At 65.7% G+C, this 112,943-nt stretch carries 112 protein-coding genes and 1 tRNA gene (1 of these 113 running past the window's edge); 71 read left to right on the top strand and 42 right to left on the bottom strand.

Annotated elements, in window-relative coordinates:
* Together ACP7C5_RS16960 and ACP7C5_RS16955 are read left to right on the top strand one after the other, a co-directional pair.
* Positions 1–85 carry the 3' portion of an RlmE family RNA methyltransferase gene (locus ACP7C5_RS16960; RefSeq protein WP_133191036.1) on the top strand. It extends 587 nt beyond the left edge of the window, so only the last 85 of its 672 coding nucleotides appear in the window; its start codon lies beyond the left edge, outside the window; its stop codon occupies positions 83–85.
* 370 nt (positions 86–455) lie between these two features.
* Positions 456–1,592: a hypothetical protein gene (locus ACP7C5_RS16955; protein ID WP_426265130.1), complete on the top strand. Its 1,137-nt coding sequence runs from the start codon at positions 456–458 to the stop codon at positions 1,590–1,592.
* Between the two features lie 105 nt (positions 1,593–1,697).
* On the opposite strand, the gene rpoZ is transcribed toward ACP7C5_RS16955, so the two are convergent.
* Positions 1,698–2,042, bottom strand: coding sequence for a DNA-directed RNA polymerase subunit omega (gene rpoZ, locus ACP7C5_RS16950; protein ID WP_133191040.1), 345 nt, complete (start codon positions 2,040–2,042; stop codon positions 1,698–1,700).
* Positions 2,043–2,101: 59 nt separating this feature from the next.
* Entirely contained in the window at positions 2,102–2,635 is a 534-nt protein-coding gene (locus ACP7C5_RS16945) for a hypothetical protein (RefSeq protein WP_426265129.1), read from the bottom strand.
* 94 nt (positions 2,636–2,729) lie between these two features.
* On the opposite strand from ACP7C5_RS16945, the gene ACP7C5_RS16940 reads away from it, so the two are divergent.
* Together ACP7C5_RS16940 and ACP7C5_RS16935 are read left to right on the top strand one after the other, a co-directional pair.
* A complete protein-coding gene (locus ACP7C5_RS16940) occupies positions 2,730–3,902 on the top strand; it encodes a phospholipase D-like domain-containing protein (RefSeq protein WP_426265128.1) in 1,173 nt (390 codons plus the stop codon).
* Complete coding sequence (locus ACP7C5_RS16935; RefSeq protein WP_133191046.1) at positions 3,899–5,200, top strand: MFS transporter; 1,302 nt, start codon at positions 3,899–3,901, stop codon at positions 5,198–5,200. The genes ACP7C5_RS16940 and ACP7C5_RS16935 overlap by 4 nt, the downstream gene beginning before the upstream one ends.
* Positions 5,201–5,236: 36 nt before the next feature.
* Here ACP7C5_RS16935 and ACP7C5_RS16930 read toward each other — a convergent pair whose 3' ends face one another.
* Complete coding sequence (locus ACP7C5_RS16930; protein ID WP_426265127.1) at positions 5,237–7,513, bottom strand: CDC48 family AAA ATPase; 2,277 nt, start codon at positions 7,511–7,513, stop codon at positions 5,237–5,239.
* Between the two features lie 333 nt (positions 7,514–7,846).
* Between ACP7C5_RS16930 and ACP7C5_RS16925 the strand changes: the two genes are divergently transcribed.
* On the top strand, positions 7,847–8,737 hold the full coding sequence (locus tag ACP7C5_RS16925; RefSeq protein ID WP_426265126.1) for a LysR substrate-binding domain-containing protein: 891 nt from the start codon (positions 7,847–7,849) through the stop codon (positions 8,735–8,737).
* Between the two features lie 161 nt (positions 8,738–8,898).
* Here ACP7C5_RS16925 and ACP7C5_RS16920 read toward each other — a convergent pair whose 3' ends face one another.
* The gene (locus tag ACP7C5_RS16920) at positions 8,899–9,360 is read right to left on the bottom strand and encodes a peptidylprolyl isomerase (RefSeq protein WP_140851450.1); all 462 of its coding nucleotides are present in this window, start codon (positions 9,358–9,360) and stop codon (positions 8,899–8,901) included.
* 148 nt (positions 9,361–9,508) lie between these two features.
* Here ACP7C5_RS16920 and mgtE point away from each other — a divergent pair, with 148 nt between their 5' ends.
* The 3 genes from mgtE to ACP7C5_RS16905 all read left to right on the top strand — a co-directional run bounded on the left by mgtE (position 9,509) and on the right by ACP7C5_RS16905 (position 11,693).
* Positions 9,509–10,912, top strand: coding sequence for a magnesium transporter (gene mgtE / locus ACP7C5_RS16915; RefSeq protein ID WP_426265125.1), 1,404 nt, complete (start codon positions 9,509–9,511; stop codon positions 10,910–10,912).
* 123 nt (positions 10,913–11,035) lie between these two features.
* Entirely contained in the window at positions 11,036–11,236 is a 201-nt protein-coding gene (locus ACP7C5_RS16910; protein WP_426265124.1) for a hypothetical protein, read from the top strand.
* Positions 11,237–11,282: 46 nt separating this feature from the next.
* On the top strand, positions 11,283–11,693 hold the full coding sequence (locus ACP7C5_RS16905) for a DUF1489 family protein (protein WP_426265123.1): 411 nt from the start codon (positions 11,283–11,285) through the stop codon (positions 11,691–11,693).
* A gap of 6 nt (positions 11,694–11,699) precedes the next feature.
* Here ACP7C5_RS16905 and ACP7C5_RS16900 read toward each other — a convergent pair whose 3' ends face one another.
* The 6 genes from ACP7C5_RS16900 to ACP7C5_RS16875 form a co-directional block, all read right to left on the bottom strand.
* Positions 11,700–12,431 carry a head GIN domain-containing protein gene (locus tag ACP7C5_RS16900; protein ID WP_426265122.1) on the bottom strand — a complete coding sequence of 244 codons (732 nt, stop codon included), beginning with the start codon at positions 12,429–12,431 and terminating at the stop codon, positions 11,700–11,702.
* A gap of 62 nt (positions 12,432–12,493) precedes the next feature.
* On the bottom strand, positions 12,494–13,219 hold the full coding sequence (locus tag ACP7C5_RS16895) for a head GIN domain-containing protein (RefSeq protein WP_426265121.1): 726 nt from the start codon (positions 13,217–13,219) through the stop codon (positions 12,494–12,496).
* A 111-nt stretch (positions 13,220–13,330) separates the two neighbouring features.
* Entirely contained in the window at positions 13,331–13,864 is a 534-nt protein-coding gene (locus ACP7C5_RS16890; RefSeq protein ID WP_133191064.1) for a CarD family transcriptional regulator, read from the bottom strand.
* 253 nt (positions 13,865–14,117) lie between these two features.
* Positions 14,118–14,456 carry a ferredoxin FdxA gene (gene fdxA, locus ACP7C5_RS16885; protein WP_010184201.1) on the bottom strand — a complete coding sequence of 113 codons (339 nt, stop codon included), beginning with the start codon at positions 14,454–14,456 and terminating at the stop codon, positions 14,118–14,120.
* Between the two features lie 33 nt (positions 14,457–14,489).
* A complete protein-coding gene (locus ACP7C5_RS16880) occupies positions 14,490–14,813 on the bottom strand; it encodes an RNA-binding S4 domain-containing protein (protein WP_416194475.1) in 324 nt (107 codons plus the stop codon).
* Between the two features lie 3 nt (positions 14,814–14,816).
* The gene (locus tag ACP7C5_RS16875) at positions 14,817–17,357 is read right to left on the bottom strand and encodes a helicase-related protein (protein ID WP_426265120.1); all 2,541 of its coding nucleotides are present in this window, start codon (positions 17,355–17,357) and stop codon (positions 14,817–14,819) included.
* Between the two features lie 262 nt (positions 17,358–17,619).
* Here ACP7C5_RS16875 and ACP7C5_RS16870 point away from each other — a divergent pair, with 262 nt between their 5' ends.
* Positions 17,620–19,086 carry a peptidoglycan DD-metalloendopeptidase family protein gene (locus ACP7C5_RS16870; RefSeq protein ID WP_426265119.1) on the top strand — a complete coding sequence of 489 codons (1,467 nt, stop codon included), beginning with the start codon at positions 17,620–17,622 and terminating at the stop codon, positions 19,084–19,086.
* Between the two features lie 107 nt (positions 19,087–19,193).
* Here the strand turns inward: ACP7C5_RS16870 and ACP7C5_RS16865 are convergent, their stop codons facing one another.
* Together ACP7C5_RS16865 and ACP7C5_RS16860 are read right to left on the bottom strand one after the other, a co-directional pair.
* Positions 19,194–20,840: an ATP-binding protein gene (locus ACP7C5_RS16865; protein ID WP_133191070.1), complete on the bottom strand. Its 1,647-nt coding sequence runs from the start codon at positions 20,838–20,840 to the stop codon at positions 19,194–19,196.
* 106 nt (positions 20,841–20,946) lie between these two features.
* Positions 20,947–21,384 carry an MAPEG family protein gene (locus tag ACP7C5_RS16860; protein WP_165954539.1) on the bottom strand — a complete coding sequence of 146 codons (438 nt, stop codon included), beginning with the start codon at positions 21,382–21,384 and terminating at the stop codon, positions 20,947–20,949.
* A 210-nt stretch (positions 21,385–21,594) separates the two neighbouring features.
* Between ACP7C5_RS16860 and rpmF the strand changes: the two genes are divergently transcribed.
* The 5 genes from rpmF to ACP7C5_RS16835 all read left to right on the top strand — a co-directional run bounded on the left by rpmF (position 21,595) and on the right by ACP7C5_RS16835 (position 24,647).
* Positions 21,595–21,774: a 50S ribosomal protein L32 gene (rpmF, locus tag ACP7C5_RS16855; RefSeq protein WP_010184208.1), complete on the top strand. Its 180-nt coding sequence runs from the start codon at positions 21,595–21,597 to the stop codon at positions 21,772–21,774.
* Positions 21,775–21,815: 41 nt separating this feature from the next.
* Entirely contained in the window at positions 21,816–22,847 is a 1,032-nt protein-coding gene (gene plsX, locus ACP7C5_RS16850) for a phosphate acyltransferase PlsX (RefSeq protein ID WP_133191072.1), read from the top strand.
* An 8-nt stretch (positions 22,848–22,855) separates the two neighbouring features.
* Positions 22,856–23,833: a beta-ketoacyl-ACP synthase III gene (locus tag ACP7C5_RS16845; RefSeq protein ID WP_133191074.1), complete on the top strand. Its 978-nt coding sequence runs from the start codon at positions 22,856–22,858 to the stop codon at positions 23,831–23,833.
* An 89-nt stretch (positions 23,834–23,922) separates the two neighbouring features.
* Positions 23,923–24,222, top strand: coding sequence for an integration host factor subunit alpha (locus tag ACP7C5_RS16840; protein ID WP_133191076.1), 300 nt, complete (start codon positions 23,923–23,925; stop codon positions 24,220–24,222).
* Positions 24,223–24,230: 8 nt separating this feature from the next.
* Complete coding sequence (locus ACP7C5_RS16835) at positions 24,231–24,647, top strand: MerR family transcriptional regulator (RefSeq protein WP_426265118.1); 417 nt, start codon at positions 24,231–24,233, stop codon at positions 24,645–24,647.
* Here the strand turns inward: ACP7C5_RS16835 and ACP7C5_RS16830 are convergent.
* On the bottom strand, positions 24,644–25,276 hold the full coding sequence (locus tag ACP7C5_RS16830) for a TetR/AcrR family transcriptional regulator (RefSeq protein WP_133191080.1): 633 nt from the start codon (positions 25,274–25,276) through the stop codon (positions 24,644–24,646). The genes ACP7C5_RS16835 and ACP7C5_RS16830 overlap by 4 nt on opposite strands.
* A 116-nt stretch (positions 25,277–25,392) precedes the next feature.
* On the opposite strand from ACP7C5_RS16830, the gene ACP7C5_RS16825 reads away from it, so the two are divergent.
* Both ACP7C5_RS16825 and ACP7C5_RS16820 read left to right on the top strand, forming a co-directional pair.
* Positions 25,393–27,744: a TonB-dependent receptor gene (locus ACP7C5_RS16825; protein ID WP_426265217.1), complete on the top strand. Its 2,352-nt coding sequence runs from the start codon at positions 25,393–25,395 to the stop codon at positions 27,742–27,744.
* Between the two features lie 70 nt (positions 27,745–27,814).
* Positions 27,815–29,107 carry a spinster family MFS transporter gene (locus tag ACP7C5_RS16820; protein WP_426265117.1) on the top strand — a complete coding sequence of 431 codons (1,293 nt, stop codon included), beginning with the start codon at positions 27,815–27,817 and terminating at the stop codon, positions 29,105–29,107.
* Here ACP7C5_RS16820 and ACP7C5_RS16815 read toward each other — a convergent pair.
* The 7 genes from ACP7C5_RS16815 to hisN all read right to left on the bottom strand — a co-directional run bounded on the left by ACP7C5_RS16815 (position 29,104) and on the right by hisN (position 37,155).
* On the bottom strand, positions 29,104–30,675 hold the full coding sequence (locus tag ACP7C5_RS16815; RefSeq protein ID WP_133191086.1) for a peptide chain release factor 3: 1,572 nt from the start codon (positions 30,673–30,675) through the stop codon (positions 29,104–29,106). The genes ACP7C5_RS16820 and ACP7C5_RS16815 overlap by 4 nt on opposite strands.
* Before the next feature lie 18 nt (positions 30,676–30,693).
* A complete protein-coding gene (locus ACP7C5_RS16810) occupies positions 30,694–31,578 on the bottom strand; it encodes an aldose 1-epimerase family protein (RefSeq protein WP_426265116.1) in 885 nt (294 codons plus the stop codon).
* A gap of 149 nt (positions 31,579–31,727) precedes the next feature.
* Positions 31,728–34,091 carry a phenylalanine--tRNA ligase subunit beta gene (pheT, locus tag ACP7C5_RS16805; RefSeq protein ID WP_426265115.1) on the bottom strand — a complete coding sequence of 788 codons (2,364 nt, stop codon included), beginning with the start codon at positions 34,089–34,091 and terminating at the stop codon, positions 31,728–31,730.
* Positions 34,088–35,164: a phenylalanine--tRNA ligase subunit alpha gene (gene pheS / locus ACP7C5_RS16800; protein ID WP_426265114.1), complete on the bottom strand. Its 1,077-nt coding sequence runs from the start codon at positions 35,162–35,164 to the stop codon at positions 34,088–34,090. The genes pheT and pheS overlap by 4 nt, the downstream gene beginning before the upstream one ends.
* A 196-nt stretch (positions 35,165–35,360) precedes the next feature.
* Positions 35,361–35,726, bottom strand: a complete 366-nt coding sequence (gene rplT, locus ACP7C5_RS16795; RefSeq protein WP_133191094.1) for a 50S ribosomal protein L20 — start codon at positions 35,724–35,726, stop codon at positions 35,361–35,363.
* A gap of 17 nt (positions 35,727–35,743) precedes the next feature.
* Complete coding sequence (gene rpmI / locus ACP7C5_RS16790; RefSeq protein ID WP_010184218.1) at positions 35,744–35,947, bottom strand: 50S ribosomal protein L35; 204 nt, start codon at positions 35,945–35,947, stop codon at positions 35,744–35,746.
* Between the two features lie 425 nt (positions 35,948–36,372).
* Complete coding sequence (gene hisN / locus ACP7C5_RS16785) at positions 36,373–37,155, bottom strand: histidinol-phosphatase (RefSeq protein ID WP_426265113.1); 783 nt, start codon at positions 37,153–37,155, stop codon at positions 36,373–36,375.
* Positions 37,156–37,318: 163 nt separating this feature from the next.
* On the opposite strand from hisN, the gene ACP7C5_RS16780 reads away from it, so the two are divergent.
* From ACP7C5_RS16780 to ung, 5 genes are all read left to right on the top strand, one after another.
* Positions 37,319–38,323 (top strand): GGDEF domain-containing protein, encoded by a 1,005-nt coding sequence (locus ACP7C5_RS16780; protein ID WP_426265112.1) that lies wholly within the window; start codon positions 37,319–37,321, stop codon positions 38,321–38,323.
* Positions 38,324–38,706: 383 nt separating this feature from the next.
* The gene (locus tag ACP7C5_RS16775) at positions 38,707–40,176 is read left to right on the top strand and encodes a S41 family peptidase (RefSeq protein ID WP_426265111.1); all 1,470 of its coding nucleotides are present in this window, start codon (positions 38,707–38,709) and stop codon (positions 40,174–40,176) included.
* 198 nt (positions 40,177–40,374) lie between these two features.
* Positions 40,375–40,503, top strand: a complete 129-nt coding sequence (locus ACP7C5_RS16770; RefSeq protein ID WP_268249508.1) for a hypothetical protein — start codon at positions 40,375–40,377, stop codon at positions 40,501–40,503.
* Between the two features lie 2 nt (positions 40,504–40,505).
* The gene (locus ACP7C5_RS16765) at positions 40,506–40,808 is read left to right on the top strand and encodes an alkylphosphonate utilization protein (RefSeq protein WP_229839393.1); all 303 of its coding nucleotides are present in this window, start codon (positions 40,506–40,508) and stop codon (positions 40,806–40,808) included.
* A 10-nt stretch (positions 40,809–40,818) separates the two neighbouring features.
* Positions 40,819–41,511, top strand: coding sequence for a uracil-DNA glycosylase (ung, locus tag ACP7C5_RS16760; protein WP_426265110.1), 693 nt, complete (start codon positions 40,819–40,821; stop codon positions 41,509–41,511).
* On the opposite strand, the gene ACP7C5_RS16755 is transcribed toward ung, so the two are convergent.
* Genes ACP7C5_RS16755 through ACP7C5_RS16740 form a run of 4 tightly spaced genes read right to left on the bottom strand, consistent with a single transcriptional unit; the run spans position 41,508 to position 46,072 of the window.
* The gene (locus tag ACP7C5_RS16755; protein WP_426265109.1) at positions 41,508–42,524 is read right to left on the bottom strand and encodes a DNA polymerase III subunit delta; all 1,017 of its coding nucleotides are present in this window, start codon (positions 42,522–42,524) and stop codon (positions 41,508–41,510) included. The two genes, ung and ACP7C5_RS16755, sit on opposite strands and share 4 nt — an antisense overlap.
* A 21-nt stretch (positions 42,525–42,545) precedes the next feature.
* On the bottom strand, positions 42,546–43,049 hold the full coding sequence (gene lptE / locus ACP7C5_RS16750) for an LPS assembly lipoprotein LptE (protein WP_322161446.1): 504 nt from the start codon (positions 43,047–43,049) through the stop codon (positions 42,546–42,548).
* On the bottom strand, positions 43,046–45,598 hold the full coding sequence (leuS, locus tag ACP7C5_RS16745) for a leucine--tRNA ligase (RefSeq protein ID WP_426265108.1): 2,553 nt from the start codon (positions 45,596–45,598) through the stop codon (positions 43,046–43,048). Before leuS ends, lptE begins: the two co-directional genes overlap by 4 nt.
* A gap of 12 nt (positions 45,599–45,610) precedes the next feature.
* Positions 45,611–46,072 (bottom strand): DUF3576 domain-containing protein, encoded by a 462-nt coding sequence (locus tag ACP7C5_RS16740; protein ID WP_133191112.1) that lies wholly within the window; start codon positions 46,070–46,072, stop codon positions 45,611–45,613.
* Between the two features lie 252 nt (positions 46,073–46,324).
* Here ACP7C5_RS16740 and ACP7C5_RS16735 point away from each other — a divergent pair, with 252 nt between their 5' ends.
* Complete coding sequence (locus ACP7C5_RS16735; protein WP_240698954.1) at positions 46,325–47,053, top strand: hypothetical protein; 729 nt, start codon at positions 46,325–46,327, stop codon at positions 47,051–47,053.
* Positions 47,054–47,059: 6 nt separating this feature from the next.
* Here the strand turns inward: ACP7C5_RS16735 and ACP7C5_RS16730 are convergent, their stop codons facing one another.
* The gene (locus ACP7C5_RS16730; RefSeq protein WP_426265107.1) at positions 47,060–47,506 is read right to left on the bottom strand and encodes a thiamine phosphate synthase; all 447 of its coding nucleotides are present in this window, start codon (positions 47,504–47,506) and stop codon (positions 47,060–47,062) included.
* Between the two features lie 76 nt (positions 47,507–47,582).
* On the opposite strand from ACP7C5_RS16730, the gene ACP7C5_RS16725 reads away from it, so the two are divergent.
* Positions 47,583–48,263: a YggS family pyridoxal phosphate-dependent enzyme gene (locus tag ACP7C5_RS16725; RefSeq protein WP_426265106.1), complete on the top strand. Its 681-nt coding sequence runs from the start codon at positions 47,583–47,585 to the stop codon at positions 48,261–48,263.
* Complete coding sequence (locus ACP7C5_RS16720) at positions 48,260–48,922, top strand: HAD family hydrolase (RefSeq protein ID WP_133191118.1); 663 nt, start codon at positions 48,260–48,262, stop codon at positions 48,920–48,922. Before ACP7C5_RS16725 ends, ACP7C5_RS16720 begins: the two co-directional genes overlap by 4 nt.
* On the opposite strand, the gene ribA is transcribed toward ACP7C5_RS16720, so the two are convergent.
* From ribA to ACP7C5_RS16700, 4 genes are all read right to left on the bottom strand, one after another.
* Positions 48,919–49,995: a GTP cyclohydrolase II gene (gene ribA / locus ACP7C5_RS16715; RefSeq protein ID WP_426265105.1), complete on the bottom strand. Its 1,077-nt coding sequence runs from the start codon at positions 49,993–49,995 to the stop codon at positions 48,919–48,921. The genes ACP7C5_RS16720 and ribA overlap by 4 nt on opposite strands.
* On the bottom strand, positions 49,992–50,786 hold the full coding sequence (locus ACP7C5_RS16710; RefSeq protein ID WP_133191122.1) for an exodeoxyribonuclease III: 795 nt from the start codon (positions 50,784–50,786) through the stop codon (positions 49,992–49,994). The genes ribA and ACP7C5_RS16710 overlap by 4 nt, the downstream gene beginning before the upstream one ends.
* A 237-nt stretch (positions 50,787–51,023) precedes the next feature.
* Entirely contained in the window at positions 51,024–51,635 is a 612-nt protein-coding gene (locus tag ACP7C5_RS16705; protein WP_133191124.1) for a LolA family protein, read from the bottom strand.
* Positions 51,636–51,714: 79 nt separating this feature from the next.
* Positions 51,715–54,027 carry an FtsK/SpoIIIE family DNA translocase gene (locus tag ACP7C5_RS16700; protein WP_189676565.1) on the bottom strand — a complete coding sequence of 771 codons (2,313 nt, stop codon included), beginning with the start codon at positions 54,025–54,027 and terminating at the stop codon, positions 51,715–51,717.
* A gap of 114 nt (positions 54,028–54,141) precedes the next feature.
* Between ACP7C5_RS16700 and ACP7C5_RS16695 the strand changes: the two genes are divergently transcribed.
* A complete protein-coding gene (locus ACP7C5_RS16695) occupies positions 54,142–55,359 on the top strand; it encodes a UbiH/UbiF/VisC/COQ6 family ubiquinone biosynthesis hydroxylase (RefSeq protein WP_426265104.1) in 1,218 nt (405 codons plus the stop codon).
* A gap of 334 nt (positions 55,360–55,693) precedes the next feature.
* Here ACP7C5_RS16695 and ACP7C5_RS16690 read toward each other — a convergent pair whose 3' ends face one another.
* From ACP7C5_RS16690 to ACP7C5_RS16680, 3 genes are read right to left on the bottom strand one after another with little or no spacing between them, the layout of a single operon-like run.
* Positions 55,694–55,894: a hypothetical protein gene (locus ACP7C5_RS16690; protein WP_426265103.1), complete on the bottom strand. Its 201-nt coding sequence runs from the start codon at positions 55,892–55,894 to the stop codon at positions 55,694–55,696.
* On the bottom strand, positions 55,891–56,517 hold the full coding sequence (locus ACP7C5_RS16685) for an LON peptidase substrate-binding domain-containing protein (RefSeq protein WP_133191132.1): 627 nt from the start codon (positions 56,515–56,517) through the stop codon (positions 55,891–55,893). Before ACP7C5_RS16685 ends, ACP7C5_RS16690 begins: the two co-directional genes overlap by 4 nt.
* Positions 56,514–57,410, bottom strand: coding sequence for a tetratricopeptide repeat protein (locus ACP7C5_RS16680; RefSeq protein WP_426265216.1), 897 nt, complete (start codon positions 57,408–57,410; stop codon positions 56,514–56,516). Before ACP7C5_RS16680 ends, ACP7C5_RS16685 begins: the two co-directional genes overlap by 4 nt.
* A gap of 193 nt (positions 57,411–57,603) precedes the next feature.
* On the opposite strand from ACP7C5_RS16680, the gene ACP7C5_RS16675 reads away from it, so the two are divergent.
* The 10 genes from ACP7C5_RS16675 to ACP7C5_RS16630 all read left to right on the top strand — a co-directional run bounded on the left by ACP7C5_RS16675 (position 57,604) and on the right by ACP7C5_RS16630 (position 71,582).
* Positions 57,604–57,678 (top strand) — tRNA-Gly (locus ACP7C5_RS16675).
* Positions 57,679–58,290: 612 nt separating this feature from the next.
* Complete coding sequence (locus ACP7C5_RS16670) at positions 58,291–58,824, top strand: chromate transporter (RefSeq protein ID WP_426265102.1); 534 nt, start codon at positions 58,291–58,293, stop codon at positions 58,822–58,824.
* Positions 58,821–59,363 (top strand): chromate transporter, encoded by a 543-nt coding sequence (locus tag ACP7C5_RS16665; protein ID WP_426265101.1) that lies wholly within the window; start codon positions 58,821–58,823, stop codon positions 59,361–59,363. Before ACP7C5_RS16670 ends, ACP7C5_RS16665 begins: the two co-directional genes overlap by 4 nt.
* Positions 59,364–59,366: 3 nt before the next feature.
* A complete protein-coding gene (locus ACP7C5_RS16660; protein ID WP_426265100.1) occupies positions 59,367–60,107 on the top strand; it encodes a sulfite exporter TauE/SafE family protein in 741 nt (246 codons plus the stop codon).
* Between the two features lie 369 nt (positions 60,108–60,476).
* Positions 60,477–61,325 carry a zincin-like metallopeptidase domain-containing protein gene (locus ACP7C5_RS16655; protein WP_426265099.1) on the top strand — a complete coding sequence of 283 codons (849 nt, stop codon included), beginning with the start codon at positions 60,477–60,479 and terminating at the stop codon, positions 61,323–61,325.
* A gap of 89 nt (positions 61,326–61,414) precedes the next feature.
* Positions 61,415–62,533: a DUF932 domain-containing protein gene (locus ACP7C5_RS16650; RefSeq protein WP_426265215.1), complete on the top strand. Its 1,119-nt coding sequence runs from the start codon at positions 61,415–61,417 to the stop codon at positions 62,531–62,533.
* 148 nt (positions 62,534–62,681) lie between these two features.
* A complete protein-coding gene (locus tag ACP7C5_RS16645) occupies positions 62,682–64,823 on the top strand; it encodes a ParB/RepB/Spo0J family partition protein (RefSeq protein WP_426265214.1) in 2,142 nt (713 codons plus the stop codon).
* Between the two features lie 105 nt (positions 64,824–64,928).
* On the top strand, positions 64,929–69,263 hold the full coding sequence (locus ACP7C5_RS16640) for a strawberry notch-like NTP hydrolase domain-containing protein (RefSeq protein WP_426265098.1): 4,335 nt from the start codon (positions 64,929–64,931) through the stop codon (positions 69,261–69,263).
* An 11-nt stretch (positions 69,264–69,274) separates the two neighbouring features.
* Positions 69,275–70,327: a DUF7146 domain-containing protein gene (locus tag ACP7C5_RS16635; protein ID WP_426265097.1), complete on the top strand. Its 1,053-nt coding sequence runs from the start codon at positions 69,275–69,277 to the stop codon at positions 70,325–70,327.
* A 313-nt stretch (positions 70,328–70,640) separates the two neighbouring features.
* A complete protein-coding gene (locus ACP7C5_RS16630; protein ID WP_426265096.1) occupies positions 70,641–71,582 on the top strand; it encodes a DUF2493 domain-containing protein in 942 nt (313 codons plus the stop codon).
* Between the two features lie 52 nt (positions 71,583–71,634).
* Here the strand turns inward: ACP7C5_RS16630 and ACP7C5_RS16625 are convergent, their stop codons facing one another.
* The 3 genes from ACP7C5_RS16625 to ACP7C5_RS16615 all read right to left on the bottom strand — a co-directional run bounded on the left by ACP7C5_RS16625 (position 71,635) and on the right by ACP7C5_RS16615 (position 73,640).
* Positions 71,635–72,588 (bottom strand): nucleotidyl transferase AbiEii/AbiGii toxin family protein, encoded by a 954-nt coding sequence (locus ACP7C5_RS16625; protein ID WP_426265095.1) that lies wholly within the window; start codon positions 72,586–72,588, stop codon positions 71,635–71,637.
* On the bottom strand, positions 72,536–73,345 hold the full coding sequence (locus ACP7C5_RS16620) for a type IV toxin-antitoxin system AbiEi family antitoxin domain-containing protein (protein ID WP_426265213.1): 810 nt from the start codon (positions 73,343–73,345) through the stop codon (positions 72,536–72,538). The genes ACP7C5_RS16625 and ACP7C5_RS16620 overlap by 53 nt, the downstream gene beginning before the upstream one ends.
* A 73-nt stretch (positions 73,346–73,418) precedes the next feature.
* Positions 73,419–73,640: a hypothetical protein gene (locus ACP7C5_RS16615; RefSeq protein WP_426265094.1), complete on the bottom strand. Its 222-nt coding sequence runs from the start codon at positions 73,638–73,640 to the stop codon at positions 73,419–73,421.
* A gap of 211 nt (positions 73,641–73,851) precedes the next feature.
* Here ACP7C5_RS16615 and ACP7C5_RS16610 point away from each other — a divergent pair, with 211 nt between their 5' ends.
* On the top strand, positions 73,852–74,022 hold the full coding sequence (locus ACP7C5_RS16610) for a hypothetical protein (RefSeq protein ID WP_426265093.1): 171 nt from the start codon (positions 73,852–73,854) through the stop codon (positions 74,020–74,022).
* 387 nt (positions 74,023–74,409) lie between these two features.
* On the opposite strand, the gene ACP7C5_RS16605 is transcribed toward ACP7C5_RS16610, so the two are convergent.
* From ACP7C5_RS16605 to ACP7C5_RS16595, 3 genes are all read right to left on the bottom strand, one after another.
* Positions 74,410–74,991, bottom strand: coding sequence for a chemotaxis protein CheB (locus tag ACP7C5_RS16605; protein WP_426265092.1), 582 nt, complete (start codon positions 74,989–74,991; stop codon positions 74,410–74,412).
* A gap of 105 nt (positions 74,992–75,096) precedes the next feature.
* On the bottom strand, positions 75,097–75,501 hold the full coding sequence (locus tag ACP7C5_RS16600) for a response regulator (protein WP_426265091.1): 405 nt from the start codon (positions 75,499–75,501) through the stop codon (positions 75,097–75,099).
* Positions 75,498–79,076 carry a CheR family methyltransferase gene (locus ACP7C5_RS16595; protein WP_426265090.1) on the bottom strand — a complete coding sequence of 1,193 codons (3,579 nt, stop codon included), beginning with the start codon at positions 79,074–79,076 and terminating at the stop codon, positions 75,498–75,500. Before ACP7C5_RS16595 ends, ACP7C5_RS16600 begins: the two co-directional genes overlap by 4 nt.
* Positions 79,077–79,339: 263 nt before the next feature.
* On the opposite strand from ACP7C5_RS16595, the gene ACP7C5_RS16590 reads away from it, so the two are divergent.
* The 13 genes from ACP7C5_RS16590 to ACP7C5_RS16530 all read left to right on the top strand — a co-directional run bounded on the left by ACP7C5_RS16590 (position 79,340) and on the right by ACP7C5_RS16530 (position 89,844).
* Entirely contained in the window at positions 79,340–79,921 is a 582-nt protein-coding gene (locus tag ACP7C5_RS16590; RefSeq protein WP_426265089.1) for a hypothetical protein, read from the top strand.
* A 279-nt stretch (positions 79,922–80,200) separates the two neighbouring features.
* Complete coding sequence (locus tag ACP7C5_RS16585; RefSeq protein WP_426265212.1) at positions 80,201–80,521, top strand: DUF736 domain-containing protein; 321 nt, start codon at positions 80,201–80,203, stop codon at positions 80,519–80,521.
* Between the two features lie 377 nt (positions 80,522–80,898).
* A complete protein-coding gene (locus tag ACP7C5_RS16580; protein WP_426265088.1) occupies positions 80,899–81,183 on the top strand; it encodes a helix-turn-helix transcriptional regulator in 285 nt (94 codons plus the stop codon).
* Positions 81,184–81,185: 2 nt separating this feature from the next.
* Positions 81,186–82,061 carry a replication initiator protein A gene (locus ACP7C5_RS16575; RefSeq protein ID WP_426265087.1) on the top strand — a complete coding sequence of 292 codons (876 nt, stop codon included), beginning with the start codon at positions 81,186–81,188 and terminating at the stop codon, positions 82,059–82,061.
* A gap of 205 nt (positions 82,062–82,266) precedes the next feature.
* Positions 82,267–82,905 carry a ParA family partition ATPase gene (gene parA, locus ACP7C5_RS16570; RefSeq protein WP_426265086.1) on the top strand — a complete coding sequence of 213 codons (639 nt, stop codon included), beginning with the start codon at positions 82,267–82,269 and terminating at the stop codon, positions 82,903–82,905.
* Positions 82,902–83,156 carry a hypothetical protein gene (locus ACP7C5_RS16565; RefSeq protein ID WP_426265085.1) on the top strand — a complete coding sequence of 85 codons (255 nt, stop codon included), beginning with the start codon at positions 82,902–82,904 and terminating at the stop codon, positions 83,154–83,156. The genes parA and ACP7C5_RS16565 overlap by 4 nt, the downstream gene beginning before the upstream one ends.
* Complete coding sequence (locus ACP7C5_RS16560) at positions 83,156–83,677, top strand: DUF2840 domain-containing protein (RefSeq protein WP_426265084.1); 522 nt, start codon at positions 83,156–83,158, stop codon at positions 83,675–83,677. Before ACP7C5_RS16565 ends, ACP7C5_RS16560 begins: the two co-directional genes overlap by 1 nt.
* The gene (locus ACP7C5_RS16555; RefSeq protein ID WP_426265083.1) at positions 83,674–84,219 is read left to right on the top strand and encodes a S26 family signal peptidase; all 546 of its coding nucleotides are present in this window, start codon (positions 83,674–83,676) and stop codon (positions 84,217–84,219) included. The genes ACP7C5_RS16560 and ACP7C5_RS16555 overlap by 4 nt, the downstream gene beginning before the upstream one ends.
* 33 nt (positions 84,220–84,252) lie before the next feature.
* Positions 84,253–84,588 carry a DUF736 domain-containing protein gene (locus ACP7C5_RS16550; protein WP_426265082.1) on the top strand — a complete coding sequence of 112 codons (336 nt, stop codon included), beginning with the start codon at positions 84,253–84,255 and terminating at the stop codon, positions 84,586–84,588.
* The gene (locus ACP7C5_RS16545) at positions 84,552–85,307 is read left to right on the top strand and encodes a lytic transglycosylase domain-containing protein (protein ID WP_426265081.1); all 756 of its coding nucleotides are present in this window, start codon (positions 84,552–84,554) and stop codon (positions 85,305–85,307) included. Before ACP7C5_RS16550 ends, ACP7C5_RS16545 begins: the two co-directional genes overlap by 37 nt.
* Positions 85,308–85,560: 253 nt before the next feature.
* On the top strand, positions 85,561–87,315 hold the full coding sequence (locus ACP7C5_RS16540; protein WP_426265080.1) for a relaxase/mobilization nuclease domain-containing protein: 1,755 nt from the start codon (positions 85,561–85,563) through the stop codon (positions 87,313–87,315).
* Positions 87,316–87,349: 34 nt separating this feature from the next.
* A complete protein-coding gene (locus ACP7C5_RS16535) occupies positions 87,350–89,407 on the top strand; it encodes a conjugal transfer protein TraG (RefSeq protein WP_426265079.1) in 2,058 nt (685 codons plus the stop codon).
* Positions 89,404–89,844 (top strand): CopG family transcriptional regulator, encoded by a 441-nt coding sequence (locus tag ACP7C5_RS16530; protein WP_426265078.1) that lies wholly within the window; start codon positions 89,404–89,406, stop codon positions 89,842–89,844. Before ACP7C5_RS16535 ends, ACP7C5_RS16530 begins: the two co-directional genes overlap by 4 nt.
* A 142-nt stretch (positions 89,845–89,986) precedes the next feature.
* On the opposite strand, the gene ACP7C5_RS16525 is transcribed toward ACP7C5_RS16530, so the two are convergent.
* A complete protein-coding gene (locus tag ACP7C5_RS16525; RefSeq protein ID WP_426265077.1) occupies positions 89,987–90,271 on the bottom strand; it encodes a hypothetical protein in 285 nt (94 codons plus the stop codon).
* Positions 90,272–90,344: 73 nt separating this feature from the next.
* Here ACP7C5_RS16525 and ACP7C5_RS16520 point away from each other — a divergent pair, with 73 nt between their 5' ends.
* On the top strand, positions 90,345–90,467 hold the full coding sequence (locus ACP7C5_RS16520) for a hypothetical protein (protein ID WP_426265076.1): 123 nt from the start codon (positions 90,345–90,347) through the stop codon (positions 90,465–90,467).
* A gap of 32 nt (positions 90,468–90,499) precedes the next feature.
* On the opposite strand, the gene ACP7C5_RS16515 is transcribed toward ACP7C5_RS16520, so the two are convergent.
* Entirely contained in the window at positions 90,500–91,447 is a 948-nt protein-coding gene (locus tag ACP7C5_RS16515) for a cation diffusion facilitator family transporter (protein WP_426265075.1), read from the bottom strand.
* A gap of 42 nt (positions 91,448–91,489) precedes the next feature.
* Entirely contained in the window at positions 91,490–91,768 is a 279-nt protein-coding gene (locus tag ACP7C5_RS16510) for a metal/formaldehyde-sensitive transcriptional repressor (protein WP_426265074.1), read from the bottom strand.
* 463 nt (positions 91,769–92,231) lie between these two features.
* On the opposite strand from ACP7C5_RS16510, the gene ACP7C5_RS16505 reads away from it, so the two are divergent.
* From ACP7C5_RS16505 to ACP7C5_RS16420, 18 genes are all read left to right on the top strand, one after another.
* On the top strand, positions 92,232–93,605 hold the full coding sequence (locus ACP7C5_RS16505; RefSeq protein WP_426265073.1) for a carbohydrate porin: 1,374 nt from the start codon (positions 92,232–92,234) through the stop codon (positions 93,603–93,605).
* Positions 93,606–93,613: 8 nt separating this feature from the next.
* Positions 93,614–93,826, top strand: coding sequence for a hypothetical protein (locus ACP7C5_RS16500; protein ID WP_426265072.1), 213 nt, complete (start codon positions 93,614–93,616; stop codon positions 93,824–93,826).
* A gap of 37 nt (positions 93,827–93,863) precedes the next feature.
* Positions 93,864–95,609, top strand: a complete 1,746-nt coding sequence (locus tag ACP7C5_RS16495) for an ABC transporter permease (RefSeq protein WP_426265071.1) — start codon at positions 93,864–93,866, stop codon at positions 95,607–95,609.
* Between the two features lie 27 nt (positions 95,610–95,636).
* Entirely contained in the window at positions 95,637–96,941 is a 1,305-nt protein-coding gene (locus ACP7C5_RS16490) for an AAA-associated domain-containing protein (protein ID WP_426265070.1), read from the top strand.
* A 182-nt stretch (positions 96,942–97,123) separates the two neighbouring features.
* A complete protein-coding gene (corA, locus tag ACP7C5_RS16485; protein WP_426265069.1) occupies positions 97,124–98,092 on the top strand; it encodes a magnesium/cobalt transporter CorA in 969 nt (322 codons plus the stop codon).
* Between the two features lie 37 nt (positions 98,093–98,129).
* Positions 98,130–99,371 (top strand): esterase-like activity of phytase family protein, encoded by a 1,242-nt coding sequence (locus ACP7C5_RS16480; protein WP_426265068.1) that lies wholly within the window; start codon positions 98,130–98,132, stop codon positions 99,369–99,371.
* 91 nt (positions 99,372–99,462) lie between these two features.
* Positions 99,463–99,651: a hypothetical protein gene (locus ACP7C5_RS16475; protein ID WP_426265067.1), complete on the top strand. Its 189-nt coding sequence runs from the start codon at positions 99,463–99,465 to the stop codon at positions 99,649–99,651.
* Between the two features lie 394 nt (positions 99,652–100,045).
* The gene (gene trbB / locus ACP7C5_RS16470; RefSeq protein ID WP_426265066.1) at positions 100,046–101,029 is read left to right on the top strand and encodes a P-type conjugative transfer ATPase TrbB; all 984 of its coding nucleotides are present in this window, start codon (positions 100,046–100,048) and stop codon (positions 101,027–101,029) included.
* Positions 101,026–101,358, top strand: a complete 333-nt coding sequence (locus tag ACP7C5_RS16465; RefSeq protein WP_426265065.1) for a TrbC/VirB2 family protein — start codon at positions 101,026–101,028, stop codon at positions 101,356–101,358. The genes trbB and ACP7C5_RS16465 overlap by 4 nt, the downstream gene beginning before the upstream one ends.
* A complete protein-coding gene (locus ACP7C5_RS16460) occupies positions 101,358–101,627 on the top strand; it encodes a VirB3 family type IV secretion system protein (protein WP_426265064.1) in 270 nt (89 codons plus the stop codon). Before ACP7C5_RS16465 ends, ACP7C5_RS16460 begins: the two co-directional genes overlap by 1 nt.
* A gap of 10 nt (positions 101,628–101,637) precedes the next feature.
* Entirely contained in the window at positions 101,638–104,073 is a 2,436-nt protein-coding gene (gene trbE, locus ACP7C5_RS16455; protein ID WP_426265063.1) for a conjugal transfer protein TrbE, read from the top strand.
* Complete coding sequence (gene trbJ / locus ACP7C5_RS16450) at positions 104,070–104,819, top strand: P-type conjugative transfer protein TrbJ (RefSeq protein ID WP_426265062.1); 750 nt, start codon at positions 104,070–104,072, stop codon at positions 104,817–104,819. Before trbE ends, trbJ begins: the two co-directional genes overlap by 4 nt.
* A gap of 9 nt (positions 104,820–104,828) precedes the next feature.
* On the top strand, positions 104,829–105,197 hold the full coding sequence (gene trbK-alt / locus ACP7C5_RS16445; RefSeq protein ID WP_426265061.1) for a putative entry exclusion protein TrbK-alt: 369 nt from the start codon (positions 104,829–104,831) through the stop codon (positions 105,195–105,197).
* A gap of 1 nt (position 105,198) precedes the next feature.
* Entirely contained in the window at positions 105,199–106,470 is a 1,272-nt protein-coding gene (gene trbL / locus ACP7C5_RS16440; RefSeq protein ID WP_426265060.1) for a P-type conjugative transfer protein TrbL, read from the top strand.
* Between the two features lie 4 nt (positions 106,471–106,474).
* On the top strand, positions 106,475–107,158 hold the full coding sequence (gene trbF, locus ACP7C5_RS16435) for a conjugal transfer protein TrbF (RefSeq protein WP_426265059.1): 684 nt from the start codon (positions 106,475–106,477) through the stop codon (positions 107,156–107,158).
* Positions 107,155–108,168, top strand: coding sequence for a P-type conjugative transfer protein TrbG (gene trbG, locus ACP7C5_RS16430; protein ID WP_426265058.1), 1,014 nt, complete (start codon positions 107,155–107,157; stop codon positions 108,166–108,168). Before trbF ends, trbG begins: the two co-directional genes overlap by 4 nt.
* Entirely contained in the window at positions 108,165–109,418 is a 1,254-nt protein-coding gene (locus ACP7C5_RS16425; RefSeq protein ID WP_426265057.1) for a TrbI/VirB10 family protein, read from the top strand. The genes trbG and ACP7C5_RS16425 overlap by 4 nt, the downstream gene beginning before the upstream one ends.
* Positions 109,418–109,642: a DUF2274 domain-containing protein gene (locus ACP7C5_RS16420; protein WP_426265056.1), complete on the top strand. Its 225-nt coding sequence runs from the start codon at positions 109,418–109,420 to the stop codon at positions 109,640–109,642. The genes ACP7C5_RS16425 and ACP7C5_RS16420 overlap by 1 nt, the downstream gene beginning before the upstream one ends.
* 134 nt (positions 109,643–109,776) lie before the next feature.
* Here ACP7C5_RS16420 and ACP7C5_RS16415 read toward each other — a convergent pair whose 3' ends face one another.
* Positions 109,777–110,091 carry a hypothetical protein gene (locus ACP7C5_RS16415; RefSeq protein WP_426265055.1) on the bottom strand — a complete coding sequence of 105 codons (315 nt, stop codon included), beginning with the start codon at positions 110,089–110,091 and terminating at the stop codon, positions 109,777–109,779.
* Between the two features lie 144 nt (positions 110,092–110,235).
* Between ACP7C5_RS16415 and ACP7C5_RS16410 the strand changes: the two genes are divergently transcribed.
* From ACP7C5_RS16410 to ACP7C5_RS16400, 3 genes are all read left to right on the top strand, one after another.
* Entirely contained in the window at positions 110,236–111,330 is a 1,095-nt protein-coding gene (locus tag ACP7C5_RS16410) for a hypothetical protein (protein ID WP_426265054.1), read from the top strand.
* A gap of 158 nt (positions 111,331–111,488) precedes the next feature.
* Positions 111,489–112,400 carry a hypothetical protein gene (locus tag ACP7C5_RS16405; RefSeq protein WP_426265053.1) on the top strand — a complete coding sequence of 304 codons (912 nt, stop codon included), beginning with the start codon at positions 111,489–111,491 and terminating at the stop codon, positions 112,398–112,400.
* Between the two features lie 11 nt (positions 112,401–112,411).
* Positions 112,412–112,882: a MauE/DoxX family redox-associated membrane protein gene (locus tag ACP7C5_RS16400; protein WP_426265052.1), complete on the top strand. Its 471-nt coding sequence runs from the start codon at positions 112,412–112,414 to the stop codon at positions 112,880–112,882.
* Positions 112,883–112,943 lie beyond the last annotated feature (61 nt).

The raw sequence follows: 112,943 nt of genomic DNA, 5'->3' as shown, positions 1-112,943 counted from the left end.
GCACGCCAAGCCACCAGCGAGCCGCAAGGCGTCGAGCGAATGGTACGTCGTCGCTCAAGGCTTCAAGGGTCGCGCAGCGGATTAGCGGTTGCTAATCCGCGGTCTAGAACGGATGCTCACGCCACATCCGCTTCGGCCCGAGGTGCACAATGCCGGCATCCCCGAAAGCCGCCCTGGCGGTACTGCTTCTCTGCCTTGCGCTGCCATCGTGTGTCTCGACCAGCCGCTTCACCCCAGATGCCGGCGCGCCGATCGCATTAGACCTCGCCAGTCAGCCCGATGAGACCGTCGTCGCAACGTATCGCATGGCAGCCGCGACTAAGGCGCTGCATTTCGCGCAGGCATTGGGCGGATATCGGCCGGAGGATTGGCATCCGCAATCGGCCGGTTTCCGCTGGATCCAGGACGGCACCGGCGAGCGGATCGAGCGCTTTGACGGTGGCCCTTTCCGCGTCGTGCGCTTCACCCTTCCCGCGCGGTACCGCGCTTTGAACGGTGGCCCTTTCCGCGTCGTGCGCTTCACCCTTCCCGCGCGGTACCGCGCTTTGCCAAAGAGTTATGCGCCCTTCTCGCCGTTCAGCGACGGCGGTGTCCTGATCCATTCGGGCCAGTTTCATGCCTGCCTGCGCATCCCGTGCGCCGGCACTGACGCTTTGCCGATCACCATTGCCGCACCCGGAAAGACGATCGGCGTCGAAGGGCGGCGCGTTGCCGATCAGACCCGCTTCGTCAGCCGCGACGACGGCACCAACATTTTTGTCGGAAACCTGATGCCGGAAGAGGCGGACGGCTTTGTCGCGATCATCGATCCCGGCCTGCCCACCGCCGCGCGCGACCATTTGCGACAGTCGCTGCCCCGCGCGATGAACGCGTTTGCGCGCATCTACGGCGCACTGTCCTTCCGTCCGGAGCTCTATGTTTCCATGGACGCCCGCCCCCGCAAAGACGGCCATGCCTCGACCCAGGGCGGAACACTACCGGGTCAGATCTTCATGCATTTCGACGGCGCCAACGCGCGCGAACGGGTAACGGCCCAGGCACCTTTCTGGCTCGACTGGTTTTTCGCGCATGAAGCGGCGCACCTCTTCCAACAGGACAGGGTCGGCAAGCTCGCGGGTGATGAAACTGCGGCGTGGATCCACGAAGGTGGCGCCGATGCGATGGCCGCGCTCGTTCTGACGCAGCGCGGGAAGGAGGAGCGCGGATATGTCGCAAGCCGGGTGCGCAGTGCCGAGACCGCTTGCGCGACAGGGCTGGTGAGCGCTCCGCTCGATCGCGCCACCGCGAACGGCAATTTCGATCTGCAGTATCAGTGCGGAATGCTGATCTGGCTGGCGCTGGACGAGTCGCTGCGGGCTGAAAAAAGCGACGGGTTGCACGCCGTCAACAAGACGCTGTTCGCGCGCGTCAAGGCAGGCGCGCCATGGGACGAAAATGCCTTTACCGCAGCGGCGCGAGGCAGCGGCGCGCCGCAACCGCTGCTGCAGCGCGTCGCACGACTGGTGCATGGCGGGTATCGCGATCCGCATGAGGACGTCGCCGCGCTGAGAAAGGCGGCGCTGGCGACGGTCTTGCGGGAACAGGCGAACTAGGGGGCCGCACAGCGCGTGGCAACGCCACGTCGCCGGTCGGCTCCGAGGCCCTGCGCTCGGGGATTCGGCGATCCGCAGCTAACGCTTTCGCGTCAGCCGTGGGCCTCAGCCTTCGTAATCAGCGCCGAGGTTCTGGTTGCGCGGCGGGGCAGCAGCCGTCAGGCGCAGCGCCTCGGCCGAGGCCGCGAGTGAACCGACCGCATCGGCGACGTCGTCTTCGTCGACCTGGACGCGCTGCAGGCTCTGGATCACCGATTCCTTGAGCGTCGGCGGATGCACCATTTCCTCGGCGATCTCGCGCAGCGCGACGACCGGGTTCTTGTCGCGATCGCGATCGATCGTGATCTCGGCACCGCCCGAAATCTGCCGCGCGCGCTGGGCGGCGAACAGGACGAGATCGAAGCGGTTGGGAATCTTGTCGACGCAATCTTCGACAGTGACGCGCGCCATGAACGGCTTCCTTACTTGTACGACGAGGGTCGGAAAGGCGTTGCCCTAAGAGGAAAGCCCTACGGAGTCAAGAAAACGCGGGGGGCCGGGCCCGGCGGCACTGGCGACCAGCACCGCGCGAGTGCCGCAAGGCTGTGATCGACCCAGGCGGCCAGCGGCGTATCGCGATTGCTGCCGATATCGATCCAGGCCGGACGTCCGTGCGCATATCCCGCCTCCGCGCGCAGCCGATATTCGGTCCCGTCGAGGACCATCGCGCCCGGTGGGTCGATCCCCAGCACATAAGGATGCGGCGTAGCGACGGCGCGCATCGCCATCAGCGCCGGACGGACCGCCGGACACGTACGGCTTTCCGCCCAGACGATCGTCGCGGGATGCGACGGCTCGCGTCGCGTGAGCCGCAGGGCATAGCCGATCGGAGCATCCGGGCGCGGCTCGGTCGAGAACGCCGCATCGACGCTCTCGCTGACGTGCGACGCGACGGGCTCGCGCGAGAAATGCGCGAAGGCGCGCTCCCCGAACGAATCGGCCTCTGGTGGCGGCCCGGGCGGGGTCACAGCGACAGCGGCCTGGAGAGCAAAAGCGAGCAGCATCGGCGACCTTCGTGTTAGGCGATCTGCCTAGTCGGGAGCGTGAGATGCGGTCAACGACTTGCGCAAACCCGGCATTCGCATCACCACGGCGCACATGTCCGAGCCCGCCCCGCAACCCAGTTTCACCGTCGCCGGCAATCGCCTGACGATGCTCGACACCGGCCCGCGCCGGCTCGACACGTTGATCGCGCTGATCGACGCCGCGAAGGCGACGCTGCGCATCATCTATTACATCTATGTCGACGACGATGCCGGTGCGCAGGTGCGGGCCGCGATGATCCGCGCCGCCGAGCGAGGGGTGAAGGTCGCGCTGGTCGTCGACGGGCTCGGCAGCGAAGTCGCCGAGAGCCACCATTTCTTCGAGCCGCTGCGCGACGCGAACGTCGAAGTGTGCCGCTTCGTGCCGCGCTGGGGCCGGCGCTATCTGCTGCGCAACCACCAGAAGCTCGCGCTTGCCGATGGCGAAAGCAGCGAGGCGCGCGCGATCATCGGCGGGTTCAATGTCGAAGACGCCTATTTCGGCACCCCCGCCGAGCAAGCGTGGCGCGATCTCGGATTGCTCATCGAAGGGCCGGCGGCGCAGCGGATCACCGGCTATTTCGACGCGCTGTCCAACTGGTCGAAGCAGCCCAAGCCACCGCTGCGCGCGCTGCGCCGCGCGTTGAAGGCGTGGAGCGAGCCCGAAGGCCAAGTGCGCTGGCTGTTTGGCGGGCCGACGCGGCGGCTGTCGCCGTGGGCGCGGGCGGTAAAGCGCGATCTCGAGCGCGCCGCCAAGGTCGATTTGATCTCGGCCTATTTCGCGCCCAATCCGGGGATGCTGCGCCGGCTCGACCGCGCTGGCTTGCGCGGGAGGGTGCGGATCGTGCTGGCATCGAAGAACGATCATGGCGCGGCGATCTGGGCGTCGCGCTTCACCTATGCGGGCCTCTTGCGCAAACGCGTGCAGATCTACGAATATCAGCCGACCAAGCTCCACACCAAGCTCTTCCTGATCGACGACGTCGTCTATATCGGCTCGGCCAATTACGACATTCGCAGCCTGTTCCTCAATCTCGAGATGATGCTGCGGATCGACGATCCGGCGTTCGCGGCGCATGTCCGCGGCTATGTCGATGGCGAGGTCGGCGAATCGGAGCGGATCACCGCGCAAGCCTATCGCGAAAACACCGACTGGTGGACGCGCACGCGCCAGTTTGCGGCGTTCTTCGTGATGACGGTGCTCGACTATAACATCACCAAGCAGCTCAATTTCGGACGCGAGAAGTGAAGTCGGCCGCGCGGATCGATCGCGACTTCGCGCTGCTGTTTACGGTGATGCTGACGATCGCTGCGGGCAATACCGCGATGCAGTCGGTGCTCCCGGCGCTTGGCCGATCGTTGAAAGTCCCCGACAGCGCGGTCGCCGCGGCCTTTTCGGTCTCGGCGCTGCTCTGGGTGATCGCCGCGCCGTTCTGGGCGAAGCGCTCCGACGTCCACGGCCGGCGCGCGATGATCCTGCTCGGCATGGGCGGCTTCTCGGTGTCGCTGGTGACGTGCGGGGTGTTCCTCGCCGCGGGGATCAACGGCTGGATCAGCGGAACCGCGGCGTTCCTGTGCTTCATCGCCGGTCGGCTGATCTACGGCACGTTCGGATCGGCGGCGCCGCCGGCGGTGCAAGCGCTCGTCGCGGGCAACACGACGCGCGCCGAGCGCACCAAGGCGCTGACGCTGCTCGGCTCGGCGTTCGGGCTCGGCACGATCCTCGGGCCCACGCTCGCGCCGTTCCTCGTGCTCGGATCGCTCGGCGGGGTCGAGATCGGGCTCGCCGGCCCCGCCTTCCTGTTCGCGCTGTTCGGGCTCGGCGTGTCGTTTGCGGTGCACCGCATGCTCGCCGACGATCGCCCGACGCAGAGCGACGACCCGGGTGCTTTCCACGGCGCCGCCAACGCCTATCCCTCGATCGGCGGGCAAAGTTCGGGCGCGAGCATTACCGCCGCGACCGAACCGCACAGCGAACCGGTCGGCTATGCCGATCCGCGGATCCGCGGCTGGATGATCGCCGGCCTCGTTTCGGGCCACGGCCAGGCGATGACCGGGCAAGCGATCGGCTTTCTCGTGATCGACCGCCTGCACCTCGCCCCAGCGCAAGCGCTGCAACCGACCGGGATCGTGCTGATGATCGGCGCAGGCGCGGCGTTGCTCGTGCAATGGGGGATCATCCCCAACCTCAATCTGCGCCCGCGACGGATGATGCTGGCTGGGCTGGTAATCGCGGCGCTGGGGTGTGCGCTGACCGGGGTCGCGACGTCGCTCTATACGATCGCCTGCGCCTATGCGCTGGCGAGCGTCGGCTTCGGCTTTACCCGCCCGGCGTTCACCGCGGGCGCGTCGCTTGCGGTCGATCATGCCGCGCAAGGTGCGGTCGCGGGGAAGGTCACTTCGGTCAACGGCGCGGCGTTCGTGCTCGGCCCGTCGATCGGGGTCGGCCTGTACGAACTCCAGCACTCGCTGCCGTATCTCGTCGCGGGCGCAGCGATGATGGCGTTGTTCGGCTATGCCTGGGCGAAGTTGCGCGAGGCGCGCTAACCTTCCCCCCTCCCTCGAAGGGAGGGGGGAAGCAGGTCAGCCTTCCTTCGCGCGCGGCGGAAACGCGAAGCCGATCGGCTGGAGCGAGGTCGCGTCCTGCTTCAACCGCGCTTTCATCGTCTCATACTCACGCTCGAGCTCAGGCGTGACCGAGGCGCGCGAATCGCCGAGCGCGGTTTCGAAATGCGCCATCGTCACTTCGCGAACCTCGAGCGATTCGCGCAGCGCGGTAAGCCCCGCACGCCGCACCAGATCCTCGAGATCGGCACCGGTGAAGCGATCGGTCCGGCCCGCGAGCACGTCGAGATCGACATCCTCGGCGATCGGCATCTTGGCGGTCTGGATCGCGAGGATCCGCGCGCGCCCATCGCGGCTCGGCACGCCGACATAGATCAGCTCGTCGAACCGGCCCGGGCGCAACAGCGCCGGGTCGATCAGATTGGGCCGGTTGGTCGCGCCGATCACGACGACCGACTGCAGCTCCTCGAGCCCGTCCATCTCGGCGAGGATCGTGTTGACGACGCGCTCGGTGACTTGCGGCTCGCCCATCCCGCTACCGCGCGTGGGAACGAGCGAATCGAGCTCGTCGATGAAGATCACGCATGGCGCGACCTGGCGGGCGCGCGCGAACAGCTTGGCGATCTGCTGCTCGCTCTCGCCATACCATTTGCTGAGCAGATCGCTCGACTTGGTCGCGATGAAGTTGGCCTGCGCCTCGCGCGCGACCGCTTTCGCCAGCAAGGTCTTGCCAGTACCCGGCGGGCCATAGAGCAGGAAGCCCTTCGCCGGACGGATGCCGAGCCGGCGGAACGCATCGGGGTCCTTCAACGGGAGCTCGACGCCCTCCTTCAACCGCATCTGCGCATCGTCGAGCCCGCCGACATCGTCCCAGCGGACGCGCGGCGCCTCGACCATCACTTCGCGCATCGCGCTCGGCTGGACGCGCTTCAACGCATCGACGAAATCTTCGCGAGTCACGGCCAGCGTATCGAGGATCTCGGGCGGGATGGTCCCTTCCGAGAGGTTGAGCCGCGGCATCAGCTTGCGCACCGCCTCGATCGCCGCCTCGCGTGCGAGCGCGGCGAGATCGGCCCCGACGAACCCGTAGGTCGTGCGCGACAGCTCATCCAGATCGACCCGGTCGCCGAGCGGCATGCCGCGCGTGTGGATCCCGAGAATCTCGCGGCGCCCACGCTCGTCGGGAACGCCGACGACGATCTCGCGATCGAACCGGCCCGGCCGACGCAGCGCCTCGTCGATCGCCTCGGGGCGATTGGTCGCGGCAATCACCACAACATTGGCGCGCGCTTCCAACCCGTCCATCAGCGTCAGCAGCTGCGCGACGAGCCGCTTCTCGGCCTCGCCCGACACTTGCCCGCGCTTGGGCGCGATCGAATCGATCTCGTCGATGAAGACGATCGAGGGCGCGGCCTTGGCGGCTTCCTCGAACACCTGGCGCAGCTTGCTCTCCGATTCGCCGTACGCCGAGCCCATGATCTCGGGCCCGTTGATCAGGAAGAACTCGGCCGCCGATTCGTTGGCGACGGCGCGCGCGAGCCGCGTCTTGCCGGTGCCGGGCGGCCCATGCAGCAACACGCCCTTGGGCGGATCGACGCCCAGACGCTGGAACAGCTCGGGGTAACGCAGCGGCAGCTCGACCATCTCGCGCAGCTGGTCGATCGTCGGGCCCATCCCGCCGATATCGTCATAGGTGACGTCGGCGCGGCGCGCTTCCTTGGGCTCCTCATATTCGGGGCGCAGCTCGATCTCGGTCGTCTCGTCGACATGCACCACGCCCTTAGGCACGGTCGCAATCACCGCGAGGCGGATCTCCTGCAGCGCATAGGCCGGCGCGCGCAGCATGTTCTGGACGCCCGGCGGCATGTTGTCGACGCGCTGTTGCCCGGCGGTCGCGACGACGTCGCCCTGCGTCAGCGGGCGGCCGAAGAAGGTGCGTTTCAGCGCGTTCGACGAGCCCTGCAGCCGCAAATTCTGCTGCGCCGGCGCGAAGATCACGCGCGTCGCGGCCTTCGATTCGACCGCGCGGATCTCGACGAAATCGCCCGAGCCGACGCCCGCATTGGCGCGCTGCAGACCATCGATGCGGATGATGTCGAGCCCTTCGTCCTCGGCATACGGCGCGACCGCGCGCGCCGGAGTCGACGATTTGCCGACGATCTCGATGACATCGCCCTCGCCCAGCCCGAGCGCGGCAAGCATCGCGCGCGGCACATGCGCGAGCCCGCGCCCGCTATCCTCGGGCCGCGCATTGGCGACCTGCAATTTCCGAATCGGCGTCTCGACGTCCGCCATGCTATCTGTTCCTCGCGTAAACCCGGTGAGCGCGCGAGATAGGCATGCGGTTCCGCGAATACGAGAGCGGCACTGCGGCGTGCGCTGGACAAAAAAAAGGGCCGACCCCCGGAGGGATCGGCCTTGAAAGTTTTAGGAGAGGATGCCTGAAAGGCACCGTCTAAATGCAGCACGACCGATTATGTTGCAAGTGCGAAAGAACTGATTGCGATTGTCGTTTCTGCAATCGTTGCAATCTTCCCCGCCACGGGGAATGGTGGGGTTAGAGCGAACGGTATCTTGGTGCGTCGCACAAGATAGCGATGTCATAGGTCACGGAGGAACGAGCCGACGATGCGCAGACTGCCGCCCCTTACCGCGATCGAAGCGTTCGTGCAGGTCGCCCGCACCGGTTCGATCAAGGCGGCGTCGCAGGAGCTTGCCTTGTCGCCGCCCGCGCTCAGTCGGCGGATCCAGGCGCTCGAGCGCTTTATCGGCCGCCCGCTGTTCGAGCGCCGCCACCAGGCGGTCGTGCTCAACGCCGATGGCGACCGGCTGCTGCAACAGATCGCGCCCGCGCTCGACCAATTGTCGGACGCGGTCGAAGTGATGACGAGCAATACCGACGTGTTGCGGCTGCGACTCGGGCTGCTCCCGCTTTGGGCGTCGCAGAAGCTGTTCCCGCGGCTCGGCGAGCTGCGCACGCAGCATCCCGAACTCCACCTCGACATCGACACCGCGGCGCATCTGCTGTCGCGGCTCGGCGAAGGGCTCGATGCGGTGATCGCACTCGCACGCGACATCGACCCGGCGCTCTATGCCAAGCGACTCGATCGCAACCAGGTCTATGTCATCGGCGCGCGGGCGCTGATCGAGGGGCCGAACCCGATCACCAGCCCCGACCAACTCGCCGGGCTGACCGCGTTGGTCCACCGCGACATGCCCGATACGTTCAGCGCGTGGCGCGCGGCAGCCGGGCTGACCGACCTCGAGCCGCTCGCGATCGACCATTTCGATTCGGGCGCACTGATGCTCGAGGCGGCGGCGCAGGGGCTCGGCATCGCCTTCATGCACGCCAGCCATTTCGAGGAAGCACGCGACGATCGGATCGTGCGGCTGTTCGATATCCCGGTCGAAAGCCCGTACAGCTATTGGTTCGCGTGCCGCCCGCGCGCGCTGACGCAGAAGCCGGTGCGGCTGTTCCACGACTGGCTGATCGCGACGATCGCCGATCCGGGGGTTTGAAACCTTCGCCCTCTCCCGCTTCGCGGGAGAGGCTACGAAGACTTGGGTCGCGTTCTTTACGCGGCCCTAGTCGTAGTCGGTGAGGGTCTGCTGCTTTTCGAAGAAGGCCCTCACCCAACCCTCTCCCGCAAAGGCGGGAGAGGGCTTTGCTGGTGCGTTCGTTACTCGGCGTGCGCCTTCAGGATCTTGCCCGGGCTACGCGGCGGCTCGCCCTTCGGCAGCGCGTCGACATGCTCCATGCCCGACGTGACCTGACCCCAGACGGTGTACTGGTTGTCGAGGAAGCGCGCATCGTCGAAGCAGATGAAGAACTGGCTGTTCGCCGAGTTCGGGTCCTGCGCACGCGCCATCGACGCGGTGCCGCGGACATGCGGCTCCTTCGAGAATTCGGCGGGCAGGTTCGGGTGGTTCTTCGAGCCGTGCATGCCGGTGCCCGTGGGATCGCCGCCCTGCGCCATGAAGCCCGGGATCACGCGGTGAAACACGACGCCATCATAGAAGCCGGCATTGGCGAGCTCGGCGATCCGCGCAACGTGCTGCGGCGCGAGATCGCCGCGCAGCTTGATCACGACGTCGCCGCCGCTATCGAGGGTCAACGTGAGGGTTTCGGGAAGATCGGCCATCGGAGGACTCCTGGAAATGGGGGATGCGCCGCCCTAGCGAGGCTGCGCACGGCTGGCAAATCGCCCGCCGCCGCACAGCCCAACGAAGCGGCGTTGGCTTTGTTGCCGCACGCCGCTAGACCGCCAGGACTACAGGCCAAGGAGGTCCATGGTGAGCGAGACCGACCTGACCGAGCCCGAGCTCGATACCGCCCAACTCGACGAAGACGACCGATTGAAGCCCGCCTTTGTCAGCGCGGTGCGCGATGCAGTCGAGTCGGGCGACGCCGCGGCGGCGCGCGCGCTGGTCGAGCCGCTCCACCCCGCCGATATTGCCGATCTGTTCGAGCTGACACCGCACGAGGACCGTGCCGCGCTCGCGACCGCGATCACCGACTTGCTCGACGGCGACGTCTTCGCCGAGATGAACGATTATGTCCGCGAGGATCTGATCGACGCGCTGTCGGCGACGCAGGTGGCCGACATCGCCTCCGAGCTCGATACCGACGACGCCGTCGCGATCATCGAGGACATGGAGCCCGCCGACCAGCGCGAAGTGCTCCGCGCGCTCGACCCCGACGATCGCGCCGCGATCGAAGAGGCGCTGAGTTACGACGAGGAGACCGCCGGTCGCTTGATGCAGCGCGAGCTGATCGCGGTGCCCGAACACTGGTCGGTCGGCGATGTGCTCGACTATCTGCGCCAGCATGACGAGCTGACCACCGACTTCTGGGAAATCTTCGTCGTCGACCCCGCGCACAAGCCCGTCGGCACGGTTGCGCTGTCGTGGATCCTGCGCACGCCGCGCGGCATCGCGATCGGCGACGTGATGCAGCGCGAACAGACGCTGATCACGGTCGACATGGACCAGGAAGAAGTCGCCTTGCGCTTCCAGAAATATGCGCTCATCTCGGCCGCGGTGGTCGATCCGGTCGGGCGGCTGGTCGGCATGATCACCGTCGACGACATCGTCCACATCATTTCCGAAGAAGCCGGCGAGGATATCCTCCGCCTGTCGGGCGCGGGCGACGGCGACATCAACGAGCCGATCCATCTCACGGTGCGGACGCGAATCACCTGGCTCGTCGTCAATCTCGGCACCGCGATGCTCGCCGCTTCGGTCGTCGGGCTGTTCCAGGGCGAGATCGGGCGTTTCGCGCTGCTCGCGGTGCTGATGCCGATCGTTTCCGGCATGGGCGGCAATGCCGGCACGCAGACGCTCGCGGTAATGGTCCGCGCGCTCGCCACCAACCAGCTGACGAGTTCGAACACCGGCCGGATGATCTATCGCGAATTCCGCATCGCCGCCGCCAATGGCGCGATGCTCGGCACGCTGATCGGGATCGGGACGTTCTTGATCTTCGGCAACATGCATTTGGCGATCGTCATTGCGATGGCGATGGTGATCAACAATCTGATCGCGGGCCTGTCGGGGGTGCTGATCCCGGTGACGCTCGACCGGCTCGATATCGATCCCGCCGTCTCGTCGGCGGTGTTCGTGACGATGATGACCGATGTGATGGGCTTCTTCTCGTTCCTCGGCCTTGCGACGCTGTTCGGGCTCGGCAGCTAGGCGCATGTGGAATCACCTGCCGGTGTCGATCGGGGTTCAGCTGCTCTGCTGGGCATTGGGCCGCTGGCTCGCGGTACCGACCCGCGGCGCGCTCTGGCTCGGCTGCTTCGCGGGGTCGGCGGTGTGCATCATGCGCGCACGCAGCGCGAATATCAGTGGATCGAGCAATTCGGCGCCGGGCGACGCGCCAACATGCCGGGCTATGCCGGGCTCGAAGTGTGGGACTGGAACGCCCACTCGCTCAGCGAAACCGCGGTGGCGATCGCCGGGTCGGTGCTCGTCGCGCTCGTCGTGAGCCATTACGCCGCCGATCGCGAGAATTGAGCCTTTCGGGGTTGGCGCAGAGCGCGCGCTGCCCCATCTGCGACGTGTGCCGCTTCATCTCACCAAGGTCGCGTTCGGCGCGACCAGTCTCGATCATCTCGACGAACGCCTGCGCCAGCGCGGTGCCGAGGGGCCCGTGTTCCTGACGACGCGCTATCTGCCCAAACGGCATGAGGAGATCGTCGGAACGCCCGGCGGCTCGCTCTACTGGATCATCAAGCATACGCTCGTCGCGCGCTCGCCGATCCTCGGCTTCGGCGAGGCCGAGGGCGGGCGCGTCGCGATCCATATCGACCCCGCGCTGGTGCTGACCGAGGGCCGGCCGAAGCGCGCACACCAGGGCTGGCGCTATCTCGAGGCAGGCGACGCGCCCGCCGATCTCGGCGCGGGGATGGTCGCGGGCGATGTCATGCCGACCGCGTTGCTCGCCAAATTGTCGGCGCTGGGATTGGTCTAGCGCCGCTTACGGCGCGCTGCCGCCGCACGTCACCGGCGCACCGGCGGGCGCCTTGACCTTGCATTTCGGGCTGCCCGAAACCGTTACCGCACCGAGCCCGGTCGTCACGACATCGGCGACATAGCGCGCATTGGCTTGCGTCGCGCCCGATCCGTCGAGCCGCAACAGCGCTTCGTTGGCGAGCAACGCGCTCGCATCGATCGACCCCGCCCCGGTGCTGAGCACGCGCAATCGCGCGGTCCGCCCGCCAAGCGTCATCGCACCCGCGCCGACGAGCGTCACCGAGACTTGATCGGCGGCGAGCTCGGGCGCGGTGATCGATCCGCTGCCGGAAATCTGCAGGTCGACGCGGGTCCCGCGCACTGGCCCGGCAATGACGAGCTTGCCCCCGCCGATCACCGCCGCAGCGTGGAGATCGGTCGTCCGCACATAGATCGTCGGCGGGTCGGCGGCGCCCGCCTTGGACGGACCGTCCGAATCGCGCGCCGTCCCGCGGATCGTCAGCACCCGAGCATCGACATGCACGTCGAGCCCGTCGGTCGCGCCAGTCACGCGCGCGGCAGGCGTGCCGCGCGTCGCGAGCCGCACATCGAACGGCCCCTCGACGCGGATTCGATCGAAATCCCCGATGAAATAGCTGCGTTCGGCGGCGCGCGCCGGCGCAACCGAGACGAGCATGGCAAGGGTCAGGAAGCGCAGCATCGCCGCGACCATCCGCGCAAGTGCCGCGCCGCGCAAGCGCGATCAGCCGACCCCGATCGGCCGACCCCGATCAGCCGCCCCCGATCAGCCGCCCCCGATCAGCCTCCGCAGCGCACCTCGCCCGAGCCGACCTTGGTGGTCGTGCAATGCGCCGCCTGCCCGAGATCGACATTGCCCGAACCGACCATCGAAACCCGCGCCTCGCCGCTGACATCGGCGGTCACGTCGCCCGATCCGGCGATCGACACCGTCGCGCCGCGCGCCTTGAGTCCGCGCGCGGAAACATTGCCCGAGCCGGCGACATCGATCGCCAACCGCTCGACCGCACCCTTGGCGGTGATATTGCCCGATCCCGCGACCGCCAGCTTGGCCTGCGGCACGGCAAGCGCGCCGATCGAGAGATCGCCCGAGCCCGCGGCATCGGCGTCGAAGCGCGCGCCCGCGACGCGGTCGATCGCCATATTGCCCGACCCGGCAATCTGCGCCGCGACGATACGCGGCATCGTCACGAAGATCTTCACGCGGTCTTGCTTCGAGCCCCAGCTGAAGCCACCGAGGTTTTTCTTGCGCCCGACGCGGAGCGTGTCGCCCTCGCGCACGATCTCGAGCTTGTCGAGCGCGCTGCGGGGCCCCTGCGCGCGCACCGAAAAGCCCGACCCGACGCGCACGTCGACATCGTCCGACCCACGCAGCGCGACGCCGGTGAAATCGGCGATCGCGAAGCTGCGCGTCGCACGCGGGCCCGAGTCACCCGGGGGCGATGCGTCGCTGTTGAACGAGCACGCTGCGAGCGGGACGGCGATGAGAAACGGAAGGACGCGCATGACGGAACTCCTGTGTGTTGCAACAACAATACACTGACGAACCGGCCGCGCAACAAAAAAGGGGCAGCCGTCGCCGGCCGCCCCCTGATGGCACGTCGATGGTGCGAAGGATCAAGCCGGAGCCTTGTCCTTGTTGTGGATCGCGGCGGCCTTGCGCAGGATCTCGAGGATCTTTTCCTGTGCGGTCGGCTCGTCGACCTGCTCCATCGCGGCGAGTTCGCGCGCGAGGCGGCTGGTCGCGCCTTCGAAGATCTGGCGCTCGGAATAGCTCTGCTCGGGCTGATCGTCGGCCCGGAACAGATCGCGCACCACTTCGGCGATCGACACGAGGTCGCCCGAATTGATCTTGGCTTCATATTCCTGCGCGCGACGCGACCACATGGTGCGCTTGACGCGCGGCTTGCCGGTCAGCGTATCGAGCGCCTCGCGCAGCGTCTTGTCGCTCGAGAGCTTGCGCATCCCGACGCTTTCCGCCTTGTTGGTGGGCACGCGTAGCGTCATGCGCTCTTTTTCGAACCGCAGAACATAGAGTTCGAGCTGCATCCCGGCGATTTCCTGCCGTTGGAGCTCGATCACACGGCCGACACCGTGCTTGGGATAAACGACATAATCGCCGACGTCGAAGGACAGCGCCTTGGCAGCCATTCCGTAAGACCTTTCTGTGGACCGGGTATCCGGTGCAACGCATCCGCGGCAGAAAAGCTGCAGAGCACGTGCGGATGTGGGTGTTGTTGTACGTCTCCGTGCCGAAAGCGCGCGCGATGGCGCTTGCGTCCCTGTCCTTTTAACAGAGTCGTAATAAAATTACCAGCTAAACGTCGCACTCGCGACGTCATTGCGCATTGCTTTTGCGTGCAATCGCGGATCGAGGCCGAGTTCTGCCCCGATCCGCGACACTTCAGTCGCCCGCGCCCGGCTCGGGCGAGAAGAACTCCATCTTGCCCGGCTTGCCCTTCCACGCATCGGCATCGGCCGGCGTCTGGTTGGCGTTGCGCGTGACGTTGGGCCACTGGCCCGAGAAGGTCGTGTTGAGCTCGAGCCACTGCTCGAGACCCGATTCGGTGTCCGGGAGAATGGCCTCGGCGGGGCATTCGGGCTCGCACACGCCGCAATCGATGCACTCGCTGGGATTGATCACCAGCATGTTCTCGCCTTCGTAGAAGCAGTCGACCGGGCACACCTCGACGCAGTCCATGTACTTGCACTTGATGCAGGCATCGGTGACGACGTAGGTCATTAAAACACTCCCGGAGTACGAACGCTTGTGCTGCTATGCCCGAGCGTCACCGCCGTCAACGCTTGCGCGCGTCGGACGCGTATTTTCGAGCAACTCGTCGTAGCACGCGCGGCCCTCCTCGGGCGGACCACGGCGCTGCGGCAGCACGAGGAGGCGGAGCGCGCGAACCCGGCCGGCGGGGGTCGCAAAGGCGATGACGCTGCCGATCCGCACCAGCGTCGCGGGCTTGTCGACCGCGCGACCATCGACGCGGACATGACCGCTCGCCGCCATGGTCTGCGCGATCGCGCGGGTTTTGACGATCCGCGCGAACCATAGAAAGCGGTCGAGCCGCATCGTGTGCGTCGATTCGCCCAAGCGTTACTCCGCCTGTCCGCCGAGCGCGGCGAACGCGCCCGCCATCGCCCCTGCCATCGCCCCTGCCATCGCGGTGTCGCGCGGCGGCGGCGCGGGGCGCACCGGCGGGCGGCCGCGCCAGCTCCAGCGCAGCGTATCGTCGGCGCTCGGCGCAGGGCGAAAGCCGAAGCCCCCCATCAATTGCTCGAGCGTCGCGCGCGTCAGCCCCATCGAGAGCGCAAGCGCCGGATCGAGCACGAACGGTTTGCGCCCCTGGCTACCGCGCTCGTCATGCGCCGCCCGCGCGATGCGTTCGATCAAGTCGATCCGCACCGCCTGCGCGCCGACCGGGCGATAGCCATGCGCCAGCGTCGCGCCGGGCGCGGCACGGTCGAGCACCGTCGCCCCTTCGCGCGGCCCTGCGCCCACCGGCTGCGTATTGCGTGCGGCGAGCAGGACGCGCCGCCAGCGCGCCGCGCCCGGCTTGAGCAACCGCGGATCGAACAGGTCGAGCGCGCCGATCGTGAACCCCGCCCCGCGAAACGCTTTGCGCGCCACCGGGTCGAGCCCGTCGACCGCCACCGCGATGTCGGCGCGCGCGACGATCCCGCCATGCGCAACGAGTGCCGCCGCAACGGCGCGCGACGCCGGGCTGGCCGCCGGATCGCGCTGGACGCCGTCGAGCACGACCAGCCCCGGCACGCTCCGCTTGAGCTGCCCGCCCAGCCACAGCTTCAGCCGCGCCTCGATCTTCCCACGCGCCTCGACGCTCAGGCAATCGAGCGCGCGGTCGAGCAACACGCGCGGGCGCAACAGCGTCGGCCCCGGCGCGAGCGTCGCGACCGCAAGCTCGCCCCACAGCAAAGTCGGCACCGCGCCAACCTCGGCCGACAGCGCCAGCGCGTGATCCTCCGCCTCGGCGAGCGCCACACCGCGCCGCGCGCGTTCGTCGCCGAGCCGGCGTTCGGCAGCGGCGAGCAGCAGCCGTTTGTCCGTCGCACGCGCATCGGGCGCGACGACGAAGCGAAAGCCATCGAGCCGGCCGATCGCATGATCCTCGACCATCACCTCGCCCTGCGCGCCGATCGTGACGGGCAGCGCGCGCGGATCGGCGCCGATCTGGCGCATCAGCAGCGTCGTGCGCTTGTCGACGAAGCGCTGCGTGAGACTCACATGGAGCGCATCCGAGAGCCGCTCCTCGACCGCGCCCGCGCGTGCCGACCAATGCGCCGGATCGGCGAGCCAGTCGGCGCGGTTGGCGATGTACGACCAACTCCGCGCCGCCGCGATCCGACCCGCCAGCGTCTCGACATCGCCCGCGACATTGTCGAGCCGCGCGATTTCGGCTGCGAACCAGTCGTGCGGGATATGCCCGTGCCCCTCGCTCAGATAGCCGAACAGCCTTGCCACGAAGCGCGTATGCGGATCGACCCCGAGCTTGCGAAAATCGGGAACGCCACACGCCGCCCACAACCGCGCGACCATCGCCGGCGAGCGACACCGCCCGCGCACGCCGGGCTCCTCCGCCATCCGCTTCAACACCGCGAGATCGGTCGACTGCGGCGCCGCCCACAGCACGCGGTGCGCAGGCCGCTGCTCGAGGCTTTCGATCAGCGCATCGACACTCGCATAATCGGGCTCGCCCTGCCGCCAATAGAGCTGCTCGAGCGGCGGGAAGCGATGCTCCTCGATCGCGAACACTTCCTCGGGCGTGAACGCCCCCGGCCCTTCCTCGACCAGCGCGCCGAAGGTGCCATCGCGCTGGTGCCGCCCGGCGCGCCCGGCGATCTGCGCCATCTCGGCGACGCGCAGCCGGCGCTGGCGATGGCCGTCGAACTTGTTGAGGCTGGCAAAGGCGACGTGCGCCACGTCCATGTTGAGCCCCATGCCGATCGCGTCGGTCGCGACGAGATAATCGACCTCACCCGCCTGGAACATCGCGACCTGCGCGTTGCGCGTGCGCGGGCTGAGCGCGCCCATCACCACCGCCGCTCCGCCGCGCAAGCGCCGCAGCATCTCGGCGACGGCATACACTTCCTCGGCGCTGAACGCGACGATCGCCGAGCGCTTGGGCAGGCGGCTGATCTTCTTCGCGCCGGCATAGCTCAGCGTCGAGAAGCGCGGGCGATTGATGATCTCGATGCCCGGCACCAGCGCCTTGAGCATCGGCCGCAGCGACTCCGAGCCGAGCAGCATTGTCTCCTCACGCCCGCGTGCGCGTAAGATGCGGTCGGTAAAGACGTGGCCACGCTCGGGATCGGCCCCCAATTGCGCCTCGTCGAGTGCGACGAACGCCAGATCCTTGTCGAGCGGCATCGATTCAGCGGTGCACAGGAACCAGCGCGCGTCCTTCGGGACGATCTTCTCCTCGCCGGTGATCAGCGCGACGCGGTTCTCGCCCTTGAGCTTGACGACGCGGTCATAGACCTCGCGCGCCAGCAGCCGCAGCGGGAAGCCGATCATCCCGCTCGAATGCCCACACATCCGCTCGACCGCGAGATGGGTCTTGCCGGTATTGGTCGGTCCGAGCACCGCCGTGACGGCATGTTCTGCGGTACGCTGCATGACGCGTGCAACATCGCGTGCCGGGCACCTAAGTGCAACCACTAGGCAAAAATACGATCTGCAGCGGCCGCGTTAACCACGCTAAAGCCCTGCCCAACACAGCGTTTCTCCATCTCGTCGCAGCGCGGCAACGCATCGGCGTTCTGCGCGCTTTCCAAGGGCGGGGTTAATTTGACTTTAGGGTTTTGGCACCACAGTCATTTGGCTCCATGCTGCGGGGCGGAACGAGCAGCGTGTATCGATTTTTCGGGGGCGCGAATCCTTGTTCTTGCGTAACGATCATGGGCTCGACCAGGCTGGCGGCACCGCCGCCATTTCCTTTGGTCGCGCGCTCGTGCCCAATGCCGAGCTCACCCGCGTCGAAAAGCTGCGCGCCGCCGCATTGCACATCGATTGGGTTCCCGATCTCGGATCGCGGATCGGCTCGCTCGACTGGTGGCGCGGTGCGGCGACCTGCGCCGCTCTGTGCGCCACCGCGATCGTGATCGCCCCGCCGATCACTCGCCCGATCCTGGGCGCGATCCCCGCTCCGCTGACCGGCGCCGACCGTGACGAAGCCCGCGCGCAAGCGATCCTGCCGCTCGCGCTCGGCGCGAACAGCGGGCGGCACATGGCGTCGAACGACCTGGTCGTCCCGCTTGCCGAAGCCCCCGAACGCCCGGTCGAGGACCGCACCGCGACCGTCGGCCAGGGTGACAGTTTCGGCGACATGCTCCAGCGCGCCGGCGTATCCGAACGCGATGCGCAAAACGCCGTCGCGCTGATCGCGAGCTCGGTCCCGCTCGGCGATCTGAAACCCGGCACGCAAGTCCCGATGACGCTCGGCCGCCGCCCCAATCGCAGCGTCGCACGCCCGCTCGAGGCGCTCGCCTTGCGCGCCCGCTTCGACGAGCAGCTGACGCTCAAGCGCGTCGGCGACCAGCTCGTGCTGACCAAGCAATCGATCGCGATCGACACGACCCCGCTGCGCATCCAGGGCCCGGTCGGCAGCAGCCTGTACCGCTCGGCGCGCGCCGCCGGCGTTCCCGTCAAGCTGGTCGAGACGTACATCAAGGCGATCGCGAGCAAGTTCGCGATCGGCCGCGTCGGGCGCGACGATTCGTACGACCTGGTGATCGAGCGCAAGCGTGCCGCGACGGGCGAAACGCAGCTCGGCAATCTGCTGTTCGCCGGGCTCGATCACGGCGCCGCCAAGACGCAGCTCGTGCAATGGACCGACGGCACCTGGTACGAAGCGAGCGGCCAGTCCGAGCGGCAGGGCATGTTCACGATGCCGGTATCGATGGCGCGGATCACCTCGAGCTTTGGCATGCGCTTCCACCCGCTGCTCGGCTTCACGCGGATGCACAAGGGCATCGACATCGGCACCGCGTGGGGCACGCCGATCCATGCCCCTGCCGACGGCACGATCACCTTTGCCGGGCGCAGCGGCGGGTATGGCAATTTCATCAAGCTGTCGCATGGCGGCGGGATCGAGACGCATTACGGCCATCTCAGCCGCTTCGCGACGCGCCCCGGGCAGCATGTGTCGCGCGGCGAGGTGATCGGCTATTCGGGCAATAGCGGCATGTCGACCGGCCCGCATCTCCACTGGGAAGTGCTGCGCGGCGGCGTCGCGGTCAATCCGCGCGGCTTCTCCTTCTCGAGCGTCGCGACGCTGTCGGGCGAGCAATTGCGCGCGTTCAAGGCGAAGGTCGCAAGCCTGCTCGCGGTCAAACCGGGCGCGTAAGCCGCGTCACCCGGATTCGATCCGGGGTCCGTACGAGCCGCCAGCCGGGCCCTGTAACACCGATCGCACGCCTGGATGCCGGATCACGTCCGGCATGACGCAGCCGCTTACCGCCCCTGCGCGCGCCAGCGCTTCAAGGTCCGCGCGATGATCTCGCCTTCGCCGCCGGTCTGGCGCCACAATTGCGAGAAGAGCGGATCGTCCGACGCCGGGCGCTTGTCGTCGGCAAGCGAATCGAACGAGACGCGGATCGGGATCGCGACGCCCTCGCCGCAGATGATGCACTCGCGGTTGCGCAAGGCCGGGATCGAATCGAGGAAGCCGCGCGCGCCCTCGGGCATCGCCGCGCGGACGAACGCCTGGTCGCGATCGTTGTTGAGCCGCATCGCGATGATCGTACCGCATTGCGAGAGCACACCCTCGGCCAGATCCGACGGCCGCTGCGTGATCAGTCCGAGCGAGACGCCGTATTTGCGCCCCTCCTTGGCGATTCGCGAGAGGATCCGCCCGACGCTCGATCCGTCGCCATTGCCGGCGGGGATGTAGCGATGCGCTTCCTCGCAGACGAGCAGGATCGGCCGCTGCGGCTCGCCGCGCGACCAGATCGCGAAATCGAACACCATCCGGCTGAGCACCGCGACCACCACCGAGGTGATCTCGCTCGGCACGCCCGACACGTCGATGATCGAAATCGGCTTGCCGTCGCCCGGCAAGCGGAACACGCGTTCGATGAACCCCGCCATCGTATCGGCGACGAGCATGCCGGAGAACATGAAGCCGTAGCGCGGATCGGCCTTGATCTCGTCGATCTTGGTGCGCAGCCGCAGATACGGCGCGGTATCGCCCGCGCGGTCCATCTTGCCCATTTCGAGGCCGATCAGATTGGTCAGGTCGCTCAACAGATACGGCACCGGGGCATCGACCGTCAGCTTGCCGATCTCCTGGCCCAGCCGCCCCTTGGCGCGCGCCATCAGCAGGCATTTGGCGAGGATGTCGGCGTCGATCTGCTTCTCCGACCCCGACGAGGTGACGAACACCTCGCAATGTTCCTCGAAGTTCATCAGCCAATACGGCATTTGCAGATTCGACACGTCGTAGATCGCGCCATTGCCCTTGAACGCCGCGGCATATTCGCCGTGCGGATCGATCATCACGATATGCCCCTGCGGGCTGAGCTCGCAGATGCGGTGGAGGATCAGCGCGGCGCTGGTCGACTTGCCCGTGCCGGTGCTGCCGAGCAGCGCGAAATGCTTGCCGAGCATCGCATCGACATAGAGCGCGGCGCGGATGTCCTTGGTCGGATAGACCGTGCCGATCTCGATATTCGCGCGGTCGTCGGCCGAATAGATCTGTCGCAGGTCGGTGGTCGAGACCGGGTATACCGCGCAGCCCGGAGTCGGATAGCGCGTCACGCCGCGGCGGAACTTGTAGAGCTTGCCGGTGAGCTTCTCCTCGTCGCCCTCGCCGAGGAAGTCGACCGTCGCGGCGATCCGGTCGTCATGCCCGTCGATCAGCTTGAGCGAGCGGATATTGGCGATCAGCCACGTCCCGCCGACGCGCATCTTGATCTGGCTGCCGACCGACCCGGCGGTGGCAATCACCGGATCGGCACTGCCCACCGTCGCGTCGAGCGCCAGCGCATCGAGCATCACCAGGCTGCTCGACCCGGCGATTTCGAACACCATGCCGATACAAGGCGCTGTCGCGGTTACGGCGTTGGGCGCGAAGGCATGTGCGCTCGGCATTTCGGTCATCGTGGTCGGATCCCCCCGGGTGAGGGCACCGCAATGCACGAACATCGGTAAACATCCGGTGAGGATGCTGCTGCGTACATCCCGTACCGCGACGCTAGGCCGCGGCTTACCCCGCTGGCACCGCGCTGACCGCCGGCACGCCATGCATCGCAGGCGCCACGAACGGCAGCGTCACGGCGTACCCGCCGAGCCCGAGCAGCAAGGCGAAGGTCACCAGCGTGCCCAGCTCGCGCCCGAGCCGCATCCCGTCCATGCCGAGCGCATGCGCCACGCGGGCGAGCACGAACAGCACGCTTGCCACCCACAGCCACAGGCTCGTGCCGTTGGTGAATTCGATCAGCGCGATCAGGATGAGGATGAACGGCGCCGATTCGATGAAATTGGCGTGCGCGCGCATCCGGCGAATCAGCGCCTCGTTTCCGCCATCGCCGATGCTGACCTTGGTCTGGCGGCGAATCGCCCCGGTGCGCATCGCCAGCCACAGGTTGAGAATCGCCGCGGCGCCGGCGCTTACCAGTGCGATCGGCAAAAGAATTGGTCCCATCGATACCCCCAAAAGTCACTAAACCATCTCGGCGGAGACCCTGGCACCCCATGCACAAGCTTGCAACGCCGTGGGGAATCGCTATAGGCCGCGATCTTCGCGATCTGTCTGGCATCGGTGCCGCTCGCGCGGCCAGCCTCAGGCGTTGGTTGCGTAAGAGCCCGGACCGGGCGTATCGCACCTGTCAGACACGTATAAGGTTTCGCCAAAATGGCCGTCCCCAAAAGAAAAACCACGCCGTCCAAGCGCGGCATGCGTCGCAGCCACGATTCGCTGACGGTTGCGTCGTTCCAGGAATGCCCGAACTGCGGCGAACTGAAGCGCCCGCACAATCTGTGCCCGTCGTGCGGACACTATAACGGCCGCGAGATTCTCTCGGTCGAAGGCTGATTCGACGCATCGCCCGTCTAGTTGAACAGGGAGCGACCAGCGTGACGAACAGCTCCCGGATCGCAATCGATGCGATGGGCGGCGATGAAGGCCTGGCGGTGATGCTCGCCGGCGTTGCGCGTGCGCGCCGCCGGTTCGAGGACATGCGCTTCATTCTCGTCGGTGACGAAAGCGCGATCGCGGCTGGGCTGAAGGATCACCCCAACCTCAGCGCGCATTCCGAGATCGTCCATGCATCCGACGTGATCGGCTCGGCTGAGAAGCCGAGCCAGGCGCTGCGCCGTGCCAAGACCACGTCGATGGGAATCGCGATCGACATGGTCAAGCAGGGCCGTGCCGCCGCGTGCGTGTCGAGCGGCAATACCGGCGCGCTGATGGCGATGTCGAAGCTGTCGCTGCGGATGATCCCCGGGATCGACCGCCCCGCGCTCGCTGGGCTGATGCCCTCGCTCGGTGCCAACGACACCGTCGTGCTCGATCTCGGCGCCAATACCGAGTGCGATTCGCGCAATCTCATCCAGTTCGCGGTGATGGGCGCGGCGTACGCCCGCACCACGCTCGACCTCGCACGCCCACGCGTCGCGCTGCTCAACATCGGCAGCGAGGACCAGAAGGGGACCGAGACGATTCGCGACGCCGCGACCGCCTTGCGCGCCGCGACGCACCTCCCGCTCGATTTCACCGGCTTTATCGAGGGCGACAAGCTCTCGCGCGGCGATGTCGACGTGATCGTGTGCGACGGTTTCTCGGGCAATATCGCGCTCAAGACCGCCGAGGGGACCGCGCGCTTCGTCGCCGATCTGCTCAAGCGCGCGTTCCGTTCGTCGACACGCTCGAAGATCGGTTTCCTGATCTCGCGCCCGGCGACCGAATTGCTGCGCCATCATCTCGACCCGAACAACCATAATGGTGCCGTGTTTCTCGGGCTCAATGGGTTGGTGGTAAAGAGCCATGGCGGCGCCAACGAGATCGGCGTGTGCACCGCGATCGCGGCGGCGGCGAAAATGGTACGCGACGATCTGACCCGGCGCATCGCCGAGGATCTAGGCGATTTCGAGAAAAAGGCAGCGTAATGCCCCCTATGTCAGTGCGTAGCGTCATCATCGGGACCGGATCGGCGCTGCCAGCGCGCCGCGTCTCCAATGCCGAACTGGCCGAAACCGTCGACACTTCGGACGAATGGATCGTCGAGCGCACCGGCATCCGCTTCCGCCACATCGCCGGGCCTGACGAGACGACGGCAACGCTCGCCGCCGACGCGTGCCGTGCAGCGCTCGGCGCGGCCGGGATCTCGGCACACGAGATCGACCTGATCGTGCTCGCGACGGCGACCCCCGACCAGACCTTCCCGTCGAGCGCCACCAAGGTGCAGGCGATGCTCGGGATCGACGATTGCGTCGCCTTCGACGTGGCGGCGGTCTGCTCGGGCTTCCTTTACGCGCTCCAGGTCGCCGACAGCATGCTGCGCAGCGGCGCTGCCAAGCGCGCGCTGGTGATCGGCGCGGAAACCTTCAGCCGGATCCTCGACTGGGAAGACCGCGCGACGTGCGTACTGTTCGGCGATGGCGCCGGCGCGGTGGTGCTCGAGGCGCAGGAAAATGGCGACACCGGGAACGAAGGGCGCGGCATCCTCGCGATGCGGCTGCACGCCGATGGCCGCCACAACGAGATGCTCTATGTCGATGGCGGTCCCTCCACGACCGGAACGGTCGGCAAGGTCCGGATGAAGGGCCGCGAGGTGTTCCGCCACGCCGTCGTCAACCTCGCCTCGGTGATGACCGAGACGCTCGAGCGCGCCGGGCTGACCGCCGCCGACGTCGATTGGGTCGTGCCGCATCAGGCCAATGCGCGCATCCTCGACGCTACGGCACGCAAGCTTCATCTCGCGCCGGAGAAGGTCATCGTGACGGTCGATCAGCATGCCAACACTTCGGCAGCGTCCGTACCGCTCGCGCTCGACACCGCAGTCAAGGACGGACGAATTGCGCAAGGTGACGTGATCGTCCTCGAGGCGATGGGCGGCGGTTTTACCTGGGGGGCAGCGGTCGTTCGGTTCTGATAATTGTTAAACATCGGGGGCAAAGACCTTTTCCCACCTGCTTTGTTATGATAGCGTAAGGGTCTTGGTGTTTTTGTGGGAACGTTTCGATGGAAGCTGCGGGAACCTTGACGCGCGCCGATCTGGCCGAAGCACTGCATCACAATGTCGGCCTCTCGCGTACCGATTCATCGAAGATGGTCGAGCAGATCCTGCATCACATGTGCAGCGCGCTCGCTCAGGGCGACAATGTCAAGATTTCGGGCTTTGGCACCTTCGTGCTGCGCGACAAGGGTGAACGCATCGGCCGCAACCCCAAGACGGGCATTGAAGTGCCGATCGCGCCGCGCCGCGTGCTGACCTTCCGCGCCAGCCAGATGATGCGCGACCGCATCGTCGAAGCCGACTGATCCATCGCATGACGGTGCCGCCCGTGCGGGCCGGGGAACAGGCGACTGGAGAGAAGGCGTCCGGCGACAAGGCGTCCGGCGACAAGGCCGCAGGTGCCTATCGCACGATCGGCGAGCTCGCCCGCGATACCGGGCTGCCGCAGCATATCCTGCGCTACTGGGAAACGCGCTTTCCGCAATTGCGCCCGCTCCAGCGCGCGGGCAACCGCCGCTATTATCGCCCCGAGGATGTCGCGCTCGTCGAGCGGATCGCGACGATGCTCAACCGCGACGGCTACACCATCCGCGGCGTGCAACAAGCGCTCGCAGGTGGCCGCAAGACCGCCGAAGCCGTACCCGACAGCCCCGCGAGCGCAACGGGCGATGCGGTCCGCGCGGTCCGCGATTCGCTTGCGGCAGCGCTCGTCGCGGATAGCGCGCGCTAGGGCGCGAGCCCGCGCGCGAGCATCTCGGCAACCGTATCGGCGATCGTGTCGAGCGTCAGATCCTCCTCCCACACGCCGTAGCGCAGGCCGAGGAACACGTTCATCCCCATGATCGCCCAGGCATGGACCTCGGACACGTCGCTACGGATCTCGCCGCGCTCCGCGCCCGCCTTGAGCCGTGCCGCGATCCGCTCGGCGGTCGTCGCATAATGCAGCTTGAACGACGCCGGATCGACGAACTCGGCCTCGTCGATGATCCGGTAGATCTCCTTGTGCCCGCGCACGAAGGCGACGAACTCGCGTAAGCCAGCGCGCTCGGCCGCAATCTGGTCGGGCGCGGCGCGAATCGCGGGCGCGACTCGGTCGCGCACTTGATCCGACATGTCGCGCACCAGCGCACGGAACACCGCGTCCTTCGAATCGAAATAGGTGTAGAAACTCCCGAGCGCGACGCCCGCGCGGCGCGTGATCCCGCTGACCGATGCGTCGTGAAACCCGCGCTCGCCGAATTCGACCGCCGCGGCGTCGAGGATCGCGCGCAGCGTCTTGCGCCCGCGTTCGGTGCGCGGCGCCTTGCCTTCACTTGCGGCTGATGGGCTGGTCGCCGGAGCGACGGGTGCGTCCGCCATGGTGCCTGTCATTTCTCAAGTTGAAACCCGGTTCAGGTTTCAGTATAGCCTTCGTAACGCGCGCACAACCCGGACGATATCGGGCCATCTGGATGCGCCGCAGGAGGGGATGATTGATGACACGCCTGAAGTCCGTGCGCGCCTTGCTCTTTGCCGGCGCCGCCTTTGCGGGATCGACCGCCCTCCCCGCCACCGCCCAGACCGCGCCTGCACCTGCCCCCGCCGCCGAGCCGCAGGCCGACGAGACCGCGTCGGGCGAGATCGTCGTCACCGCGCGCCGCCGCGAGGAGACGCTGCTCAACGTGCCGATCGCAGTCACCGCTTTCTCCGCTGACCGGCTCGAGAAGACCGGCGCGGTCGATCTCACCGACATCCAGAACGTCACGCCCAATACCACGCTCAAGAATGCGCGCGGCACCAACTCGACGCTCGCCGCCTTCATCCGCGGCGTCGGCCAGCAGGATCCCGTCCCCGGCTTCGAGGCGGGGATCGGCATCTATCTCGACGACGTCTATCTCAACCGCCCGCAGGCGGCGGTGCTCGACATCTATGACGTCGAGCGGATCGAAGTGCTGCGCGGCCCGCAGGGCACGCTCTACGGCCGCAACACGATCGGCGGCGCGGTGAAATATGTCACCAAGCGCTTGCCCGACAGCCCCGAGGCGAGCCTCAAGGCGAGCTACGGCTCGTACAACCAGGCCGACGGCATCGTCAGCCTGTCGACCCCGATCGGTTCGCTGTTCAAGGTCGGCGTGGCCGGCGCGCGGCTGACGCGCGACGGGTTCGGGCGCAACACCAACCTCGGCATCGACAATTACAACAAGAACCTCTGGGCAGGCCGCGGCACGATCGAATTCGAATCGCCCGACAGCCGGATGAGCCTGCGCCTGACCGGCGACTATACCGAGGACAAGTCGAATGCGCGCAACGGCTCGCGCCTCATCACCAGCCTGCTGACCAACACGCCCGTTCAGTCGAACCCGTTCGACACCCGCGCCGGGCTCAACACGCCGAAACAGAACATCCAGGCGGGCGGCCTGTCGATGGTCGCGACCGGCGAACTGAGCGACCACCTCACCATCAAGAGCATCAGCGCCTTCCGCAAGGATCGTTCGTTCACCCCGATCGATTTCGACGCGCTCCCCGCGGTCGATGTCGATGTGCCCGCGGTCTATCGCAACGAGCAGACCAGCCAGGAATTCCAGCTGGCCTACAAGAGCGACACGCTGAACGGGCTGATCGGCTATTACTATCTCGGCGCGAAGGCCTCGACCGGGTTCGACGTGCTGCTCTCGACGACGCTCGCCAATTTCGACGCCTATACCGCGGGCGACGTGCGGACCGAGACGCACTCGATCTTCGGGGACTTCACCTATGATTTCACGCCCAAGCTCAGCCTGTCGCTCGGCGGGCGCTATACCTGGGACGAGCGTCGGTCGTTCATCTTCAAGGCGAGCTATTTCGGCCTGACCTCGGAATTCGGCGGCAATCCGACGATCGTCGGCGCGCCGTCGACCAATTTCAACGGCACCGCCAAGTTCAAGCGCTTCACCCCGCGCGCCTCGCTCAGCTTCAAGCCGAGCGCCGACCACTTGCTCTATGCGTCCTATTCGGAAGGCTTCAAGGGCGGCGGGTTCGATCCGCGCGGCTCGGGCACCTCGGCGCCCGACGTCAACCAGGACGGCGTGCGCAGCTACCAGGAAATCTACAACTACCTGCTGTTCAAGCCCGAGGTGGTGAAGAGCTACGAGATCGGCTGGAAGGGCTCGGTGTTCGACAAGCGTCTGACCTTCGCGCTCGACGGCTTCTATTCGAACTACAGCAACGTCCAGGTGCCGGGTTCGGTCGGCTGCATCATCGGCGGGGTGCAGTCGTTCTGCGGCATCACCACCAACGCCGCCAAGGCGACGATCAAGGGCATCGAGCTCGAATCGAACGCCGTGCTCGCGCGCGATTTCGCCGGCGCCGGCTCGAACGTCTCGCTCGCCGGAACGCTCGGGTATATCGACGCCAAATACGATCGTTTCATCGGCCCGACCGGCACCGACGTCGCCAATGTCCGCGTCTTCCAGAACACCCCCGACTGGACCGCCTCGGGCACGCTGTCGACCAACATCCCGACCGGCCCGGGCCGCATCAACGCCTCGACCACGCTGTCGTATCGCAGCCTGACGCACCAGTTCGAGACCGCGAGCCCGTTCCTCGACCAGCCGGGCTATGCGCTGTGGGACGCGAACCTGACCTACACCTTCGGCAAGGGGCGCTATTCGATCGGCGTCCACGCCAAGAACATCACCGACAAGCATTACAAGACGTCGGGCTACCAATATATCAGCTCGACGCTCGCCGGGGTGCCGATCCTCAACGCTGCCGGGCGCTATACGCCGACGCTCGGCAAGGAAGGCATCGCCACCGCCTTCTACGGCAATCCGCGGCAAGTGTTCGGCACGATCACCGCGCGCTTCTGACCGCCAGACTATCCCGCACCGGCCGCTTGCCTTGCGCACGCGGCCGGTGCGATGATTCGGGGATATGACCATGACCGCCGCGCCCGCCCCCCCTTCCCCGGGCCCTTCCTCGGGCCCTGCCTCGCCTGCCCGGGCGCGCCTCGTCCTCGCGATGTTGCTCGTGGTCTACACGTTCAACTTTCTCGACCGCCAGATCCTCAGCATCCTGGCGACGCCGATCAAGGCCGACCTGCATCTGAGCGACGCGCAGTTCGGCGCGGTCGGCGGGCTCGCCTTCGCGATCCTCTATTCGGTGCTCGGCGTCCCCCTCGCCTTCCTTGCAGACCGTACCAGCCGCAGCGGCGTGGTGATGTGGTCGCTGATCGTGTGGAGCGGCTTCACCGCTTTGTGCGGGACGGCGACCGGCTATTGGCAACTGTTCTTCTACCGGCTCGGCGTCGGGGTCGGCGAGGCGGGCGGGGTCGCGCCGTCTTATGCGCTGATCTCCGATTATTTCCCGCCCGAACGCCGCGCGCGTGCGCTCGCGGTCTATTCGCTCGGCATTCCGATCGGGCTTGCGGGCGGGGTGCTGCTCGGCGGTTATATCGCCGCGCTGGTCAATTGGCAGACCGCGTTCATCGCGGTCGGCGTGGCAGGGATCGTGATCGCGCCGCTGTTCCGCTGGCTGGTGCGCGACGTGCCGCGGCCCGTGGTGAGCGCGCAGGATGCGGTGCCGGTGAGCGCGGTGTTCGCCATCCTCGCGCGCAAACCCGCCTTCTGGCTGCTCGCCTTCGGGGCGTCGTTCAGCTCGCTGTGCGGCTATGGCCTCGCGCTGTGGGCGCCCTCGGTGCTGATTCGCAGCTTCCATTTCAGCCTGATCGAGACGGGGCAATTCATGGGATCGCTGCTGCTGATCGGCGGTGTCGGCGGCGTCTTCGCGGGCGGCTGGCTCGCCGACCGGCTCGGGCGGAGCGATCACGGCTGGTATGCCCGGCTCCCCGCGATCGCCTGGGCGATCACCGCACCGATGTACGCGCTCGGGCTGCTCGCGCCCAATCCGTGGGTGGCGTGGCCGTTGCTGCTGATCCCCAACGCGCTCAACATCTTGTGGCTCGGGCCCGTCGCGACGGCGGTCCAGCACCTCGTGCCGCCACCGATGCGCGCGACCGCGTCGGGCAGCTTCCTGTTCATCAACAATCTGATCGGGCTCGGCGTCGGGCCGATCCTGATGGGTGGCCTGTCGGATCACCTCAAGGCCACGAGCGGCGTCGAATCGCTGCGCTACGCCGCGGTCGGCTGCCTCGGCTTCTACGTCCTGGCGGCCGTCCTCGTCCTCTTCGCGGTCCCCTCGCTGCGCCGCGACTGGGTCGACGAGCGCGCTTAACGCTCGCGCGTCGCCGCGAATTTCACCTTGGGGTAGCGGTCGGCGACATAGCCGACGTCCCACGCCGTCTTCGCCAGATAGACCGGGTTGTTGTCGCGATCCTTCGCCATCGCCGTACGGTTGAGGTCCATGAACGCCTTGAGGTCCGCCGGGTCGGCGGCCGACACCCAGCGCGCGGTGTCGTACGGCGCCATCTCGAGCCCCGCATCGACCTTATACTCGGCCTCGAGCCGGCTGAGCAGCACCTCGAGCTGGAGCTGCCCGACCACGCCGATGATCCAGTTCGACCCGATCTCGGGATAGAAGACCTGCGTCACCCCCTCCTCGGCCATGTCGTCGAGCGCCTTGCGCAACTGCTTGGTCTTGGTCGGATCCTTCAGCGCGACACGCCGCAGGATTTCGGGTGCGAAGTTCGGCAGCCCGGTGAAGCGCACATCGGCGCGCTCGGACAGCGTGTCCCCCACCCGCAGCGTCCCGTGGTTGGGAATGCCGATGATGTCGCCCGGAAACGCCTCGTCGGCGAGCTCGCGCTCGCGTGCGAAGAACAGGATCGGCGAGTGGATCGCGATCGGCTTGCCGTGGCCCGTCGGCGTCAGCTTCATGCCGCGCTTGAAGGTGCCCGAGCACAGCCGCATGAACGCGATGCGATCGCGGTGGTTGGGGTCCATGTTCGCTTGGACCTTGAACACGAAGCCGGTGACGTCCGCACGTTCTGGCAAAACCTCGGCGGGCTCGGCCGGCTGCGGCCGCGGGCCCGGCGCGTGGCGGCCGAGCGCGTCGATCAGCTCGGCAACGCCGAATTCCTTGAGCGCCGATCCGAAATAGACCGGCGTCTGGTCGCCGCCGCGATACGCCTCGACATCGAACGCGCCATAGCCGCCGAGCGCGAGTTCGGATTCGTCCTGGAGCAGCTTCAGGCCCGCCGGGCTCAGCGTCTTGGCGAGCGCGGGATCGTCGAGCCCGGTAAAGCTCAACGCCTTGCCCATGAACTCGCGGCTCGGCCCTTCGGGCTGGCTGAGGCTGTTGGCGTGGAGATCGTACACGCCTTCGAAATCGCTGCCCATGCCGACCGGCCAGCTCATCGGCGTGACATCGAGTTGGAGCATCTCGGCAATCTCGTCGAGCAGGTCGAACGGCGGGCGCCCCTCGCGATCGACCTTGTTGACGAAGGTGATGATCGGCACCGAGCGCAGCCGGCACACCTCGAACAGTTTGCGCGTCTGCGCCTCGATGCCGCGCGCGGCGTCGATCACCATCACCGCCGAATCGACCGCGGTCAGCGTGCGGTAGGTGTCCTCCGAAAAGTCCTCGTGGCCCGGCGTGTCGAGCAAGTTGAAGGTCAGGCCGTTCCGCTCGAAGGTCATCACCGACGAGGTGACCGAGATGCCGCGCTGCTGCTCGATCTTCATCCAGTCGGAGCGCGCACGGCGGTTCTGCCCGCGCGCTTTCACTTCCCCCGCCAGATGGATCGCGCCGCCGAACAGCAGCAGCTTTTCGGTCAGCGTGGTCTTGCCGGCGTCGGGGTGGGAGATGATCGCGAAGGTGCGGCGGTCGGACGTGTGATTCATCTGCGCGGCAATAGCGCTTTACGGCTCCAGCGTCACGTGCATCGCGATGGTCTTCGTTTCGCCGGGTGCGAGCGCGAACACGCCGGGCTTGGCGGTGAAATCGCCGGTGAAGCCCGCGGGGTCGGCGATGCCGTGCCACGGCTCGATGCAGACGTACGCCGCGCCGGGCTTGGTCCAAATGCCGAGCATCGGCGTATCGGGAAAATCGACGCGCAGCTGCGGGCCGGTCTTCGCGCCATAGCGGACGCTCTGCGACCGCACCGCGTCCCAGATCAGCGCGTCGTGCTCGAACAGGGCATCGCGCAGCGCGAGCGTGCGCCCCTCGAGCGGCGTGGGCCGCTGCTGCGCGACGATCAACCCGCCGGGGGTGAGCGCACGCAGCGCCTCGGGCTCATCGGCGGCAAAGACGATACGGTGGTCGGCGCGCGGCGCGCCGTACGGCAGCGGCCACGCGAACGCCGGGTGGAAACCGAAGCTTGCCGGCAGCGTGCGCTCGCGCTCGCGATTCTCGATCTCGGCAGTCATCGCCAGCGTCGCGCCCTCGATCGCGTAGGTCAGCCGCAGCGCGAACTTGCGCGGATACACCGCAAGCGTCTCGGCGCTGTCCTCGAGCAGGAACACCGCGCGAGTCGCGCTGTGCTCGACCACCGCAAAAGTGCTGCGGCGGGCGAAGCCGTGCTTGCCCATCGTGTAACTTTCGCCATCGAGCCGCAGCGTGTCGCCGTTGAGCGCGCCGACGATCGGGAACAGGATCGGCGCATGGCCGGTCCAGAACGCTGGGTTGGCGTCGGTCATCAGTTCGCGGCCCTCGGCGTCGCGGAGATGCGTGAGTTCGGCGCCGTATGGGTTGATCGCGGCGGTGAGGTCGGCCGAGCCGATTTCGATCAGGGCAGCTTCAGGCATCGACAGCATCCTTGATGAGACAGGAGATAACCCCTGACCGTCACCCCGGGCTCGTCCCGGGGTCCACCGTGCCGCGAACGCAGCAGCCCGAAGCACTCGGACGACGGTGGCCCCCGGCACAAGGCCGGGGTGACGGTCGGTAGTCGGAATCAGCCGCGCAAACTTGCCCCCAGCTTAGCCGCCGCGCCAATCACCTTGTCGGCGATCGCCTTGAGATCGGCCTCGGCAAAGCTCTTCTCGCCCGGCTGGAGCGTCACTTCCACACCCAGGCTCTTATGCCCCGGCTCGACGCCCGTGCCGGTGAAGACATCGAACAGCCGCGCCGCGACGATGCTCGCCTTGTCCGCGCCCTTGACCGCGCGCACCAGCGCTTCGGCGGCAAGCGCCTCGGGTACCAGAAACGCGAAGTCACGCCGCACCGCCTGCAACGCCGGCGGCGCATACGGCGCGCGCGCAAAGCCGGTCGCGCGCTTCGCCGGAAGCGCGTCGAGATACAGCTCGACCGCCGCCACCGGCCCGTCGAGATCGAACGCCCGCAAGGTCAACGGATGGACCATGCCAAACGCCGCAAGCACCGTCTTCGGCCCGAGCCGCAGCGTGCCCGACTGCCCCGGATGCCACGCCGCGCCGGCATCCCCCATCACCTGCAGATTCTCGACCGGTGCCCCGATCGCGGCGAGCAGCGCGAGCGCCTCGGCCTTGGCGTCGAACGCGTCGAACGGCTTGGCCTTGCCCTCCTGCCAGCCGCGCGCGCGATTCTCGCCCGCAAGCACGACACCAAGCGTCGGATGCTCGCCACCCGCCAAATAGCGACGCCCGATCTCGAACAGTCGCACGCCCGCCGCACCGCGCTTCATGTTGCGCTCGGCCGCCGAGAACAGGCCGGGCAGCAGGGACGGCCGCATGACCTTCAGTTCCTCGCTGATCGGATTGGCGAGCGTCCAGGCGCCGCCACCGATCGCACTCGCCTGCGCGTCCGACAGGAAGCTCCAGGTCAGCGTCTCGTTGAGCCCGCGCGCGGCGGCGGCGCGACGCGCGCGGCTCTCGAGACGCTGCTCGGGCGTCGCGGTCGGCTTGGCGACGCCCGCCGCGCGCGGGAGCGGCACGGGAGCGACCGAATCGATCCCCTCGATGCGGATGATTTCCTCGACCAGATCGGCGGGGCCATCGACGTCGCGCCGCGCCGGCGGCGGCAACACGGTCCAGTCGCCCTCGACCGTGAAGCCGAGCGCGGTGAGGATCGCACGCTGGCGATCCTCGGCAACCGCGAGGCCGCCGAGCGTTTCCGCGAGCGCCGGATCATAAGCGATCCGCTTGCGCTCGAGCGGCGGCGCACCCGAATAGGTCGGCGCGCTCGCGGCGCCGCCGCACAGATCGAGCACCAGCCGCGTCGCGATCGCCAGCCCCTCCTCGAGGAACGCCGGATCGACGCCCCGCTCGAAGCGCGAGCGCGCGTCGGAGGTCAGCATCAGCGCCTGGCCGGTGCGCGCGATGCTCTCGGGGTCGAAATAGGCGCATTCGATGATGACGTCGGTGGTCTCGGCCGAAACGCCCGAATCCTCGCCGCCCATGATGCCGCCGATGTCGTGGACGTGCGCCGCGTCGGCGATCACCGTCATCGTCTCGGCAAGGCTGTAGGTCTTGCCGTTGAGTGCGACGACCTGCTCGCCCGCCGCCGCCTTGCGCGCGACGAGCCCGCCCGAGAGCTTGGCGCGGTCATAGACGTGGAGCGGCCGCCCGAGATCGAACATCACGTAATTGGTGATGTCGACCAGCGTCGAGATCGGCCGCTGGCCGATCGCGGTGAGGCGGCGGCGCATCCACTCGGGCGCCTCGCCATTGGTGAGGCCGCTGACGCTCTGGGCGAAGAAAGCGGGGCAGCCCGCCGCATCGTCGGTGCGCACGTCGGGGCCCTCGCCCGCGCCCTCGACCGGGGCATAGGCCAACGGCTTGGCCGTCCCCAACCCGGCGACGACCAGATCGAGCGCGATCCCGCGCACGCTCATGCAATCGGGGCGGTTGGGGAGCACGTTGATGTCGATCACCGGATCGTTCAGCCCGGCATAATCGGGATAGGCCATGCCGATCGGCGCATCGGCGGGGAGCTCGATGATGCCGTCATGGTCCTCGCCGAGCTCGAGATCGCGCGTCGAGCACATCATGCCGTTCGATTCGACCCCGCGGATCGCGGTGACCTTCAACACCATGCCGTTCGACGGCACCGTCGCGCCTGACGGGCCGAACACGCCGAGCATCCCGGCGCGCGCGTTGGGCGCGCCGCAGACGACCTGGAGCGGGCCGTCACCGGCATCGACCGAGAGCACCTGCAACTTGTCCGCCTGCGGATGCGGCGCGGCGCTGAGCACCTTGGCCACCTTGAACGCGGCAAGCGTGGCACCCGGATTCTCGACGCCTTCGACCTCGAGGCCGATCCGCGTCAGCGTCTCGACGATCGTGTCGAGCGACGCGTCGGTTTCGATATGCTGCTTGAGCCAGTCGAGGGTGACCTTCATGCGCCGACTCCCTGGCTCAGCGTGGGCACGTCGAGTGCCGAGAAACCATAATGCTTCAACCAGCGCGCATCGCCCTCGAAGAAGGGACGCAGATCGTCCATCCCGTATTTGAGCATCGCCAGCCGATCGACCCCGACCCCGAAGGCGAAGCCCTGCCACTCCTTGGGATCTAGCCCGCACGCCTCGATCACCTTGGGATGGACCATCCCGCTGCCGAGCAGCTCCATCCAGCCTTCCGAACCGCCGAGCGTACGGCGGCCCTTGACCGTGGTATAGCCGACATCGACTTCGGCCGACGGTTCGGTGAAGGGGAAGTAGCTCGGGCGCAGGCGGAGCACTATGTCGTCGCGCTCGAAAAACGCCTTGAGGAAGGTCTCGAGCGTCCATTTGAGATGGCCGAGCGTGATGCCCTTGTCGATCACCAGCCCCTCGATTTGGTGGAACATCGGCGTGTGCGTCGCGTCCCAGTCCGAGCGATAGACGCGGCCCGGCGCGATGATGCGGATCGGCGGTTCCTGGCTCATCATCGTGCGGATCTGCACCGGCGAGGTATGCGTGCGCAGCACCTTCGCCTCTTCACCCTCGGCGGCGTTGAGATAGAACGTGTCGTGCATCGCGCGCGCCGGATGGCTCTCGGGCATGTTGAGCGCGGTGAAATTGTGCCACTGGTCCTCGATCTCGGGCCCGGTCGCGACGGCGAAGCCCAGATCGGCGAAGATCTCGGCGAGCTCGTCCATCACCTGACTGACCGGATGGACCGAACCATGCGGCGCGGCGTCGGCGGGGAGCGTCATGTCGAGTGTTTCGCTGGCGAGCCGCGCGTCGAGCTCGGCACGGTCGAGCGCAGCCTTGCGCGTCGCGATCGCGGTCGTGACCGCCTCGCGCAGCCCCTGGATGCGCGGCCCCTGCACCTGCCGCTCGTCGGGCGACATGCCGCCGAGCGTCTTGAGCAACGCGGTCACGCTCCCCTGCTTGCCGAGGCCCTGCACCCGCACCGCTTCGAGCGCATCGAGCGTCGCCGCCGCGTCGATCGCGGCGAGCAGGTCGGTTTTCATCTGGTCGAGGTCGGTCATTGCTTGTCCGTTCGTGCTGAGCCTGTCGAAGCACCGCTCTTCGTCAGGGTGGCGTTAGAAGAAAGACCAGGGCTTCGACAATCCCGGATCCGGCCCGGATCCGGTCCGCGACCGAACGGGAGTGGGAAACGCGCGCAAAAAGAAAGGGCGCCGGTGTTGCCACCGACGCCCCGATCTCGTCTCGTAGCAGGTCGCCTCAGGCGGCCTGGGGCAGAGCCGCCTTTGCCTGCGCGATGATGACGCTAAACGCGGCACCCTCGTGCATCGCCAGATCGGCGAGGACCTTGCGGTCGAGTTCGACGCCGGCGAGCTTCAGGCCGTGCATGAACACGCCGTAAGTGAGGCCCTCGACGCGGACAGCCGCGTTGATGCGCTGGATCCAGAGCGCACGGAAGTTGCGCTTCTTAACCTTGCGATCGCGATAGGCGTACTGGCCGGCCTTTTCGACCGCCTGACGGGCGATACGGATCGTGTTCTTGCGACGGCCATAATAGCCCTTCGCCAGATTGAGGATCCGCTTGTGCTTTGCGTGGGTGGTTACACCCCGTTTTACGCGTGCCATTCTCTAATTCCTTCCGCTCAGCCGAGACCGTAAGGCGCCCACGCCTTGACGGTTGCCGTATCGGCCTTGGACAGCAGCTTGGTGCCGCGGTTCTGACGGATGTACTTGCTGTTGTGGCTCATCAGTCGGTGACGCTTGCCGGCGACGCCGTGCTTCAGCAGGCCGGTTGCGGTGAGCTTGAAGCGCTTCTTGACGCCGCTCTTCGTCTTGAGTTTGGGCATTTTCGTCCTTTCCAAATATGCGACGATCTATGAACGGCCACGGCAGCCCATACCGGCCGGGCAGTTCCTCTTACTCGCAGGAGGGGCGGCGCTTAAGCGAGAGTCGCGCGAAACGCAAGGCGGCAATGCGCTCGCGCTGTCCTACACGCGGCGAATCTGCTAGGGTGGAACCCGCTCTTTGAACTCGTCGAAAACCGAAGTGCCGCGTGGCGCGATCGCGCGCAGACGTCTGCCCAACACCCGTCACCCCAGCGAACGCTGGGGTCTCGAGCCGCCAGCGCGCGGCCTGCGCCACGAGATCCCAGCTTGCGCTGGGATGACGAAGGGCCGCCGTTCGCGCATTAGCACAGAATCAGAAACGATCCCCCCGTTCGAATTCCGTCCAGGGGTCAATCGAGTCAACCACCCCTCGGTTCATCGCAACCTCAATGCCCGCGGCAGGCGAGCGCCTCGAGAATCTCCTCGATCCGCGCCGGATCGCCCGCCGCGACGACTTCGCCGACCGAATCGGCGGTGAGCGGGTCGCCCTGCCAGTCGCACATCCGCCCGCCCGCACCCTCGACCACCGGCACCAAGGCGGCGAAATCGTGCAGCTTCAGCTGCGCCTCGACCACCACGTCGAGCCAGCCGCTCGCGACGCAGCCATAATTGTAGCAATCGCCGCCGAGCACGGTGCTCATCACCGCGCCATCGAGATGCTCGAAGGCATGGAGTTGCGAATCGTCGAACAAAGCGGGCGAAGTCGTCGCGAGCAACGCCTTGCCGAGATCGGCGCACCGCCGCGTCGCGGCGGGCTTGCCGTTGAACAGCGTCGGCTTGCCCATCACGCCCGTCCAGCGTTCGCGCAGGATCGGCTGGTCGATCACCCCCATCATCGGCCAGCCCTCGATCACCAGCGCGATCAGCGTCCCGAAGATCGGCCGGCCGGAGATGAACGCGCGCGTCCCGTCGATCGGATCGAGCACCCAGGCGCGGCCGCTCGTGCCCTCCTTGGTGCCATATTCCTCGCCGATAATCGCGTCGGCGGGAAAGGCGCGCTCGATCAGCGCCCGCATCGCCGCCTCGGCGGCGCGATCGGCGAGCGTCACGGGCGAGGCATCGTCCTTCGCCTCGAGCCCGTATTCGGCACGGTAATAGGGTCGGATCGCCGCGCCCGCCGCATCGGCAAGGGCAGCAGCAAGGGCGAGATCGGTGTCGGTAACGCGCATCCGCATTTGCCTAAAGCGGCTGGCGGGGTTTCGCCAGCCATCACGTCGCTGACGCCCCGCGTTTCTGTGCGAACGGCCAGTCACCCAATTTTAGCAGTTGGCGTGTAGACAGGCAGGACTGGCCACCGCGTGTGGCACATGATGCTGAGGGGCTTTGACAGCGATGGGTCTAGCGAGGAGCACACGGCTCGTTGCAGCCGAAGATCGTGCTGCGCAGGTCTTCGATTGCGTCCGTGCGTTCCTGACGCTGCACCGGCTGAGCGCCGACCCGGCGCATTACGCGTTCGCGCACGAGGTGGTGTGCAATCCCACCGGCGTGCTCGCCCAGTCGGTCGGGACGATGACCGAGGGCGGCATCCGCTTGTCGACGCGCGACATCGAGACGCTTGGCGGCGGCCACGCCGAATCGTCGAACGATTCCGCTCCGTCCGACGGACTCGTCGCGCAGACGCAGATGCAGGTCGAGGGCTTCACCGACATGGTCCGCTCGATGCGCGCCGAGACCGCCGATTTCGGACGCGATCTCGCCGCGAGCGCCACGGCGATGCAGGGCGGCGCGAACAGCGACGACTTGGTTCGGCTGACCGCGGTGATGCTCGATCGCGTGCGCTCGGCCGAAGCGCGCTTGCAGGCCGCGACGTCCGAGGCCGACCAATTGCGCGAGAAGCTCGAGGAAGCGCGCGGCGACGCCCGCCGCGACCCGCTGACCGGGCTTCCCAACCGCCGCGCGTTTGAAGAGGCGTTTGCCGAGCACATGGAACGCGGCACCCGGCTGTGCCTCGCGGTATGCGACGTCGATCGCTTCAAGCGCGTCAACGATCAGTTCGGCCATTCGGTCGGCGACCGCGTGCTCAAGGCGATCGCCGAGGCGTTGAGCACGGCCTGCGACGGCCATTTCGTCGCACGCTACGGCGGCGAGGAATTCGTGATCCTGTTCTCGAACGTCGATCTCGCAAAGGCCCACACGACGCTCGAATCGGCGCGACTCACCGTCGATGCCAAACGCTACCGATTGCGCGAGACCGACACGCCGCTTGGCGCAGTCACCTTCTCCGCCGGGCTGTCGTCGGCCGACGTCGGAGAGCCGCTCGGCGCCGTATTCGGGCGCGCCGACAAGCTGCTCTACGCAGCAAAGGACGGCGGCCGGAATCAAGTCCGCCTCGCATAGCAAACTACGCCCATATTTGGCGTAACTTCCGATACGACCTTTGGTAACCTTGCGAAGCACTACGCTATTACTTTGTTTTCGCTGATTTTCTTGATCTGGCACGGCGCATGCAAAGGTCTTGGCATCGACGCTTCGGATGGTCCGGAGCGCCAGATTGCGAAGGGACCTCCATCATGACCGACCGTTTCGAATCGCTCCAACGCGTCGCCGTCTCGCTCGTCGCCGCATTCATGCTCACCGCCCTTCTGGCCTCGACCGCCGTGTCGCTCGCCCCGATCGCCTGATCGGGAGCGGGCAACCGCGTGTCTTTCGACGCCCTCGCATTTTCGGACTGACAAGGTCGATACAGGCCCTTAAGCTGCTCTTCTTTGGGGGAGTTGTTGATGACGAAGCGGCGCAGCGTGACCCATTGTCTGGCGCTTGCCGCCTTGCTCTCGGCCTGCAGTGGCGGCGGTGGCGGCGGAGGCGGGTCGACCTCGAGCCCGACCGCATCGACTCCCGCGCCGACACCCACCCCGACGCCAACCACCGTCGCGGGCTGTTCGCTGCGCGACCGCCAGGATTGGGCGGCAGCCCAGCTGCGCGAATGGTATCTGTTCCCCGATACGCTGCCCGCCGTGCTCGACCCGACGCCGTATGCGACGGTCGGCGACTATGTCGACGCGCTGACGGCAACGGCGCGGGCGCAGCGCAAGGACCGCTATTTCACGTACCTCACCTCGATCGCGAGTGAGACCGCGTTTTACGACAGCGGCGCCAGCGCCGGCTTCGGCTTCCGTCTGGCGATCGATTCGACCGCGCGACGCGCGTTCAGCGCGGAAACCTTCGAGGGCACCCCCGCGCTCGCCGCCGGAATCGATCGCGGAACCGAAATCCTTGCGATCGGTACGACAACGGCGGATCTCCGAACGGTCGATTCGATCATCGCCACGCAAGGGAGCGCGGGGGTAAGCGATGCGCTCGGCCCCAACACCGCCGGAACGACGCGGCTGCTCCGGATCAACGACGCCGGCGGCACGCGCACCGTGACGCTCAGCAAGACCGATTTCGCGCTCACCCCGGTCTCGAGCCGCTACGGCGCGCAGATCATCAACGATGGCGGCCGCCAGGTCGGCTATATCAACCTGCGGACCTTCATCTCGACCGCCGACCCCGCGCTGCGGGCGGCCTTCGCGTCGTTCCGAACCGCCGGGATCACCAACGTCATCATCGATCTGCGCTACAATGGCGGCGGACTGGTCTCGATCGCTGAGTTGATGAGCAATCTGCTCGGCGCGAACCGCGCGACGTCGGACGTGATCGACTACATGACCTTCCGGCCCGAGAAGTCCGCGAACAACACGACCGCGTTCTTCGCGCCGCAGCCGCAATCGATCACGCCGACCAAAATCGCGTTTATCGGGACCGCGGGCACCGCCTCGGCAAGCGAGCTCGTCCTCGCGGCGCAGATTCCGTATCTGCGCGCCAATGTCGGGCTGATCGGCACCAACACTTATGGCAAGCCCGTCGGGCAGATCGCGCTCGACCGCCCGCAATGCGACGATCGGCTCCGCGTCATCGCCTTCGCTCTGCAAAATGCCAACCGCCAGGGCGCCTATTATGATGGCGTGCGCAGCATCGTCGAGGCCAGCTGCCAGGCAAATGATGACATCACCCATCAAATGGGGAGCCCGCTCGAAAGCTCGACGCGCGCCGCGCTCGATTATCTCGCCGGTCGCAGCTGCACACCGATCACCGCTGCCGCGACGAGCAGCGTCGCGGCGCGCTCGTTCCGCGCCGATACCGCCGCGCTCGAACTGATGACGCCCGACCATCCCGACTCCGGGCAGCGCCAGGTCCCGGGGTCGTACTGAGCAATTGTTGGGGAGTGCCGGACGCAAAGGCGACCAGCGTCCGGCCGCAGGGTAACGGGCGCCCGCCACACAAGGCGCCGCGATCCGTCCTCGATCGTGGCGCACGCGATCAACCCGCGCGTGTCCGAATTGATGCGGGTCCCCCCGCGCTTTGGCGCTAGGGTCGGGCGGGGCCTTTCGCCCCCGTCAGGAACCGTCATGGCGAAGAGCCAAAAGAAATCGAACAAGGAAGTGCGCAAGCCCAAGGCCGAGAAAGCGCCCAAGGCCAATGCCTCGAACCCGACCAGCAAGGGCCAGCCTGTCCCGATGGTCACGATCAAGAGCTGAACATGAGCGACACCGACAGCTATATCTATGACGAAGCCAGCGGCGAATGGGTCGCCGCGGCCGACGCGCCAGCCGCCGCGGCCGACGATACCGTCGTCGTCCGCGATTCGGTCGGCAACGTGCTCGCGGACGGCGATCAGGTCACGCTGATCAAAGATCTCACCGTCAAGGGCGCCGGGCAGACGCTCAAGCGCGGCACGCTGATCAAGGCGATCCGGCTGACCGGCGACGCGCAGGAAATCGATTGTCGTTACGAGGGTATCAAGGGCCTCGTGCTGCGCGCCGAGTTCGTCCGCAAGCGCTGACGGGACGACGATGCAGCCCTTGCCTCCGCGCTGGCGTGAAGCGTTGGCGAGCGACGTCGCGCAGCCATACATGCAGGCGCTCGATGCCTTCCTCGATGCCGAGCAGGCAGCGGGAACCGAGATCTTCCCGGCCCGCGCCGATTGGTTTCGCGCGCTCGAACTGACGCCGCCCGAAGCGGTGCGCGTCGTGATCCTCGGGCAGGATCCGTATCATGGGCCGGGCCAGGCACACGGATTGAGCTTCTCGGTCCCGAACGGCGTACGAATCCCGCCGAGTCTCCGCAACATCTACAAGGAGCTCGAAACCGATCTCGGCATCGCACCTGCCCCGCACGGCCTGCTCGACGCATGGGCGGCGCAGGGCGTGTTGTTGCTCAACGCGGTGCTGACGGTGCGGATGGGCGCCGCTGCCTCACACCAGAAACGCGGCTGGGAGCGGTTTACCGACGCAGTGATCCGCGTGGTGGCGGCGTCGCCCGATCCCACCGTGTTCGTGCTGTGGGGCGCGCACGCGCAGAAGAAGGCGGCGTTCGTTCAGGACGTGACGCAGGGTGGCCGGCACCTCGTGCTCAAGGCGGCGCATCCCTCGCCTTTGTCGGCTTATACCGGCTTTTTCGGCAGCCGCCCCTTCTCCGCCGCCAACGCGTTTCTCACCGCGCACGGGCGCGGCACGATCGACTGGGCGTTGCCGCCAGGCGCTTAACCGCGCTGCCGCGCCGCCATCCGCGCAACGCCGAGCATCGCCGCGTCCGACAGGACCGTTCCCGCATTCGACGGCGCCATCGTCGCGCGTTCGGCGCGGCGGACGCGGTCGATCGCGTCGCTGATCTTGGGTGCCGACCAGATCCGCAGCGCCGCCGCGGTCGCCGCGCGTTCGCGAAAGAAAACGCGTTCGATCACGCTGTTGATGTTCGCGCCATTATCGATCTCGGCGCGCAGTTCGGCCAGACTCATCAGGCGGCGCACGAGCTGGCGCAGCAACGGGATCGGCGAGACGCCCGCGACCGCGAGCCGCGCCAGTTCCTCGCCGAGCACGTCGGGCCCGCCGCCGATCGCGGCATCGATCGCGCGCGACATTTCCGAATCGCCGAGATCCGCGCCGATGGCATCGAGCGCGGCATCGTCGAGCTCGCGCGGCCGCTCGGGCGCGGCGTCGAGATAGAGCGCGATCTTCTCGAGCTCGCGCGTCATTACCGCTCGGTCGCCCGCAGCCGCGAGCGCGATCCGCGCGGCGGTGCCGCCCATCGTGCGCAGGCCCTGTTCGCGCGCGATGCTCGTCGCGATCTTGTCGGCCTCGCCGCCCTCGGGGACGTAGAACACGCACGACATTGCGCGCGGGTCGCCCGTCGCAAGCTTGACCAGCGCTGATGTCGCCTTGGCGCTGGGCGCGAGCAGGACGACGGGATTGCCCGCGCGCTCGGCCGAGAGCAGCAAGGTCGCCGCCGCAACGCTTTCCTCGCCCGCGCCCGCGACGCGGATGTGGCGGGCGGTGCCGAACAGCGACATCGACGCGGCTTCGTCGGCAAGCCGCCCGGGATTGGCCTTGAGCAGAGCGGGCTCGAGATCGACACGCTCGGCATCGGGCCCGAGCGCGCGCGCAACCCGCGCCGCTACGTCGCGCGCGCCCGCTTCATCGGGGCCGTAGAGCACGTAAAGCCGGATGTCGGGGTTGCCGCTGTCGATCGCGCGCGTCAGCTGGCTGAGATTGGCTTTCACGACGCCCGCCCGCGGGGCATGTCAGCGCGGCTCGGGCGCGGTACGCTGCACATAGGTTGCGACGCGCGCGACGATCTGGTCGGCGACGATCTGCGACAGCCGTTCGAGCGCGGTGTCTTCGGCGGCGATCGTCGCATATTCCGAATTGACCGCGTCGATGCCGGCGTCCGACCCGGCGGTCGCGTCGAGCAGCACCGATCCGTTCGACAGGTCGACCAGCTGATAGCGCGCGCGCAGCGTCCGGCGCTCTCGCGAAATGCTGTTGTCGCGATTGACGCCGAGCCCGGTGATCTGATCGTCGAGCTTGATCTCGAGCCGGTAGCGCGGGGTCGCCTGCGCGTGGAGCCGATCGCGCAGCGCGTTGGTCATCAGCCAGCCCGACTTGCCCTCGATCGGACCGACCTCGATCTGCGTCAGCCCGCCCGCGACCACGCCAGAGCCGCCGCCCGAGTAGAGCGGATGCAGCCCACAGCCCGCCAGCGCGAGCGCGGCGAACGGGACGACGAGGGCAAGCCGCCGCATCATGCGACGATGTTCACGAGACGATCGGGCACGACGATGACCTTCCGGGGGGCTTTGCCTTCGAGGATGCGGACGATCTTGTCCGACGCGAGCGCCGCGGCTTCGACCGCATCGCTCGGATGGCCCTTGGGCATCGTGAGCGTGTCGCGGAGCTTGCCATTGACCTGCACCGCGATGGTGACTTCGTCCTCGACCAGCAACGCGGCATCGACTGCGGGCCACGGCGCGTCGGCGATCAGGCCTTCGTTCCCGGCGGCGGCCCACGCCTCTTCGGCGAGATGCGGCGCCATCGGCGCGACGAGCCGCATTAGCGTGGCGATCGCGGTGTCGCGCGACGCAGAGGGCTCGGCGCGTTCGATCGCGGCGGTGAGCTCGTACAATTTGGCGACCGCCTTGTTGAAGCTCAGCGCCTCGATATCGAGCGCGATGCCGGCGATGCTCTGGTGCAGCTTGCGGTCGAGCGCGGCGTTCTTGCCGCCCCCCTCGCCGGCACGCTCGCCGTCGAACAACCGCCACAGCCGCTGGATGAAACGCCACGAGCCTTCGATCCCGCTTTCGCTCCACGGCAGATCGCGCTCGGGCGGCGAATCGGAGAGCATAAACCAGCGCGTCGCGTCGGCACCATACTGATCGACGATGCCGGTCGGGTCGACGGTGTTCTTCTTCGACTTCGACATCTTCTCGACGCGGCCGACGGTGACCGCCTCGCCCGTCGCTTTCTCGGTCCAGCCATCGCCGTTGCGCACGATATCGTCGAGCGACAGCCATAGCGGCTTGGTGATGCTGTCGACGCCGTCGCTGCCGAGCTCGGTGATCTGGCGGCTATAGGTCTCGTGCGTCACCATGCCCTGCGTGAACAGGCCGGCGAAGGGTTCGGCCACGTCGAGCAGCCCGATATGCTTCAGCGCACGCGTCCAGAAGCGCGCATAGAGCAGATGCAGGATCGCATGCTCGACCCCGCCGATATATTGCGCGATCGGCAGCCACTTTTCCGCAACGGCGCGGTCGAACGGCTTGTCCTTGGGCTGGCTGGCGAAGCGGATGAAATACCACGACGAATCGACGAAGGTGTCGAGCGTGTCGGTCTCGCGCCGCGCTTCGCCACCGCATGACGGGCACGCGACATGCTTCCACGTCGGATGGCGATCGAGCGGGTTGCCCGGGATGTCGAACGACACGTCCTCGGGCAGTACGACGGGGAGCTGATCCTTGGGCACCGCCACCGCGCCGCACGCGTCGCAATGGATGATCGGGATCGGCGTGCCCCAATAGCGCTGACGGCTGACGCCCCAGTCGCGCAGGCGGAACACGGTCGATCCGGTGCCCCAGCCCTCGCCCTCGGCGCGCTGGATGACCACGCGCTTGGCATCCTCGACGTCCATGCCATCGAGGAAGTGCGAGTTGACGAGCGTGCCGGGGCCGGTCGCGGCCTCGGTGCCTTCGAACAGCGGGTCGGTCACATCGCCGTCGGAGACGACGCGGCGGACCGGCAAATCGTACTTCCGTGCGAAATCGAGATCGCGCTGGTCGTGCGCGGGGACGCCGAACACCGCGCCGGTGCCGTATTCCATAAGCACGAAATTGGCGATGTAGACCGGCAGCTGCCACGCTGGGTCGAACGGATGCGCCGCGGTGAGGCCGGTGTCGAAGCCGAGCTTTTCCTGCGTGTCGAGCTCGGCCGCGGTGGTGCCGCCGCGCTTGCACACAGCGATGAACTCGGCGGCGGCGCGGTTCTCGGCCGCCAGCGCCTGCGCAATCGGGTGATCGGCAGCGACCGCGACGAAGCTCGACCCGAAGATCGTGTCGGGGCGCGTGGTGAACACCTCGACCGCGCCGCCGTCGGACAGCTTGAAACGGAACTGCAGCCCCTGGCTGCGCCCGATCCAATTCTCCTGCATCAATTTAACCTTGTCGGGCCAATGCTCGAGCCCGTCGAGGCCTTCGAGCAGTTCGTCGGCAAAGTCGGTGATCTTGAGGAACCACTGCGACAGCTTGCGCCGCTCGACCAGCGCGCCCGAGCGCCAGCCGCGCCCGTCGATCACCTGCTCGTTGGCGAGCACGGTCATGTCGACCGGATCCCAATTGACCGAGCTTTCCTTGCGATAGACCAGCCCGGCCGCGAACAGATCGAGGAACAGCGCCTGCTCATGCCCGTAATAGTCGGGCTCGCAGGTCGCGAGCTCGCGGCTCCAATCGAGCGCGAAGCCCAGCCGCTTCAGCTGCGCCTTCATCGTCGCGATATTGTCGCGCGTCCAGCCGCCGGGATGGACGCCCTTCTCCATCGCGGCATTCTCGGCAGGCATGCCGAACGCGTCCCACCCCATCGGGTGGAGCACTTCCATGCCGGTCATCCGCCGATAGCGCGCGAGCACATCGCCCATCGTATAGTTGCGGACATGGCCCATGTGGATCTTCCCCGACGGATAGGGGAACATCTCGAGCACATAGGAGCGCGGCTTGGTCGAGCTATCGTCCGCGGCGAAGGTGGCGCGGTCGTCCCACACCTTCTGCCAAGCCGCGTCCGCCTTCAGCGCATTGAAGCGTGACGCCATAAGAGTGCTGCCTCAGCCCGCGACGGCGGCGCGACGCAGGTCACGCGCCTTGGTCAGGATGATGTCTTCGAGCTTCTGGACGGTTGCCGCCTGGACCGGGGCCGCAACCCACTGGCCCCCCTGGTTGACCTGGCGCAGCGCTGCGACGCGCAGACCGTCGGCGCGCAGATCCTGGTCGAGGATCGTCACCGTCACCTTGACGCGCTCCGAAGGCGCCGCCGGGTTGATATACCAGTCGGTCACGATCACGCCGCCGTTCGAATCGGTCTGCAGCAGCGGCATGAAGCTCAGCGTGTCGAGGCTCGCGCGCCAGAGATACGCATTGACGCCGATCGTCGTCACCTTCGACGCGGCGAGATCGGCGTTGACCGGGCGGCCACCCTTTTGGCCGCACGCGCCGAGCGACAGCGTTGCGGCAAGCGCGCATGAAACCACGAAAAGGGTGCGGGGCGCGGTGCCTGAGCGGCGGATCATCGGCGGTTCCTGAGCAAAACGGAGACTTGGGAGTGGCGGTATCTATAGAATGTTGCGCGTTCGCCGCAAGCAACACCTCCGGCGGCTCCTTCGACGATCGGGCAAGGTCGAGCGGGGCATCGCGCAATGTGTGTCCTTCGTGACACTCTTCAGGGAAATTGCGCCATTACGGTGGTGCGACGGAATTGATTCGTGATAGGCGCGTTGTCAGATAAGCGATGCCGAATTGAGGCTCGCACGAAGGGGTCGCACGTGTTGTCTGTTCGTTGGTTGTCCGGGATTGCTGTGGGGTCGCTCGTCGCCCTCGGCTGTGCCGTGGCTCCGGCACTCGGCGCAAGCGAATCGCCGGCGGCACGCTTTGCCGCCAAGCGGCCCGTGTTCGTGCGCGGCATCGGTTCGTTCACTCCGGCGTCTGCAGATCCCCGGCTCGCTGCGATCTTCGCGCGCGGTGGTCTCGATACCAGCGGCTTCCGCTTCACCCCGTCCGATGCACGCGGCGAAGGCGCCCGCCCCGTGACGGTTGCGATTCGCGCCCGCTCGGCGCGCGGCATCGCCGTGGTCGATCGTACTGCGCCGGTTGCGGCCTCGACCACGAGCCTGACGCCGATCGCCTACAATCTCGGCGTCGCCGTCGGCTGGAAGCGGTTCGCCGTCTCGGGCGACGTCTCGAAGGTCGACCTCGCCGGTCTGCCCGGTGGTCGCGAGGCCGCCGATCTCGGCGTGAGCTATACCGGCAACCGCTTCACCGGCCGCGTCAAGGCAGCGACCGATCGTCCGCTCGCCGGCGCGCCCAAGTTGATCGAGGACGCCCCGGCCTATTCGATCGACGTCGGCGGCTCGTATGCGCTGACGCGGCGGATCGATGTCACTGCCGGCGTCCGCTACAAGGCCGAGCGTGATCGTCTGATCGAACAGCCTGCCGCCGATGCGACTCGTCGCGACAGCCAGGCCGTCTATGTCGGGACCGCGTTCCGCTTCTGACGCGACTCAGGGCGTCAGCCCGTCGATCGCCGCCCAGCCGACAAACCCCAGCGCCTTCATCCGCTTGAACCGCGCGCGCGTCATGCCGCCCAGCGCGATTGCCGGACATCCCGCTGCACGCGCGATCGCCGCGGCGCGCAACGGCCCAAGCGCGCGCGCGCCGGGATGCGTCCGCGTCGGATAAACCGGCGAGACCAGCACCGCGGCGGCACCGGTGCGGCGTGCGGCGATCGCCTCGCGAAGCGAATGCGCCGGGTGCAGCGCGCTGCGTTGCGCGGCGCCGCCGCCCTCGACCAGCACGAGCGCCCGCTGCCGTGCGATCTGCGCGACTCGGGCGAACAGCGCGGCGCGCTCGGCGGGCGCAGTGGCGAAATGCCGGAACACCACCCCGCTTCCCTTCGGAAGCGCGGCGAGCGCGGGCCATAGCGCCGCGCCCATCCGCTCGTCGGTCATCAGCCACAGCGCCGGCGTGGGACGATTGCGGCATATGGGGTGACGCAGGGGCATAGTCGCGCCTATAGCGCCGCCAATGTCCACCGACGACCCCACCGCCGCCCCTGCCGCTGCGCTCGCCGCCGTCCAGGCCGCGATCGCCCATGCCGCCGCGCTTACCGACCGCAAACCCGAGTCGGTCACGCTGATCGCCGTCTCAAAGACCAAGCCCGCCGAAGCGATCGAGCCCTTGCTCATCGCCGGCCAGCGCGCGTTCGGCGAGAATCGCGTGCAGGAAGCGCAGGCCAAATGGCCCGCGCTGCGTGATGCCTATCCGGGTGTCGCGCTCCATCTCGTCGGGCAGCTGCAATCGAACAAGGCGGAGGACGCCGTCGGCCTGTTCGATGTGATCCATTCGGTCGACCGCCCTTCGCTCGTCACCGCGCTTGGCCGCGCGATGGACAAGCGCGACCGCCGGCCCGACTGCTTCCTTCAGGTCGACATCGGCGACGAGCCGCAAAAGGGCGGCTGTCCGATTGCGGACCTCCCCGCCTTGCTCGCCGAAGCGCGTGCCGCGGCATTGCCGATCCTCGGGCTGATGGCGGTCCCACCGCTCGAAACCGAGGCCGCCCCCTATTTCGCGCTGCTCGCCAAGATCGCGCGCGACCACGGTCTCGATGCGCTCAGCATGGGCATGTCGGGCGATTACGAAACCGCGGTAATGCTCGGCGCGACGCATGTCCGCGTCGGCACCGCTCTGTTTGGAAGCCGCGCATGACCTTCGATGCGATCATCTTCGATTTCGATGGCGTGCTGATCGAAAGCGAAGCGGTCGGCAACCGCCAGATCGCCGACTATCTGACGAGCATCGGCCATCCCACCACGGCGGCCGACTCGTTCGCCAATTTCATGGGCCTGTCGGGCGCGTCGTTCATCGGCGCAGTCGAGCGCTGGATCGGGCGCACGCTTCCCGACGATTTCCACACCGCGCGCCGCGCCGAAGACGATCGCGTGATGCGCGAGGGGATCGACGCGGTCGAAGGGGCGGTGCAGTTCATTCTCGACTTGCCGCCCACGCAGCCCAAGGCGATTGCCTCGTCGAGCTCGACCGCATGGATCGCGCGGCATCTCGAGCATATCGGCCTGCGGGATGCATTCGGCGACCGCTTGTTCTCGGGCAAGGAACATGTCGTCAACGGCAAGCCCGCACCCGACATCTATCTCCACGCCGCCGCCGCGCTCGGCGTCGATATCGCGCGCTGCGTGATCGTCGAGGATTCGCCCGTCGGGGCGACCGGCGCGGTCGCCTCGGGGGCGCATGTCATCGGCTTCGTCGGCGGCACGCATTGCGGCCCCGATCATGCCGACAAGCTGCGCGCGATCGGGGTGCACGACGTGGCGGGCGACTTCGCGACGATCCGGCGCCTTATCGCCTAGAACTGATGCCCCGTGCGGTCGCGCTTTGTCGCGAGATAGCGCTCGTTGTGCGGGTTGGCCGGGAGGAAATGCGGCACGCGCTCGACCACGCGGATCCCTGCGCCCTCGAGTTGTGCGACCTTCTGCGGATTGTTCGTCAGCAGCCGCACCGAAGTCTGGCCGAGCAATGCGAGCATCCGTGCCGCGACGGCGAAATTGCGCGAATCGACCGCGAAGCCGAGCCGCGTATTGGCGTCGACCGTGTCGAACCCCTGATCCTGCAGCGCATAGGCGCGCAGTTTGTTGATCAGCCCGATCCCGCGTCCTTCCTGGCGCAGGTAGAGCACGATCCCCCACCTGCTCACGGCGATCGCGTCGATCGCGGCATGGAGCTGTGGCCCGCAGTCGCATTTGAGGCTGCCGAGCATGTCGCCAGTCAAACACTCGCTGTGCAGCCGCACGAGCGGCGGGCGGCCGTCGGGCTTGCCGATCAGCAGCGCGATATGCTCGCCGGGCATTTCCGGCGTTCGGAACGCGACGATCTCGGCATCTTCGGCGCCGACGACGGGGAGATGCGCGCGCGTCGCGATGCTTAGCCGCGCGGCGTCCTCATGCGCGTCGATATCGCCCGGTGTCAGCACCAACGCGGCCGATTCGCCCGCGCGCGCGAAGAACGCCGGCAGCACGCCGCCGATCCGCGCGAGGCGTAGCGCAGCGGCCCCTGCTTCGGTCTCGGCGAGATGGATCGCGCGGAACGGTCCCTTCATCGGCGTGTCGAGATCGAATTGCGGGTCGGCAAGCGCGGTCGCCATCGCAAAGTCGATCCACGGCACGCGCTCGACCAGCACCGGCGCATCGGGTGCTGCCGCCTCGAGCTGGTTGGCGAGCTTGAGCGTCGCCGAGCGGCCCGCCGAGAGCAAGAGCGGCGCGCTTGCGGCCGGATCGAACGCGGCAAGCCGCGGTGGATCGGCGGTCTCGATCGGCAGCAGCGCAAGCGTGCCATCGGCACCCGCGATCGCGACCGGCCAGCCGCGCCGCAACGCATCGATTGCGAGCGCGGTCTTGTGTGCGTCGCCAGGAATGGAAGCGCTCATATCGCGAACTCGGTCATGATCGGCACATGGTCGGAGGGTTTGAGCCAACTGCGGCATTCCTCATAGACATGGTGCCGCGTCGCCTTGGCCGCAACATCGGCGGTCGCCCACATATGGTCGAGCCTGCGGCCGCGATCGTTGAGCGTCCAGTCGGCCGAGCGGTAGCTCCACCACGTATGCAGTCGCGCCGGTGCCGGGAAGAAATGGCGCCCGAGATCGACCCAGCTGTTCGACGCCTTGAGTCGGTCGATCGCCGCGACCTCGATCGGCGTATGGCTGACGGTCTTGAGCAATTGCTTGTGGCTCCACACGTCCGATTCGAGCGGGGCGATGTTGAGATCGCCGACCAGCACCGTCGGCACGGTCAGCCCCTGCGACCACTGCGTCATCCGCTCGAGAAAATCGAGCTTCTGGCCGAATTTGGGGTTCACCGCGCGATCGGGCACGTCGCCGCCGGCGGGCACATAGACATTCTCGATCCGCAGCCCCGATTCGAGCCGCACGCCGACATGGCGTGCTTCCTGATTGGCTTGCCAGTCGAAGCGGTCATCCTCGACGAGCGGGACCTTCGACACGATCGCGACGCCGTGGTGCATCTTCTGCCCGTGGAGCACGATGTGGGTGTAGCCGAGCGCGCGAAAGCTGTCGGTCGGGAAATCCTGATCGACCACCTTGGTTTCCTGCAGACACAGGATGTCGGGGGCCATCTCGCGCAGGAATTGCTCGACGATGTCGAGGCGGAAGCGGACCGAATTGATGTTCCACGATACGATCTTGAGCGGTGTCGTCATGCGAGCGCTGTAGCCATCGTGACCGTCCCACGCCACCCGCCGCTACCCGACGCCAATACCGGATATGGAAAGGCCCTCGCTCCGGGGGCATGGAGCGAGGGCCGACCTAGCGTTCGTCACGCAGGCGGGAAGCAAGGGTCCGGGCAACAGGGGGAAAAATCCCGGTAGCACCTCGCATCCGCAAAACCGCATTACCGCTGCAAACCTGTCGCCAATATGAACCGATCCTAGCGCAGGTTATTTTCTGCCCGACGCGGGCGTCGGATCGCGCCATTGGAACGCCGAGTTGCTGACGGGCGCGTTGAAGCGCTGGTTCGACAGCCGAATCGTCGTGCGGTTGTTCTGCGAATCGAGCGCGACCCAGCCCTGCAGCATCAGCCCGCCCGGCGCGGTCGCATTGCGCACGAACACAAGGCTGATCCGGCCATATTCGGGATGCTTGGGGTCGGCGGCATCGACCGCGACCGTCTCGGGATTGCCGGTCGGCACCACGCTCGCGATCCCGCGCATGTCACGCGACGGATCGAGCAGGATGCCGAGCGGCGACCCGCCGATCGGCCAGCGCTGCTTCTGGCCGACCGAGTAATCGAGAAACCAGAGCGACTTGCCGTCGCCGACGATGAGGATCGGCACGCCCTTTTCATATTGGAAGCGGATCTTGCCGGGCTTCTTGAGCGTCAACACGCCGGTCAGCACCTTCCCACCGCGATCGGTCTGCGTGAACGATGCGGTCATGCTCTCGACCGACTGGAGATGCTTTTGCACCAGCGACAAGTCGGCGACGGGCGCGGCCGAGACAAGCGCCGGCGCGGCGAGCGCGGCAAGAAGCGTTGGGTAACGAAGGGACACGAATATTCTCCTGACGCCGCCGCTTAAGCCCGAGGCGGCTTGAACCCGCTCTGAACCGAAGCCGGCACGCCCGGTTCCCTTACACCGGGTTCCCGTCGCGGTCGCGCAGCACTTCGCGGCGCCCGACATGGTCGGGGCGACCGACGATGCCGTCCTTCTCCATCCGCTCGATCAGCCGCGCCGCGCTATTGTAGCCGACGCGCAGCTGGCGCTGCAGCCAAGAGGTCGAGGCCTTCTGGCTTTCGACGACGAGCTGGATCGCGGTGCGATATTGCTGGTCCTCGGCGGTATCCTCGCCGGTCGGCGCGCCGTCCATCGCGAAACCGTCCTCGGGCTCCTCGGTGATCGCCTGGTTGTAATCGGGCTGCCCCTGTGCGCGCCAGTGATCGGTGACGGCGCGCACTTCGTCGTCCGACACGAACGGGCCGTGGACGCGGACGATGCCCTTGCCGCCGGGCATGTAGAGCATGTCGCCCTTGCCGAGCAGCTGCTCGGCGCCCTGTTCGCCCAGAATCGTGCGCGAATCGATCTTCGAGGTGACATGGAAGCTGATTCGCGTCGGCAGGTTCGCCTTGATCACGCCGGTGATGACGTCGACCGACGGTCGCTGCGTCGCCATGATCAGATGGATGCCCGCCGCGCGCGCCTTCTGCGCGAGCCGCTGGATCAGGAATTCGACTTCCTTGCCCGCGGTCATCATCAGATCGGCGAGCTCGTCGATGATCACGACGATCTGCGGCAGCACCTGATAATCGAGCGTCTCTTCCTCGTAGATCGGCGCGCCGGTGCCCGGCTCGTATCCGGTCTGCACCTTGCGGCCGAGCGGCTGGCCCTTGGCCTTGGCCGCGCGAACCTTGTCGTTGAAGCTCGCGAGCGAACGCACGCCGAGCGAGGACATTTGGCGATAGCGATCCTCCATCTGTTCGACGGTCCATTTCAGCGCGCGCACCGCCTTCGACGGATCGGTCACGACCGGCGCGTAGAGATGCGGGATGTCCTCATACATGCTCAGTTCGAGCATCTTGGGATCGATCATGATCATCCGGCACTCTTCGGGCTTGAGCCGGTAGAGCAGCGACAGAATCATGCAGTTGAGCCCGACCGACTTGCCCGAGCCGGTGGTGCCCGCGACGAGCAGGTGCGGCATCGGCGCGAGATCGGCGATCACCGGATCGCCCGCGATATTCTTGCCGAGCACCAGCGACAGCGAGCCCGGCTGGTCGTCGAGCGAATCGATCAGCTCGCGCAGGCCCACCGTCTCGCGCTTGGCGTTGGGCAGCTCGATGCCGATCACGGTGCGCCCCGGAATCGTCGCGACGCGTGCCGACACCGCCGACATGTTACGCGCGATATCGTCGGCGAGCTGGATCACGCGGCTCGCCTTGATGCCGGGCGCGGGCTCGAGCTCGTACATCGTCACGACCGGGCCGGGCCGCACGTTGATGATCGATCCCTTGACGTGGAAGTCGCTCAGCACCGTCTCGAGCAGCCGCGCATTGCGATCGAGCGCGACCTTGTCGACCGGCCCGCCGATCGCGGGCGGCGACGGGTTGAGCAGGTCGAGCGAGGGCAAGGTCGACTTGTCGCCGAAATCCATCGAGGTCTGCTTTGCGCGTGGCTTGGCCAGCGTCACCGGCGTCATCGCGCGGTCGGCGATCACCGGGCCGGGGCGGACATCGGGGCTCGCAAGCGCACGCGGCATCGACAGCTTGCGCGGGGTCGGCTCGGGCGCGAAGACTTCGTCGTCCGTCTCCTCGTCACGGTCGCGCCGCTGATCGGTCAGCCGCTTGGGTTCACGCGCGATCCGCGGCGCACGCTCGCTGACGTCGATCGTGAAGCTGTACGCCCAGAGCGCGAGCCCGGCGAACCCGAGCACCACCGCGATCCCGCGCGTCGTCCACAACACCGCATTGGGATTGGGCAGCAAGCCGATCAACGCGCGCAGCACGTCGGCCAGCCCGAGCCCGACCGCGCCGCCATAACCCGCCGGCAGCACTTGCACCGCCGCCGCCCAGATCAGCGCGAACGCCGTCCCGATCAACGCGACACCGCCGAGCGATGCGCCAAACATCAACCGCCAACGCCCGACCGGGACGCCGCGCCATAGCCGCAGCGCGACCAGCACCGCCGTCGGCAACACTAGCAGGAAGCCGGGACCCAGCAGCCAGAATGCGCCATCGGCGACCAGCGCACCCGGCTTGCCGAGCCAGTTGCGCGCGGCGGCGCCCGAGGCGGTGTTGAGCGACGGGTCGCTCGCATGATAGCTCGCGACTGCGACGACGAGCAAAACGACCAGCACGACGAGCGTGATCGCGGCAAGCAATGCGCCGCTGCGCACGGCGCCGGCCTTGACGGTCTCACGCCATAAGGGTGGCTGCGCGCGGCTCGCCATGATCTCTTGTCCCGATGTTCGCTGTCTGTGCTGCGGATTCATCGCGCGCGGCGGCTCCGCCGTCAAGACTTTGCGGGCTGGCGAGCGCCCGGCCGAGGCGCTACAGCAGCGCGTATGGATACAGCAGACGTCATCATCCTCGGCGGCGGACTCGTCGGCAGCGCGCTCGCCGTGGCGCTCGACACGCATGGACTTACGGCAATCGTCATCGACATTGCCGATCCCGCGGTGATTCTCGCCGCGGGTTTCGACGGGCGCGCCTCGGCGATCGCCGGTGCGCCGTGGCGGATGCTGCAAGCGATCGGCGTCGCCGACCGGCTCGCGCCCTTCGCGTGCCCGATCCAGGGAATTCGCGTGAGCGACGGGTTGGAACCCGGCGCGCTCGATTTCGAACCCGAGCCGGGCGACGGCGCGCTCGGGCATATGGTCGAGAACCGCAAGCTGCGTGCGGCGCTGTTCGAGGCGGCATCGGCTGCTCCCAATGTCGACGTGCGGATGCAGACGCGCGCGGTCTCGATCGATCGCGGCGCGGCGGGCGTCAGCGTCACGCTCGATTCGGGAGCCGTCATCAAGGCCCCGCTGCTGATCGCCGCCGAGGGCCGCAATTCGCCGACGCGTGAAGCCGCAGGCCTGCGCGTCGCGCGCTGGACCTACGACAATGCCGCGATCGTCACCTCGCTGCACCACGAACGCAGCCACGAGAATATCGCGTTCGAGATCTTCTACCCCGACGGCCCGTTCGCGATCCTGCCGCTCAACGACGACGAGCAGGGGCATCGGTCGTGCATCGTCTGGTCGGTGACGCATGACCAGGCGCCGGGGATGATGAAGCTGTCCGATCGCGGCTGGCTCGCCGAGGCCGACAAGCGAATCGGCGGGTTTCTCGGCAAGCTCGGGCCGCTTGGCCATCGGATGAGCTATCCGCTCGGATTCCATCATGCCGCGAAGATCGTGTCCGACCGGCTCGCATTGGTCGGGGACGCTGCGCACGGGATCCATCCAATCGCGGGCCAGGGCGTCAATGTGGGCTTCCGCGACGTGGCGACGCTGGTCGAGGTGCTGGTCGAGGGCAAGCGCTCGGGGCTCGATCTCGGCGATCCGCAATTGCTCGCGCGCTATGATCGCTGGCGCAGCCTCGATACCTTGATGGTGTCGGTCGCGACCGATGGCCTGACGCGGCTGTTCGGCATTCCCGGAAAGACCGCCAATGCGGTGCGGCGGATGGGTTTGTCGGCGGTGCAGCGCGTACCGCCGCTCAAGCGCCGCTTCATCGCCGAGGCGCGCGGCGAGAGCGGGGATGTGCCGAAGTTGCTGCAGGGGATTACGGTCTAGCCTCTTCTGCGGCAACGCTCGCGGCAGCGTCGATTGGGTTCGCGCAGAGGCGCGGAGGACGCGGAGGATCGCGTTGCTAGGGTGCGCTCTATTAGAGTGCGCTTCCCCGGCGGAGGCCGGGGCCCAGGAGCCGCACGCTTCTTGGTCGCACGCTGCGCTCGATCATTTCGGCCATTCCGACTGGGCCCCGGCCTTCGCCGGGGAAGCGGTTTGGGGGAAAAGCGGGAAAGCAATTAGGGGAAGGTGTGGCCCCTACAACCCAAAGCGCATCATCTCTGCATCCTCCGCGCCTCTGCGCGAACCATTCCACCAACGCCGACACGATCTCGCTAGATCAGTCGCGCCCACTCCGCACACTCGTCGGAGGCGCGCTCGCCATCGCCGCGATCCGATCGCTCTCGCTACCGATTCGCCGCTGCGTATCGATCTGCACGATCGCCGCGCCTTTCTTGGGGTCGAACAGCGTCGCGAAGAACATGCCCAGCATCATCGCCGCCCCACCGGCGCGACCCTTGCGCTTCGCGGCGTCCTTCATTGCAGCGTCACCGAATCCTCGCCGTCATGCCGGCCGAAAAACTGCATCAACTGAATGATCAGCTCGGCGCGATCCTCGATTCGCCCCGCCTCGAGCAGCGCTTGCTTCGCCGCCACGTCGAAGGGCGCGATCTGCGCGATGCCGTTGACCAAAGCCTCGTCGTCGAGCCGCGTCACCGCATCCCAATCGACCGCATAGCCCTGCGCATCGGCAAAGGCGCGCGATTCGCTCTCGAGCGCCGAGCGGCGCGACAGCGAGAGGATCTCGGGCTCGCTCGGACCCGGGATCAGCTCGGCCTCGACCTGGCGGAATGCCGTCGTCACGTCGAGTTCGCGCACGATGCGGAACAGCGACAGCCCCTCGAGGATGAGATTGTAGCGCCCGTCCTCGCTCGCCTCGAACTCGGCGATCTTGCCGACGCAGCCGATCTCGAACAGCGGTGGCTTGTCGGGCCGCGCCGGCACGTTGGGGCGCGGCTGGACCATGCCGATCCGCCGGTCACGTGCCATCGCGTCCGAGATCATCGCGCGATAGCGCGGCTCGAAGATGTGCAGCGGGAGATGCATGCCCGGAAACAGCAACGCGCCCGGCAGCGGGAAGATCGAGAGCCGCGTGATCGTCATCCGAACAGGATCGCCGAGAGCTTGCGCCGCTGCGCCGAGACCCACGGATCCTCGAGCCCAACGACCTCGAAGATCTTGAGCAATTGCGTCCGCGCCGCGCCCTCGTTCCATGTCCGGTCGGCCGCGATCATCGCGAGCAGCGTTTCGGCCGCGGCATCGCGGTCGCCCGCTGCCATCTGGCCGCCGGCGAGCTCGAAGCGCTTGTCGAAATTCTCGGGGTTGGCCGCAACTTCGGCGGCGAGCCCGGCAAGATCATCGACCGGCTGCACTTCACGCGCCAGCGCCAGCGCAGTGCGCGCACGCTCAATCTCGGGAAGCTTGGCGATCTCCTCGGGAAGAGCCGCGATCGCCGCCTCGGCCTTGTCGGTCTGCCCCGCGGCGACGAGCGCGCGGACCATGCCCGACAGCACCGCAGGATGCTCGGGCGCCATCTCGCTCAATTGCGCAAACACGCTCACCGCGCGCTCGGCATCGCCTTCGACGAGCACTTGCTCGCCCATCGCGATCAGCGGCTCGAGTTCGGCCTCGAGGCTCGCCGCCTCGCTTTCGAGCGGCAATTGCTTGAGCAGCTGGTCGAGCATCGTCCGCAACTGCGTCTCGGTGCGCGCGGGCGTCATGTCGGCGACGAGCTGCCCCTGGAACATCGCATAGACCGTCGGGATCGACTTGATCTGGAATTGCGCGGCGATGAACTGATTCTTGTCGGTGTCGATCTTGGCGAGCAGCACGCCCTTGTCGGCATAGGCCGCGGCGACCTTTTCGAGCAGCGGCGTCAGCGCCTTGCACGGCCCGCACCATTCCGCCCAGAAATCAATCACGACGAGCTTGGTCATCGACGGCTCGACGACATCGCGGCGGAAGCTCTCCACCGCGTCGCGTTCTGCAGCGCTCATTCCCAGGGTGGCCAAGTGTCGCTCCAATCTTGTGTGCTGTGCGCCTTATGTGGGCGCTCAGCGTACGAAGCCAACCCTTTTATCAAACGATCTGCACGCAATCGCGATAAGGGGTTGCCGAGTATGAAAGTCGCTGTTAGAGCCCGCCACCTTACCCGCCCAGTCAACGACTGATTGGGCCGTAAACGCCAGAGCGGGCGTAGCTCAGGGGTAGAGCACAACCTTGCCAAGGTTGGGGTCGAGGGTTCGAATCCCTTCGCCCGCTCCAGTTTTTCTAAAGAAATCAATAGGTTAAGAGGTGGCCGCGCAAGCGGCCACTCCTGCTTTTTACCGGGCGTCCACGCGGCGTCCACGGATTTGGACCGGTGGACACCACAAGATCATGAGGGGAATGGGTTCCCCTGCCGGCGAGCCGAAGAATCTCGCCAGACCCCTACTGCGGGGTGACGCGCGGCGGTTGGGGCGCGAGTCGCCGGAGCGCCTTGTCGATGGCTTCGCGCGTCGCAAGGTCGAGAAGATGCTGGGCGGCCGGACAAGCGCGGGCCGCCCTTGGTCCTGGTCAGAAGGCGGGATTTCAGATCGAGAGCGTCCCGTTATGTCCGAAGCATGCATACATATTTCGGACGGGTGGAGGTGCGGAGAACTGCGTCCGAACCTTGGTCCTCCCAATGGCTCAGACTGAGGTGTTGCGTGCCGGGATCTAGTGGTCGAAATCAGGTGCTTGGTTCCCATCGGTACGATGGCGAGAATCACTCAATTCCTGCCTTCCCCCATCTTCGAGCAGTTGCCCGATAGCCGCGGTACGTCCATGCGGCTGACGGACACATTGCTGACGGGTTGATACAAGCACGTGGGGGATCAAGACGCAGAGCGGCCTGGCTTGCCGGCAATTGCCGACGTCTTCGGGCGCTACGGCAACTTCACGCTGGGCGGTGGCAGCGCGACGGTTGCGGTGCTCCACCGCGAACTGCTGGAGAAGCGGCGGTGGATCGGCGTGGACGCGTTCACCTTGTGCTTTGGCCTGGCACGCCTGACGCCCGGTACCAATGTACTGGCGTTCTGCACCGCGGTCGGGTGGCTGCTCCGGGGCTGGGCCGGCGCGGCCGTGGCGCTGCTCGCGGCGTCTGTGCCCTGCACATTGGTCATCGTGGTGCTCACCGCCGCCTTTGCCCAGGCCGAACGGAACCTGTGGGTGCAGGCGGCCATTCACGGAGCTGTCGCTGCGGCTGTCGCCATCACCGCCAGGACAAGCTGGACGATTGCGCACCCGCATTTCAAGCCGGGCGCCAGGCTTCGCGTGGTGTCAATCGGCGCGGCGGCCTTCCTGCTCTACACGGTCGCCGGGGTGCCCGCGATCGAGGTGCTTCTGCTCGCGGCCGTCACCGGCGCGGTCCTGCCGGTCGCCCGATCATGAACCTGCTTCTGCTCTACCTGACGCTGCTGAAGGCGACGATAACATCCTTTGCCGGTCTGGCCTCGCTTCCGGTCGTCCAGGATTCGCTCGTTGCCCATTATCACGTCCTGACGGACAAGCAGCTCAACGAGGCAGTCGTCATCACCCGCAGCTCGCCCGGGCCGGTCGGACTCTATGTGGTCAGCGTTGGCTATTTCGTCGCCGGCCTCCCCGGCGCGGTGATGGGTTGGCTCGCGATGATCACGCCGGCTGGGCTGATCATACCACTTGTCCACTTCGTTGGTCGCCGGATGGAGAATCCGCGCGTCCGCTCCATCCTCCAGGCGGTCGTGATCGCAAGCGCCGGCCTGCTCCTCGCGGCGGCCATTCCGCTCGCTCGGGACGGTCTCACCGACCCGGTTACGATCACGATCGCGGTGGTCAGCCTCGCGCTGCTCTTCCGCACGAGGATCGACACGCTGTGGATCATCCTTGGTGCGGCCATTGCGTCGCTCACTGTTGCGACCCTGGGTGCCGTCCCCCTCGCACTGGCTGGCTGATCCATGGACACGGCAACCCTAATCGCGATCTGCGTCCTGCTCGGCCTCGGGGCGTTGCTCTACACATCAGTAGGTCACGCTGGAGCGTCGGCTTACATCGCCATCATGGCGCTGTTCGGCCTGGCGCCGGAGACGATCAAACCGGCCGCGCTGGTCCTGAACATCATGGTCGCATCGTTCACATCGTGGCGCTTCATCAGGGCCGGCCAATTCGACCTGCGCCGTCTCGTGCCGTTCTCGATCGGGGCACTGCCCTTCGCCTTCCTCGGCGGCAGCATCAGCTTGCCGGGGGTTGCCTACCGGCCGCTCGTGGGGGCGGTCCTGCTGCTTGCCGGGCTTCGGCTCCTCTGGCCACGCCCCATGATGCGGCAGGAGGAGATCATAATGCCCCCGGCGCCTGCCGCCCTCGCGAGCGGTGCCGGCATTGGCCTGCTGTCGGGCCTCACCGGCACGGGTGGCGGCATCTTCCTCAGCCCGCTGATGATCATGATGGGCTGGGCGGAAACACGAAAGGCGAGCGGGATCGCCGCGGTGTTCATCCTGCTCAACTCGATCGCTGGTCTGGCTGGCAACTTGTCAAGCGTCGGGCATCTGCCCGCGCAGCTTCCGTACTTTATGGGCTCGGTCGCGATCGGCGCAGTGGCCGGGACAGCGCTGGGCGTCTCGGTCCTGCCGACACACCGGCTGATACAAGCCCTGGGCGCAGTCCTGCTCGTGGCAGCGGCAAAACTGATCCTGACCTAGCGGCCAATTCGTAGACGCTTGGAAGCAGACGGACAGCAAACCATCAGGCCGGGTCGTTCGTACTTCTGACGCGCCAGTACCAGGCGTCTGATTTTGACCCCTGGCTTGCGCGATTTTAGGGTTAGCTGCGCAATTCCCCTCTTTGATTGGCCGGGCATCTACGCGGTGCTCCACGATTTGACCCTGTGAACACCACAGGATCGTGAGGGGAAGGCGTTCCCCTGCTGGCGGGCTAATGGATCTCGCCAGACCCACTCCGGAGTGATTCCTCGCAACGCCCCCGCGAAGAGTGAGAGTGGGGCCGAGCCGGCCGTGACGGGTTGAAGGGATCGGGAGTGGCCCGAGCCTCACCCGTCGCGGAGAACCGCGATGGCTCACGCTCTCGCCTATCGGCCCGTGACCGGCCCGGACGACCCTTTCGACCGCATCAACGACCAGGTGCTAGCGCTGATGGAGCGGGGCCAGGTTCCCTGGGCAACGCCTTGGCGCTTGGTCGTCACACCAGGCCATGGAAGCTGCAATGAGGATGGCAGTGGCATCAAGCTCTGTCATTATGACCCCAGCCTTCCGGCGCGCCTGGTGGCTGCGACCAACCCGACCGCACCGCGCGACGTCGATGCCGAATTCCACGAGCTGTTCGCCGCAACCGGTATCAACTTCCGCCTGGGTGCAATCCGGACATTCTACAGTCTCTCCGAAGACATGATCGCCCTGTCGGATTGGCGGATTAGCGATCCGACTGAGTTTCTTCGCGATTGGATCCACGAATTGCTTCACGCCGTCGGGCACTCCTCCCGCCTCGATCGCAAGCTCCCGCGCGGCTTCGGCTCGAACGCTCATGGCATGGAGGATCTGATCGCCGAGATCGGCGCCGCACTCGTGTGCGCGTCGCTCGGCATCGAGCCGTCGCTGCGTCATCCCGCCTGTCTCGACACGTGGATCGAATTGCTCCGCTCCGACAACGAAATCTTCGAACACGCAGTCCGGTCTGCCGATGCCGCCGCCGGCTACCTGTTCGCCCGGCGCGACGCCCAGGCGGCGGCTTTCGATCGGCTCGAGGCGGAAGAGGCCGCGGCCGAGCGGGAAGAGGCCGCGCGCAAAGCGGCGGTGCGGCGGCGCAAATGGCGGTGCGAGAGGGAGAGATGGGCCTTCGGCTCCGTGACGGGTTCGAGGCCTGGAGAGAGTCTCCTGGCGGCCCATCCTGGAGACCTCACATGATCACCCCTTCCATCGCCGATTCCCGCGCCAGAGGTTCCGGGCCGGTTCCCGCGGCCGGCTACAAGGTCGATATCTCGCGCGGCTAGCGCATCGGGCGCGTTTCGTCCGAGTGGTTCTCGCGGCCCGACGACGAGCGCTATCTGTCGTTGACCGCGCTGTACGATGCCGTGCGCTCTCGCGCCGATCGGGCAACCGCGCGCACCGTCGAAACCCGGGAGATACGCGTCGAAGCGCGCCGCGACGATCCGGAGCGGCTTGCCTTGATGGTTCCGGGCCGCAATCAGCCGGTCGCACCGACCCATTGGTCATTCGGGCAGCTGTGCGGCCTGGTCGGCGCGCCGGCAGGCTATCTCCGGCAGCTGCCCGCACCGCTGGCCGGCATCAACATGCAGCACGGACTGAACGCTCACCGGGGCGAGCTGATCAAGACGCTCGAGGCGGATGACGGTCGGGTCGAGCTGCGTGCCGTGACCGGACCCGATTATGGCCGCATCTGGGACCATGAGCTAGTTGCCGCGGTCATGAAGATCGCCGGCGACGGCATCGGCGATACGCGCTGGAAGGTGCCAGGCCTGCTCGACTGGTCGACCATGACTCATAACCCGTTCGTCGAGGTCACCAGAGATACGACCACGCTCTATGCGAGCGACCGCGACGTCTTCCTCTTCCTGGTCGATGACGCCCACCCGATCGAAGCGGGCCGGCTGCCCAATGGCGATCCCGACCTCTATTTCCGGGGCTTCTACTGCTGGAACAGCGAGGTCGGTTCGAAGACCCTTGGCATGGCGTCCTTCTATCTTCGCGCCGTCTGCATGAACCGCAACATCTGGGGTGCGGAAGGGTTCGAGGAGATCAGCATCCGCCACAGCAAGTTCGCCGCGAACCGGTTCGCACACGAAGCGGCACCCGCCCTGGAGCGCTTCGCGACGTCGTCGCCTGCGCCATTCATGGCCGGCATCAAAGCGGCGCGCGAACGGATCGTCGCCCGCAAGGACGAGGACCGTACGACCTTCCTGCGTCGGCACGGCTATTCGCGCGCCGACACCGAGAAGGTCATCGCAACGGTCCTCGCCGAAGACGGTCGACCGCCCGAGTCCATCTTCGACTTTGTTCAGGGCCTGACGGCGCTTGCGCGCTCCAGGCCCCATCAGGACGCGCGCCTTGAACTCGAAGGGAAGGCCGCAAGGCTGCTGGCCAGCGTGCGGTGAAACTCAGCGTGGAGACCTGACTGCCGTCTCGGCTCCGCATCGACCGGGCGCGGCCCTCCCCTCTTCAGAGGGAGAGGGCTGCGCCTCCCGTCGTGACGGGTTGAGGGTCGAGAGGGAGTCTCCCGACCGCCCGTCATGGAGAACGACCATGACCCAAGCTCGCAAGATCGTCCTGAGCGGTTCGCGCGACATTCCCTTCAATCTGCTGGTGCTGAGCCAGGCCAATGTCCGGCGTGTGAAGGCCGGCGTCTCGATCGACGCCCTTGCCACCGACATCGCCCGCCGCGGCCTGCTCCAGAGCCTCACCGTCCGGCCGCAGCGCGATGCCGAAGGTGTGGATACCGGCCTGTTCGAGGTTCCGGCCGGCGGCCGCCGGTTCCGGGCGCTGCAATCACTCGTCAAAGCGAAGCGGATGGCGAAGACCCAGCCGGTGCCGTGCATCGTGCGCGACGATGCCGAGGTCTCGGCCGAAGAGGATTCGCTCGCCGAGAACACCCACCGCGAGGCGCTTCACCCGCTCGACCAGTTCCGGGCAATGCAGCAGCTTGTCGCGAAGGGCGACCAGGTCGAGGCGGTCGCGGCGACCTTCATGACCACGCCGGCCGTGGTCCGGCAGCGCTTGAAGCTGGCCTCGGTCTCGCCCGCGCTCCACGAGATCTATGCCGATGACGGCATGTCGCTCGATCAGCTGATGGCCTTCTCGGTGAGCGACGACCATGCCCGGCAGGAAGTGCTCTGGGAGCTGCTCGCCCACAGCCACAACAAGTCGCCCGCGTTCATCCGGCAGCGGCTGACCGAAGATACGGTGCGGGCATCCGATCGCCGGGCGCGGTTCATCGGCATCGACGCCTATGTCGAGGCGGGCGGCTGCGTGTTGCGCGACCTGTTCGAGGCGGACAATGGCGGCTGGCTTCAGGACGCGGCCCTGCTCGATCGCCTAGTCGTCGAGAAGCTCAACGCCGAGGCCGAGCGTATCCGCGCGGAGGGGTGGAAGTGGATCGCGGTCGCAGTCGATTTTCCCTACGGACATCTCGACGGACTTCGCGAGCTCGACAGCCTGCCGGCTGCGTTGACCGAGGACGAGAATGCCCGGGCCGAGGCACTCAAGGATGAGGCCGACGCGATCGAAGCGGAATATGAAAATGTCCGCGATCTCCCCGACGTCGTGGAAAAGCGCATCACTGCGCTCGACGAGGAACTTGCGGGATTGCTCGAGCGTCCGCCGGTGTTCGACCTCGCCGAGATGACGCTCGCCGGTGCCTTCGTCAGCCTGGAGATGGACGGCACGCTCTGTGTCGAGCGCGGGTGGGTGCGGCCGGAAGACGAACCTGTCGTCGGGGCGGATGAGACCGCGATCGAGGCGGATTTCATCGGTCCGCGGCAGCAGGGCGAGGAGACATTGGAGTCGGCATCGGACAATAGTGGCGATGGCGGCCAAGAGGGCGATGACGAGGAGGAAGAGGGCATCAAGCCCCTGCCCGACCGCCTGATGTCCGAACTGACCGCGCACCGCACGATCGCGCTGCAGGATGCCTTTGCGCAGAGTCCGTCAATCGCCTTTGCGGCCGTGCTGCATTCGCTCGTGCTGTCCGTCTTCTATTATGGCCGCACCGAAACCTGCCTCGGACTATCGCTCCACCAGACCAGCTTTCCCAACCAGCCACCGGGCATGAAGGACAGCCTGCCGGCCAAGTCCATCGCCGCCCGTCACGCGCACTGGGAGGAACGCCTGCCGGCATCGGACCGCGAACTGTGGGATGCCCTTGCGCGTCTTGACGGCGATGAACAGGCGGCCCTGTTTGCGCATTGCGCGGCGTACGGGGTCAACGCCCTGTGGGAGCCCGTCAGCCGCTATGACGGGCGCGTTTCGGCGCACGGCATCGCGCGGCGTCTCGATCACAGTCACGTGCTGGCGCGCGCGGTCGGGCTGGACATGGTCACGGCCGGCTGGACGCCGATGGTCGATAATTATCTCGGCCGCGTCACCAAGCCGCGCATCCTGATGGCCGTTTCCGAAGCAAAGGGCGACCATACTGCCGGCCTGATCGACCATCTGAAGAAGGGCGACATGGCCCGAGAGGCCGAACGCCTGCTCGAAGGTTCGGGCTGGCTGCCCGAGCCGCTCCGCACGCCCGCCATCGCGACGGGTGAGGGGACGACGGTCGATCTGCTGACTGTCTCGGACCCGATCGTTGAAGCGCTTCCCGCCTTCCTCGATGGTGGGGACGAGGCGGAATCGCCCGGCGCTGGCGACGACGAGTCCGGCGGCTTCGCCATCGCGGCGGAATAGCGTGGCTCTCCGGCGAGCGGCCCCCGGTCGCTCCGCCATTCCCCTTCAAGACTTTTTCGAAAGCCCGGCCATCGCGCCGGGCTTTCGCGTTTCAGGAGATACGCGATGTCCGCACAGCATATTTTCGACAATGCCCCGCTCAGCGCCGCCGACGCGCTGATGACCGCGGCCCGAATCATCCTCCCCGATCTCGAGCTTGGCAGCGTGATACGGGCGCCCGTACTGCGCGCCGCGATGGAGACCGCCTTTGGCGGTTCCGATGCCGATGGCGCGTGGGACTGGAAGGCGGCCTATGACGCTTGCGAGGCCGCGCAAATCCTGTTCTTCCGCAAATACGCAAAGGCGCTTTTCCGCAAATCCGGATCGCCGGCCGCGACCCTCGCGATGATCGAGAAGGTGGCCGTGCTCCTGCCGACGCACACACGTCGCTCCGAGACGAGCCAGGCGCTTCAGCAATTCAGCACGCCGGCCGGCCTGGCTTTTGTCGCGGCGTCCGCCGCGTCGATCCGGCCCGGCGAGCTCGTGCTCGAACCCTCGGCGGGAACGGGCCTGCTCGCGATCCATGCCGAAGCCATGGGTGGCCGGCTCGCGCTAAACGAACTCGGCGAGGCCCGCGCCGAACTGCTCGCCCGCCTGTTCGAGGGTGCCGTGGTCACCAGCTACGACGCCGCCCATATCCATGACTATCTGGATCCCGCGATCACCCCCGACGTGATCCTGATGAACCCGCCCTTCTCCGCGGTGGCACATGTCGACAGGGCAATGAAGGATGCAGCGTTCAGGCATATTGGCTCCGCGCTTGCCCGGCTCGCGCCCGGCGGCCGCCTCGTCGCGATCACGGGTGCTGGCTGCTCGCCCTATGCATCGGCCTGGGCTGACGCCTTCACAGCGCTACAGGAACGCGGGCGGGTCATCTTCTCGGCAGCGATCGATGGCCGGATCTACGCTAAGCACGGCACGACGATCGATACCCGGCTGACCGTCATCGAGCGTGCACCGGCCGCTGATCCCGCCGCCTTCCCCGCGTCGCCTGGCATCGCATCGGATGTGGTGACCTTGCTGAACTGGGTGCGCGACCTTGTGCCGCCGCGCGATCCGACGCCGGCTCCCGTAGGCAATGCGCTTCCCATCGCGCTGTCTGGCCTCTCCGCCGCCCGCGTTCTCACGCCGCGGAGGATTAACGCCATGCCCGCGCAGGCGCCGCTCCCCGCGCCCGAGATGATCGAGCTGGCTTACGATGTCGTCGACTGGACGCCGGCCGAATCAGGCCGGCTCACCGATGCCATCTACGAACCCTATGCGCTCCAGTCGCTGCGCATCGCGGATGCAAAGCCGCATCCGACGCCGCTCGTCCAGTCGGCCGCGATGGCATCGGTCGCGCCGCCCAAAGCCTCCTATCGACCCCACCTCCCCGCGAGTCTCGTCACCGATGGCATCCTGTCCGATGCCCAGCTTGAGTCCGTCATCTATGCAGGCGAGGCCCATGGCGGCTTCCTGTCGGGCGCATGGTCGGTCGATCCGACCTGGAACATCATCTCGGCGGCACCCGAGAATGCCGCGAACGCGGCCCGCTTCCGGCGCGGCTGGTTCCTTGGCGACGGCACCGGAGCGGGCAAGGGCCGGCAGGTCGCCGGCATCATCCTCGACAATTGGGCGAAGGGCCGCCGCCGTGCGCTGTGGATCAGCAAGTCCGACAAGCTGCTTGAAGACGCACAACGCGACTGGTCGGCGCTTGGTCAGGAGCGGCTGCTGGTGACGCCGCTGTCGCGCTTCCGCCAGGGTACGCCGATCCGCCTGGACGAAGGCGTGCTGTTCACGACCTATGCGACGCTTCGCTCGCAGGATCGCGGCGAGAAGGCCAGCCGGCTGCAGCAGATCGTCGATTGGCTGGGCGCGGATTTCGACGGCGTGATCGTCTTCGACGAGGCGCATGCGATGGCCAATGCCGCCGGGGGCACCGGGGAGCGCGGCGACCAGGCACCGTCGCAGCAGGGCCGTGCCGGACTTCGGCTTCAACATGCCTTGCCGGACGCACGTATCGTGTATGTCTCAGCGACCGGCGCGACCACGGTAAAGAATCTCGCATACGCGCAGCGCCTGGGTCTCTGGGGCGGCGAGGACTTCCCGTTCGCGACGCGTCAGGAGTTCGTGGCCGCGATCGAGGATGGCGGCGTCGCGGCGATGGAAGTGCTGGCGCGCGACCTGAAGGCCCTCGGCCTGTATGTCGCCCGCTCGCTGTCGTTCGACGGCGTCGAATATGAGCTGCTCGAGCATGAGCTGACGCCGGAGCAGGTCCGCATCTACGATGCGTATGCCGGCGCCTTTCAGGTCATCCACAACAATCTGGGCGCCGCACTCGAAGCGGCGAACGTCACCGGTGACAGCGGCACGTTGAACGCTCAGGCCAAATCGGCGGCTCGCTCCGCATTCGAGAGCGCCAAGCAGCGCTTCTTCAACCATCTGATCACCGCGATGCAGACGCCGAGCCTGGTCGCGAGCGTCGAGCGCGATCTTGCCGATGGCCATGCCGCCGTGGTCCAGATCGTCTCGACCGGCGAGGCGCTGATGGAGCGGCGCCTTGCCGAGATCCCGACGGACGAATGGAATGACGTCCAGGTCGACATCACCCCGCGCGAATATGTGCTCGACTATCTTGCGCACAGCTTCCCGGTTCAGCTCTACGAGCCGTTCAGCGACGGTGAGGGCAATCTTTCCTCCCGGCCAGTCTATATCGACGGCCAGCCGGTCGAATGCCGGGACGCGGTCGAGCGCCGGCAGCGGATGATCGAGCATCTGGCCGCTTTGCCGGCCGTTCCAGGCGCGCTGGACCAGATTCTGCACCGCTTCGGAACGGACATCGTTGCCGAAGTGACCGGCCGAACCCGCCGGATCGTGGTCAGGCGCGACGACGACTGCACGCTGCGCTTCGCCGTCGAGAACCGACCAGGTTCCGCCAACATCGGCGAGACACAGGCGTTCATGGACGACACAAAGCGCGTCCTGATTTTCTCCGACGCCGGCGGGACTGGGCGCTCCTATCATGCCGATCTGGGCGCTGTGAACCAGCGCCTTCGCGTCCACTATCTTCTCGAATCCGGCTGGAAGGCGGACAGCGCGATCCAAGGGTTCGGGCGCACCAACCGTACCAACCAGGCGCAGCCGCCACGGTTCAGGCCGGTGTCCACCAATGTGAAGGCGCAAAAGCGGTTCATCTCGACGATTGCCCGGCGTCTCGACACGATGGGCGCGATCACGCGCGGTCAGCGCCAGACCGGCGGGCAGAACATGTTCCGGCCCGAGGACAATCTGGAATCACATTACGCGCGCGACGCCTTGCGCCAGCTCTATAGTCTGCTCGTGGCGGGGAAGATCGAGGGCTGCTCGCTTCTCCACTTCGAGCAGGCGACCGGTCTTTCGCTTGTGGATACCGGTGGGATGAAGGACGAGCTTCCGCCGATCACCATGTTCCTCAATCGCATGCTGGCACTGACCATTGCCCTGCAGGATATCCTGTTCACGGCGTTCGAGGGGCTCCTCGCCGCCCGTATCGAAGGTGCGATCGCGAGCGGCGTCTATGAGATCGGCCTCGAAACACTGATGGCGGACAGCTTCGTCATCTCCGATCGCCGGGTAATCTACACCCATCTGGGTACGGCTGCGGAAACGACCCTGCTCACGATCGAGCGCCGCGACCGGAATCAGCCGCTCCAGCTCGAACAGGCGCTCCACCGCGGCAGCGATCTGGAGGCCGTCTTGCTCGTGAATGCGAAGTCCGGACGTGCGGCAGTGCAGGTTCCGTCGCGCAGCCTGCTGCTGGACGACGGCAGCCTCGAGCGGCGGGTCCGCCTCGTACGTCCGATGGAAGCGCCGACCCTGCCGTGCGATGCCATGACGGAAACCCATTGGGAGAAGGCCGGCCCGGCAGCCTTCGCCGCCGCATGGATCGCCGAGCTCGCGACTATATCCGAGTTCGAGACGAGCACCATGCATATCGTTGCCGGTCTGCTTCTCCCGATCTGGAAGCGCCTGCCCAACCAGTCGTCGCGGGTCTATCGCCTTCAGACCGATGACGGCGAACGCGTCGTCGGCCGGCGGGTCTCGCCAGCCTGGGTCGCGGCGACTCTCGATCTCGGGCTGCCGGCCCTGTCTGCCGAGAAGGCCTGGCCTATGCTGCTGGCGGGTGAAGCTTCACTGCACCTCGCCGAAGGACAGGTCCTGACGCGCGTCCGGGCGATGGGCGTCCACCGGATCGAATTGACCGGCTTCAACGACCTCGCGCTGCAGCGTCTGAAAACGCTCGGCTTGATATCGGAGATCGTCTCGTGGAAACTGCGGCTGTTCGTGCCGACGGGGGCCGACGGCGCGGATGTGCTCGCGCGACTGATGGAGCGGTACCCGCTCCAGCGGGTCGCCGAGCGCTCACCGGCGAAAGCCGCTTGAGGATGCGCCCCATGGAAAAGCCCGCCGCCGAGATCGCACACCGCCTTGCTTCGCATGCGGAGGCGGTATGTCGTCGCTACCTGTCGCAGGGACGCAGGGAAGGCCGCTATTGGCTCGTCGGCGACATCCGCAACACGCCTGGTCGCAGCCTCTATGTCCGTCTGGCCGTGTCGCCGGATGGACGCGGCGCGGCGGGTAAATGGACCGACGCCGCAACCGGCCAGCATGGCGATCTGCTCGACATCATCGCACAGGCCGGAGGCCATGATCATCTGCGCGACGCGCTCGACGAGGCACGGCGATTTCTGAGCATGCCGATGCCGGAGCCGTCGGATGACGCGCCGCGCCATCGGCGTGAGAAGGCGGCCACCGGCACTCCCGAAGCCGCCCGCCGGCTGTTCGACGCGTCGCGGCCGATCGCAGGCAGCGTCGTGGAAACGTATCTGCGCAAACGGGGCCTCACGACTCTACGCGGATACGACGCGCTGCGCTTCCATCCGCATTGCTACTACCGACCGTCCAGGGACGACGCGGCCGGGACGAGGACCGCCTGGCCGGCGATGATCGCGGCCGTGACGGATGGCGATGGCACCCTGACCGGCGTTCATCGCACCTGGCTCGATCCCGCGACGCGGGGCAAGGCGCCGATCGCGACCCCGAGGCGTGCAATGGGCAATCTCCTCGGTCACGGTGTCCGGTTCGGCATTGCGGGCGAGATAATGGCAGTCGGCGAGGGCATCGAGACCATGGGGTCGTTGCATTCGATTATGCCCGCGATGCCGATGATCGCCGGCCTGTCGTCCGCACATCTTGCGGCCATCCTGTTCCCGGCCGTGCTGCGGCGCCTCTATGTCGCACGAGACGATGATCCCGCCGGTGACGCGGCGATGGCGACATTGGCCGAGCGCGCGCTTGTGTCCGGGATCGAAGTCGTGCCGCTGTCGTCCATGCTCGGTGACTTCAACGAGGATCTTCGCCTGCTGGGAGATGCGGCCCTGCGAGCAGCGGTGCGGGCGCGACTCGCGGAGTCCGATGCTGACCGATATCTCGCATCTGCAGGATGAGGTGGCGGAGCCACGCGGCTCGGGTTCCTCATCGTCGCCTGATATGGCTGCGGTGACGCTACAAGTTCGGATGAGGGCCGCGCCCTCGGCCTTCTGAGAGGGCGATCGGGACGGCAAACGTCCCGGCCCCGCAACGACGGACTGCGACTTTCTTCCCCTGGCGGCTGCACCGCCATTCCTCGCGAGACAAGAAAGCCTCGTCCGCCGTCCTCCGCTTAGCTGCGGTCCTTTCGGATGCAGGCCCGGGCCGCCCGCCGTCTTTCGTCGCCTGCGAAGGCCGCGATGGGCGCGGCTCGAATTCGAAAGCAGCACCATGACAACCGATCAGCAGGAACCCGACCGGGAACCCGAGCACCGCGAATCCGCCACCGGCGTCATTCTCCCGGAACTGGCGCTCTACGCCTACCGGCCTTTCTCGGACGAAGCGGACCCGCGACCGCTTCCCGAAGACCGCATGGTCGCTGGTGCCGTCGCCGACATCTTCGACGCGATGGTGTCGACGCTGGAGGATACCAGGCTCGAACCCGATCTCGAGGACCTTCTCTGGGGCCTGACCAACGTCTTCCACCGCGCCGCCGAGCGGGTCGAACGCGAATTGGACGACAATGAGGTCGCACAGAAGCGCGGCCAACGCGAACAGGACGGGTCTGAGGTGAAGTCGGTCGAACTGGAGCAGTTGCTCCGCGAAGGCGCGACGATGATCGAACGCCGCGACGCCATGGAGTTCTTCCGCGATGCCGCCGCCGAGCAATTCAGGGTGCATTTGCGCAAGCCCTGGACACCGCGCTCGGGGTCGATGGCCAACCGAAAAGCACTTACCGCTTCGATGATCGACAGCCGGGATTTCATCAATGCGCGGCGCAGGGCGGAGCGCGATGTGCTCGTGCCGGCTGGGCCGAAGATCGCGATCACTGCGGGGCAGGATTTCAACGATCACCGGCTGATCTGGGACGTCCTCGATCGCGTGCACACGAAGCATCCCGGCATGGTGTTGCTGCATGGCGGTTCGGACAGGGGAGGCGAGCGTATCGCATCCGCGTGGGCGACGGACCGCAAGGTTCAACAAATCGCCTTCAAGCCCGATTGGGCGAAACACAAAAAGGCCGCGCCGTTCAAACGCAATGATGCGATGCTGGCGGTGCTCCCGATCGGTGTGATCATCTTCCCAGGCTCGGGTATCCAGGACAATCTGGCTGACAAGGCCAGGACGATGGGGATTCGTCCGATGGATTATCGCGACAGAGGCGGCGGGTAACGGCAGTATCCATGATCGCTGAGCATCCAACAGCTGGACGGACCCGCTTGCGTCAGAACAGCGCCTCGAGATGTGCACGCTGGATGGCAAGCTTCTCGGGATTGGCCGCCCGCAGCCTGTTGAGGTTCAGGACTTTCCAGCCGATCGCCGGCAAGGTGGCCGCGCCGGGCAGTCCGATCGCGTCGAAATCCGGCGCGCCGTCGAGCAGTGACAACAGGAAGTGCTTGCTGTTTCCATCCAGCCGCGCCTGGATATCGGCGACGAGGCGCGCCCGCACTTCGAGCAGTTCCGCCAGCGCAATCGGTTCGACCGTCATGCCGATGAATTGCCGATCATAGGCCTGGGTGATGTCCAGCATGTCGGGCGCGAGGATTTCATGCGGTGGTCGCCCGGAACCCGCCAGATAGACGAGGAAGACGCGAAACAGGTCGTCGGTCAGGCCCTCATTTTGATAGAGCAGCTTCACGTCGAACAGGTCGCGCGGATGCTGGCGATCGAGCGCGGCGACCAGCTTGCCGCCGTAGAGATCCTCGAACGCGACCGTCAGAATCTCGGCGAAGCCGAATTCGTCCTCCACGGCCGGTGTTACAGCACGAACCGCGGGTGGGTGAACGGTACCGCGCGCGATGGGCGACGTCTCGATCTTGATCCTGGCCTTGCCGCTCTGGACGAGCAGGCGCGTTGCGTTGCCGCTGCCGCCCTGCATGCGCGACACGCGCAGGGTGTTGCTTCCGGCGATCGAGGTGGCGATGCGGTCGAGTGTTGCATCGATCGCGGTGAGTGCGGTCTCGTGGCTCTCGGTCGACAGGAAGGTGAGATCGATATCGACCGAGAGACGCGGCATGTCGTGGTAAAAGAGATTGATCGCCGTGCCGCCCTTCAGGGCAAAGCCAGGCTCGCCCGCTATATACGGGAGGGTCCGTACGAGCAGGCCGACCTGGTCGGCAAAAGGCTCACGTGCCATGCTGGTTGCCTTCGCCGCGCCCCGCAAAGGCAGGCGGCACATAGATTTCGTACCGCGCGTGAAGCTTGCCGTCTTTCACCAGGGCGCGGGGCCCTGAGCCAAGGTCCACCGCCGCCCGGTCGAGATGCTTCAGCCAGTCGTGATCATGACGGTCGGCGAACACGAAGAACAGCCGCCGAACCTTGATGCTGCGACATGCCTTGAGCAGTTCCATGAGCCGTCGCGGCCGCAAGGTCGTCAGGCTGTCGAAAACCGCATCGACAGCCTCGAAACTGTCGTGCCGCGGCAGCTCGTTCAGGGCTTCGAGAAGGGCGCGCTCCGGCGACGATACCGTGATCGGCCAGCCCGGGAGCGCCGATGGTGCCTCTACGATACCTTCGCGGCTGTCGCCGAACAGCGCCCGGGTACGCAGCACCCAGCGCACGTCGAGCGGCATTTTGGCGAGCCAGTAAGGGCAGGTGCCATAGACCGCGACGACGTCCATGCCGCCCAGTGAAAGGTAATGGGCGTGGCCATGGAAGCTGAGCGCACTCATGCCACCAAGATGGATGTCGTAGCTCATGATCCGTTGCGCGGAGATCAGCGCTGTCTGCCAGGTGTCGTGCGCGCCCCGCGCCTCGCCTGTGCTCGCGGGCCGGCGATAGAGCCCTCTGACGATCCGTTCGAGCCAGCCCGCCTGCTCATAGTGATGCAGGAGCCGATCCGCGATACCGTTGCGCCCAAGCCAGGCGCTATCGACGAGGAAACCCGGAGGCACCTGGGCAAGGAGGTCTTTTAACTTTTCTATTCTGGCTTGCATGGTATTCAAGCATGTAGAGATATTTCAAAATACCGGCAATGGATATTTTGATAATTCCATCACAGGTTGAATCCTATTCAACTAATGGAGTAAATTTCAAAATACAAAGAGCCACGCGGGTCGCTAAGTTGGACACCTGCTGTGCCTTCATGTGCTGAACCAGCCCATCGATCGTATCGCCGACGGTCGAGCCAACCAGCTCGCTATCTCTGAGCCATCTGCAAACCCGGTACTGGACCATCAAGGCATCGCTGTCGTCCAGACAGACTGCGGGCAGCCCGGTCGTTTCGACCAAGCGCCAGTCCGGCACCAAGGCCCACCCCGCTCTTTGAGGCTTTACCCTTGGTCCAGCGCATGGCCTGACGCCATCAACCCGTAAAGGGTCCGCTACGCTGTGCGTGCGGCCGCGTGGGCTGCGCCTCTCGCGGTGATTGCGGCCATGCGCAGGACACATCGGGCGCCTGTCGAGCGGGGATGGTCCTCGCTCCCGGACAGGAGCTTCGATCATGCCGCTGAGCCTCGCACAATCCTATGCCTGGAACCTCGCCCGCACCATGATGGCCTGCATCGTCATCTTCAAAATCAATGAGCAAATCTTCGGCGTTGCCGAAGCCCGCGAATATGACGGCGATCCACTGAGCATCGTGCGGGAATATGACCCTTGGGAGATTATGTAGACTCCGCTGCAACTGCCCATCCAGCCGGGCGTCTGGCCCGGCTGGTCTGCACATAATCAAAGCTCCTGTACCCGCTCGAGCAATGGCATGTACCGACCAACTCAAGCTGTTCCCCGACCCGCGCGTGAATAGACGCTCCTGCCGGAACTCGCCATTCCCGTTTCACTGAGCGGTCCGGCAGCAGTGCGCCCAAAATCAAGTATCCCAAGGTCTCCACCGAACACCTGTAAGCGGACGCTTATCGACTGACTGCGCCCCTTTCCTCCGCAGTCGGAGCCATTTTTATTTTTCAAGCTTAAGCTCCGCCAGCGAATGCGCGCGAACAGCACCGTGAGTTCACAGCAGCATCCGGTGGGCAGCTATGGTTCAGTCACGTGCGAATAGGTCTCAGAGGGCGGCCGAGTTTCGGTCTGCGATCCGTCGAATTTCCTGCGCGATTCCTTCGGGCGAAAGAATGAAATCGATGCAGCCACTGTCTATTGCGCTCTGCGGCATGTCGGGCTGAACGGCGGTATCGAGCTTCTGGGCGATCGTGATGCCGCCAACCTCTCTGATGCCACATAGCGCGGCCGCCCCGTCGCCATCATAGCCCGAAACGATGACCGCGATCAGTTGGCCGGTCCAGTTGTCAGTTAGCGAGCGGAGAAAGACCGTGATGACATCGGGCCATCCGTGGGGCTTCGAGATTGGCTTTAGGCGAAACTCCCCGTTGAGGAGGTGGAGATCGCGTTTTTCCGGAATGATGAACACGCAATTCGGGCACACGTCCAACCGGTCTGTAATCAGCTCTACCGGCATTGGTGTGAAGCGTGGAAGAATCTCGTGCAACCTGGTCGCAACGGTCCGCAGGTGATTTACGACGACGATAGCCACGCCCATGTCCGCGGGCAAATTCTTCAGTAGCCGCGTGTATGCGTCGAGCCCGCCAGCGGACCCGCCGACACAAACGATTGGAAAATCCTTCGTCATAACTGTGACCCCCTTTGAACCGACAGGCTAAATTCGCCAAGGGGAACCACCCGAATGCCGAGTTCCGGCGCGTCGGAGCTCCGCGCTAGAGTTCGCTAAACCTCCTCAGCCCTTCTCAGCCCATCTCGAATCTCTCGAATTCGATGCTCTGGCGCATAAATTGCAAATTTCCTCATCCAGTTGCTCGGTCGTGAAGGGCTTCGGTAGGAGCGCTTCTTCATGCAGTCGCTGTGGCAGAGTATGCATGCCATAACCACTTAGGAACAGCACCGGGACGCCGCGTTTCAGGAGCATGTCGGCGACGGGATAAGAATTGCCGCCACGGATGTTGACGTCGAGGATCGCACATCCAAGCGTTTCATCAGCGGCCAGGCCCAACGCCCCATTTAACTCGGCGACCGGACCGACGACTACATGACCAAGCCCTTCGACCGCGTACTCGATGTCCATTCCAATCAGCGGCTCGTCTTCGACCACGAGCACCCTAAATCTCATCACACTGTCGCTCATTGCGAAGGTTTTTCCAATAGATGAGAAGAGCGGATGCGGCCAATGTCGTGGGTCAGCGGCACGGAAATATGACATCGGACTCCTACCTCGAGGAATTCACGATTCACTTTGGCCGTAAGTCCGCGAACCAGACTTAGCTCTATGAGCTTGGTCCCGTAACCACGACTGGCGGGAGGTACAACGGGCGGCCCAGCTGTTTCCAGCCACAGGATCTCAAGGTCCGGCTTTTCGGCGGTTCCCGTTACGCGCCAGGTCACGTCAAGATGCCCCTCCTCGGTGGAAAGGGCGCCATATTTGACTGAATTGGTGGCCAGCTCGTGGATGGCCAATGCCATGCTCAAGTTTGCCCGCGACGTCAGCACGATATCATCGCCCGACATCGTTACGTTTGTGCGCTGCTTGAAGGGCCTTAACTCTGTCGCCACGAGTTCACTAAGCGAACCCTCCACGCCGCCAAGTTCGGTCAACAGACCGTGCGCGCGGGAAATCGCCTGGATCCGACCTTCGATCTCAGCTTTCGCGGCAAAGGCGGACCCACCCGCATTGAGGGTCTGGGTAACCACTGATGAGACGACGGCAAGAATGTTTTTCACTCTATGATCAAGTTCGGCCATCAGCATTTCAGTATGCTGTTCAGCGATCTTACGCATGGCTATGTCGCGCGCGACAGCTGATGCACCGATGATCACGCCTTGAGCGTCGCGCATTGGTGAAATCGTCAGCGACACGTAGATTACCCGGTCGCCCTTGGTTACTCGGCTGATGTCGATATTGGTCACGGGGTTGCCTTGGCGCAGGCGGACCAAATTTTCTGGCCATTCGTCGATCTGGACGTCATCCAGCAAAGTGGACATCGGCTGACCGATCATTTCACTCGCCGTATAGCCGTAAATCTTCTCCGCTCCGGCGTTCCAGCTCGTGATCGTGCCTTCAAGGTCGTGGCTGATGATCGCATCCTCTGAAGACGCGACAATGGCGGCCAGATGGGCTTGGTCGCGCTCAAGTTTTTTGCGATCCGAAATATCGATCAGCGTGATGACGACGCCATCAATCACGTTGTTGAGGTCGCGGTATGGCTTGACTCGAACCAGGTAGCTCCCCTCGCCATCCTCTGACTCAGCTTCGCGTTCGAGCGAACCCAGATCGCGCAACACCGTCGCAATGTCCTGAGTGAGCGCGGAGCCGGCCAAGCGGGAGGAGAAATCGCTGATGAGGCGTCCCTCGTCGCCTTCCCGAACATTGAAAATCTCAGTGATTGCCGGAGTAAACCTGCGAATATGCGATCCGTTGTCGAGGAATAGGGTGGCGACTGAGGTGCTATCGAACAGATTAGCGAGATCGCTGTTGGATCTGACGAGGCTATCTGCTCGATTGTTTAGTTCAGCGTTGACCGTATGAAGCTCTTCATTAATTGATTGCAACTCCTCCTTGGAGGTCTCCAGTTCTTCAACCGTTGAATGCAATTCCTCGTTGACCGATTGAAACTCCTCGTTGGAACTTTGCAATTCCTCGTTGGCCGTTTCCAGTTCCTCGGTGATGGTCTGTAGCTTCTCTCGCGCAGCGATCAGTTCGCCATGTTCGGCATCGACATAGGGGAGATTGTGGTCTGACTTTTCGAGTACACTTGATGCAGCGTCCGGCGTGATTTCCTGGAACGCAAGCAACAGGCAGCGCTGCCCTCCAACCGGTTCCGTCATCGGTTCGGCAATAAGGTTTACTGCATGAGCCTTCCCCGAAACCTGGAATGTGACCTGTTCATGGAATGATCTTTGCTCTTCGAGCGCTTTGCGGACGAGGCTTCGGACTGGTGGCCGTAGCTGGGCATGAAGCATCCGAAACAGGTTCAGGCTGGCGCCGCCGCTTGCCGGCTCCATGAATTTCGCGACGGGCCCTGAAAACCGCTGAATCTCATGTTGGCCGTCGAACACGATGTAGGCGGGTGTGTATTGCGCTATCAACCGCGTGGCCTGAGCCTCAATGCTATCGGCTTCAGCACTTAGTTGAGCGGGGGATGTGATGCTCCTCCGGCTGCTTGGCGGAGACTGCGGTATTTGGGTGGCGACTTCGAGCCGCCTGAAGGTCCGGCTGCGCTTGTCGAGCGACTTGAACAGCCGCGCACTTGCGGCGATCGTCTCGGAAGGACCTAACCACAAAAGCCCATTGGCTTTAAGGCCGTAGTGGAATGTTGAAATTACGCGCTGCTGCAACGACGACTCAAAGTAAATTAGCAAATTACGGCACGAAATCATATCGAGTTTTGAGAATGGGGGATCCTTGACTAGATCATGCGTAGAGAAAACACACATATCCCTGATATGCTTTGCGATCCTATAGCGCGACCCCTCTTTCAGAAAGTGCTGCTCTAGCTGGGTGACCGTCAAATCAGATTCGATTGCATCGCTGTAAAGCCCAGCGCGAGCGACCGTGACTGCTCGATCATCGATATCAGTCGCGAAGATCGTAACCTTTCGCGGGGATTCCGCGAGCGACAGCGCATTTTTGAACAGGATTGCGAGCGAATAGGCCTCCTCGCCCGTAGCGCAACCGGCAACCCAAACGCGAATCGGTTGGTCAGGGCTCCCGTTGCTAATCAGATCCGGTAAGACGGTCTCGGCCAAAGCCTCAAACATGGCGGGATCACGAAAAAACCGGGTTACACCGATCAAGATTTCCCTGAACAAAAGGTCCGGTTCATTCGGTAATTCCCGCAGCTTGGTGATATACTCGCTGGGGTCTTCGATATGGAGCACCTGCATGCGCCGACGAACGCGGCGCATCAAGGTGCTAGACTTGTATTGTCCAAAATCGCGGCCCAGGCGACTGTTGAGCACAGCGCAAATGGTAACCAGATGATTGGGTCCGCCCGTCCCCGAGGCCTCAGAGAGGCCATGGTTAGCTTTCGATTTGAAGTCTCGATATTCCAGCAAGCGCGCCGGCATCTCTTGCGGTTGAAGGACATAATCGACGAAGCCGCCAGCCGTAGCACTCTGCGGCATGCCAAACTTGGCGCGATGATCGAACGCGGCTTCGCTGAGGGTCAGACCGCCACCTTCTTTGATCGCCTCAATCCCGATCGTCCCGTCGCTTCCGAACCCCGATAGAATGATCCCGATAGCGTTTTCACCCTGGTCCTGTGCCAGCGACACTAGTAATGTGTCGATTGACGACCGGCGTGCCGTTGGCGTCTCCGGCAGAGCGACACGCAACACGCCACCCTCGATCTTCAGGATGGCATTTTGAGGAATGACCGAGACGGTATTCGGGGCGGCGACGGTTCCGTCAGCAGCCTTGACGACAGGCATAACGGTGCATTCGCTGATGATTCCAGCCAGCGCGCTGTTGTAGTCCGGATCAAGATGCTGGACCAAAACGAAGGCCATGCCACTATCCGCCGGCATCTCCGAGAAAAACGATCGGAAGGCGTCAAGGCCACCGGCGGAAGCACCGATGCCCACGATAATATGGCCGCCAGCTTCGGTGCCGTTATCGATCGGATTGGCGTCCGACGTCGCCCCTGCGACTGGCGACCGGGCCGCCGCAGCCTGGGCGGCTGAAGGTGATCTCTTTTTAGGCATTCAGCACAGTCGGCCCGCAAGATCGACGATGCAACGATCTTCGTCATTTAATCTCGAAGGGGTCAAAATCTCGGTTATGCAGACATCGGCATAACCGAGAATATGATGCGTTCGCCCGCTGAAACCGCGGGATTTCGCCCGACGCTCGGGGCGGCCAATTGGTCTTTCCCGGGCGCCTCGCTTCTTGCTATTATCGTCGGACAGTTGCGCTGTGGTGGTGGAGGAGAGCGCGTCCGACGACCTGTTCGTCAAGGAGGACGCCCATGATTCTCGCAGTTCCCATCCTGATTGCCGTCACGCTGTTCCTCGGCTGGGTGCTTGTTGCGCTCGCCATCAACGCGCTTCCCCTGTTCTCGGGCGTTTCCACCGGGCTGCTGGTGCTCGGCTGGAGTGACAGCGTCGCGGAAGGGCTGATCGCAGGCGTCCTTGTCGGAATCGTCGTAGCAACGATCGGTCCCGTCGCCTTTTCCCGGGCGCGCTCGCCGATTGTCCGCCTGGTCATTGTTCTCGCCTTTGCCGGCCCCGCCGCTGCCGCCGCCTATCACGCGGCATTGGGGCTGTTCGGTCACCTGGTCGCACACGGTGCGGCGTGTGATGCATTGGCCTTGGTTGCAGCCTTTCTGGTCGGGTCCGCGGCATGGCGGCGGTTCGCCGATCGCGCGGGTCGGTTCCTGCCGGTTGATGGACCAGCTCAGGCGGGCGGCTATGGCCCGGCCCGATCCGGGCGGACAGACAATTCCGGGGTGCGGTTTCTCGAGGCGTTTGTCGAAGCGGAAGCGACCGCAGCGCAGTCCGGAAAAGACGGTGTGATGCGCCCGACGATCATGCCGGCTCCTACTCGCTGAGCGTTGCCAGATTTCGTCATCGCGCAGGCGATACCGCCACACGGCCTCATTGATGGCTGAGCTAGCCGGTCGACGGCTGCGCCTCGATCGCCTTGGTCCGCAACCGCGTTCCCGGCACATTCTTCCCCTGGGCTTACGCCCATTCCTCGCGAACCAAGAAAGCACCGTTCCCGCAGTCCTCCGCTGCGCTGCGGGCAAAGCTGCGTCGGCGATCGCGCCCGGCCTGTGCTGGCCATCGAGGCCGCATGGGGCGGTATCGAGACAGCGAAGGACTATATCATGGCAACTATCGGCAGCTTCAAGAAGGTCGGCCTGGAATATCAGGGCGAGATCGTCAGCCTCGGCGTTCAGGCCCGCGGCGTCCGGATCGTCCCCGAAGACAACCGCCAGAACGAGAACGCGCCCACCCACCGGGTCTTTGTCGGTCGCGCGGAAATCGGGGCGGCATGGGCCAAGACCTCCGCCGCACAGCGCGACTATCTTTCGGTCAAGCTCGACGATCCCAGCTTCACCGCACCGATCTTCGCCAACCTCTTCGATGACGAAGGCGAAGACACCTACAGCCTGATCTGGTCGCGCCAGAGCCGCGCCAACGACTGACCCGAAAGGGTCGCCCCGCCCGGCAGTGCCGGGCGGGGCATCGCGGCGTAGATCCGCAAAGGCGGAAATCCTGATCCACGGATTTGCGTATCGGCGGCACTCGCCCCCCGGCGCTCGCCGATACCACGTTCAACGGAAGAGGATTCCCTGCCCTGGGGGATAGCCCGATCCAGATATATCGCGCCAGGAACGCGCAAGGTTGTCGCAAACCGGCGAACTCCCGCCAATCCGCGACAGATGCTGGTGCTCCGGCTCTCCCCGTCGGGGTCGGATGATGCGCAGGATCCGGACCTTCCGGCCATTCCCGCACGCCCCCATCCGTGCCGGCAACTGGATGGAGCTGGCGATCACCGCCCGTCGTCCGCTGGAGGTCACTCATGACGACGCCGGAACCCCGTGCGACCCAACGCTATCTGCGCACGCCCGATGCGGCGCTCATGCTTGGCCTTTCGGCGCGCACGCTCGAGAAGCATCGTTGCTACGGCACCGGTCCCGTTTTCCACAAACTTGGCGGCCGGGTCGTCTATGCGCTGGACGACCTGCAGTCCTGGGCGGATCAGGGTGTCCGGCGCTCGACCTCCGACCCGGGCATCGGCGTGGTTCACCCCGCCAAGCGCCTCGACGCGGCCGTGCCCGGCCCGGCCGGTCCGGTGCGGCGTTGAGGATGGCGGTCGCCCGACCTGGTAGCGAACGTGCGCAGCTCGACCTGTTTCGGTCGATCCCGGGCGACATCGCGCCGCGTGACGCGCAGGATCTGATGGCCTGGCCGTTCTTCAGTCTCGCCAAATCGAAGCGTGTGACGCCGATCGACTTTCATATGGGCGACACCTGGATCGTGGTCGAAGCGACGCCAGAGCACGGCATGGCGACCATCTGGGATGCCGATGTCCTGATCTGGGCAGCGAGCCAGATCGTCGAGGCGCGGGATGCCGGTCGGCCAACGTCGCGGCTGATGGCGACGACGCCGCATGAGATCCTGACCTTCATCGGCCGTGGCACAGGACGCGACAATTACGACCGGCTGAAAGCCGCGCTCGACCGGCTCCAGTCGACAACGGTCGCGACCTCGATCCGTCAGCCGCTGCAGCGACGCCGGCACCGCTTCTCCTGGATCAATGAATGGAAGGAGCGGCTCGACAGCGATGGCCGCCCGCTCGGCATCGAGATGATCGTGCCCGACTGGTTCTTCGCCGGTGTCATGGATCAGGCGCTCGTCCTGACGATCGACCGGGCGTATTTCGAACTCACCGGCGGTATCGAGCGCTGGCTCTACCGGATCGTGCGCAAGCATGGCGGGCGGCAGACCGGCGGGTGGAGCTTCGATCTCGCCCATCTCCATCTCAAGTCCGGCGTGCTGTCGCCGCTGAAGCGCTTCAGCTTCGAGCTGCGCGGCATCGTTCGCCGCCAGCCATTGCCCGGCTACCGTCTCGCGCTCGAGACCGAGCTTGGCCGGGAACGCCTACGGTTCGTCTCGACCCCTGAGGATTCCTTCGACGTCGCCATGCGCCGGGTCGGTCTCGCGCCTGTGGATAACAGGTGATGCGAGTCGTCCTATCAGGAACCGCCAGAGTCGTCCTATCGGGAACCGATGAGTCGTCCTATCAGGAACCGGAATCGGTCATAAAGCATGGGAATCATTACCGGAATTCGCCCCTTAACTTAGCTAACATAGAATCCTTCGGATTCTTTCTAACGCTAGACGCACGGCAGCGGCCTGTGAACATCACACATGCCGGAGCACGGCGATGATTGTCGCCCTGCTCAACCAGAAGGGTGGTGTCGGCAAGTCGACGCTGGCGCTTCACCTGGCCGGCCAATGGGCGCGCGAAGGCCGGCGCGTCGCCCTGGTCGATGCCGATCCGCAAGGATCCGCGCTCGACTGGTCGCAAGCGCGCGCGACAGCTGCCCTGCCGCGGCTGTTCGGCGTGCTCGGCCTGGCCCGCGATACGCTGCACCGCGAAGCACCCGAGCTCGCACGTCATGCCGATCATGTGGTGATCGACGGACCACCCCGCGTCGCTAGTCTGATGCGTTCGGCCTTGCTCGCAGCCGACCTCGTGCTGATACCCGTCCAGCCATCACCGTTCGACGGATGGGCGTCAGCCGAGATGCTGGCGCTGCTTGCCGAGGCGCGCATCTATCGTCCTGAGATCGCCGCCAGGTTCGTTCTCAACCGGTGCGTTGGACGCAGCGTGATCGCGCGCGCGACCGCCGATGCGCTGGCGGATCACGATCCGCCTCTACTCGGTGCGCGCGTCGGTCAGCGTGTCATTTTCGCGCACGCCGCGCAGCATGGCCGGCTCGCGTTCGAGATCGAAGAGGACGGACCCGCCGCGCGCGAGATCGCGCTGCTTGCCGCCGAAGTCGAGGGGATCATCCCGTGAGCGATCGACCCGCCAGGGCCGGGTTCGCGTCGCGACCGGGCGATGCCGACCGCTGGATCAGGGCCGCCGACACACCCGGCGGCGGTAACGCGATCGCTGCCGGGAGCTTCACCGCGCGGCTCACCATCGATGTCACGCCAGCGCTCCGACAGCGGATGAAGCTCATCGCGGTCAAGCGCGGCACTACCATCGCCGACATGCTGCGGACGCTGTTCGCGCGCGAGTTTCCCGAAAATGCAGGAGAAGAATGATGATTGGTAGCCCGCGCCCGAATCTGAGCGGGAGATTGACGCCCGCGTCGCTTGCCGGAGACGGCCTCACACATGTCGAACTGACATGGATCGAGAAGCGGACCGAGCACTGGATTCGCTTTGGCCGCATCGCCCATGACAGGATCGTCGATCGCCGGCGGCGTATCGTCAGCTTCAGACCCGGCGAGGTTTTTGCGTTCGTCCGCTGGGCGTCGAACCTGTTCGGGACGATCCTGTCGCGCATCGACATCGTCGGGACCGTTGCGTCGGGCGAGGCCTATTCGACGCTGCCCTTCGTGCGACCGGGTGGCGAGCTGCTGCTGTCGATCCATGGCTGGCCGAAGGTCGAACGCGTCCTCCAGGCGATCGACGCCGTCGAGGCCGTAGGCGTCGATCCGTGCGACGCGGCGCCCGATCACTGGTGCCATGTGCATAATCGGTTGACGGTCGGGATCGAGCCGAGAGTCTATTCCATCGACCGTCACCGCGCCTGGCTCCAGCGCCGGGAGCTGCAGGCATGACCCGGTTCGGCTATGTGATGGTGGCGTATTTCGCCACCATGGCGACGATCGTCACCGCCTTCATCCATCCGTCGCCGAGACTCATCTGGAACGCCAGTGCGAGCGTGCCCGTAGGCTTGTACCGGATGAGCTCGGTGCCGGCGCCGAAGGTCGGCGACCTGGTCGCCGTCTTGCCGCCCGATCAGCTCGCCGGCTTCCTTGCCGAGCGCCATTATCTGCCGCGCGGCGTGCCGATGCTGAAGCATGTCGCTGGCGTTTCCGGACAGCGCGTTTGCCGCCATGGATACCGCATCACCGTCGATGGAAAGCATCTCGGCGACGCTCGGACCCGAGACCATCTCGGGCGCGAATTGCCCGCCTGGAAGGGATGCCGCGCGCTCGCGCGTGGCGACGTCTTTCTGATGAATCCCGAAGTCCCGGACAGTTTCGACGGCCGGTATTTCGGGCCACTTCCAGCAGCCACGATCACCGGCCGCCTGACGCCGCTCTGGATCACGCAAGAGCATGATCGCGCCGCACATGCGCCGAGATCCACCCGCTGAACCAAACCACATCCCGAGCAAGAGGAACATGTGATGACACAGATTGGCCGCTTTACCCGAACCGCCGACGGCTTCCACGGGCGTATCGAAACGATCAGCCTGAACGCCGAACTCTGCCTCGTTCCGGCTGATGCCGATGGAGAAAATGCGCCGGACTACCGCATCCACCTCGGCGCGGACGGCGAGGGACTGGAGGTCGGAGCCGGCTGGAAGCGCATTGGGGAGCGCGCCGGCGCCTATGTGTCGCTGCTGATCGAAGATCCGGCGCTCGCCCATTCGATCAGCGCCAACCTGTTTCAGTCAAACCGCGACGGGGAGGAGCATCATCTGGTGTGGAATCGCCCGTCGCGGCGCGACGCGCGGAGCTGACACCGGTGCGCTCGCTCCGTGTTTCAGGTGCGGCGTTGCTTGTCGGCATTTGCACGGCAACTACGTCAATTGCCGCCACGGCGCCGACCGCTCGCGTGGCGCCTGGGATTGATAGCGTCGCCGCTTATGTGGCGGAGGCTGCACGCCGCTTCTCGATTCCGGAAAGCTGGATCTATGCCGTGATGCGCGTCGAAAGCGCGGGAGATTCGCGCGCCGTGTCGCCAAAAGGTGCGACCGGGCTCATGCAGATCATGCCCGCTACCTGGGCCGATCTGCGTGCCCGTTATGGCCTTGGTCGCGATGTCTACGACCCCCATGACAACATCATGGCGGGCGCGGCATTCCTGCGTGAGATGTATGACCGCTACGGCACTCCGGGTTTTCTCGCGGCCTACAATGCAGGTCCCGGCCGCTACGAAAATCACCTGGCGACGGGCCGTCCGTTACCCCTGGAGACCATCGCCTATGTGAACAGGCTCGCGCCGATCATTGGCGGGACATCGGCAGATCGCGCCGTATTTGCCGTTCCCGATCCGCACGCCTGGACACGTGCAGCGCTGTTCGCGGGGCGGTCCGATACGCCTGTCGATCGCGATACGGATGCGGTTGAAGCGGCATCCGAACCGCCGTCTGTCGCCCCTCGTTCAGTCGACAGGGCAGCAACCAGGCCGGTCTCGGTCGGCCTCTTCATCCCTCTTTCCGGCAAGGTCGCGCGGTGACGTGGCATGGCGGTCTCTGGCGTGGCCTGGCGCAGTGTTTCGTTGTGTCGGTGGGATCGCAGTTTTTCGGAAGTGCTGAGGGAAATCGATGGCGAGATAAAAGCGCCGCCGGCTGGCGGGCCGCATGTGGTTGGATAGGCAGGGGATTTTCGGCTGGCGCCAATTCGGAGCGGCTGGCACATTTTTCACATTTCGATGCCTTTTCAAATGATTGCCGGCTGGCACGTCGATTTCCTGCCCCGGTGTCGCGACCATGAGCGGCGACGGCGAGGATTTCCGGATCAGGCCGGGAAGGGTGCGGGATGGGGGTTCGGCCTCGGGCCGCAAGGCCCGCACGCTTGCGGCCCAGGTTCGTCGGGCGGCGGCCAAGGCGGGCTATGCCCGTCGCGCGCCTGGGTCGGGCAGAGCTGGTGGTACCGGCCATCGCGGCCGGGGTCGGAACGCGGCGCTGCGCGCCCGCTTTCGGGCGAACGGGCGGCGCGTCGTCATCAAGGCGCGTGTCGTGCGTCACAAGGGTGCGCGGTTCCGTGCCGCGCCGCTCGCGCGTCATGTTGCTTATCTCGAGCGTGACGGCGTGACCCGCGACGGTCGCGACGCCAATCTCTTCGACGCGCGTTCCGAGCAGGCGGATGGCGATGCGTTTTCCGAGCGGTGCGAGGAGGACCGGCATCATTTCCGCTTCATCATCTCGCCCGAAGACGCCGGCGAGATGGCGGACCTGCGCGCCTTCACCCGCGAGCTGATGGCCGACATGGCGAAGGACCTCGACACCGAACTGGACTGGGTGGCGGTCGATCACTGGAACACCGACAATCCCCATATCCATGTGCTGGTGCGTGGCCGAGCATCGGATGGTACCGACCTCGTCATCGACCGGGACTATATCCGCGAAGGGATGCGCGCCCGGGCCGAGGAGCGCGTTACGATCGAACTGGGTCCGCGCAGCGAGCGCGATATCCAGGCGTCGCTGGAACGCGAGGTCGAGGCTGATCGCTGGACCAGCCTCGATCGCCGGCTGCAGCGCATGGCGGACGATGAGGCCGGTATTGTCGATCTACGGCCCGGCGGGCGTGACCCCGATCAAGACACGCGGCGGCTGATGCTCGGTCGCGCGGCGAAGCTCGAAAGGCTTGGTCTGGCGGACCGGGTTGACCCGGCCTGCTGGACCCTGAAGCCGGGTATCGAGCAGACACTTCGCGATCTCTCCATCCGCACCGACATCATCAAGACGATGCACCGCGCGATGGCGGGCGGAGATAGGGCGCCGGACCTGGCCAGTTTCGCGCTCCACGCCGATGCCCCCGCCGAGCCGATCGTCGGCCGGCTTATCGCGCGCGGCCTGCATGATGAACTGACCGGCACCGCCTATGCCGTGATCGACGGCGCGGACGGCCGCGCGCACCATGTGCGCTTCGACGACATCGACATGACCGGCGACGCGAGGCCCGGTGCTATCGTCGAGCTGCGAAGCTGGCCCGACGCGAAGGGCAGTGCGCGGCTGTCGCTCGCAACCCGATCGGACATCCCGCTCGATCAGCAGGTGACGGCGCCCGGCTCCACCTGGCTTGATCGCGAACTCGTCGCCCGCGAACCGGCCGCGACCGGCGGCGGGTTCGGGCGCGAGATCCGCGAGGCCATGGAACCGCGCGCCGACCACCTTGTCAGCGAGGGTCTCGCCCGGCGCCAGGGCGAGCGGGTCATCTTCGCAAACAGCATGATCGAGACGCTCAAGACCCGTGACCTGGACGACACCGTCGCGAAGATCGCCGAGCGCACGGGCCTGCCGCATCGTCCGTCCGCTGTCGGCGAGCATGTCAGCGGCGTGTTCCGCGAACGGGTCACGCTGGCGTCGGGCCGCTTCGCGATGATCGACGATGGGCTCGGCTTCCAGCTCGTGCCGTGGCGACCGGCACTCGACCAGCATCTTGGCCGCCACGTCACCGGCACGATGTCGCCCGGCGGCGGTGTCGACTGGAGCCTGGGGCGAACCCGGGGCCTCGGCCTGTGACGATCCTTCCCACCTCGACTGCGGAGCCCGCCTGATGTCGGCCACAAAGATCCTGTGGGGTCAGATCATCGTCGTTTTCGGAATCGTCCTCGCGAGCGTCTGGGGTGCGACCCAGTGGACCGCGGCGGCACTCGCCTATCAGCCCGAGCTGCAGCCGGTCTGGTTCATGCTGGGGCGCACGCCGATCTACCCGCCGCCGGCCTTTTTCTGGTGGTGGTTCAGCTACGATGCCTATGCCCCGGCGATCTTTCTGAAGGGTGCCTATATCGCCGCGTCGGGCGGTATCGCATCCGCCGCCGTCGCGATCGGTATGTCGGTTTGGCGGGCGCGCGAGCTGAAGCTGGCGCAGACCTATGGCTCGGCGCGCTGGGCGACGGAACGCGAGATCGAGGCCGGCGGCATGCTCGGCGAGCATGGCGTCCTGCTCGGCAGGTTCGGGACACGCTATCTGCGCCATGACGGCCCCGAGCATGTCCTGTGCTTCGCGCCGACCCGGTCTGGCAAGGGTGTCGGCCTCGTCGTGCCGTCCCTCCTGACCTGGCCGGGAAGCTGCATTGTCCATGACATCAAGGGCGAGAACTGGTCATTGACCGCGGGCTTTCGCGCGACCGTGGGCCGGGTTTTGCTGTTCGATCCGACCAATCCGGCATCCTCGCCCTACAATCCGCTACTCGAGGTGCGGAAAGGCGAATGGGAAGTGCGCGATGTCCAGAATGTCGCCGACGTACTGGTCGATCCCGAAGGAAGTCTCGAAAAGCGCAACCATTGGGAAAAGACCAGCCACGCGCTGCTGGTCGGGGCAATCCTTCACGTGCTCTACGCCGAGGCGGACAAGACGCTGGCGGGGGTTGCCGGATTCTTGTCGGATCCCCGGCGGCCGATCGAGACCACGCTACGCGCCATGATGACCACGCCGCATCTCGGGGAGGCTGGCGTGCATCCCGTGGTTGCCTCGGCTGCGCGCGAACTGCTCAACAAGAGCGAGAATGAACGATCGGGGGTGCTGTCGACCGCGATGTCATTCCTCGGCCTGTACCGCGATCCGGTCGTCGCGCAGGTCACCGGCGCTTGCGACTGGCGGATCGCCGACCTGGTCGACGGCGATCGACCGACCAGCCTCTATCTGGTGGTCCCCCCTTCCGACATCTCCCGGACTAAGCCGCTGGTCCGGTTGATTCTCAACCAGATCGGGCGCCGGCTGACGGAGGAACTCACGCCAAAGGCGCGGCGCCACCGCGTCCTCCTCATGCTCGACGAATTCCCGGCGCTCGGCCGCCTCGACTTCTTCGAGAGCGCGCTGGCGTTCATGGCCGGCTACGGGATCAAGGGGTTCCTGATCGCGCAGTCGCTGAACCAGATCGAAAAGGCTTACGGCCCCAACAACGCGATCCTCGACAACTGCCATGTCCGGGTCTCGTTCGCGACGAACGATGAACGCACCGCCAAGCGGATATCCGACGCGCTGGGCACAGCGACCGAGATGCGCGCGATGAAGAACTATGCCGGACACCGCCTGTCGCCGTGGCTCGGGCATTTGATGGTCTCGCGTACCGAAACGGCGCGGCCCTTGCTGACGCCCGGCGAGGTGATGCAGCTCCCATCCGATGAGGAGATCGTCATGGCGGCAGGCTTGGCACCCATTCGCGGGCGCAAGGCGCGCTATTACCAGGACCCTCGGTTTAACGCTCGGCCGCTTGCGCCGCCCATGCCCCAGCCGCTGACGCCGGCCGAGCGACCGGAGGACGACTGGACGGCCTTGCCGCCGATCGAACCGCCCAAGCCAGTCGCCGCAGTCAAGCCGACGCGCACCAAAAAGGTCGCAGCCAAACCCGCCCGGAAATCTCCGCCGACCACCAAAGCTGAGGAGGGTGCGGCGGCCAAGAGCGATCCGGCCAATGCCGGCATCCGCCAGGAGCCGGATCTCCCCGCCCATGAGGAGATCGTCGCCAAGCCGGTGGTGCCGCGAAGCGAGTTCGAGTTCAACGAAGGAGATGATGACATGGACATTGCCGGCAATCGCCAAATTCAGGAGCGCCTGTCGGGCGCGGCGCGCCAAGCCTCACTTGATCCTGACGACGGGATCGCGATGTGACCGCGCGGCCCAGGATCAAGCAGACGTGGCGGCTCGCCGCGGATCTCGCGCGGCAGCTCGCCGACCATGCCCGGTCGCGGCGTGTGACGCAGGTGGCGATCGTAGAAGCGGCGCTGGCGTCGTTCCTCTCACCCGATGGGGCGGACCGGCTCGAAGCGGCGGTGAGCCGCAGGCTCGACCGGCTGACGCGCCAGGCCGACCGGCTGGAATGGCATGTCGAGCTCTCGAACGAGACGCTCGCCTTGTTCATCCGCTTCTGGCTGACCAGCAATGCGCCGCTCCCCGACACCGCGCGCGGGGCGGCGCAGGCGATGGGCAAAGAGCGCTGGGAGCGGTTCGTGGAATCGCTCAATCGACGGATGGAGATGGGACCGAGGCTGGCCAGAGAGCTGTCGCAAGATGTTCGAAAGCCTTCGACTGACCCTGACGAGGAGTGATTCGGGCATGCCGAGGCAACCGGTCGATTGCGGTACGGGGCCGACCGACCTCAGGTGAGAGTGTGGAGCGGGGGCTAACGGCGAGGCAAAGGCGATCAAGCATCCGGACGCATCACCGGCTCAAACTTGAATTTGCCGCCGATCAGTACCGGCCGATGACCTCCACTTTGCAGGAGATCTCCCCTTCATCGGCCCCCTCGTCTTCGCAGGCAACGATGCTGGCGCTGACATCGAAAACGACACCGGTCTCGACACCGGCATGTTCTTCCCAGACGATGACGCCGCCCCGGTGCCATTCCCCTTGGGTGTCCTCAATGATCGATCGAGCGAATGTGCCTGCAGCGTCGATGGGATCGTCGCCGATCACGCGGTGCGCTCGGGTCTCGTCACCGGGCCCGATGACCGCTGCCCAGTAAGTTGTTGGCATCCACCCTCCATTCGCAAGCCGACGCAGATTGCCCATTGCCCAGAGAATGCCAAGCCCGGGCATAGACAGCAGGATGGGCGGTTCGACCAATGTCGTCGACGGATCGGTGCCCGATCTGAACCGCCGATACGCCGATGTGGTTCTTCAATTGCCTGTCCGCCGCTTCGTCGAAATGGGAGGTCAGATCGAGATCTGAGCGACCGCCCCGCCGGCAGGGGTGATCGGCGTTCAGGCGGGAACCATATGAGGGCGTGACCGGGACGTCGAACCCGGAAGGTCACAGCCATGCGCATGCTGGGCCGCCTCAACCTGGATCGTGGCATGGGTGATGCCGAAGCGATGATCGAGGTCGTGCGCGACCGAAGCCGAGAACACATCATCGATCGCCGCGCCGGGCCGGACGAGGTGCGCCGTCAGCGCGATCTCGGTCGTGCTCATACTCCAGATATGTAGGTCGTGGACATGAGCGACATTGGGCAAACCGGCAAGGTAGCGCGAGACCGCTGCTGGATCGACCGCGCGAGGCACGCCGTCGAGCGACAGCCGAAGCGACTCGGTCAGCAATCCCCAGGTGCTGAAGACGATCACGACGGCGATCGCCAGCCCAACGACCGGGTCGATCCAGGTCCAGCCGGTCCGCAACGTAATCAGGCCCGCAACCACGACGCCGGCGGCCAGCCCGGCATCGGCGAGCATGTGAACGAACGCGCTGCGGACATTCAGATCGTGCTTGCTGCCGCGTGCAAATAGCCACGCTGTCAGGCCGTTGATGAGGATACCGATCGACGCGACGACGATGACGGGAATAGCCATGATCGGCTGGGGATCGGTCAGACGCTCGATCGCCTCCCAGGCGATCATCCCGACCGAGACCAGCAGGAACACAGCGTTGAGCGTCGACGCCATGATCGAGGTTCGCCGGAACCCGTAGGTGAAACGCGATGAGGTGGGGCGGCGCACGAGCCATAGCGCCGACCACGACAACACCAGTCCGAGCACATCGGACAGGTTGTGACCGGCGTCGGCGAGCAGCGCGAGCGAATGGGCGGCGAGGCCGAACCCCGCCTCCGCGATCACGAAACCGGTGTTGAGCACAATACCGATGGCGAAGGCGCGATCAAAATTGGCAGGCGTGTGACTGTGGGAGTGGCCGGCATGGGCGTGATGATGGGCCATAATGCTGCTCGCTTTGGTCGAGGGAAGAACTGATCGGATCGCTCAGGTCAGATAGGCATGGACGATCGAGACCAGCTCCTCGGCGGCTTGGGTGCGGGGATCGTCGCGCGGGGCATCTGGATCGACCATGTGCTCTCGGATATGATCCTCAATCACCTCGGCGATGAACCCATCGAGCGCGCCGCGGCAAGAAGTCGCTTGCTGGAGGACGCGCGCACATTCGGCGTCGCTCTCGACCGCGCGCTCGATTGCCTCGAGCTGGCCACGCAGCCGCTTGAGCCGGTTGAGCAGCTTCTGTTTTTCCTTGGCGACGTGACTCACGGTTCCGCTTTCCCATGCCTATTGATAATATAGTCCCCTAGGGTATAGGTGGCGCCGTGTCGAGTCGTCGGAAGCGGTTCGGCCGGTGTCGCGCGCAGCGGCACCGCAACACGAGCACAGGAATGCGATGACCAGCCGATCCAGCCCCCCGTCCGGCGATGGCGACAGTCGAGGCTCAACCTCGACGCTGACCATTGCTGATAACGACTGGGTCCGGAAAAGGCCGTTGTTCGAGGGTTTGCCCAAGGGCTGACCGATCGGGCGACGCCTTTCAGGACTCGGTGCAACCGAGTTCTGACAAGGAGGTCGCCCCATGACCCAAACTCCGCCACTGTTTCTGCCTGCTGCCCGCCACCGCGATCCTGACGTCCGCCTCCCTCTACCAGCGCATTGCACCCAGGCATGCTTCGTCGCGCTCTTTGTCGCAAAGCGCGGCTAGGCCGGCGCAAAGAGGGATCATCCGATGACCGTACGGAAACTTCCGGGCGCGATTGCGCTCGGCCTGACGCTGGGAATGCGGTGTTGCGCTCCGGCAGTTGCACAGGACACCCCGCAAGCGGCAGTAGCACCGTCCTCGCCAGCGCCAGCGCCGGCACCGGAGACGGAGGACTGGGCGGTGCATGCCCAGGCGACCTTCGTCACCCAGGGCGTGTTCGGGTTCCGCTCACCCTATGAGGGGCCGAACAGCCTCGCGCCCAGCCAGGTTAAGGAGACCTTCGACGCAACGCTCTATGCGGGCGTCCGTCCGTGGAGCGGCGCGGAGTTATGGATCAACCCCGAGATCGACCAGGGCTTCGGCCTGTCGAACACGCTCGGCGCGGCCGGCTTCCCGAGCGCCGAAGCCTATAAGGTCGGCAAGTCCAGCCCCTATCTCCGCCTCCAGCGGCTGTTCTTCCGCCAGACGATCGATCTCGGCGGTGAGGCCCAGGCCGTAGCAGGCGCCGCCAACCAGCTCGCCGGCACGCAGACCGCCAACCGGCTTGTGCTCACTGTTGGCAAGCTCGGTGTCGGCGACGTGTTTGACACCAACCGCTATGCGCATGATCCGCGCGGCGACTTCCTCAACTGGTCGGTCGTCGACGCCGGCAGCTTCGACTATGCCGCCGACGCCTGGGGCTACAGCTATGGCGTGGCGGCCGAATGGTATCAGGGGCCGTGGACGCTCAGGTTCGGCGCGTTCAACCTCTCCAAGGTGCCCAATGGCGAGACGCTTGAGAGCGACTTCAGCCAATATCAGCTCGTCGGCGAGATCGAGCATCGCCACAGCATTGCCGGCCATCCGGGCACGATCCGCGTGACCCTGTTCCGCAACCGCGGCAATTTCAGCCGGTTCGACGATCCGGTCGCGCTTGCTCAGGCGACCGGCGGGCCGGTCGATCCGACCCTCACCCGGCGCCGGATGACCCGGCCGGGCGGCGACATCAACATCCAGCAGGAAGTGAACGACACGCTCGGCCTTTTTGCGCGCGCTGGCCTCACCGACGGAGCGATCGAACCCTATGACTTCACCGATATCGACCGCACCGCGGCAATCGGCGGGGCGCTGAAGGGCAAGAGCTGGGGCCGCGCCGACGATACGATCGGCTTCGCCGCCGTCGTCAATGGTATCTCGAAGGCGCACGAACGCTATCTGAATGCTGGCGGGATCGGCGTGCTGGTGGGCGACGGCAAGCTCCCGCATCCCGGACCTGAGATGATCGCCGAAGCCTATTATGACTGGCAGCCGCTCAAGGGCGTCAATGTGACGTTCGATTATCAGTTCATCGCCAACCCCGCCTATAATCGCGACCGCGGCCCCGCCAATGTGCTGGCGTTGCGGCTGCACGGGGCCTTTTGAGATGTCCGGTGGCCCGGCGGCGTCACGCCTTGTGGTGGGAAGTGATGCTGCCCGCCGGCCTATGGCTGCTCGCGGCGCGCGTCGTGCTGAGGACCGCCAGACTGTGGCTGCGGATCGGTTTCCGATGGCCCCCGCTGACGTTTGCTGCCGCGCGGCTGTCGTCGCGGCTGTTCCGCACCGGCTTCCGCTCGTGGCGTTTCTGGCACGGCAAATGGCGATGACTGCCGTATCGGCCGAGGCCGGTCACCGAGGTGAGATATGAGCACCGAAAAGCAGCCTCTCCGTGTGTTGCCACCTTTCTCGCGCATGCTGCGGCTGACCCAGCCCAACCGGGCCGACGGGATCGCTTTCGTGATTCTCGCCGCATTAGCGCTACTGGTGTTCCGGGGCGCCGAGGGGGCGGTCGAGCCGCTGGCGAAGCTCCACCTCGAGCCGGTAACGCTCGATCCGGCTTACCTGCCTTATTATGCCCTGCGCACCGTGATCCGCATGTTTGCGGCGCTCGCCGCCTCGACCGTCTTCACGCTGGTGGTGGCGACGCTCGCGGCGCGCAGTCGGCGCGCCGGGCAGATCATCGTGCCCGCGCTCGACATCCTGCAATCGGTGCCGATCCTCGGGTTCCTCACCTTCACCGTAACCTTCTTCATGGGGCTGTTCCCCGGCAATATCCTCGGCGTCGAATGCGCGGCGGTGTTCGCCATTTTCACCAGCCAGGCATGGAACATGGCGTTCAGCTTTTATCAGTCGCTGCGCTCGGTCCCCACCGATCTTGAAGAGGTAAGCCAGGGCTTCGCGCTGTCGCCGATCCGCCGCTTTCTGAGACTCGACCTGCCCTTCGCGACCCCGCCTTTGGTGTGGAACGCGATGATGTCGATGTCCGGCGGCTGGTTCTTCGTCGTCGCGTCCGAAGCGATCACGGTTGGCAATACCACGGTCACGCTGCCCGGTGTCGGGTCATGGCTGGCGCTCGCCATTGAGCGGCAGGATTTCCGGGCGATCGGCGAGGCGGTGGCGATGATGGGGGTCGTCATCCTGATGTACGACCAGCTCTTCTTTCGCCCGATTGTGGCCTGGGCCGACCGCTTCCGATTCGAGCAGACCGCAAGCAACGAGCGGCCGGGCTCCTGGGTCTATGATCTGCTGCGTCGCACGCGGTTGCTGCCGCTACTCTTCGCGCCGGTTGCTGGAATAGGCCGACTGCTTCTCGCCCTCGATCCGGGGCGGACAGCCACGAGGCCCACACGGGAGCGGCAGCCGAACGCGCTCATCGAGCGGCTATGGCAGGTCGTCGTACTACTTGCGGTCGGTGCGGCCTTCTGGTGGTCGGCGCATTATGTGCTCGCCACGCTTGGCATAAGCGATATCGGCGAGGCGTTCGGGCTCGCCTGCCTGACGATGCTGCGCGTGATCGTGCTGATTGCACTCGCCAGCCTTGTGTGGGTGCCGATCGGCGTGTGGATCGGACTCAATCCGGTCTGGGCCGAACGGCTTCAGCCAGTAGCACAGTTCCTGGCGGCCTTTCCGGCCAATGTGCTGTTCCCGTTCGCGGTGATCGTGATCGTTCGCTGGAATCTCAGTCCGGACATCTGGCTCTCGCCCCTGATGATCCTCGGCACGCAATGGTACATCTTGTTCAACGTCATCGCTGGGGCGAGCGCGATCCCGAACGACCTGCGCGAGGCCGCCGGCATGTTCGGGGTGCGAGGCTGGCAATGGTGGCGCCAGGTCGCGCTGCCGGGAATTTTTCCATTTTACGTCACCGGCGCGCTCACCGCGAGCGGAGGTTCGTGGAACGCCTCGATCGTCGCCGAGGCGGTCTCGTGGGGCAATCAGCGGCTCGAGGCTCACGGCCTCGGCACCTACATCGCCAAGGCGACGACGGCTGGAGACTATCCGCGCGTCGCGCTCGGCATCGCGGTGATGTCGCTATTCGTGCTCAGTTTCAACCGGCTGGTCTGGCGGCCGATGTATGCGTTCGCCGAACGCCGCCTGCGCCTCGCCTGAACCGTCTTTGCATTAGGAGCCCATGTCATGGCCACCATCCTTGCCCCTCGCCCGCTCGTCGAGGTCGATGCGCTCCGGCACTATTATGGCGCCGCGCCGGGCGGTCATCTGGTGCTCGACGACGTCAACCTGACGCTGGTCGAGAATGAGATCGTCGGGCTGCTCGGCCGCTCCGGCTCAGGCAAGTCGACATTGCTGCGCTCGATCGCGGGGCTGATTCATCCGCGCGAGGGCGAGGTTCGCTTCAAAGCCGACGAGGCGGGCCGTGCACCGACGGTCAGCATGGTCTTCCAGACCTTCGCACTGTTCCCCTGGCTCACCGTGCTCCAGAATGTCGAATTGGGGCTGGAGGCGCAGAAGGTGCCTGCTGAGGAACGCCGCACCCGTGCTCTCGCGGCGATCGATCTGATCGGCCTCGACGGCTTCGAGAACGCCTATCCCAAGGAACTGTCGGGCGGTATGCGCCAGCGCGTGGGGCTGGCACGCGCGCTGGTCGTGAATCCGTCGCTACTGCTGATGGACGAGCCCTTTTCCGCGCTCGACGTGCTTACTGCGGAGACGTTGCGCACCGATTTGCTCGATCTCTGGTCGGAAGGACGGATGCCGATCAAGTCGATCCTAATCGTCACCCACAATATCGAGGAGGCGGTGCTGATGTGCGACCGCATCCTCGTCTTCTCCTCCAATCCGGGCCGTGTGGTGGCCGAGATCAGGGTCGACCTGCCGCAGCCGCGCGACCGGCTCGACCCGCCGTTCCGAGCCTTGGTCGACGACATCTATGCGCGGATGACGGCGCGTGCGCCCGCCATGCCGGCTCGCGACGGGCACTTCCCGGGCACGGGCATCACGATGGTGCTGCCCCGCGTCTCGACCAACACCCTAGCCGGCCTGATCGAGGAGGTGGACGGTACACCGTTCAACGGACGTGCGAGCATGGCGGAGCTGGCCGACTCGCTTCAGCTCGAGATCGACGACCTGTTCCCCATCGCGGAGACGCTTCAGCTTTTGCGCTTCGCCGAGTTGCAGGGGGCCGACCTCTTGCTCACGCCTGCCGCTCGCCATTATGCCGAGTCCGACGTCGATCAACGCAAGGCGCTGTTCGCCCAAGCGCTTGTCGCCCATGTCCCGCTGGTCCAGCATATCCGCCGCATCCTCGACGAGCGTGCCAGCCACACCGCCCCGGCACGCCGGTTCCGCGACGAACTGGAGGATCACATGTCGCCCGATTATGCCGAGGAAACGCTGCGGACGGTGACGCTCTGGGGACGCTATTCGGAGATCTTCGCCTATGACGAGGACAGCGACCAGTTCAGCCTCGAAGACCCTGAATGACCGTCCGGCTGCTGTTCGTGGCAATTGGGAGCGTATGGGGCGCGCTGGTCTGGCGACTGTGCTGGCGCTATCCCAATCGCCGTCCGCGCGGACGCTCAGGCCCGCGTCGATAGACGCGGCGTAGTTCCTGGATTAGCCGCAAACCGATAGGTCGGCCCGTCGAGGAAGAATTTGGAGACCCTATGACTGTCGTCGCCGCCTATCTCTACCGCAACGGCAAGCGCATCCGCGAGGTCGCGATCGACGAGAAAGTCGATTGCGCGCACGACAAGTCCGAATTCATCTGGGTTGGGATCGCCGATCCCCTCGAGAGCGAGCTGCGCACGCTGCAGGAGACATATGGCCTGCATCCGCTCGCCGTCGAAGACGCGCTGAAAGCGGACCAGCTTCCCAAGGTCGATATCTATGGCGACCAGCTTTTCGTGATTGCGCGCACCGCCCACCTCGAAAAAGACGAGATCGCCTACGGCGAGACCGCGATCTTCGTCGGCCACAGCCACATCATCAGCGTCCGTCACGGTTCGGCACGGGCGCATACCGAACTGCGTTCACAGCTGGAGGCCGCGCCGACGCTGCTCGTCCACGGCGTTGACTATGTGCTGCACGCGATTCTCGACTTCATCGTCGATGGCTATCTGCCGATGGTCGAGACGATCGAGGAGGAGGTGCTGGCGATGGAGCGCCGTGCGGTCGATAATTTCCTCGGGCGTGAGGAGATCAACCGCATCTTTTCGCTGCGCCGCGAACTGATGCGCTTCCAGCGTGTGCTTGTGCCGATGGGTGAGGTCGCGGGCAAGTTCGTGCGGATGGAACTGCCCTGCATCGACGCTGAGGCCAAACCTTATTTCAACGACGTGCTCGACCATGTCCGCCGCGTGCAAACGATGGTCGACGATCTGCGCGAGGTGCTGACCTCGGTGTTCGAATTCAGCAACCTGCTCGAACAGCAGCGGACAGGTGCCATCACGCGCCAACTTGCTGCCTGGGCCGCCATCCTCGCTGTGCCGACAGCAATCGCCGGCATCTACGGGATGAATTTCGAACATATGCCCGAACTCAAGACGACGTACGGCTATTTCATCGTGCTCGCCGTGATCGCGATGATTTGCGCCGCCCTCTTTATCCGCTTCAAGCGGATGAAGTGGCTGTGATCACCCCGATGGCGCTTGTGCGAGGGCGATTCTCAAAATGACCGATGAACCGTATTTGACGGCCAGGGTCACGCGGTTGGCCTATATAGACGAAGAGCTCGGTTCGATCGATCTGCCCAGGCGCAGCCTCATAGTCACGCGCGGACTTGGATCTGGCCTCGCGCACCGCGCGGGCGAGCCGGCGGATCGGATATGGGCGATCGGGGACCGCGGCCCCAATCTGAAGATACCGTTCGCGATCGACCATTATGGCATCCGGCATCTCGATCGCCATGCGGAGATCGAAGGCGCCAAGGTGATGCCGTGCCTGAACATCGGACCGGCGATTTCCGAACTGCGGATCGAGGCTGACCGTGTTGTCCATGTCCGCACCATGCCCTTGCGGGACCGAAGCGGGAGGCAGCTATCAGGCGCGCCCATCCCGGGCGGTTTCAGCGAGCCGGCTTTCGATCTCGACGGGGCGCCGATCCATCCGGATCCGTCTGGAGCCGATACCGAAGGCATTGCCGCCGCAGCCGACGGGACATTCTGGATTGCCGACGAGTATGGTCCCTCCTTGCTGCATGTCGCGGCCGATGGGACCGTGCTTGTGCGCTGGGTGCCCGAGGGTTGCAGCCATTGGTTCCGCGGTGTCGATTTCCCGGTGGTCGAGGCGCTTCCCGCAATCGCCGCCCGGCGTCAGCTTAACCGTGGATTCGAGGGCCTCGCCTTGTCGGAAGACGAGACGTCGCTGTATCTCGCCTTCCAGAGCCCGCTCGCCCATCCCGATGAGCATGCTCACCGCCGCGGGCGGCACGTACGCATCTGGAACGTGAAACTCGCGACGGGCACTGTCGTCGCGGAGTATCTCTATCCGCTTGACGAGCCGGACACTTTCCGCCGCGATATCGAGCTTGGCCGGGTGCAACGGGAGGATATCAAGGTCAGTGAACTCGTGGCGATTGGCGGCAACCGGTTGCTGGTGCTCGAACGTGGCTCGGCGACAACGAAGCTGTATGCGGTGGTGCTCGATCCGGCGTGCGTGATCGATCGCGCTCATCTCAATATCACAACGCGGCCGACGCTTGAGGAACTGAGCGAATCGGGTGAGGTCGAAGGGTGGATTCCGCAGCTCGTGAAGACGTTGGTCTTCACGACGGACGACCACAGGCAAGTGGACGCAGATCTGGAAGGAATCGCGCTACTGTCGCCGCGCTCCCTGTTGCTCGTCAACGACAATGATTTTGGTATCGAGAGCGTCCCAACCAGCTTCTGGCGCATCGATCTGGCGTCGGTCTGATGCTCCTGGTCCTCGGTGCGGGCCTGATCGATGAAGACTGTTTCCGATCGGCCGCCGGCTTCCTGTATATCGAGGCAAAGGAAGGGGGGCCATGACCTACACTGTTGTTTGGTTGAAAGGTGAGACTGTGCTCGCGACCACCAACTTCGATGACCTCAGCCCTGCCAAGCGCCACGCAAAGGAACATTTCCCGATCCAGAAGAACAGGCGCGGCGCAACGGCGGTGGAGGTTCGGGATGACCAGGGCGTTCGCCATTTTCTGCATGGAGATGAGCGGTAAGGTCGGCTGAACGACGATGGCGCTGAGCGAGCCCTGGCTTGGGTTCGCTGCCGGTTGGCCATGCCGCTCGACCTGACCGCAACGCTGATCACGCGACGGCACGACCTTGGCCGTTGACAGAAGCCGGATCAGGGGAGCCGCAAGCGACCCGCCTGACGCCCGAACCCCAGGCAAGCCTGGGCCAGACGATCACGACCTCGCGCTCAATCCTTCCGCCCCCCACCGAAATCGCCGGTTGGGTGCAGCTCCCGATCGATAGGAACCGCCGTTCTCCTGTCTTTCTACGCTGCCTTGCGATGCGGCGAAATCCTTGTTGCGCAACGTAGCCTTGCGGCTCTCTTAATCGTCCCCGTTCGCCGGACGCCTCCGTCCGGCACCCTGACAGGGGACCGTCTTGACCGTTCATCCGATCAGATCCGAAGCTAGCCTGCGCGGTGCCAGAATGCTGCGTACGGCGCTCGGTCCGTCCATCTCGACCTGGCTCGAGGATCCGGCGGTGGTTGAGGTGATGCTCAACCCCGATGGCCGACTGTGGGTCGATCGCCTTGCAGAGGGTATTGCCGATACGGGCCAGATTCTCTCCGCCGCCGATGGCGAGCGCATCGTTCGTCTGGTCGCGCATCATGTCGGTGTTGAGGTTCATTCGAGATCCCCCCGCGTGTCTGCCGAGCTTCCCGAGACGGGGGAGCGTTTCGAGGGTCTGCTGCCGCCCGTCGTTGCGGCGCCGGCCTTCGCGATTCGCAAGCCCGCTGTCGCGATCTTCACGCTCGACGACTATGTCGAGGCCGGGATCATGTCACGCCTCCAGGCGGAGGCGCTCCAGCACGGTGTCTTCAGCCGCCAGAACATTCTGGTCGCCGGCGGCACGTCCACCGGCAAGACGACGCTCACCAACGCTCTGCTTGCCGAAGTCGCGAAGACCACCGATCGCGTCGTCCTGATCGAGGATACCCGCGAGCTGCAGTGCGCGGCGCCGAACCTCGTCGCGATGCGCACCAAGGACGGCGTGGCGACGCTATCTGATCTCGTACGATCCAGCCTGCGCCTGCGGCCCGACCGAATCCCCATCGGCGAGGTCCGTGGGGCCGAGGCACTCGATCTGCTCAAGGCCTGGGGCACCGGCCACCCCGGTGGCATTGGCACTATCCATGCCGGTACGGCGATGGGAGCGTTGCGGCGGATGGAGCAACTCATCCAGGAAGCGGTGGTCACCGTGCCCCGCGCGCTTGTCGCCGAGACGATCAACCTCATCGCTGTCCTCGTGCGCGACGGACACGGGCGACGTCTGTCCGAGCTTGCCCGTGTCGAGGGGCTCGGACCCGATGGTGATTATCGGCTCACGCAACTTCCGATCGCCAACAATGGAGATATCGCATGACGCTTTCTATCGTCCCCACGCGCCCGCGCCTGGCTGCGCTCGCAGCTTGTTCACTCTTCGCGCTGGCGATCACGAGACCGGCCTATGCCGCTGGATCATCCATGCCGTGGGAAGCGCCGCTGCAATCGATCCTCGAATCGATCCAGGGGCCGGTCGCCAAGATCGTCGCGGTGATCATCATCATTGTCACCGGCCTGACTCTGGCGTTCGGCGACACGTCCGGCGGTGGTCGCCGCCTCATCCAGATCGTGTTCGGCCTGTCGATCGCGTTTGCGGCAAGCTCCTTCTTCCTGAGCTTCTTCAGCTTCGGCGGCGGGGCGCTGGTCTGATGGACACCGGCGAGCCGATCGCGGGCTTTTACGCTCCCGTCCACCGCGCGCTGACCGAGCAGATCCTGCTCGGCGGAGCACCGCGTGCGGTGGCTATCGCGAACGGCACGCTGGCCGGCGCGGTCGGGCTCGGGCTTCGGCTCTGGCTCGCCGGGATCGTCATCTGGGCGATCGGTCACATGGCGGCGGTGTGGGCGGCCAAGCGCGACGCGCAGTTCGTCGACGTCGCCCGCCGGCACCTCCGCTACCCCAGTTTCCTGCGCGCGTGAGGCCCGGTCGATGTTGTCGCTCCGCGAATATCGAAATAGCTCGGCAAACCTCGCCGACTTCCTGCCCTGGGCGGCGTTGGTCGCCGAGGGCGTGGTCCTCAACAAGGATGGCAGCTTTCAGCGTACCGCGCGCTTTCGCGGACCGGACCTGGATTCGGCGACGCCGGCTGAACTGGTCGCGACCACCGGCCGCCTCAACAATGCGCTGCGCCGGCTTGGGTCGGGCTGGGCGATCTTCGTCGAGGCGCAGCGCCATGCCGCTCAGCATTATCCTTCGAGCAGCTTTCCCGATCCGGCTTCCGCGCTGGTCGATCGCGAGCGCGCCGAGCAATTCGCCGAGGAAGGCGCCCATTTCGAGAGCAGCTATTTCCTGACGCTTCTATGGATGCCGCCGGCCGAGGACGCGGCGCGCGCCGAAGGCTGGCTGTTCGAAGGCCGGGCGCAAGCCGGCATTGATCCCAGGGAAGTGCTGGCGAGCTTCGTCGACCGCAGCGGTCGCGTGTTGCAGCTGGTCGAAGGGTTTGTGCCCGAAGTCGCCTGGCTCGATGACGGCGAGACACTGACCTATCTCCACAGTACGATCTCGACCAAAGTCCAGCGGGTTCGCGTTCCCGAAACACCGATGCACCTCGATGCGCTGCTGGCCGACGAGCCATTGACCGGCGGGCTCGAACCGCGGCTTGGCCGCGATCATCTGCGGACCCTGACCATTACCGGCTTTCCGACGGTCACCTTCCCCGGGCTGCTCGACGAACTGAACCGGCTCGCCTTTCCGTATCGCTGGTCGACCCGCGCAGTGATGCTGGACAAGACCGATGCGACCAAGGTCCTGACGCGGATCAGGCGGCAATGGTTCGCCAAGCGCAAGTCGGTCGCAGCGATCCTGAAGGAGGTGATGACCAACGAGGCCTCGACGCTGCTCGACAGCGATGCGTCGAACAAGGCCGCCGATGCTGACATGGCGCTGCAGGAACTGGGCTCGGACATGATCGGCCAGGCCTATGTGACCGCCACGGTCACGGTGTGGGACGTGGATCCGGCGCTCGCGGCCGAGAAGCTGCGGCTGGTCGAGAAGGTCATCCAGGGCCGCGATTTTACCGTGATCGCGGAAGGCATGAACGCGATCGAGGCTTGGCTCGGCAGTCTGCCCGGCCATGTCTACGCCAATGTCCGCCAGCCTCCGGTCTCGACGCTCAATCTCGCGCATATGATCCCGCTCTCGGCGGTCTGGGCGGGACCGGAGCGCGACGAGCATCTGGCTGGGCCGCCGCTGTTCCTTGCACGAACCGAAGGCTCGACCCCGTTTCGTTTCTCGCTGCATGTCGGGGATGTCGGCCACACGCTGATCGTCGGCCCGACCGGCGCCGGCAAATCGGTGTTGCTCGGGCTGATGGCGATGCAGTTCCGCCGGTACGAGGGGGCACAGGTGTTCGCCTTCGACTTTGGCGGCTCGATCACCGCGGCGGCGCTCGCGATGGGCGGGGACTGGCAGAATCTCGGCCACAGTCTTTATGATGATGCGCCGGGCGGTGTCCTTCTTCAGCCGCTCGCAAGGATCGATGATCCGGCCGAGCGCAACTGGGCGGCCGAATGGCTGGCGGCGATTCTGACGGCCGAAGGCGTGACGATTGATCCCCAGGCCAAGGAGCATCTCTGGTCCGCGCTTGGATCGCTGGCTTCAGCGCCGGTCGCGGAGCGCACGCTGACGGGCCTCGCCGTCCTCCTCCAGGCGCAGGCGTTGAAGCAGGCGCTGGCACCTTATTGTGTCGGCGGACCTTATGGTCGGCTGCTCGACGCGGAATCCGAGCGGATCGGCAACGGCAAGGTCCAGGCGTTCGAAACCGAGGGTCTTGTCGGCACGGGGGCGGCGGCTGCGGTCCTGTCCTATCTGTTTCACCGCATCGAGGGTCGGCTCGACGGGTCGCCGACGCTGATCATCATCGATGAAGGCTGGCTGGTGCTCGACAGTCCTGCGTTCGCCCAGCAGCTGCGGGAATGGCTGAAGACGCTGCGCAAGAAGAATGCGAGCGTTGTGTTCGCGACCCAGAGCCTGGCCGATATCGAGACTTCGACCATTGCGCCGGCGATCGTCGAAAGCTGTCCGACCCGCATCTTCCTGCCGAACGAGCGTGCGGTCGAGCCGCAGATACTGAGCATCTACCGGCGGTTCGGACTGAACGGCCGCCAGATCGAGATTCTCGCCCGCGCGACGCCGAAGCGCGACTATTATTGCCAGTCGCGACGCGGCAACCGCCTGTTCGAGCTCGGGCTCGGCGACATTGCTCTCGCCTATGTCGCTGCCTCTTCAAAGGCTGACCAGCTCCGCCTTGCTCAGCTGATCGACGCCAAAGGCACCGATCAATTCGCAGCAGACTGGCTCCGCATGCGCGGCCTCGATTGGGCCGCCGATCTCTTGCCCACCATCACCACGGAGATATCGTCATGAAAAGCTTCTTCGTTCGTCGGATCGTCATGTCTGGCGCCGCGGCGATCGCGTTGGCAGCCACCAGCGTTCCCGCGGGCGCGCAGTTCGGCGGCATCGTCTACGATCCCACCAATTACGCCCAGAACGTGCTGACCGCGGCGCGCTCGCTCGAGCAGATCAACAACCAGATCCAGCAGATCCAGAACCAGGCGACCTCGCTGATCAACGAGGCGAAGAACCTGGCCTCGATGCCCTTCTCGACGGTCGCGCAGTTGCAGGCACAGGTGCAGCGCACCCAGCAACTGCTGAGCAGCGCCCAGCGTATCGCCTATGATGTACAGTCGATCGACCAGGCGTTCAGCACCAAATATCAGGGCGCAAGCATATCGTCCTCGGACCAGGCACTGGTCGATGGCGCCAAGGATCGCTGGCAGACTTCGGTTGGTGCGTTCGAGGATGCGTTGAAGGTCCAGGCCGGCGTCGTCGGCAATATCGATGGTGCCCGGACTACGATGAACTCGCTGGTGACGTCGAGCCAGTCGGCTTCCGGTGCGCTGCAGGCGGCCCAGGCCGGGAACCAGCTGCTCGCACTCCAGTCCCAGCAGCTTGCCGATCTGACCGCATTGATGGCGGCCCAGGGCAGGGCGCAGGCGCTCGATGCCGCCGGGCGCGCGGCGGCGCAGGACCAGGCGCGCGAACAGCTTCGCCGCTTCCTGACGCCCGGCACCGGTTATCAGCCGGGCTCGGTGTCGATGTTCCACAACTGAGGTCCAGTCATGCAGACCAAGACAGTCGTTCGCATCGGCGCGGTCGCGTTCGTCGCACTCGCCCTGACCGTTAGCGCGCTTCAGCTCCGGATGTCGCCGGGGCCGGTCGAGCCTGACCGGGCTGGTGCGCCACTTGCCGCCGGCACTAACACGCTCTGGCCGGAGCTGGTCCGCTGCCAGTCGATCGGCGCGGCCGGGGCGACCGATCGTGACTGTCTGCGCGCCTGGGCGGAAAACCGCCGGCGCTTCCTCGCGCCCGGTGCGCGGCCGGCCGCGGTTCTTCCTACCGCGCCGGTCGTGAACGGCTCGGCAAGCAATGAAGCGGGCATCGGTGTGCGGGACCAGACTGCGCGCGACGCTCCCGGCGAGGCGAACTGAGATGGGCGGCACCGGCGTCATCGACCGCTTCCTCGAGGTTTTCACCAGCTATATCGATTCCGGGTTCGGGCTGCTCCACGGCGAGGTCGCGTTCATCGCGACAACGCTGATTGTCATCGACGTGACGCTGGCGGCCCTGTTCTGGACGATGGGCGAGGGCGACGACATCATCGCCCGGCTCATCAGGAAGACGCTGTTCGTCGGCATCTTTGCCTATATCATCGGCAACTGGAACGGTCTGGCGAAGATCGTCTTCAACAGCTTTGCCGGGCTCGGCCTGAAGGCGAGCGGCACCAGCTTCACCGCTGCCGAACTGCTGCAGCCGGGGCGGGTCGCGCAGGTCGGGCTCGATGCCGGCCGGCCCATCCTTGAGTCGATCTCCGGGCTGATGGGCTATGTCAGCTTCTTCGAGAACTTCATCCAGATCGTCGTGCTGCTGTTCGCCTGGGTGGTGGTGCTGCTCGCCTTTTTCGTGTTGGCGATACAGCTCTTCATCACCCTGATCGAGTTCAAGCTGGCGACGCTCTGTGGGTTCGTGCTCATTCCGTTCGGCCTGTTCGGCAAGACCGCGTTCATGGCCGAGCGCGTGCTCGGCAATGTCGTCTCCTCGGGCATCAAGGTGCTGGTGCTTGCTGTGATCATCGGCATCGGCTCGACGCTGTTCGACCAGTTCACCTCTGCGATCGGTACCGCTCAACCGACGATCGAGGACGCGATGACCATCGTGCTCGCCTCGCTGACCTTGCTCGGCCTCGGCATTTTCGGGCCTGGCATCGCCAACGGCATCGTCTCGGGCGGTCCACAGCTCGGCGCAGGCGCCGCTGCCGGTACGGCGCTGGCCGCCGGTGGCGTCGTCGCCGGCGGTGTCGCGGCCGCCGGGATGGTCGCGGGCGCAGCTGGCGGTGCAGTCAGCGGCATTGCCGCCGCCGGTACGCGCGCCGCCAGTGGTGCCGCCAATGCTTACAGTCTCGGTTCGGCGGGGAAGACCGGCGCGGCCAGTGTTGCCGGTGGTCTTGGTGGTGTCGGCAAGGCCGCGGCCGGCGCGGCCATGTCGCCGCTGCGTCGCGCCGCGGCAGCCATGAAACCGAGCCCGACTGCGGCCACCGGCTCACCCGGCGGGGATGCTTCCGGAAAGGGTGGCCAGCCTGCCTGGGCCGCCGCCATGAAGCGCCGCCAGGCGATGACCCATGCAGCGACCGTCGCCGCGCACACACTGCGCTCCGGCGATGGCGGGGGCGCCGGCTCCTCGGTCGATGTCAGCGAGAAGGACTGATTCCATGTTTCGACGCCCAAATATCCGATACGGCAAGGCGCCTGAGCCGGAGACGCCCTATCAGCGCGCCGCCCAGGCCTGGGACGACCGGATCGGTTCGGCACGCGTGCAGGCAAAGAACTGGCGGCTCGCCTTTTTCGGGACGCTGATGCTGTCGGGCGGTCTTGCGGGCGGTCTCGTCTGGCAGGGTGCCCGCGGGACGATCGTTCCCTGGGTCGTCGAGGTGAACAAGCTGGGCGAGGCGCAGGCCGTGTCTCCCGCCACGGCCGAATACCGGCCGACAGATCCCCAGGTCGCGTTCCATCTCGCCCGCTTCATCGAGGAGGTCCGGAGCATTACCGCAGATCCGATCGTCGTGCGGGAGAACTGGCTGAAGGCTTACGACTTCACCACCGACAAGGGCGCGCTGGCGCTCAATGACTATGCCCGCACCAACGATCCATTCGCCCAGATTGGCAAGGTCCAGGTTGCGGTCGATGTATCGAGCGTCATCCGGGCCTCGTCCGACAGCTTTCGCGTGGCGTGGACCGAGCGCCACTATCAGGATGGCAGCCTCGCCGGGACCGAGCGCTGGTCCGCGATCCTGACCATCGTCGTGCAGCCGCCGCGCACGCCGGACGCACTTCGGAAGAACCCGCTGGGCCTCTTCGTCAACGCTATCAACTGGTCGAAGGAGCTGAGCCAATGACCGCGCCGCATTTCCGTAAATCCGCCATTCCGGTGCTGCTGATGTCAGCGACGCTTGCCGGATGCGCAACCGCATCGGCAAAACCGCCCGCCATCAGCTTCGATGATGCGGTGCCGGCGGTGCAGGCATCGCCGTCGGCCGCACCGGTCGAGGTCGTGGCCATTCCGACGCCTCTCCCGCTTCCGGGGCAACTGAAACCCCTGACGGACACCGCGCCTCGATCCGACCGGAGCGACCCGAGATCGCGCATCGGCGCTGCCAATGAGGCGGCGCGCATTCAGCCGGCCAGGGACGGGTTCCTGAATGCGATCCAGCAATATCCCTGGAGCGACGGCGCGCTCTACCAGCTCTATGCCGCGCCGGGCCAGGTGACCGACATCGCGCTGCAGGAAGGTGAGCAACTCGTCGGCACCGGCCCGGTGGCGGCGGGCGACACCGCCCGGTGGATCATCGGCGACACGGTGAGCGGCAGCGGCTCAGGCAGCCGCGTTCATATCCTGGTCAAGCCGACCCGGGCCGACCTCGCCACCAACCTGGTGATCAACACCGACAGGCGGACCTATCATCTCGAACTCAGGGCAACGCCTGCAACCTATATGGCCTCAATCTCCTGGACCTATCCGCAGGACCAGCTGATCGCGCTGCGCGGCGCGAATGCCGCCGTGGCGAATGCGGCGCCGGTCGCGGCGGGCGTCGATCTTGCGTCACTCAACTTCCGGTACGAAGTGCAGGGCGACAATCCGCCCTGGCGGCCGCTCCGCGCGTTCGATGACGGGCATCAGGTGTTCATCGAATTTGCCGCAGGCGTCGCGCAGGGCGAGATGCCGCCTTTGTTCGTTGTCGGCGAGGCCGGCCAGGGCGAACTCGTCAATTACCGGGTCCGCGACCGCTACATGGTGGTCGACCGGCTGTTCGCCGCCGCCGAACTTCGGATGGGCACGAAGAAGAGCGAGACCAAAGTGCGCATTGTTCGGAGCGACGGACACCGTGCCGGAAAGGGGCGGCGATGAGTGAGCCAACGGAATCCGCGGTGGCGGTTCCCGATCTCCGGCTCCGCGGCGATCCGCCTCGGGTGATGCGGCTGTCTCGCAAGGCGCTGGTGGTGCTGGCCTTGCTCGCCAGCGCCGGCATCGGCGGATCGCTCTTCTATGCGTTGCAGCCGGCGCATCGCCAGGCGGCGGAGGAACTCTACAACACCGATAGCCGCTCGACCGCTGACAGCGTGACGAGTGCGCCGAAGGATTATGGCCAGGTGCCCAAGCTGGGGCCGCCATTGCCGGGAGACCTTGGCCGTCCGATCGTCTCGGCGCAGCAGCGCGGTGCCGATGTGCCGGCACCACCCATTGGTCCGGGAGCCGGGACGCCAACGGCCAGCCAGGCGACGAGCCCTGCGGCGAACGCCGCTCAGGCGGCCCGCCAGCGGATCCGGCAGGAGCACGACGCCGCGCGCACGAGCAAATTGTTCCTCGGGACCGCGGTAGCGAGTAGCGCAGGATCTGGCAGGCTGACGTCACCGCCGGACCTGGATGGCGCCAGAGGCAATGACGGGCCGGGTGCCGGCGGAGCCCCGACGGCCGCTTCGCCGCAGGCCGAAGACACCGCCCAAAACGGCCAGGCGGCGAAGCGCGCGTTCATGAAAGCGGGGACTGATCGCCCCGCAGCGAGTGCAAACCGGCTCGAGGGACCAGCGTCGCCCAACATTCTCCAGGCCGGCAGCGTCATCGCCGCAGCGCTGATTACCGGCATCCGCTCCGACCTCCCCGGGCAGATCACCGCTCAGGTCACCCAGAACGTCTATGACAGCCCGACCGGCAGGATTCTCCTGATCCCTCAGGGCTCAAAGCTTGTCGGCGAGTATGATTCGAAGGTTTCGTTCGGCCAGAACCGTGTGCTGCTCGCCTGGGATCGGCTGATCCTGCCGGATGGACGCTCGCTCGCCCTCGATCGCCTGCCCGGCGCCGACGCGTCGGGATTTGCGGGATTGCAGGACGGGACCAACTATCACTGGGGCGGGATCGCGAAAGCGGCACTGCTCTCGACCGCGCTTGGGATCGGCTCCCAGGCCGGCTCGAACGGCAATGACGATCTTGCCCGCGCCATCCGTCAGGGCACGTCGGACACGATCAATCAGGCCGGCCAGCAGATCGTCAGGCGCCAATTGAACGTCCAGCCCACACTCACCATCCGTCCGGGCTATCCGTTGCGTGTTATCGTCACGCGCGACCTGGTCCTGGCACCCGTCGAACAGGGAGGTGGCTGATGGTCGCGCTGAAACTCGGACCTCTGGTCGAAGACAAGCCGGTACGTCTCACGGTGGAGCTGCCGGGGCCGGTCCACCGCGATCTCGTCCGCTATGCCGCCGCTCTCGGCGCGCAGACCGGGCAAGCGCCGGTTGCGCCGGATAAGCTCGTCGCGCCGATGCTGGAACGGTTCATGGCCACCGATCGGGCGTTCACGAGGGAACGAGACCGTCGGCGATCGTAGCGACCGTGACCTGATCCCGCCCAACTGGCCTGCCGGTTGGGATCGCCCCCGCAGCGGGGATTAATGCCCGGCGGCGCGTCGGCCTCCGCTGTTGTTATATTTCCTCGGATGACGGGTCTTGATGTCCGAAGTTTTTAAAGCAATCTGGAGGACCGCAACGCCTCGACCTCATTGGCAGTCTGAATAAAGTTGAGCGTCGGATGAGCGTCGGAGCAGATCGCCCTGATCTGTAGTTCATCCATCAATTCCGAAAGGTTCGCCGCGGCGAGCTTGCGGTTCCGGTATCCTCCGCCGTCGCGGTATGCGGCGACCGTCGCAGTCACGTCGCGAACCGCCCGACGTTGCGGATTTAGTCGCGCTCCGTCTTCGTGAAGCCGGCACATAGTTATGTCATCGATTAGCCGCAGGCTAACCGGGCTGGCGGCAATCACGGTTACGAAGTCGTTCATCGAAAGGCTCCTCCAGTTAAAGGAGCCCCGATGCTCTACACCTCCCATCGCTCAATTCAGACGGGATACTAGCGCTTTACGACTAATCTTCGCCGTGCGCACCAATCCCGCGGAGCTGCCACATGAGTTGAGGGAAACGCGGTCGTGCTGAATGCTGCCGCAACGAGTTTTCGCGCTGGTCCGAAGTCCGGTTTTTCTATAATAAGCGCATTCGGCAATAAAGGAGCGGCAATGAACTCTTTGTCGGCGAAGCTGAGAGAGCTGCTAAGAAAGCTTCTTAAGTTGGCTCTGGGTGCCCTGTTCGGGTGGATCATCGCTTTCATCGAAATCTGGAAGCGAGTGTGTCGGGGCCGCGCGTCCGCCCCGCCCGCGCAACCCTGCATGACCATCCCGGCGGACGTCTACAAACGTCCCGATCCCATGATCTACGATCAGTATGAGCTCTTGGCGAACGGGATCGCCGTTACTTGGGACAACCCCGACATAAAGCTATACCGCAACGACAAGGAAGTCGCGGCCATGGACGTCGTCGCCGGTGGGCACTACCGGATCGTGGCGCGCTGCTGGAATGGGTCGTTCGATGGTGCTGCCGTGGGTTTGCGTGTGCGGTTCAGCTACCTTTCTTTCGGTGTGGCGACAAAAAGCAACGAAATTGGAATTTCGAAAACCGACCTTGGGGCCAAAGGCACGCCAAGCTGTCCGGCCTTCGCGGAAATCGAATGGGATGCTCCGACCGAAGACGGCCATTACTGCTTGCAGGCTGAACTGCTCTGGGAAGACGATCTCAATCCCGGGAACAACCTGGGCCAGAAGAATCTGACTGTGAGTCACTTCCAGTCTCCCGCTCTTTTTAGCTTTCGGCTCCGAAACGACGCAACATGGCGCAGGCGTTTCGAAATGCTAGCTGACGATTACGTCATCGCTCCCCTCGATCCCTGCAAGACAGTCGAGCCGGATCTTCAGCGCGGCAGGCGGCCGAAACGGTCCTATGCCACGCAGCGACGCGAAGCCCTCGCCCTCCTTGCCGAGAGACAAGGCCGCGACAAATTTCCAATTTCTGACGGTTGGTCGGTCGTTATCCTGCCGTCTGTGGTCGAGCTCGATCCCGAGGAGGAAATCTCCGTGACGGTCAAGCTGGTACCGCCGGATGGACTGCCGCATCCACGCAAGACGATCAACGTCAACGCCTTCGCCGACGGACGCCTCGTCGGCGGGGTCACGCTGACCGGGGAGGGATGACCATGGCCGCTACGGAAGAAACCGGATGTGTCGAGCCCAACCAGTGGGATGGCCACACTCCCGGTCCCGTTGGCCCCGTCGCTGTCGGCGGCCTGGTCGGGGGTTTTTCAGGCGCTATGGGCCTCCTGATCTTGCTGTCGCCTGTCTGGGCGGGACTCTTGAGCAATCCCCTCACTGCACCGTTCGGTGCGGCCCTGGCGGTAGGGGCGCTCGCGCTCGGGTTCGTCTACGGCTTCATTGATGGCATGTGTAACGCCTGGATCAACAATCGGCTGATCTGTCTGCATCCCGATATCTGCGCGGTCGGATGGGTCCAGGCCGATCCCGAGAGCTCGGATAAGTGGAAGATCTTCCGGGAAGGCGAGCCGTTCTTCGACGACGACTATAATTTCAACCTCACCTTGGCCCCGCACAATGACGCTGACCCGCGGAGCGCGGTGGTCGCTGACCAGTTCCAAGGCACCGACTGGCTTGCCAACGATCCAAGAGTTACCGCGCTTGGCCTCACATATACCGACGATCGAAATGCGCTCCACTGCGAAATTGAGTCCAGTCGGGCATCAACGACCTGCACGGTTCTCAAAGCAATGTCGCCATTCATCACGGCCGCCCTACTTGGCTGCATTGCCGGCTTTTGGATTGCTTGCTTGTTACTGCTCCTGTTGATCGCTGCTGCCATCGTCATCTCGCGGATCGCTGAGCACGAAGGAACGCCGGCAGATGTCTCGAGCGATGGGTCGGGTGTCGTCCACGCTGGTGATTGTCTGGTGATCTCGGGGCGTCATGTGTACGATGGCGGTCACCCGAATGCCTGGAACGAAATTCATCCCGTCCGGCATCTTCAGAAGCTCGTTGGACAAGACGCGGCGGAGATTCAGCGCCAAGCGCCAGGAGCCCCGACAGTCATCGCGGTGACCGATCCCGTACGCATGACGATTCGGGATCGGTGGTGTGAAAAGCTCGGGGAGATTCAGATCGGACTGACGGACGGCAGCCGCGATCGACCGGAGAATGGGTGGGGCGCCCATCCATTACTCGACGGGTGCGAGCCAGCCCCTGTCCTTCACTGAGCCCTGAAGGAATGATCCAAAAGGCCATCGAGCTATCGACGCTCTTGCTCGCTCTGGCGTTCGGAAGCGCCGGGTTGGCGAAAATCCTCGTAGGCAGCGAGGTGACGCGCTTTTGTCGAGCACTCGGCATGAACGGCCGATTGGCACGACTGACGGCATCCTTGCTTCCGCCGACCGAACTGGCAGCCGCGTTCGGCCTGCTGCATCCAATCACGCGTCCCGCGGCGACGCTTGTCGTCTGGCTGCTCTCGCTCAGTTTTGTAGGGGTAACGGCCTACGCCTTCGCCATGGGCGACCAGCCGTTCAGGTCGATCCCCCATTGTTCCTGTTTTGGAAGATCGAGACCAATTTCCTTTGGCGTCGCAGGGGTCATTCGTGCGTACGCGCTATGCGCCTTGGCCAGCTTCGTCGTATGGACAGGTCCTGTCAACGCCGGTCGGATTCCAGGCCAGCGGGGCGGAGTAAAAGCAGGCCATTGTTGATGCGGGCCTGACGATATGAAGAGGGCCCCGATCGGGGCCCTCTTCATATCGTTGTCGTCGT

This window comes from Sphingomonas sp. PWP1-2, assembly GCF_049898305.1.
Taxonomy (GTDB): domain Bacteria; phylum Pseudomonadota; class Alphaproteobacteria; order Sphingomonadales; family Sphingomonadaceae; genus Sphingomonas; species Sphingomonas glacialis.
Note: the sequence above shows the minus strand (reverse complement) of the source record. Positions and strands in the feature narration are given on the sequence as shown.

Coding starts and splice junctions, on each gene's coding strand:
- trbF (WP_426265059.1), top strand. CDS start 106,475: ATGTTTCGACGCCCAAATATCCGATACGGCAAGGCGCCTGAGCCGGAG.
- ribA (WP_426265105.1), bottom strand. CDS start 49,995: ATGAGCGCTTCCATTCCTGGCGACGCACACAAGACCGCGCTCGCAATC.
- ACP7C5_RS16605 (WP_426265092.1), bottom strand. CDS start 74,991: ATGACGAAGGATTTTCCAATCGTTTGTGTCGGCGGGTCCGCTGGCGGG.
- fdxA (WP_010184201.1), bottom strand. CDS start 14,456: ATGACCTACGTCGTCACCGATGCCTGCATCAAGTGCAAGTACATGGAC.
- pheS (WP_426265114.1), bottom strand. CDS start 35,164: ATGACCGACCTCGACCAGATGAAAACCGACCTGCTCGCCGCGATCGAC.
- ACP7C5_RS16700 (WP_189676565.1), bottom strand. CDS start 54,027: ATGGCGAGCCGCGCGCAGCCACCCTTATGGCGTGAGACCGTCAAGGCC.
- ACP7C5_RS16420 (WP_426265056.1), top strand. CDS start 109,418: ATGGTCGCGCTGAAACTCGGACCTCTGGTCGAAGACAAGCCGGTACGT.
- ACP7C5_RS16525 (WP_426265077.1), bottom strand. CDS start 90,271: ATGCCAACAACTTACTGGGCAGCGGTCATCGGGCCCGGTGACGAGACC.
- ACP7C5_RS16465 (WP_426265065.1), top strand. CDS start 101,026: ATGACGCTTTCTATCGTCCCCACGCGCCCGCGCCTGGCTGCGCTCGCA.
- ACP7C5_RS16860 (WP_165954539.1), bottom strand. CDS start 21,384: ATGGGACCAATTCTTTTGCCGATCGCACTGGTAAGCGCCGGCGCCGCG.
- ACP7C5_RS16685 (WP_133191132.1), bottom strand. CDS start 56,517: ATGACGATCACGCGGCTCTCGATCTTCCCGCTGCCGGGCGCGTTGCTG.
- ACP7C5_RS16560 (WP_426265084.1), top strand. CDS start 83,156: ATGATTGGTAGCCCGCGCCCGAATCTGAGCGGGAGATTGACGCCCGCG.
- ACP7C5_RS16695 (WP_426265104.1), top strand. CDS start 54,142: ATGGATACAGCAGACGTCATCATCCTCGGCGGCGGACTCGTCGGCAGC.
- ACP7C5_RS16490 (WP_426265070.1), top strand. CDS start 95,637: ATGGCCACCATCCTTGCCCCTCGCCCGCTCGTCGAGGTCGATGCGCTC.
- ACP7C5_RS16635 (WP_426265097.1), top strand. CDS start 69,275: ATGGAAAAGCCCGCCGCCGAGATCGCACACCGCCTTGCTTCGCATGCG.
- ACP7C5_RS16890 (WP_133191064.1), bottom strand. CDS start 13,864: ATGGCTGCCAAGGCGCTGTCCTTCGACGTCGGCGATTATGTCGTTTAT.
- rpmI (WP_010184218.1), bottom strand. CDS start 35,947: ATGCCCAAACTCAAGACGAAGAGCGGCGTCAAGAAGCGCTTCAAGCTC.
- mgtE (WP_426265125.1), top strand. CDS start 9,509: ATGGTGAGCGAGACCGACCTGACCGAGCCCGAGCTCGATACCGCCCAA.
- ACP7C5_RS16680 (WP_426265216.1), bottom strand. CDS start 57,410: ATGAGCGCTGCAGAACGCGACGCGGTGGAGAGCTTCCGCCGCGATGTC.
- ACP7C5_RS16590 (WP_426265089.1), top strand. CDS start 79,340: ATGATTCTCGCAGTTCCCATCCTGATTGCCGTCACGCTGTTCCTCGGC.
- trbE (WP_426265063.1), top strand. CDS start 101,638: ATGTTGTCGCTCCGCGAATATCGAAATAGCTCGGCAAACCTCGCCGAC.
- ACP7C5_RS16645 (WP_426265214.1), top strand. CDS start 62,682: ATGACCCAAGCTCGCAAGATCGTCCTGAGCGGTTCGCGCGACATTCCC.
- ACP7C5_RS16930 (WP_426265127.1), bottom strand. CDS start 7,513: ATGGCGGACGTCGAGACGCCGATTCGGAAATTGCAGGTCGCCAATGCG.
- ACP7C5_RS16400 (WP_426265052.1), top strand. CDS start 112,412: ATGATCCAAAAGGCCATCGAGCTATCGACGCTCTTGCTCGCTCTGGCG.
- ACP7C5_RS16655 (WP_426265099.1), top strand. CDS start 60,477: ATGGCTCACGCTCTCGCCTATCGGCCCGTGACCGGCCCGGACGACCCT.
- ACP7C5_RS16660 (WP_426265100.1), top strand. CDS start 59,367: ATGGACACGGCAACCCTAATCGCGATCTGCGTCCTGCTCGGCCTCGGG.
- ACP7C5_RS16780 (WP_426265112.1), top strand. CDS start 37,319: ATGGGTCTAGCGAGGAGCACACGGCTCGTTGCAGCCGAAGATCGTGCT.
- ACP7C5_RS16665 (WP_426265101.1), top strand. CDS start 58,821: ATGAACCTGCTTCTGCTCTACCTGACGCTGCTGAAGGCGACGATAACA.
- ACP7C5_RS16720 (WP_133191118.1), top strand. CDS start 48,260: ATGACCTTCGATGCGATCATCTTCGATTTCGATGGCGTGCTGATCGAA.
- corA (WP_426265069.1), top strand. CDS start 97,124: ATGACTGTCGTCGCCGCCTATCTCTACCGCAACGGCAAGCGCATCCGC.
- ACP7C5_RS16550 (WP_426265082.1), top strand. CDS start 84,253: ATGACACAGATTGGCCGCTTTACCCGAACCGCCGACGGCTTCCACGGG.
- ACP7C5_RS16595 (WP_426265090.1), bottom strand. CDS start 79,076: ATGCCTAAAAAGAGATCACCTTCAGCCGCCCAGGCTGCGGCGGCCCGG.
- ACP7C5_RS16475 (WP_426265067.1), top strand. CDS start 99,463: ATGACCTACACTGTTGTTTGGTTGAAAGGTGAGACTGTGCTCGCGACC.
- trbJ (WP_426265062.1), top strand. CDS start 104,070: ATGAAAAGCTTCTTCGTTCGTCGGATCGTCATGTCTGGCGCCGCGGCG.
- ACP7C5_RS16520 (WP_426265076.1), top strand. CDS start 90,345: ATGGGCGGTTCGACCAATGTCGTCGACGGATCGGTGCCCGATCTGAAC.
- ACP7C5_RS16630 (WP_426265096.1), top strand. CDS start 70,641: ATGACAACCGATCAGCAGGAACCCGACCGGGAACCCGAGCACCGCGAA.
- ACP7C5_RS16555 (WP_426265083.1), top strand. CDS start 83,674: ATGACCCGGTTCGGCTATGTGATGGTGGCGTATTTCGCCACCATGGCG.
- ACP7C5_RS16620 (WP_426265213.1), bottom strand. CDS start 73,345: ATGCAAGCCAGAATAGAAAAGTTAAAAGACCTCCTTGCCCAGGTGCCT.
- ACP7C5_RS16815 (WP_133191086.1), bottom strand. CDS start 30,675: ATGAATCACACGTCCGACCGCCGCACCTTCGCGATCATCTCCCACCCC.
- ACP7C5_RS16820 (WP_426265117.1), top strand. CDS start 27,815: ATGACCGCCGCGCCCGCCCCCCCTTCCCCGGGCCCTTCCTCGGGCCCT.
- ACP7C5_RS16585 (WP_426265212.1), top strand. CDS start 80,201: ATGGCAACTATCGGCAGCTTCAAGAAGGTCGGCCTGGAATATCAGGGC.
- parA (WP_426265086.1), top strand. CDS start 82,267: ATGATTGTCGCCCTGCTCAACCAGAAGGGTGGTGTCGGCAAGTCGACG.
- ACP7C5_RS16515 (WP_426265075.1), bottom strand. CDS start 91,447: ATGGCCCATCATCACGCCCATGCCGGCCACTCCCACAGTCACACGCCT.
- ACP7C5_RS16690 (WP_426265103.1), bottom strand. CDS start 55,894: ATGAAGGACGCCGCGAAGCGCAAGGGTCGCGCCGGTGGGGCGGCGATG.
- ACP7C5_RS16835 (WP_426265118.1), top strand. CDS start 24,231: ATGACGGTGCCGCCCGTGCGGGCCGGGGAACAGGCGACTGGAGAGAAG.
- ACP7C5_RS16740 (WP_133191112.1), bottom strand. CDS start 46,072: ATGATCCGCCGCTCAGGCACCGCGCCCCGCACCCTTTTCGTGGTTTCA.
- rpmF (WP_010184208.1), top strand. CDS start 21,595: ATGGCCGTCCCCAAAAGAAAAACCACGCCGTCCAAGCGCGGCATGCGT.
- ACP7C5_RS16495 (WP_426265071.1), top strand. CDS start 93,864: ATGAGCACCGAAAAGCAGCCTCTCCGTGTGTTGCCACCTTTCTCGCGC.
- rplT (WP_133191094.1), bottom strand. CDS start 35,726: ATGGCACGCGTAAAACGGGGTGTAACCACCCACGCAAAGCACAAGCGG.
- ACP7C5_RS16895 (WP_426265121.1), bottom strand. CDS start 13,219: ATGCGCGTCCTTCCGTTTCTCATCGCCGTCCCGCTCGCAGCGTGCTCG.
- ACP7C5_RS16920 (WP_140851450.1), bottom strand. CDS start 9,360: ATGGCCGATCTTCCCGAAACCCTCACGTTGACCCTCGATAGCGGCGGC.
- ACP7C5_RS16945 (WP_426265129.1), bottom strand. CDS start 2,635: ATGCTGCTCGCTTTTGCTCTCCAGGCCGCTGTCGCTGTGACCCCGCCC.
- leuS (WP_426265108.1), bottom strand. CDS start 45,598: ATGGCGTCACGCTTCAATGCGCTGAAGGCGGACGCGGCTTGGCAGAAG.
- ung (WP_426265110.1), top strand. CDS start 40,819: ATGCAGCCCTTGCCTCCGCGCTGGCGTGAAGCGTTGGCGAGCGACGTC.
- ACP7C5_RS16875 (WP_426265120.1), bottom strand. CDS start 17,357: ATGCAGCGTACCGCAGAACATGCCGTCACGGCGGTGCTCGGACCGACC.
- ACP7C5_RS16825 (WP_426265217.1), top strand. CDS start 25,393: ATGACACGCCTGAAGTCCGTGCGCGCCTTGCTCTTTGCCGGCGCCGCC.
- ACP7C5_RS16575 (WP_426265087.1), top strand. CDS start 81,186: ATGGCGGTCGCCCGACCTGGTAGCGAACGTGCGCAGCTCGACCTGTTT.
- ACP7C5_RS16625 (WP_426265095.1), bottom strand. CDS start 72,588: ATGTGCCGCCTGCCTTTGCGGGGCGCGGCGAAGGCAACCAGCATGGCA.
- ACP7C5_RS16765 (WP_229839393.1), top strand. CDS start 40,506: ATGAGCGACACCGACAGCTATATCTATGACGAAGCCAGCGGCGAATGG.
- ACP7C5_RS16840 (WP_133191076.1), top strand. CDS start 23,923: ATGGAAGCTGCGGGAACCTTGACGCGCGCCGATCTGGCCGAAGCACTG.
- ACP7C5_RS16535 (WP_426265079.1), top strand. CDS start 87,350: ATGTCGGCCACAAAGATCCTGTGGGGTCAGATCATCGTCGTTTTCGGA.
- ACP7C5_RS16460 (WP_426265064.1), top strand. CDS start 101,358: ATGGACACCGGCGAGCCGATCGCGGGCTTTTACGCTCCCGTCCACCGC.
- ACP7C5_RS16775 (WP_426265111.1), top strand. CDS start 38,707: ATGACGAAGCGGCGCAGCGTGACCCATTGTCTGGCGCTTGCCGCCTTG.
- ACP7C5_RS16770 (WP_268249508.1), top strand. CDS start 40,375: ATGGCGAAGAGCCAAAAGAAATCGAACAAGGAAGTGCGCAAGCCCAAG.
- ACP7C5_RS16480 (WP_426265068.1), top strand. CDS start 98,130: ATGACCGATGAACCGTATTTGACGGCCAGGGTCACGCGGTTGGCCTAT.
- pheT (WP_426265115.1), bottom strand. CDS start 34,091: ATGAAGGTCACCCTCGACTGGCTCAAGCAGCATATCGAAACCGACGCG.
- ACP7C5_RS16425 (WP_426265057.1), top strand. CDS start 108,165: ATGAGTGAGCCAACGGAATCCGCGGTGGCGGTTCCCGATCTCCGGCTC.
- ACP7C5_RS16810 (WP_426265116.1), bottom strand. CDS start 31,578: ATGCCTGAAGCTGCCCTGATCGAAATCGGCTCGGCCGACCTCACCGCC.
- ACP7C5_RS16940 (WP_426265128.1), top strand. CDS start 2,730: ATGTCCGAGCCCGCCCCGCAACCCAGTTTCACCGTCGCCGGCAATCGC.
- lptE (WP_322161446.1), bottom strand. CDS start 43,049: ATGATGCGGCGGCTTGCCCTCGTCGTCCCGTTCGCCGCGCTCGCGCTG.
- ACP7C5_RS16925 (WP_426265126.1), top strand. CDS start 7,847: ATGCGCAGACTGCCGCCCCTTACCGCGATCGAAGCGTTCGTGCAGGTC.
- ACP7C5_RS16640 (WP_426265098.1), top strand. CDS start 64,929: ATGTCCGCACAGCATATTTTCGACAATGCCCCGCTCAGCGCCGCCGAC.
- ACP7C5_RS16540 (WP_426265080.1), top strand. CDS start 85,561: ATGAGCGGCGACGGCGAGGATTTCCGGATCAGGCCGGGAAGGGTGCGG.
- ACP7C5_RS16730 (WP_426265107.1), bottom strand. CDS start 47,506: ATGACCGACGAGCGGATGGGCGCGGCGCTATGGCCCGCGCTCGCCGCG.
- ACP7C5_RS16600 (WP_426265091.1), bottom strand. CDS start 75,501: ATGAGCGACAGTGTGATGAGATTTAGGGTGCTCGTGGTCGAAGACGAG.
- ACP7C5_RS16725 (WP_426265106.1), top strand. CDS start 47,583: ATGTCCACCGACGACCCCACCGCCGCCCCTGCCGCTGCGCTCGCCGCC.
- hisN (WP_426265113.1), bottom strand. CDS start 37,155: ATGCGCGTTACCGACACCGATCTCGCCCTTGCTGCTGCCCTTGCCGAT.
- ACP7C5_RS16610 (WP_426265093.1), top strand. CDS start 73,852: ATGCCGCTGAGCCTCGCACAATCCTATGCCTGGAACCTCGCCCGCACC.
- ACP7C5_RS16710 (WP_133191122.1), bottom strand. CDS start 50,786: ATGACGACACCGCTCAAGATCGTATCGTGGAACATCAATTCGGTCCGC.
- ACP7C5_RS16415 (WP_426265055.1), bottom strand. CDS start 110,091: ATGAACGACTTCGTAACCGTGATTGCCGCCAGCCCGGTTAGCCTGCGG.
- trbL (WP_426265060.1), top strand. CDS start 105,199: ATGGGCGGCACCGGCGTCATCGACCGCTTCCTCGAGGTTTTCACCAGC.
- trbK-alt (WP_426265061.1), top strand. CDS start 104,829: ATGCAGACCAAGACAGTCGTTCGCATCGGCGCGGTCGCGTTCGTCGCA.
- ACP7C5_RS16845 (WP_133191074.1), top strand. CDS start 22,856: ATGTCAGTGCGTAGCGTCATCATCGGGACCGGATCGGCGCTGCCAGCG.
- ACP7C5_RS16830 (WP_133191080.1), bottom strand. CDS start 25,276: ATGGCGGACGCACCCGTCGCTCCGGCGACCAGCCCATCAGCCGCAAGT.
- ACP7C5_RS16505 (WP_426265073.1), top strand. CDS start 92,232: ATGACCGTACGGAAACTTCCGGGCGCGATTGCGCTCGGCCTGACGCTG.
- ACP7C5_RS16580 (WP_426265088.1), top strand. CDS start 80,899: ATGACGACGCCGGAACCCCGTGCGACCCAACGCTATCTGCGCACGCCC.
- ACP7C5_RS16865 (WP_133191070.1), bottom strand. CDS start 20,840: ATGACCGAAATGCCGAGCGCACATGCCTTCGCGCCCAACGCCGTAACC.
- rpoZ (WP_133191040.1), bottom strand. CDS start 2,042: ATGGCGCGCGTCACTGTCGAAGATTGCGTCGACAAGATTCCCAACCGC.
- trbG (WP_426265058.1), top strand. CDS start 107,155: ATGACCGCGCCGCATTTCCGTAAATCCGCCATTCCGGTGCTGCTGATG.